At 62.6% G+C, this 112,384-nt stretch carries 110 protein-coding genes, 1 tRNA gene and 1 riboswitch (2 of these 112 running past the window's edge); of the genes, 59 read left to right on the top strand and 52 right to left on the bottom strand.

Annotated features, from left to right (window positions below):
• The 5 genes from E2A64_RS11090 to E2A64_RS11070 form a co-directional block, all read left to right on the top strand.
• A protein-coding gene (locus E2A64_RS11090) for a heme-dependent oxidative N-demethylase family protein (protein ID WP_133284560.1) crosses the window boundary here: on the top strand, positions 1–385 show its 3' portion. It extends 494 nt beyond the left edge of the window; 385 of the gene's 879 nt are visible here — the last part of the coding sequence; the start codon falls outside the window, past its left edge; the stop codon is at positions 383–385.
• 91 nt (positions 386–476) lie between these two features.
• Complete coding sequence (locus E2A64_RS11085) at positions 477–1,928, top strand: homospermidine synthase (RefSeq protein WP_133284559.1); 1,452 nt, start codon at positions 477–479, stop codon at positions 1,926–1,928.
• Between the two features lie 151 nt (positions 1,929–2,079).
• Positions 2,080–2,460: an outer membrane lipoprotein Omp10 gene (gene omp10 / locus E2A64_RS11080; protein ID WP_133284558.1), complete on the top strand. Its 381-nt coding sequence runs from the start codon at positions 2,080–2,082 to the stop codon at positions 2,458–2,460.
• Between the two features lie 147 nt (positions 2,461–2,607).
• Positions 2,608–3,591, top strand: coding sequence for a LysM peptidoglycan-binding domain-containing protein (locus E2A64_RS11075; RefSeq protein WP_133284557.1), 984 nt, complete (start codon positions 2,608–2,610; stop codon positions 3,589–3,591).
• A gap of 150 nt (positions 3,592–3,741) precedes the next feature.
• A complete protein-coding gene (locus tag E2A64_RS11070) occupies positions 3,742–5,736 on the top strand; it encodes a PhoX family protein (protein WP_133284556.1) in 1,995 nt (664 codons plus the stop codon).
• A 71-nt stretch (positions 5,737–5,807) separates the two neighbouring features.
• Here E2A64_RS11070 and E2A64_RS11065 read toward each other — a convergent pair whose 3' ends face one another.
• The 9 genes from E2A64_RS11065 to rpoZ form a co-directional block, all read right to left on the bottom strand.
• On the bottom strand, positions 5,808–6,215 hold the full coding sequence (locus tag E2A64_RS11065) for a GFA family protein (protein WP_133284555.1): 408 nt from the start codon (positions 6,213–6,215) through the stop codon (positions 5,808–5,810).
• Between the two features lie 29 nt (positions 6,216–6,244).
• Complete coding sequence (gene recO, locus E2A64_RS11060; protein ID WP_133284554.1) at positions 6,245–7,006, bottom strand: DNA repair protein RecO; 762 nt, start codon at positions 7,004–7,006, stop codon at positions 6,245–6,247.
• A gap of 18 nt (positions 7,007–7,024) precedes the next feature.
• Complete coding sequence (era, locus tag E2A64_RS11055; RefSeq protein WP_133284553.1) at positions 7,025–7,969, bottom strand: GTPase Era; 945 nt, start codon at positions 7,967–7,969, stop codon at positions 7,025–7,027.
• A complete protein-coding gene (rnc, locus tag E2A64_RS11050; protein ID WP_133284552.1) occupies positions 7,966–8,679 on the bottom strand; it encodes a ribonuclease III in 714 nt (237 codons plus the stop codon). Before rnc ends, era begins: the two co-directional genes overlap by 4 nt.
• Positions 8,676–9,422, bottom strand: coding sequence for a signal peptidase I (gene lepB, locus E2A64_RS11045; protein WP_133284551.1), 747 nt, complete (start codon positions 9,420–9,422; stop codon positions 8,676–8,678). The genes rnc and lepB overlap by 4 nt, the downstream gene beginning before the upstream one ends.
• A gap of 137 nt (positions 9,423–9,559) precedes the next feature.
• Complete coding sequence (acpS, locus tag E2A64_RS11040; RefSeq protein WP_133284550.1) at positions 9,560–9,961, bottom strand: holo-ACP synthase; 402 nt, start codon at positions 9,959–9,961, stop codon at positions 9,560–9,562.
• 37 nt (positions 9,962–9,998) lie between these two features.
• The gene (locus E2A64_RS11035; protein WP_133284549.1) at positions 9,999–10,583 is read right to left on the bottom strand and encodes a DUF2062 domain-containing protein; all 585 of its coding nucleotides are present in this window, start codon (positions 10,581–10,583) and stop codon (positions 9,999–10,001) included.
• A gap of 141 nt (positions 10,584–10,724) precedes the next feature.
• Positions 10,725–12,962 (bottom strand): RelA/SpoT family protein, encoded by a 2,238-nt coding sequence (locus tag E2A64_RS11030; RefSeq protein ID WP_133284548.1) that lies wholly within the window; start codon positions 12,960–12,962, stop codon positions 10,725–10,727.
• Positions 12,963–13,057: 95 nt separating this feature from the next.
• Positions 13,058–13,462 (bottom strand): DNA-directed RNA polymerase subunit omega, encoded by a 405-nt coding sequence (gene rpoZ, locus E2A64_RS11025; RefSeq protein ID WP_133284547.1) that lies wholly within the window; start codon positions 13,460–13,462, stop codon positions 13,058–13,060.
• A gap of 306 nt (positions 13,463–13,768) precedes the next feature.
• Between rpoZ and E2A64_RS11020 the strand changes: the two genes are divergently transcribed.
• A complete protein-coding gene (locus E2A64_RS11020) occupies positions 13,769–14,365 on the top strand; it encodes a LabA-like NYN domain-containing protein (RefSeq protein WP_133284546.1) in 597 nt (198 codons plus the stop codon).
• Positions 14,366–14,389: 24 nt separating this feature from the next.
• Complete coding sequence (locus tag E2A64_RS11015; RefSeq protein WP_133284545.1) at positions 14,390–15,034, top strand: uracil-DNA glycosylase; 645 nt, start codon at positions 14,390–14,392, stop codon at positions 15,032–15,034.
• Between the two features lie 8 nt (positions 15,035–15,042).
• On the opposite strand, the gene smpB is transcribed toward E2A64_RS11015, so the two are convergent.
• A complete protein-coding gene (gene smpB, locus E2A64_RS11010; RefSeq protein WP_133284544.1) occupies positions 15,043–15,525 on the bottom strand; it encodes an SsrA-binding protein SmpB in 483 nt (160 codons plus the stop codon).
• A 1-nt stretch (position 15,526) separates the two neighbouring features.
• Positions 15,527–16,408, bottom strand: coding sequence for a 4-hydroxy-tetrahydrodipicolinate synthase (dapA, locus tag E2A64_RS11005; RefSeq protein WP_133284543.1), 882 nt, complete (start codon positions 16,406–16,408; stop codon positions 15,527–15,529).
• Between the two features lie 299 nt (positions 16,409–16,707).
• On the opposite strand from dapA, the gene E2A64_RS11000 reads away from it, so the two are divergent.
• Both E2A64_RS11000 and E2A64_RS10995 read left to right on the top strand, forming a co-directional pair.
• Positions 16,708–18,720, top strand: coding sequence for a lytic transglycosylase domain-containing protein (locus E2A64_RS11000; RefSeq protein WP_158285747.1), 2,013 nt, complete (start codon positions 16,708–16,710; stop codon positions 18,718–18,720).
• 86 nt (positions 18,721–18,806) lie between these two features.
• Positions 18,807–19,754 carry an alpha/beta fold hydrolase gene (locus tag E2A64_RS10995; protein WP_133284541.1) on the top strand — a complete coding sequence of 316 codons (948 nt, stop codon included), beginning with the start codon at positions 18,807–18,809 and terminating at the stop codon, positions 19,752–19,754.
• A gap of 3 nt (positions 19,755–19,757) precedes the next feature.
• On the opposite strand, the gene E2A64_RS17955 is transcribed toward E2A64_RS10995, so the two are convergent.
• The 3 genes from E2A64_RS17955 to E2A64_RS10980 form a co-directional block, all read right to left on the bottom strand.
• Complete coding sequence (locus E2A64_RS17955) at positions 19,758–20,375, bottom strand: hypothetical protein (protein WP_194086916.1); 618 nt, start codon at positions 20,373–20,375, stop codon at positions 19,758–19,760.
• A gap of 185 nt (positions 20,376–20,560) precedes the next feature.
• Positions 20,561–21,556: a BON domain-containing protein gene (locus E2A64_RS10985; RefSeq protein WP_133284540.1), complete on the bottom strand. Its 996-nt coding sequence runs from the start codon at positions 21,554–21,556 to the stop codon at positions 20,561–20,563.
• 240 nt (positions 21,557–21,796) lie between these two features.
• On the bottom strand, positions 21,797–22,942 hold the full coding sequence (locus tag E2A64_RS10980; RefSeq protein WP_133284539.1) for a porin: 1,146 nt from the start codon (positions 22,940–22,942) through the stop codon (positions 21,797–21,799).
• Positions 22,943–23,532: 590 nt separating this feature from the next.
• Between E2A64_RS10980 and E2A64_RS10975 the strand changes: the two genes are divergently transcribed.
• The 5 genes from E2A64_RS10975 to E2A64_RS10955 all read left to right on the top strand — a co-directional run bounded on the left by E2A64_RS10975 (position 23,533) and on the right by E2A64_RS10955 (position 28,021).
• Positions 23,533–23,622 (top strand) — tRNA-Ser (locus E2A64_RS10975).
• A gap of 78 nt (positions 23,623–23,700) precedes the next feature.
• A complete protein-coding gene (locus tag E2A64_RS10970) occupies positions 23,701–23,886 on the top strand; it encodes a hypothetical protein (RefSeq protein ID WP_133284538.1) in 186 nt (61 codons plus the stop codon).
• A 13-nt stretch (positions 23,887–23,899) separates the two neighbouring features.
• A complete protein-coding gene (locus E2A64_RS10965; RefSeq protein WP_133284537.1) occupies positions 23,900–25,048 on the top strand; it encodes a porin in 1,149 nt (382 codons plus the stop codon).
• A 311-nt stretch (positions 25,049–25,359) separates the two neighbouring features.
• A complete protein-coding gene (locus E2A64_RS10960) occupies positions 25,360–26,103 on the top strand; it encodes a tyrosine-type recombinase/integrase (protein ID WP_158285746.1) in 744 nt (247 codons plus the stop codon).
• Positions 26,104–26,314: 211 nt separating this feature from the next.
• Entirely contained in the window at positions 26,315–28,021 is a 1,707-nt protein-coding gene (locus E2A64_RS10955) for a tetratricopeptide repeat-containing sulfotransferase family protein (RefSeq protein WP_158285745.1), read from the top strand.
• Here the strand turns inward: E2A64_RS10955 and E2A64_RS10950 are convergent.
• Positions 28,018–28,596 (bottom strand): exopolysaccharide biosynthesis protein, encoded by a 579-nt coding sequence (locus E2A64_RS10950; RefSeq protein WP_133284534.1) that lies wholly within the window; start codon positions 28,594–28,596, stop codon positions 28,018–28,020. The two genes, E2A64_RS10955 and E2A64_RS10950, sit on opposite strands and share 4 nt — an antisense overlap.
• A gap of 184 nt (positions 28,597–28,780) precedes the next feature.
• Between E2A64_RS10950 and E2A64_RS10945 the strand changes: the two genes are divergently transcribed.
• The 5 genes from E2A64_RS10945 to E2A64_RS10925 all read left to right on the top strand — a co-directional run bounded on the left by E2A64_RS10945 (position 28,781) and on the right by E2A64_RS10925 (position 33,614).
• The gene (locus E2A64_RS10945; protein WP_244598251.1) at positions 28,781–29,602 is read left to right on the top strand and encodes a UDP-2,3-diacylglucosamine diphosphatase; all 822 of its coding nucleotides are present in this window, start codon (positions 28,781–28,783) and stop codon (positions 29,600–29,602) included.
• 24 nt (positions 29,603–29,626) lie between these two features.
• Complete coding sequence (locus E2A64_RS10940; protein WP_133284533.1) at positions 29,627–30,874, top strand: BtaA family protein; 1,248 nt, start codon at positions 29,627–29,629, stop codon at positions 30,872–30,874.
• Between the two features lie 2 nt (positions 30,875–30,876).
• Positions 30,877–31,551, top strand: coding sequence for a class I SAM-dependent methyltransferase (locus E2A64_RS10935; protein WP_133284532.1), 675 nt, complete (start codon positions 30,877–30,879; stop codon positions 31,549–31,551).
• A gap of 478 nt (positions 31,552–32,029) precedes the next feature.
• Entirely contained in the window at positions 32,030–32,383 is a 354-nt protein-coding gene (locus tag E2A64_RS10930; RefSeq protein ID WP_158285744.1) for a PRC-barrel domain-containing protein, read from the top strand.
• 208 nt (positions 32,384–32,591) lie between these two features.
• Entirely contained in the window at positions 32,592–33,614 is a 1,023-nt protein-coding gene (locus E2A64_RS10925; RefSeq protein WP_133284530.1) for a hypothetical protein, read from the top strand.
• Between the two features lie 3 nt (positions 33,615–33,617).
• Here the strand turns inward: E2A64_RS10925 and E2A64_RS10920 are convergent, their stop codons facing one another.
• Positions 33,618–36,758 carry an efflux RND transporter permease subunit gene (locus tag E2A64_RS10920; protein ID WP_133284529.1) on the bottom strand — a complete coding sequence of 1,047 codons (3,141 nt, stop codon included), beginning with the start codon at positions 36,756–36,758 and terminating at the stop codon, positions 33,618–33,620.
• Positions 36,755–37,891 carry an efflux RND transporter periplasmic adaptor subunit gene (locus E2A64_RS10915; RefSeq protein ID WP_133284528.1) on the bottom strand — a complete coding sequence of 379 codons (1,137 nt, stop codon included), beginning with the start codon at positions 37,889–37,891 and terminating at the stop codon, positions 36,755–36,757. Before E2A64_RS10915 ends, E2A64_RS10920 begins: the two co-directional genes overlap by 4 nt.
• Positions 37,892–38,307: 416 nt before the next feature.
• Here E2A64_RS10915 and E2A64_RS10910 point away from each other — a divergent pair, with 416 nt between their 5' ends.
• A complete protein-coding gene (locus E2A64_RS10910; protein ID WP_244598250.1) occupies positions 38,308–39,756 on the top strand; it encodes a L,D-transpeptidase in 1,449 nt (482 codons plus the stop codon).
• Between the two features lie 58 nt (positions 39,757–39,814).
• Here the strand turns inward: E2A64_RS10910 and E2A64_RS10905 are convergent, their stop codons facing one another.
• Positions 39,815–40,771 (bottom strand): AEC family transporter, encoded by a 957-nt coding sequence (locus E2A64_RS10905; protein ID WP_133284527.1) that lies wholly within the window; start codon positions 40,769–40,771, stop codon positions 39,815–39,817.
• A gap of 137 nt (positions 40,772–40,908) precedes the next feature.
• Here E2A64_RS10905 and E2A64_RS10900 point away from each other — a divergent pair, with 137 nt between their 5' ends.
• Positions 40,909–42,018 carry a pyridoxal phosphate-dependent aminotransferase gene (locus E2A64_RS10900; RefSeq protein ID WP_133284526.1) on the top strand — a complete coding sequence of 370 codons (1,110 nt, stop codon included), beginning with the start codon at positions 40,909–40,911 and terminating at the stop codon, positions 42,016–42,018.
• A gap of 186 nt (positions 42,019–42,204) precedes the next feature.
• On the opposite strand, the gene E2A64_RS10895 is transcribed toward E2A64_RS10900, so the two are convergent.
• Positions 42,205–42,471 (bottom strand): sel1 repeat family protein, encoded by a 267-nt coding sequence (locus E2A64_RS10895; RefSeq protein WP_133284525.1) that lies wholly within the window; start codon positions 42,469–42,471, stop codon positions 42,205–42,207.
• A 521-nt stretch (positions 42,472–42,992) separates the two neighbouring features.
• Between E2A64_RS10895 and E2A64_RS10890 the strand changes: the two genes are divergently transcribed.
• From E2A64_RS10890 to E2A64_RS10875, 5 genes are all read left to right on the top strand, one after another.
• Positions 42,993–43,331: a DUF2147 domain-containing protein gene (locus E2A64_RS10890; protein ID WP_133284524.1), complete on the top strand. Its 339-nt coding sequence runs from the start codon at positions 42,993–42,995 to the stop codon at positions 43,329–43,331.
• Between the two features lie 181 nt (positions 43,332–43,512).
• Entirely contained in the window at positions 43,513–43,677 is a 165-nt protein-coding gene (locus tag E2A64_RS17835; protein WP_158285743.1) for a hypothetical protein, read from the top strand.
• Between the two features lie 14 nt (positions 43,678–43,691).
• On the top strand, positions 43,692–43,877 hold the full coding sequence (locus tag E2A64_RS10885) for a hypothetical protein (protein ID WP_133284523.1): 186 nt from the start codon (positions 43,692–43,694) through the stop codon (positions 43,875–43,877).
• A 116-nt stretch (positions 43,878–43,993) separates the two neighbouring features.
• A complete protein-coding gene (locus E2A64_RS18150; protein WP_133284522.1) occupies positions 43,994–44,620 on the top strand; it encodes a DUF805 domain-containing protein in 627 nt (208 codons plus the stop codon).
• An 85-nt stretch (positions 44,621–44,705) separates the two neighbouring features.
• Positions 44,706–46,205, top strand: coding sequence for an AMP nucleosidase (locus E2A64_RS10875; protein WP_133284521.1), 1,500 nt, complete (start codon positions 44,706–44,708; stop codon positions 46,203–46,205).
• A 122-nt stretch (positions 46,206–46,327) separates the two neighbouring features.
• Here E2A64_RS10875 and E2A64_RS10870 read toward each other — a convergent pair whose 3' ends face one another.
• Together E2A64_RS10870 and E2A64_RS10865 are read right to left on the bottom strand one after the other, a co-directional pair.
• Positions 46,328–47,980, bottom strand: a complete 1,653-nt coding sequence (locus E2A64_RS10870; protein WP_133284520.1) for an electron transfer flavoprotein-ubiquinone oxidoreductase — start codon at positions 47,978–47,980, stop codon at positions 46,328–46,330.
• 209 nt (positions 47,981–48,189) lie between these two features.
• Complete coding sequence (locus tag E2A64_RS10865) at positions 48,190–48,915, bottom strand: Crp/Fnr family transcriptional regulator (RefSeq protein ID WP_133285028.1); 726 nt, start codon at positions 48,913–48,915, stop codon at positions 48,190–48,192.
• A gap of 177 nt (positions 48,916–49,092) precedes the next feature.
• Here E2A64_RS10865 and hemN point away from each other — a divergent pair, with 177 nt between their 5' ends.
• The 7 genes from hemN to E2A64_RS10830 all read left to right on the top strand — a co-directional run bounded on the left by hemN (position 49,093) and on the right by E2A64_RS10830 (position 55,920).
• A complete protein-coding gene (hemN, locus tag E2A64_RS10860) occupies positions 49,093–50,442 on the top strand; it encodes an oxygen-independent coproporphyrinogen III oxidase (RefSeq protein WP_133284519.1) in 1,350 nt (449 codons plus the stop codon).
• A gap of 116 nt (positions 50,443–50,558) precedes the next feature.
• Entirely contained in the window at positions 50,559–50,837 is a 279-nt protein-coding gene (locus E2A64_RS10855; protein WP_133284518.1) for an acyl carrier protein, read from the top strand.
• A 14-nt stretch (positions 50,838–50,851) separates the two neighbouring features.
• Positions 50,852–51,313, top strand: a complete 462-nt coding sequence (locus tag E2A64_RS10850) for a 3-hydroxyacyl-ACP dehydratase FabZ family protein (protein WP_133284517.1) — start codon at positions 50,852–50,854, stop codon at positions 51,311–51,313.
• Positions 51,314–51,366: 53 nt separating this feature from the next.
• On the top strand, positions 51,367–52,569 hold the full coding sequence (locus E2A64_RS10845) for a beta-ketoacyl-ACP synthase (RefSeq protein ID WP_133284516.1): 1,203 nt from the start codon (positions 51,367–51,369) through the stop codon (positions 52,567–52,569).
• A gap of 11 nt (positions 52,570–52,580) precedes the next feature.
• Positions 52,581–53,864, top strand: coding sequence for a beta-ketoacyl-ACP synthase (locus tag E2A64_RS10840; protein ID WP_133284515.1), 1,284 nt, complete (start codon positions 52,581–52,583; stop codon positions 53,862–53,864).
• Between the two features lie 62 nt (positions 53,865–53,926).
• Entirely contained in the window at positions 53,927–54,955 is a 1,029-nt protein-coding gene (locus E2A64_RS10835) for a zinc-binding dehydrogenase (RefSeq protein ID WP_133284514.1), read from the top strand.
• A gap of 8 nt (positions 54,956–54,963) precedes the next feature.
• Entirely contained in the window at positions 54,964–55,920 is a 957-nt protein-coding gene (locus tag E2A64_RS10830; RefSeq protein WP_133284513.1) for a lipid A biosynthesis lauroyl acyltransferase, read from the top strand.
• Positions 55,921–55,968: 48 nt separating this feature from the next.
• Here E2A64_RS10830 and E2A64_RS10825 read toward each other — a convergent pair whose 3' ends face one another.
• From E2A64_RS10825 to cobA, 5 genes are all read right to left on the bottom strand, one after another.
• Positions 55,969–56,397 carry a L,D-transpeptidase gene (locus E2A64_RS10825; protein ID WP_133284512.1) on the bottom strand — a complete coding sequence of 143 codons (429 nt, stop codon included), beginning with the start codon at positions 56,395–56,397 and terminating at the stop codon, positions 55,969–55,971.
• A gap of 118 nt (positions 56,398–56,515) precedes the next feature.
• Entirely contained in the window at positions 56,516–57,493 is a 978-nt protein-coding gene (gene cbiB / locus E2A64_RS10820; RefSeq protein WP_133284511.1) for an adenosylcobinamide-phosphate synthase CbiB, read from the bottom strand.
• Complete coding sequence (locus tag E2A64_RS10815) at positions 57,490–58,521, bottom strand: threonine-phosphate decarboxylase (protein WP_158285742.1); 1,032 nt, start codon at positions 58,519–58,521, stop codon at positions 57,490–57,492. Before E2A64_RS10815 ends, cbiB begins: the two co-directional genes overlap by 4 nt.
• Positions 58,499–59,797 carry a cobyrinic acid a,c-diamide synthase CobB gene (locus E2A64_RS10810; protein WP_133284509.1) on the bottom strand — a complete coding sequence of 433 codons (1,299 nt, stop codon included), beginning with the start codon at positions 59,795–59,797 and terminating at the stop codon, positions 58,499–58,501. The genes E2A64_RS10815 and E2A64_RS10810 overlap by 23 nt, the downstream gene beginning before the upstream one ends.
• Positions 59,794–60,651, bottom strand: coding sequence for a uroporphyrinogen-III C-methyltransferase (cobA, locus tag E2A64_RS10805; RefSeq protein ID WP_133284508.1), 858 nt, complete (start codon positions 60,649–60,651; stop codon positions 59,794–59,796). The genes E2A64_RS10810 and cobA overlap by 4 nt, the downstream gene beginning before the upstream one ends.
• Before the next feature lie 86 nt (positions 60,652–60,737).
• Here cobA and E2A64_RS10800 point away from each other — a divergent pair, with 86 nt between their 5' ends.
• Both E2A64_RS10800 and E2A64_RS10795 read left to right on the top strand, forming a co-directional pair.
• Positions 60,738–61,853: a cobalt-precorrin-5B (C(1))-methyltransferase gene (locus E2A64_RS10800; protein WP_133284507.1), complete on the top strand. Its 1,116-nt coding sequence runs from the start codon at positions 60,738–60,740 to the stop codon at positions 61,851–61,853.
• Complete coding sequence (locus E2A64_RS10795) at positions 61,846–62,577, top strand: cobalt-precorrin-6A reductase (RefSeq protein ID WP_133284506.1); 732 nt, start codon at positions 61,846–61,848, stop codon at positions 62,575–62,577. The genes E2A64_RS10800 and E2A64_RS10795 overlap by 8 nt, the downstream gene beginning before the upstream one ends.
• Here the strand turns inward: E2A64_RS10795 and cobM are convergent.
• The 8 genes from cobM to E2A64_RS10755 all read right to left on the bottom strand — a co-directional run bounded on the left by cobM (position 62,574) and on the right by E2A64_RS10755 (position 70,236).
• Positions 62,574–63,353 carry a precorrin-4 C(11)-methyltransferase gene (gene cobM / locus E2A64_RS10790; protein WP_133284505.1) on the bottom strand — a complete coding sequence of 260 codons (780 nt, stop codon included), beginning with the start codon at positions 63,351–63,353 and terminating at the stop codon, positions 62,574–62,576. The genes E2A64_RS10795 and cobM overlap by 4 nt on opposite strands.
• A complete protein-coding gene (gene cobJ / locus E2A64_RS10785) occupies positions 63,350–65,239 on the bottom strand; it encodes a precorrin-3B C(17)-methyltransferase (RefSeq protein WP_133284504.1) in 1,890 nt (629 codons plus the stop codon). Before cobJ ends, cobM begins: the two co-directional genes overlap by 4 nt.
• On the bottom strand, positions 65,236–65,970 hold the full coding sequence (gene cobI, locus E2A64_RS10780) for a precorrin-2 C(20)-methyltransferase (protein ID WP_133284503.1): 735 nt from the start codon (positions 65,968–65,970) through the stop codon (positions 65,236–65,238). The genes cobJ and cobI overlap by 4 nt, the downstream gene beginning before the upstream one ends.
• Positions 65,967–67,202, bottom strand: coding sequence for a precorrin-6y C5,15-methyltransferase (decarboxylating) subunit CbiE (gene cbiE, locus E2A64_RS10775; RefSeq protein WP_244598249.1), 1,236 nt, complete (start codon positions 67,200–67,202; stop codon positions 65,967–65,969). Before cbiE ends, cobI begins: the two co-directional genes overlap by 4 nt.
• Before the next feature lies 1 nt (position 67,203).
• The gene (locus E2A64_RS10770) at positions 67,204–67,842 is read right to left on the bottom strand and encodes a precorrin-8X methylmutase (protein ID WP_133285027.1); all 639 of its coding nucleotides are present in this window, start codon (positions 67,840–67,842) and stop codon (positions 67,204–67,206) included.
• Positions 67,843–67,844: 2 nt separating this feature from the next.
• Complete coding sequence (locus E2A64_RS10765) at positions 67,845–69,062, bottom strand: sirohydrochlorin chelatase (protein ID WP_133284501.1); 1,218 nt, start codon at positions 69,060–69,062, stop codon at positions 67,845–67,847.
• A gap of 359 nt (positions 69,063–69,421) precedes the next feature.
• Entirely contained in the window at positions 69,422–69,841 is a 420-nt protein-coding gene (locus E2A64_RS10760; protein ID WP_133284500.1) for a TerB family tellurite resistance protein, read from the bottom strand.
• Between the two features lie 5 nt (positions 69,842–69,846).
• Positions 69,847–70,236, bottom strand: a complete 390-nt coding sequence (locus E2A64_RS10755; RefSeq protein ID WP_158285741.1) for a TerB family tellurite resistance protein — start codon at positions 70,234–70,236, stop codon at positions 69,847–69,849.
• 175 nt (positions 70,237–70,411) lie between these two features.
• On the opposite strand from E2A64_RS10755, the gene E2A64_RS10750 reads away from it, so the two are divergent.
• The gene (locus tag E2A64_RS10750; RefSeq protein ID WP_133284498.1) at positions 70,412–71,197 is read left to right on the top strand and encodes a TSUP family transporter; all 786 of its coding nucleotides are present in this window, start codon (positions 70,412–70,414) and stop codon (positions 71,195–71,197) included.
• A 144-nt stretch (positions 71,198–71,341) separates the two neighbouring features.
• On the opposite strand, the gene bla is transcribed toward E2A64_RS10750, so the two are convergent.
• A complete protein-coding gene (bla, locus tag E2A64_RS10745) occupies positions 71,342–72,226 on the bottom strand; it encodes a class A beta-lactamase (RefSeq protein WP_133284497.1) in 885 nt (294 codons plus the stop codon).
• A gap of 133 nt (positions 72,227–72,359) precedes the next feature.
• Here bla and E2A64_RS10740 point away from each other — a divergent pair, with 133 nt between their 5' ends.
• Positions 72,360–73,277 (top strand): LysR family transcriptional regulator, encoded by a 918-nt coding sequence (locus tag E2A64_RS10740; RefSeq protein ID WP_133284496.1) that lies wholly within the window; start codon positions 72,360–72,362, stop codon positions 73,275–73,277.
• A 96-nt stretch (positions 73,278–73,373) separates the two neighbouring features.
• Here the strand turns inward: E2A64_RS10740 and cobO are convergent, their stop codons facing one another.
• The gene (cobO, locus tag E2A64_RS10735) at positions 73,374–73,988 is read right to left on the bottom strand and encodes a cob(I)yrinic acid a,c-diamide adenosyltransferase (protein ID WP_133284495.1); all 615 of its coding nucleotides are present in this window, start codon (positions 73,986–73,988) and stop codon (positions 73,374–73,376) included.
• Between the two features lie 75 nt (positions 73,989–74,063).
• Here cobO and E2A64_RS10730 point away from each other — a divergent pair, with 75 nt between their 5' ends.
• A complete protein-coding gene (locus E2A64_RS10730; RefSeq protein WP_133284494.1) occupies positions 74,064–74,276 on the top strand; it encodes an AbrB/MazE/SpoVT family DNA-binding domain-containing protein in 213 nt (70 codons plus the stop codon).
• Positions 74,276–74,653, top strand: a complete 378-nt coding sequence (locus tag E2A64_RS10725; RefSeq protein WP_133284493.1) for a type II toxin-antitoxin system VapC family toxin — start codon at positions 74,276–74,278, stop codon at positions 74,651–74,653. The genes E2A64_RS10730 and E2A64_RS10725 overlap by 1 nt, the downstream gene beginning before the upstream one ends.
• 2 nt (positions 74,654–74,655) lie before the next feature.
• Here E2A64_RS10725 and cobN read toward each other — a convergent pair whose 3' ends face one another.
• The 4 genes from cobN to E2A64_RS10705 form a co-directional block, all read right to left on the bottom strand.
• Entirely contained in the window at positions 74,656–78,384 is a 3,729-nt protein-coding gene (gene cobN / locus E2A64_RS10720; protein WP_133284492.1) for a cobaltochelatase subunit CobN, read from the bottom strand.
• 3 nt (positions 78,385–78,387) lie between these two features.
• The gene (gene cobW, locus E2A64_RS10715) at positions 78,388–79,449 is read right to left on the bottom strand and encodes a cobalamin biosynthesis protein CobW (RefSeq protein ID WP_133284491.1); all 1,062 of its coding nucleotides are present in this window, start codon (positions 79,447–79,449) and stop codon (positions 78,388–78,390) included.
• A 4-nt stretch (positions 79,450–79,453) separates the two neighbouring features.
• Positions 79,454–79,990 (bottom strand): bifunctional adenosylcobinamide kinase/adenosylcobinamide-phosphate guanylyltransferase, encoded by a 537-nt coding sequence (gene cobU / locus E2A64_RS10710; protein WP_133284490.1) that lies wholly within the window; start codon positions 79,988–79,990, stop codon positions 79,454–79,456.
• 101 nt (positions 79,991–80,091) lie between these two features.
• Positions 80,092–80,455, bottom strand: a riboswitch (cobalamin riboswitch).
• A gap of 21 nt (positions 80,456–80,476) precedes the next feature.
• Positions 80,477–81,946 carry a cobyric acid synthase gene (locus E2A64_RS10705; RefSeq protein ID WP_133284489.1) on the bottom strand — a complete coding sequence of 490 codons (1,470 nt, stop codon included), beginning with the start codon at positions 81,944–81,946 and terminating at the stop codon, positions 80,477–80,479.
• A gap of 261 nt (positions 81,947–82,207) precedes the next feature.
• Here E2A64_RS10705 and E2A64_RS18125 point away from each other — a divergent pair, with 261 nt between their 5' ends.
• From E2A64_RS18125 to bmt, 5 genes are all read left to right on the top strand, one after another.
• Positions 82,208–82,339 (top strand): hypothetical protein, encoded by a 132-nt coding sequence (locus E2A64_RS18125; protein WP_280177540.1) that lies wholly within the window; start codon positions 82,208–82,210, stop codon positions 82,337–82,339.
• Between the two features lie 678 nt (positions 82,340–83,017).
• The gene (locus E2A64_RS10700) at positions 83,018–84,019 is read left to right on the top strand and encodes an ABC transporter substrate-binding protein (protein ID WP_133284488.1); all 1,002 of its coding nucleotides are present in this window, start codon (positions 83,018–83,020) and stop codon (positions 84,017–84,019) included.
• 99 nt (positions 84,020–84,118) lie between these two features.
• On the top strand, positions 84,119–85,006 hold the full coding sequence (locus tag E2A64_RS10695) for an ABC transporter permease (RefSeq protein ID WP_133284487.1): 888 nt from the start codon (positions 84,119–84,121) through the stop codon (positions 85,004–85,006).
• Positions 84,999–86,066: a quaternary amine ABC transporter ATP-binding protein gene (locus E2A64_RS10690; protein WP_133284486.1), complete on the top strand. Its 1,068-nt coding sequence runs from the start codon at positions 84,999–85,001 to the stop codon at positions 86,064–86,066. Before E2A64_RS10695 ends, E2A64_RS10690 begins: the two co-directional genes overlap by 8 nt.
• Before the next feature lie 193 nt (positions 86,067–86,259).
• A complete protein-coding gene (bmt, locus tag E2A64_RS10685; protein ID WP_133284485.1) occupies positions 86,260–87,276 on the top strand; it encodes a betaine--homocysteine S-methyltransferase in 1,017 nt (338 codons plus the stop codon).
• Positions 87,277–87,362: 86 nt separating this feature from the next.
• On the opposite strand, the gene E2A64_RS10680 is transcribed toward bmt, so the two are convergent.
• Positions 87,363–88,376 carry a zinc-binding alcohol dehydrogenase family protein gene (locus E2A64_RS10680; RefSeq protein WP_133284484.1) on the bottom strand — a complete coding sequence of 338 codons (1,014 nt, stop codon included), beginning with the start codon at positions 88,374–88,376 and terminating at the stop codon, positions 87,363–87,365.
• Between the two features lie 99 nt (positions 88,377–88,475).
• Between E2A64_RS10680 and E2A64_RS10675 the strand changes: the two genes are divergently transcribed.
• Positions 88,476–88,841, top strand: coding sequence for a winged helix-turn-helix transcriptional regulator (locus E2A64_RS10675; RefSeq protein WP_133284483.1), 366 nt, complete (start codon positions 88,476–88,478; stop codon positions 88,839–88,841).
• A 121-nt stretch (positions 88,842–88,962) separates the two neighbouring features.
• On the opposite strand, the gene E2A64_RS10670 is transcribed toward E2A64_RS10675, so the two are convergent.
• The gene (locus tag E2A64_RS10670) at positions 88,963–90,516 is read right to left on the bottom strand and encodes a trimethylamine methyltransferase family protein (RefSeq protein ID WP_133285026.1); all 1,554 of its coding nucleotides are present in this window, start codon (positions 90,514–90,516) and stop codon (positions 88,963–88,965) included.
• A 285-nt stretch (positions 90,517–90,801) separates the two neighbouring features.
• Here E2A64_RS10670 and E2A64_RS10665 point away from each other — a divergent pair, with 285 nt between their 5' ends.
• Positions 90,802–91,503 carry a corrinoid protein gene (locus tag E2A64_RS10665; protein WP_133284482.1) on the top strand — a complete coding sequence of 234 codons (702 nt, stop codon included), beginning with the start codon at positions 90,802–90,804 and terminating at the stop codon, positions 91,501–91,503.
• 61 nt (positions 91,504–91,564) lie between these two features.
• On the opposite strand, the gene E2A64_RS10660 is transcribed toward E2A64_RS10665, so the two are convergent.
• Complete coding sequence (locus E2A64_RS10660; RefSeq protein ID WP_133284481.1) at positions 91,565–91,693, bottom strand: EncA/B family entericidin; 129 nt, start codon at positions 91,691–91,693, stop codon at positions 91,565–91,567.
• A gap of 149 nt (positions 91,694–91,842) precedes the next feature.
• Here E2A64_RS10660 and E2A64_RS10655 point away from each other — a divergent pair, with 149 nt between their 5' ends.
• The 7 genes from E2A64_RS10655 (at position 91,843) to E2A64_RS10625 (ending at position 97,213) form a co-directional block, all read left to right on the top strand.
• A complete protein-coding gene (locus E2A64_RS10655; protein ID WP_244598284.1) occupies positions 91,843–92,424 on the top strand; it encodes a DUF1638 domain-containing protein in 582 nt (193 codons plus the stop codon).
• A 55-nt stretch (positions 92,425–92,479) separates the two neighbouring features.
• Positions 92,480–93,124: an exopolysaccharide biosynthesis protein gene (locus tag E2A64_RS10650; protein ID WP_133284479.1), complete on the top strand. Its 645-nt coding sequence runs from the start codon at positions 92,480–92,482 to the stop codon at positions 93,122–93,124.
• A 138-nt stretch (positions 93,125–93,262) separates the two neighbouring features.
• Positions 93,263–94,033 (top strand): formyl transferase, encoded by a 771-nt coding sequence (locus E2A64_RS10645; RefSeq protein ID WP_133284478.1) that lies wholly within the window; start codon positions 93,263–93,265, stop codon positions 94,031–94,033.
• A 131-nt stretch (positions 94,034–94,164) separates the two neighbouring features.
• Positions 94,165–94,470 (top strand): virulence factor, encoded by a 306-nt coding sequence (locus E2A64_RS10640; protein WP_133284477.1) that lies wholly within the window; start codon positions 94,165–94,167, stop codon positions 94,468–94,470.
• Between the two features lie 55 nt (positions 94,471–94,525).
• A complete protein-coding gene (locus E2A64_RS10635) occupies positions 94,526–95,089 on the top strand; it encodes a methylenetetrahydrofolate reductase C-terminal domain-containing protein (protein WP_133285025.1) in 564 nt (187 codons plus the stop codon).
• Positions 95,086–96,174 (top strand): methylenetetrahydrofolate reductase, encoded by a 1,089-nt coding sequence (locus E2A64_RS10630; protein ID WP_133284476.1) that lies wholly within the window; start codon positions 95,086–95,088, stop codon positions 96,172–96,174. Before E2A64_RS10635 ends, E2A64_RS10630 begins: the two co-directional genes overlap by 4 nt.
• A 79-nt stretch (positions 96,175–96,253) precedes the next feature.
• Positions 96,254–97,213, top strand: coding sequence for a methyltetrahydrofolate cobalamin methyltransferase (locus tag E2A64_RS10625; RefSeq protein WP_133284475.1), 960 nt, complete (start codon positions 96,254–96,256; stop codon positions 97,211–97,213).
• 39 nt (positions 97,214–97,252) lie between these two features.
• On the opposite strand, the gene E2A64_RS10620 is transcribed toward E2A64_RS10625, so the two are convergent.
• Positions 97,253–97,501, bottom strand: coding sequence for a hypothetical protein (locus E2A64_RS10620; protein ID WP_133284474.1), 249 nt, complete (start codon positions 97,499–97,501; stop codon positions 97,253–97,255).
• Between the two features lie 198 nt (positions 97,502–97,699).
• Between E2A64_RS10620 and E2A64_RS10615 the strand changes: the two genes are divergently transcribed.
• On the top strand, positions 97,700–97,993 hold the full coding sequence (locus E2A64_RS10615; RefSeq protein ID WP_133284473.1) for a hypothetical protein: 294 nt from the start codon (positions 97,700–97,702) through the stop codon (positions 97,991–97,993).
• Positions 97,994–98,009: 16 nt separating this feature from the next.
• Positions 98,010–100,064, top strand: a complete 2,055-nt coding sequence (locus tag E2A64_RS10610; RefSeq protein ID WP_133284472.1) for an ASKHA domain-containing protein — start codon at positions 98,010–98,012, stop codon at positions 100,062–100,064.
• Positions 100,065–100,067: 3 nt separating this feature from the next.
• Here the strand turns inward: E2A64_RS10610 and E2A64_RS10605 are convergent, their stop codons facing one another.
• On the bottom strand, positions 100,068–100,976 hold the full coding sequence (locus E2A64_RS10605) for a LysR family transcriptional regulator (RefSeq protein ID WP_133284471.1): 909 nt from the start codon (positions 100,974–100,976) through the stop codon (positions 100,068–100,070).
• 102 nt (positions 100,977–101,078) lie between these two features.
• Between E2A64_RS10605 and E2A64_RS10600 the strand changes: the two genes are divergently transcribed.
• The 3 genes from E2A64_RS10600 to E2A64_RS10590 all read left to right on the top strand — a co-directional run bounded on the left by E2A64_RS10600 (position 101,079) and on the right by E2A64_RS10590 (position 102,864).
• Positions 101,079–101,273 (top strand): hypothetical protein, encoded by a 195-nt coding sequence (locus E2A64_RS10600; RefSeq protein ID WP_158285740.1) that lies wholly within the window; start codon positions 101,079–101,081, stop codon positions 101,271–101,273.
• A 197-nt stretch (positions 101,274–101,470) separates the two neighbouring features.
• Positions 101,471–102,472, top strand: coding sequence for a GlxA family transcriptional regulator (locus E2A64_RS10595; RefSeq protein ID WP_133284469.1), 1,002 nt, complete (start codon positions 101,471–101,473; stop codon positions 102,470–102,472).
• 2 nt (positions 102,473–102,474) lie between these two features.
• Positions 102,475–102,864, top strand: a complete 390-nt coding sequence (locus E2A64_RS10590; protein WP_133284468.1) for an NUDIX hydrolase — start codon at positions 102,475–102,477, stop codon at positions 102,862–102,864.
• A gap of 61 nt (positions 102,865–102,925) precedes the next feature.
• Here the strand turns inward: E2A64_RS10590 and E2A64_RS10585 are convergent, their stop codons facing one another.
• The 7 genes from E2A64_RS10585 to E2A64_RS10555 form a co-directional block, all read right to left on the bottom strand.
• Positions 102,926–104,230, bottom strand: a complete 1,305-nt coding sequence (locus E2A64_RS10585; protein ID WP_244598248.1) for a diguanylate cyclase — start codon at positions 104,228–104,230, stop codon at positions 102,926–102,928.
• 159 nt (positions 104,231–104,389) lie between these two features.
• Complete coding sequence (locus E2A64_RS10580; RefSeq protein WP_133284466.1) at positions 104,390–105,223, bottom strand: DUF1194 domain-containing protein; 834 nt, start codon at positions 105,221–105,223, stop codon at positions 104,390–104,392.
• A gap of 117 nt (positions 105,224–105,340) precedes the next feature.
• Positions 105,341–107,854: a GcvT family protein gene (locus tag E2A64_RS10575; protein WP_133285024.1), complete on the bottom strand. Its 2,514-nt coding sequence runs from the start codon at positions 107,852–107,854 to the stop codon at positions 105,341–105,343.
• A 138-nt stretch (positions 107,855–107,992) separates the two neighbouring features.
• Positions 107,993–108,505: a 2-thiouracil desulfurase family protein gene (locus E2A64_RS10570; protein WP_133284465.1), complete on the bottom strand. Its 513-nt coding sequence runs from the start codon at positions 108,503–108,505 to the stop codon at positions 107,993–107,995.
• A gap of 86 nt (positions 108,506–108,591) precedes the next feature.
• The gene (locus E2A64_RS10565; RefSeq protein WP_133284464.1) at positions 108,592–108,855 is read right to left on the bottom strand and encodes a hypothetical protein; all 264 of its coding nucleotides are present in this window, start codon (positions 108,853–108,855) and stop codon (positions 108,592–108,594) included.
• A 126-nt stretch (positions 108,856–108,981) separates the two neighbouring features.
• Positions 108,982–109,809, bottom strand: coding sequence for a mechanosensitive ion channel family protein (locus tag E2A64_RS18190; RefSeq protein WP_428977484.1), 828 nt, complete (start codon positions 109,807–109,809; stop codon positions 108,982–108,984).
• A 1,892-nt stretch (positions 109,810–111,701) separates the two neighbouring features.
• On the bottom strand, positions 111,702–112,247 hold the full coding sequence (locus E2A64_RS10555; RefSeq protein ID WP_133285023.1) for a DUF924 family protein: 546 nt from the start codon (positions 112,245–112,247) through the stop codon (positions 111,702–111,704).
• 121 nt (positions 112,248–112,368) lie between these two features.
• On the opposite strand from E2A64_RS10555, the gene E2A64_RS10550 reads away from it, so the two are divergent.
• Positions 112,369–112,384, top strand: the 5' portion of a protein-coding gene (locus E2A64_RS10550) for an HAD family hydrolase (protein WP_133284462.1). 692 nt of this gene lie beyond the right edge of the window; 16 of the gene's 708 nt are visible here — the first part of the coding sequence; it begins with the start codon at positions 112,369–112,371; its stop codon lies off the right edge, out of view.

The raw sequence follows: 112,384 nt of genomic DNA, 5'->3' as shown, positions 1-112,384 counted from the left end.
GGTCGAGCGCATATTCGACAATCTCAAGCCCGAGGCGCCGGTTCTGCGCGGCAACTGGTCGATCTACGGCGATGACAAGCTGTTCCACCCCGAGCCACACGCGGGAGATGGTGCTGACAGTGCGCAGCCGGCGGCAAGCTTTCTGCGCGAGGAACGTCAGACCCTCACCCTGCTGCCCGGCAGCGGCGATATCCTCTTCACCATCCTCATCACCGTCACGCCGCTTTCCGAGCTGGAGAAATCAGCCGACGGCCGCGCCAGGGCGTCAATCCTCGCCGAACAGCTTGACGCGATGCGGGACGACGAGCTCGCCTACAAGGCGATGACGGGCCGTCGTGACACTTTCGTCAAACTTCTCGGCAAGATAGCGACCGGAACAAACTAGCACTGCGGCGTTTTCCCTTTATTGTGACAGGGAAATATGTTTAAGCCGCCGCGCGCACCCGCGCGTGCAAGCCTATACAGGAGCGAAACGAATGGCCGATCAAGAATACCCCGTCTATGGAGAGATCACCGGTCCCGTCGTCATGATCGGATTTGGATCGATCGGCCGGGGAACGCTTCCCCTCATCGAGCGCCATTTCAAGTTCGACAAGTCCCGCATGGTCATCATCGACCCGCATCCCGAAGGTGACAACGCCAAGATCGCCGAACAGCATGGCGTGCGCTTCATCAGCGAAGCCGTGACGAAGGAGAACTACAAGGACCTTCTGATCCCGCTTCTCACCGAAGGCGAAGGCCAGGGCTTCTGCGTCAACCTGTCGGTCGACACCTCGTCGCTGGATCTCATGCGCCTGTGCCGCGAAATCGACGTGCCTTACGTCGACACCGTGGTGGAGCCGTGGCTCGGCTTCTATTTCGACACCGAGGCCGACAATTCGTCGCGCACCAACTACGCGCTGCGCGAAACCGTGCGCGAGGAAATCCGCAAGAACCCGGGCGGCACCACCGCCGTCTCCTGCTGCGGCGCCAACCCCGGAATGGTCTCCTGGTTCGTCAAGCAGGCTCTGGTCAATCTCGCCAAGGATCTCGGCATTGACTTCGAAGAGCCCGCCGCCAACGACCGCGAAGGCTGGGCCAAGCTCATGAAGAAGGTCGGCGTGAAGGGCATCCACATTGCCGAACGCGACACCCAGCGCGCCAAGGATCCGAAGCCGATGGAGACTTTCTGGAACACCTGGTCGGTCGAGGGCTTCATCTCGGAAGGACTGCAGCCGGCGGAACTCGGCTGGGGCACCCACGAGACCTGGAAGCCGAAAAACGCCAAGAAGCACAAGAAGGGCTGCAAGGCCGCGATCTATCTCGAACAGCCCGGCGCCAACACCCGTGTGCGCACCTGGTGCCCGACACCGGGCGCACAATACGGCTTCCTGGTGACCCACAACGAATCCATATCGATCGCCGACTATTTCACCCACCGCAACAAGAAGGGCGAAGTCACCTACCGCCCGACCTGTCATTACGCCTATCACCCGGCCAATGACGCGGTTCTGTCGCTTCACGAAATGTTCGGCAATGGCGGCCACGCTCAGCCCAAGATGCACGTGCTCGACGAAAACGAACTCGTCGACGGCATCGACGAGCTGGGTGTGCTTCTCTACGGCCACGACAAGAACGCCTACTGGTTCGGTTCGCGCCTCTCGGTCGAGCAGACCCGCGACCTCGCCCCCTATCAGAATGCCACCGGACTTCAGGTCACCTCGGCCGTGCTCGCAGGCATGGTCTGGGCGCTCGAAAACCCGAATGCCGGCATCGTGGAAGCCGACGAGATGGACTACAAGCGCTGCCTGGAAGTGCAGCTGCCCTATCTCGGACCGGTTGAAGGCCACTACACCGACTGGACCCCGCTGAACGATCGTCCCGGCCTGTTCCCGGAAGATATCGACGAGAGCGATCCCTGGCAGTTCCGCAATATCCTGGTTCACTGACGGCTGGTTCGAACATCCACCGGAATTTGAATATATTCGGATATTCCAAGGCTTGCAGCCTTGCTTTCGACGCAACTGCACGGCATGGTTTTGCAAATGCGAGCCCCTTTTCAGGGGCTTGCTCCGCATTCTCGTGGATAGGGGCTAAGCCATGAAACACACGAAACTTCTCGCTCTGGCCGCGCTGCCGCTCTTCCTCGCAGCCTGCCAGTCCGTCAGCTACGGCCCGTCGTCGGGCGGCTTCAACCCGCCGCCTCAGCAGGCCGGGGTGGAAGGCCAGTGGACCGATCCGAACGGTATCATCTCGAGCTTTTATGGCGGTCGCTTCGAAACCCGCACGACCGATGGCACCAACTCGCTGCTGGCCAAGGGCAACTATACCCAGATCAATCCGAGCCTCGTCGAGATCGAGATGACCTCGCTCGTGCGTAACACGACCTCGCGCGTCAACTGCGCACTGGCCACGCCGGACCAGCTCAACTGCACCTCCTCGACCGGATCGCAGTTCTCCCTGAGACGCAAGACCGTCTGATCGCCCTTCCGGGCGGACCTTCTTTTGATGCGCGCGAGGGCAGACCGTCCTCGCGCGCATTCTGCTTGAGGGCGGGTTTTCCTGCCCTATCTTCAGTGGTGAAACGGGCCGCAACGGCCTGTCGACAGTTCACTGCTGGAGGAGCAAATGAACAAGCTGACCGTCAAACTTCTTATCACCGCTTCCGTACTCACCTTCGCCGCCGGTGCCGCGCAAGCGCAGTCGGATGAGACCAAGGCTTCCGAATCCATGGAAGGCGCGACGGACCTGATCAAGTCCGCGCCTGCTGCCGTGGAGGATGCGGCGAAGGCAACAGCCGATGCGGCCGATGATACCCTTGATGCCGCAGGCGAAGCGGCAGGTAATGCCGCCGAGGCAACCGGCGAGGCCATGGAAGCGACAGGCGACGCGCTGAAATCGGCCGGCAAGGACGCGGCTGACATGGCCGGCGATGCCGCTGAAAAGGCGGAAAGAATGGCTGAGGACGCCGCCAAGGCCGTGGACAAGGCCGTCGCCGGCGAAGAAGGCGAAAACGACGCATCGGCCGACGAGAAGCCTTCCATGGCCAGCGACGACGAACCGGCCATGAGCGACGACAAGGCCGACATGGCCGAAGAAGGCAATATGGACGGTGACGAGAACATGTCGGCCGCCTCGGGAGCAGAGGCGGAGGTCAAGCTTCCCGAACCCATGGACGCGTCCAGCGACATGTCGTCCACACCGCCGAAAGTCGAGAGCGAAGGCGCCTCTTCCGAAGCACCTGCCATGGACGACAAGTCCATGGAGGGCGGCATGGCTGGCGGCAGCGGAATGTCGCCCTCCGGCGAGGCGGAGGTGAAGGTGCCCGAGCCCATGGACGCCTCCAGGGACATGTCGTCCACCCCACCGGCCGTGGTCGCGGACGAACCGGCGACGGAGGATACGCCCGCAATGGCCGACGACAAATCGATGGAAGCCGGCACCATGGATGCAAAGGGCGATTACACCATCAAGACGGGTGACAGTCTCTGGAACATTGCCAGGGACCGATATGGCGACGGGAGCAGATGGGAAGCGATCCGCGACGCCAATCCCGACATCGATCCCGGCAACCTGAAGGTCGGCACGACGATCAACCTCCCCGCCGACTAAGGGGCCGCAGCGCAGAGGCGACGCCCGAGAGGCCCCGGAATTCCGGGGCCTTTTCCGATTTTCAACAAGGCGTAGAAACAGTCACACGCCCGTCATCGACCGTCAGCAGTATGCCGCCATCCCCTGTCATGGATCGGAAGGAATGCAGCCATGAACGAGCACTTCAAAGCCAAGGACGAAGACCTCGTCAATCTTACCGAAATCCGCGAAGCCGAAGAAGATGTCGGTCGCAACACCTCCACCAACCCGACCATGGGCGACGTCATCAACCGCCGGCTGTCGCGCCGCGGCTTCATGGGCGGCTCGCTCGCCGTGGCCGCGATTTCCGCGACCGTGAGCCCGGTGGCCCTTCTCGCCGCACGCGAGGCCCGCGCTGCGACAGGCTCCGCCTTCAATTTCCAGGAAGTGACTGCCGGTGTCGACGAAACCCATCACGTGGCGGAAGGCTATGATGCCGACGTTCTGCTGCGCTGGGGTGACAAGCTGTTTGCCGACAGCCCCGAATTCGATCCGATGAACCAGACGCCGGAAAGCCAGCTCAAGCAGTTCGGCTACAACAACGACTATGTCGGTTTCATCCCGCTCGACGGCGCCGACGATCACGGCCTTCTGGTGGTCAACCACGAATACACCAACCCGGAACTCATGTTCGCCGGCCTCGCCACGGTCGGCAAGGACGACGACGGCAAGGACAAGGTCATCATCGGCGAGATGACCAAGGATCTGGTCGACATCGAGATGGCGGCACACGGCGGTACCGTCGTGGAGATCCGCAAGGATGAGAACGGCAAGTGGACGCCCGTTCTCGACGGCAAATACAATCGCCGCATCCATGTCGGCACCGAGATGGAACTCACCGGCCCGGCTGCCGGCCACGATCGCCTCAAGACCAATGCCGACGCGACCGGCAAGAAGGTCCTCGGCACGCTCAACAACTGCGCCGGCGGTGTCACGCCCTGGGGCACCTATGTCATGGCCGAGGAAAATTTCCACGGCTACTTCATCGGCGAATTGCCGGCCGACAGCAAGGAAGCCGCCAATTACGAGCGCTATGGCGTTCCGGCCGGCTGGTACAACTGGGGCAAGCACCACGACCGTTTCGACGTCTCCAAGGAGCCGAACGAACCGAATCGCTTCGGCTGGGTGGTCGAGGTCGATCCGATGGATCCGAACTCGACGCCGAAAAAGCGCACCGCGCTCGGCCGCGTCAAGCACGAAGGCGCGGAAAGCATCGTCAACAAGGACGGCCGCGTGGTCATGTATTGCGGCGACGACGAACGGTTCGACTACGTCTACAAGTTCGTGACCGCAGCCACCTATAATCCCGATGACCGCGCCGCCAACATGGACCTTCTCGACGACGGCACGCTCTACGTGGCCAAGTTCAACGAGGATGGCTCGGTCGACTGGATGCCGCTCGTCCACGGCGAGAACGGCCTGACCGAAGAGAACGGATTTGCCAGCCAGGCCGACATTCTCATCGAAACCCGCCGCGCCGCCGACCTGCTCGGCGCGACCAAGATGGACCGTCCGGAAGACGTGCAGCCCAACCCGGTCACCGGCAAGGTCTATTGCATGCTCACCAACAACACCAAGCGCAAGCCGGGCGACGAGAATGCGGCCAACCCGCGCGCCGACAACGCTTTCGGTCACATCATCGAGATCACCGAGCCGGAAGGCGATTTCGCGGCGACCAGGTCAACGTGGGAAATCCTGCTCAAATGCGGTGATCCGTCGGTGGCCGATGTCGGTGCATCGTTCAACCCCGCGACCACCGAGAACGGCTGGTTCGGCATGCCCGACAACTGCAACATCGACTCCGACGGCCGCCTCTGGGTGGCAACCGACGGCAACTCCGGCAAGGAAACCGGTCGCACCGACGGTGTCTGGGCTATCGATACCGACGGCGAAGCCCGCGGCACGTCGAAGCTGTTCTTCCGCGTTCCGGTCGGCGCGGAAATGTGCGGTCCGCTCTCGACACCGGATCTGACCACCTTCTTCGTGGCCGTCCAGCATCCGGGCGACGATGGGCTCGCGACTTTTGAAAAGCCCGCCACCCGCTGGCCCGACTTCAAGGACGACATGCCGGTCCGTCCCGCCGTCGTCGCCATCACCAAGCAGGGTGGCGGCAAGATCGGCGTCTAGGCCTGTCGAGGCTCTGACAAGCGAAGGGGCGCCACGAGCGCCCCTTTTTGCATGCCTGGTTGAGGTGGCCGTCAGTCCGGCAACCCGTCGACGACTTCCGTGCACTCCAGTTCGTCGACCCATTCCGCGCGGCTGGCAAAGCAAATCCGCGCGTCCGGCTTGATGTCGACCGGCGTGTCGAGTGCCCCCGCAGGCACCATTATGAAGCCGCTATCCACCTCTTCCAGTGGCAGGGAGGAACCGCAATCGCTGCAGAAACACTTCGTGTGGCGGGTATCGGGTAGCTGAAAGATGCGGACCTTGTCCTCGCCGCCGAGCCACTCGATCGACGCGCTGGCCGAAAAAATATTGGCCGCATGCGCAGAGCCGCTGCCTTTCCGGCATCGCGAGCAGTAGCAGATGAAAAAGTGCTCGAATGCGCCATGGATGCGAAAACGCACCGCGCCACACAGGCAGCTTCCAGACCTCTCATTTGCCATGCACACCTCGCCTCGGCTGACCTGAAATTCTAGCCGCCCTGCCCCGCGATCACGGTCCCCGGTTCATCGAGGAGCCTTTCGAGCGCGCTCTCGAAGCCCGAGCGCGCGACAGGACGTGGCACCCCCCGCGGCTCGAACACGTTGCGATCCAGAAAATAGCCCGTCAGCCGAAAAGCCTCGCGCAGATCCGACGCATTCGCGCAGGGATCGGTGCGGGTGGCGAGAAAGCCGGGAAGCCCCAGCAGCTTGTCGGCCCAGGGCTCGCCGGCGCCGGCAGACACGGCGCGGCCGGATTTCGGCGAGACATAGACAAGATCGCGCGCGTCCCCCGTTGCAGCACACCGCGTCAGGTCGAGCCCGAAACCGAGATCCTCCAGAACCGCGAGCTCGAACCGCACATACATCGCGCCTGCCTGGTCAGGTTCGTCCAGACTGTCGAGAATGATGGCGAAGGCATCGTGCAGCCGCGGATGCGGATCGCGTTCCGGCAGAAGCCGCAAAAGCGCGGCCATCGCCTGAACGCCATGCACGCCGACGGCGCTTTCCATCAGCCGCCCCGCACGGCTTTCGGTGGGCTCGACCTGATATTGTCCGAGATGTTCGTCGAGGCGCGCGCGCCAGACCAGCGAGACCGAGTTGCCAGGCTGGAGCACCGGCTGCCAGCGGCGCGAGCGGCCGCCCTTGACGATGCCCATGTGGCGGCCGTGGCCACGCGTCATCACCTCGGCAATTACCGAGGTTTCCCCGTGCTTCCTCAAACCGAGGATGATTCCCTCGTCGCGCCATTCCATGATGGAGAGCTTGCGCCGTCAGTGGGGAAATTCAAGCCCCATCTCGCGATAGCGCTCGGGGTCGTCGCCCCAGTTCTCGCGAACCTTGACGAAAAGGAACAGGTGGACCTTCTGGTCGAGGATCTCGGAGATTTCCTTGCGCGCGGCCTGACCGATCGCCTTGATCGCATCCCCGCCCTTGCCGAGCACGATCTTCTTCTGGCTGTCGCGTTCGACATAGATGACCTGCTCGATCCGGACCGAACCGTCCTTCTTCTCTTCCCAGCGTTCCGTCTCGACATGGGAGGAATAGGGAAGCTCCTGGTGCAGCCGCAGATAGAGCTTCTCGCGGGTGACCTCGGCTGCGAGCTGGCGCATGGGCAGGTCGGAGATCTGGTCTTCCGGGTAATACCACGGACCTTCCGGCAGGCGTTCGGCGAGGAAATTCGCCAGATCGTCGACGCCCGAACCATCGAGCGCGGAGATCATGAAGGTGCGCTCGAACGTGGCCTTCTCGTTGGCGGTAGCAGTCAGCGCCAGAAGCGATTCGCGCTTGACCTGATCGACCTTGTTGAGGATCAGGATCTTCGGATGATGAACCTGGTCGAGTGCCTCGATCAATTTGGCCGCGTCGCCCACGAGCCCGCGTTCCGCATCGATCAGCACCAGCACGATATCGGCATCCTTGGCACCGCCCCAGGCGGTCGTCACCATGGCGCGGTCGAGCCGGCGGCGCGGCGAGAAGATGCCGGGCGTGTCGACGAAGACGATCTGGGTCCGGTCGACGGTGGCGATGCCGCGCACGATGGCGCGCGTCGTCTGCACCTTGTGGGACACGATGGAGACCTTCGCCCCCACAAGCCGGTTGACCAGCGTCGACTTGCCGGCGTTCGGGGCCCCGATCAGCGCCACGAACCCGGAGCGGGTGGGCCGCTCGTCGGCCTGGCTGCCTTCGGTTTCGGTGATGTCGTTGTCTTCGCTCATTTGTTCTCTCCGGCGTCCGTCCAGATGCCTTCGCGGATCAATACCACGGTTGCGGCTTCCTGTTCGGCTGCCCTTTTGGAACGGCTCTGGCCGTCGCCCGGCTTCGTTCCCTTGATTTCGACCGATACCGTAAACACCGGATCATGATCCGGGCCGGTACGTCCGGTTACCTTGTAGGACGGCGTGACACCGAATTTCTGGTGGGCCCATTCCTGCAGTTCGGTCTTGGCATCACGGCGGGCCGCGCCCGAATCCAGCGCGCGGCTTTTCCAGTTGGTGACGATGAACTTGCGGGCCGCCTCGAGCCCGCCTTCCAGATAAAGAGCGGCGATCAGCGATTCCACGACATCGGCGCGCACATTGGCCATGCGCTTGCCGGTCAGTTTCTTCACGTCGGAGCCGGTACGGATGAATTCGTGCAGGCCCAACTCGTCGGCCACTTCCGCGCAAGCCTTGGCCGAAACGAGTTGGTTGAGGCGGACCGAAAGCTCCCCCTCATCCGCCTCGCCGAAATTTTCGAACAGCATTTCTGCCACCACGAGCCCGAGCACCCTGTCGCCCAGGAATTCCAGCCTCTCGTAGTTACCCTTTTCCCGGATGCTCGAATGGGTCAGCGCACGGCTGACCCTTTCGATGTCGGTGAACTGATGCCCGATGCGCTCGCCGACGGCGGCCACGGCATCCTTGTGTCCGCCCGACCTGCCGCTCATTTCTGCGCCGACTTGAAGAACCGGTCGAGGCGCAGATCGGTCGGCCATTTCCAGATTTCGAGTGGCGACGCGTCATCGGCGATCGAGAAGAAGATGTAGGTTGCGCGGCCCACGAAATTCTCGAGCGGCACATAGCCGACCGTAAAGCGGCTGTCCGACGAGTTGTCGCGGTTGTCGCCCATCATGAAATAGTGACCGTCCGGCACCACGAATTCGCGCGTGTTGTCACCCGGCGAATTGGGGCTGAGATCGAGCGTGTTGTAGGTCACGCCATTCGGCAGCGTTTCCTGATAGACCGGAACCGGCTCGCCGCGTTCGTATCGGCCTTCCGGCTCGTAGGTGCCGACCTGTTCGCGCGGCACGGCTTCACCATTGATGTAGAGCACGCCGTCACGCATCTGGATGCGGTCGCCCGGCAGGCCGATCACGCGCTTGATGTAGTCGACCGACGGATCGCTGGGCAGACGGAAGACGGCCACGTCACCGCGCTCGGGATCCGACGACCAGATGCGGCCGGAAAACAGGTTCGGCGAGAACGGGAAGGAATATTTGGAATAGCCGTATGAAAATTTCGAAACGAACAGATAGTCGCCCACCAGGAGCGTCGACATCATCGAACCCGACGGAATCGAAAACGGCTGGAACAGGAAGGTGCGAATGACGAGCGCCAGCAGCAGCGCCTGGATCAGGACCTTGATGTTTTCCCACAATCCGCCCGAACTGGATTTGGTGTTTTCCGACACGCCGGTTCTCTTTCTCTAACAGGCCGGGAATGAACGTCCGGCCATAAAGGCAATCACGGCCCGCGACAGACGCTGCGCGAGCGGGCCTTCTCTATCCCCTGAACGGCGCGACGGCAACCACAGAAGCAAAGCGCCGGTCATGTCCGCGGCAAGGCCTCGATGATGACGAAGGCCTGGGCGAGCGGAAAATCATCGGTGATCGTCAGATGGATGGTGCCGGTCATGCCCTCGGGCAGCATTTTCTCGAGCCGTTCGGCGGCGCCGCCGGTCAAAGCCATGGTCGGTTTGCCGCCCGGCAGATTGACCACGCCCATGTCCCGCCAGAAGACACCTTGCGCCAGCCCGGTTCCCAGAGCCTTGGAACAGGCTTCCTTGGCCGCGAAGCGCTTGGCGTAAGAAGCGGCGCGCTCCTTGCGGCGATCGGACTTCGTACGTTCGATCTCGGTGAAACAGCGCTCGGTAAAGCGGTTGCCGAAACGTGCGAGCGTCTTTTCCACGCGGCGGATGTCGATGAGGTCGCTGCCGATACCGATGATCAAGTCTGTCTCCTGCCGGGCCTCCGGCGGGGCGCGCCCCTCAGGCCGGGTATTTGCCGGAGAGATTGGTTAGACGCGTTTTCGCCCGGTTGGCAAGCCTTTCGCGCCGCCTTTCCTGGAACGTCTTCACCGACCAGTAGGTCAGCACGTAGAAGAACAGCGCAGAAGCTAAGCCCAGCGGAATGGCGCCGATCAGCATGGGTTTGAGCACCGGATCCCAGATCTGGCTCATGTCGAGATGCCTCAGCAGAGCGTGCAAGTTGAGCTGATGGCCCTCGCGGACACCTTCCTCACCCAGAATGAAATTGCCGGTCTTGTAGGTGATCGCCCAGATGAAGGGAAAGAAGATCGGGTTGCCATAGGCGGTGCCCAAGGCGGCTGCCACCAGATTGCCGCCGATCACATAGGCCAGGGCAAAGGAGATCACGAAATGAAAGCCCAGAAGCGGCGTGCACGAGGTGAAAACCCCCGCCGCCACGCCGGCTGCAATCGCATGCGGGGTCGCGGTCAGACGCAGCACGCGCTTGATGAAGTACCGAGCCGATCGTGAAAACGATCGCGACGGCCAAAGCGCGATGCGGGTCTTACCCCAGAATCCCAGCGGTTTGCGGCGGCGAAAAAGCATAGCGTCCCGTATATGTAACCCTTTGTGTCAAGCTTAAGACATCGGGGTGGAACATCATGACCCACCGTCGAGAAATATCGCGCAACCATGACAACACTTGGTAAATGGGGCCGGATTTGTTGAGCGTCAAATCGCGCGGCTTCAATCGTAGATGCGCTCGATCGAAGAGACGCAGTCGAGCGCCTTCAGCCGTGTGAGAAGCTGGCTCAGATGCTTGATGTCCCACACCTGCAGTTCGAAGTTCATGTCGGTAAAGTCGCTGGCGACCTTGCTCATTTCCATCGACTGGATGTTGGTGTCGTTGTCGGCGACGACTGCCGTGATTTCCGCGAGCGTTCCCGGCGCGTTGATCGCGGTGATCAGGACGCGGGCAGGAAACCGGGTCCGGTCGCTTTCGTCGATATCCCAGCGGATATCGATCCAGCGATGCGGCTCGTCGTCGAACTTCGTGAGTTCCGGCGACTGGATCGGGTAAACGGTGATCCCCTTCCCCGCTTCCAGAATGCCGACGATACGTTCGCCGGGCACCGCGCCGCCGGCGCCGAACTGCACGATCGAATTGTCGTCGACCCCGCGAATTGGCACGGACGATCCGTTCTTGCGCCCCTTACGACGGCTGCCCGTGGTCTTGGGAGCCCGTGACAGGCCCGGCAGACGGAACAGCAGCCCCGCCGTATTGCGCAGGTTGAACCAGCCTTCGTCGCTGGTGCCCTGTTTGATGGCAACGCGGTCTTCCTGGTAATTCGGATAGACCGCCTTGAGCACGTCCTCGGAAGCCAGTTCGCCACGCCCGACGGCAGCAAGCACGTCTTCCACTTCCTTCTGGCCGAGACGATGAAGCACGGGCATGAGTTCGTCTTTGGACAGTTTCTTGCCGGCACGATCGAAGCTGCGCTCCAGGATGCGCATACCGAGGCCGGAATATTGCTTGCGCACGGCCATGCGGGTGGCGCGACGGATCGCGGCGCGCGCCTTGCCCGTCACCACGACCTCTTCCCAGGCGGGAGGCGGGACTTGCTTGTCCGACCGCAGGATCTCCACTTCATCGCCATTGTTGAGACGGGTGACCACCGGCATGATGCGGCCGTTGATCTTGCAGCCCACGCAGGTATCGCCGACATCGGTGTGAACCGCATAGGCAAAGTCGATCGAGGTCGCCCCGCGGGGCAGCGCAATCAGCTGGCCCTTCGGCGTGAAGCAGAACACCTGGTCGTGAAAGAGCTCGAGCTTGGTATGCTCGAGAAATTCCTCGGCGTTATACCCTTCCGACAAGGCGTCGATCGTCTGGCGAAGCCAGGCATAGGCGCGCGAATCCCGGGTCCGGATCTGGGCCTCCTCGCCGCTCTCGCCATCCTTGTAAAGCGTATGAGCCGCAACGCCCATTTCCGCGATCTGGTGCATGGCGCGGGTGCGGATCTGCAGCTCCACGCGCTGCCGCGACGGACCGACGATGGTGGTGTGGATCGAGCGGTAGTCGTTCTGCTTCGGCGTCGAGATATAATCCTTGAAGCGGCCGGGAACGACGGGCCAGCGGGTGTGAACGACCCCCAGGGCACGGTAACAATCCGCCGTCGTCTCGGTGATGATGCGAAACCCAAAAATGTCGGAAAGTTGCTCGAAGGAGAGTGATTTCGACTGCATCTTGCGGAACACGGAATACGGCTTCTTGCGCCGTCCGCGAACCTTGGCCTTCACGCCTTCCGCTTCAAACAGCGCCGCGAGATCCGTCTCGATCGTCCGGATCAGGCTCTCCTTGGCGCCGGAGACGTGATCGAGCTTCTTGACCACCGTCTCGTAGGCTTCCGGATTGAGGTTCATGAAGGAGAGTTCCTCCAGCTCCTCACGCATGTCGTGCATGCCCATGCGCCCGGCGAGCGGCGCATAGATGTCCATCGTCTCCTCGGCAATGCGGGCACGCTTGTGCTCGGGCACGTGCTCCAGCGTCCGCATGTTGTGAAGACGGTCGGCGAGCTTGACCAGGAGAACGCGCACGTCGTCGGAAATCGCAAGCAGGAGCTTGCGGAGGTTCTCGGCCTGCTTGGCGCGTTTGGTGACGAGATCGAGCTTCTTGATCTTGGTCAGACCCTCGACGAGACGGCCGATATCCTCGCCGAACAACTCGTCGATTTCCTGACGGGTCGCCGACGTATCCTCGATCGTGTCGTGAAGGAGAGCCACCGCGATGGTGGATTCGTCCATCTTCATGTCGGTGAGGATGGCGGCCACTTCGAGCGGGTGCGAGATGTAGGGATCGCCGCTGGCGCGCGTCTGCTTGCCGTGCTTCTGCATGGCATAGACATAGGCCTTGTTGAGCAAGGCCTCGTTGACGTCAGGCTTGTATTTCTGCACGCGCTCGACGAGCTCGTACTGACGCATCATGTCTGGCGCACCTCAGGGTCGGTCAATGAAAAATGCGCCGAGGATTACCGCCGGCGCATTCGAGTTCTCTCGTCTGGATCGGAAACCGGATCCGATCAGAAATCGTCGCTTTTTTCCGGCGGCACGAGACCTTCGATACCGGCAAGCAGTTCTTCCTCGGACATCGAGGCAAAGGAAACGCCCTCATCGGCAGCAGCTTCGGCGGGGACGGAATCGTCAACCATCTGCTCGGCCGGGATGAGGTTGGAATGATCGGGTTCCGGCTCGTCGACCTCGACGTGCTTCTGCAGCGAGTGAATGAGGTCTTCCTTGAGGTCGCCCGGCGAAAGGGTTTCGTCGGCGATCTCGCGAAGGGCGACGACCGGGTTCTTGTCGTTGTCGCGGTCGACCGTAATCGCACTGCCTTGGGAAACCTGGCGGGCACGGTGGCTGGCAAGCAGCACCAGTTCGAAACGGTTTTCAACCTTGTCGATGCAGTCTTCGACTGTGACGCGGGCCATGGCCTGTCCTTCTGAATGGTTTTTTCAGGATGAACGTGCTCGATAAACCGCATATGCGGCAAATTCAAGTCGTCACGGTCGATTATTGGCGCATTGATGAACGATTCTTTGTGCGTTTGCCGATGACATCTGTTTTTGCATCTGAAAATCGGGCATTATCGAAGGGTTGGCACACTCACTCGTCGTTGCGATCGATACTTGGTCAAATACATATTTCCGGCACGCAACCGTGTACAGCGTCGCGCGTTATGAACCAGATAGGCATTATAATTCGCCGTTTTTGAAAACCCTTTTCAGGAGCATTTTATGTTCGATTCCCGCGAAAAGATCGCATTGTTCATCGACGGCGCGAACCTCTATGCCGCTTCGAAGAGCCTTGGGTTCGATATCGACTACCGGCGCCTGCTTTCCTCCTTCCAGTCGAAGGGCTATCTCCTCAGGGCCTATTATTACACCGCCCTCATCGAGGATCAGGAATATTCCTCCATCCGCCCGCTGATCGACTGGCTCGACTATAACGGCTACAAGGTCGTGACCAAGCCCGCCAAGGAGTTCACGGATTCATCGGGCCGCCGGAAGATCAAGGGCAATATGGATATCGAACTCGCCATAGACGCCATGGAACAGGCCGAGGTTGTCGACCATCTGGTGATCTTCTCCGGCGACGGTGATTTCACCACCCTCGTCGAAGCCTTGCAGCGAAAGGGCCGAAAGGTCTCCGTCGTCTCATCGCTCGCCACCCAGCCGCCGATGATCGCCGACGATCTGCGTCGTCAGGCCGATCATTTCATCGATCTCGTATCGCTGAAGAAGGAAGTTGGTCGCGATCCCTCCGAACGCCCGCAACGCCAGGCGCCCGTCCAGTCGAACGACGATGAAGACGACGAGTTCTACGACGACTGAGACCGGGCCTGACGGCATGGCCCGGTGAAACGGACCGATCCGCCTCGCGACTGCACGCGATGTCCGCGGCTGCGTGCCTATGTCAGGCGGTCGCGCAAGGCGCATCCCGACTGGTTCAACGCTCCGGTTCCCACCTGGTATCCGCCGTGCGGTCCCAATTCCGTCAAGACCCTTGTCCTGGGCCTCGCTCCGGGCCTGAAAGGCGCAAACAGAACCGGCCGCGCCTTCACCGGAGACGCCTCCGGCGAACTCCTTTTCTCCACACTCATCAAGTCCGGCTTCGCCGCGGGAGATTTTGCAAACAGGCCGGATGACGGACTGAGGCTGATCGACACCGCGATCACCAATGCGGTTCGCTGCGTGCCGCCGGGCAATCACCCCTCAGGCGCGGAGATCGCGAATTGCAGGACATTCCTGCAGGCTTCGCTGACCGGCATGCCAAATCTCCGGGCGATCGTCACGCTGGGCAAGATCGCTCATGACAGCCTCGTCCGGGCGTTGGATGCACGCGCAGCCGAACACCCTTTTGGCCACGCAAACACCTCGGAAATCGACGGCATCCGGATATTCGCGAGCTATCATTGCTCGCGCTACAACGTGAATACCGGCAGGCTGACGCCGGCTATGCTGGAGCGTGTCTTTGCCGGAGTTGCAGATTATCTCGGTTAGAGCCGGCTCTAACCGTGCTCGCGGATAAGCCGCGCCTTCTGGCGGCTCCAGTCACGCTTCTTCTCGGTCTCGCGCTTGTCGTGAAGCTTCTTGCCCTTGCCGAGCGCGAGCAGGAGCTTGGCGCGGCCGCGCTTGTTGAAGTAGATCTTGAGCGGGATGAGGGTCCGCCCCTCACGCGCCACGGCATCGGCCAGCTTGGCGATTTCCCGCGACTTCATCAGCAGCTTCCGGCGGCGCCGCGGATCGTGATTGAAGCGGTTGCCCTGCAGGTATTCCGGCAGATGGGAATTGATCAGCCACATCTCGCCGTCCTCGTAGGACGCATAGGATTCGGCGATGTTCGCAGCCCCCTCGCGCAGCGACTTCACCTCGGTGCCGGTCAGTTCCAGCCCCGCTTCCAGTGTTTCCTCGATCTCGTAATTGAAACGGGCCTTGCGGTTTTCGGCGACAACCTTTCCGTTCTGGTCCGTATCCTTGCGTGGCGATGCCATATCAGATGTTCAGTCCCGCGTGTGCCATGGCCGCGTCGAGCAGCGCAGCCGTCTGCGGACCGACCTCGATCAGCGGCGAGCGAACCGTGCCGGTCATGAGGCCAAGACGTTCGAGGCAGTATTTGGTTCCGCAAACGCCGGGCTCGGTGAAGATCGCCTTGTGCAGCGGCATCAGCTTGTCCGACAGTTCCAGCGCCCTGGCGTAATCGCCCGCGAGCGTGGCGTCCTGCATCTGCGCGCAAAGCTCCGGCGCAACGTTCGCCGTGACCGAAATGCAGCCGACGCCGCCCATGGCGTTGAAGCCGACAGCCGTCGCGTCCTCGCCGGAAATCTGCACGAAGTCCGGGCCGGAAGCCAGGCGCTGGTCCGCCACGCGCGCAAGATTGCCTGTCGCATCCTTCACGCCGATGATGGTCTTGTGGTCGCGTGCCAGCGCCGCCATCGTCTCCACCGACATGTCGACAGCCGAACGGCCCGGGATATTGTAGATGACAATCGGCAGCGAGGTGGAATCGGCAATCGCGGAAAAATGCGCATGGAGACCGCGCTGGGTCGGCTTGTTGTAATAAGGAGTGACCACGAGGATCGCGTCCGCGCCGGCCTTCTCCGCATGCCGGGCGAAATCGATTGCCTCCACCGTGTTGTTCGAACCGGCGCCCGCGATAACCGGCACCCGGCCGCCGACGGTTTCCACGCAGAGATCGACGATGCGCTTGTGTTCGGCATGGCTCAGCGTGGGGGATTCGCCTGTCGTGCCGACCGGCACCACACCATGGCTTCCCGCCTTGATCACGCGATCCACATGGGCTGCGAAAGCAGCCTCGTCCACCGCGCCTGCCTGGGTGAAGGGCGTAACCAGCGCCGGAATCGAACCCTTGAACATCATCGTCTCCCGAATTGTCGCGCGGATGCCTTCGTCGCACCGCTTTTCTGACTGCCGTTACAGGAAATTCAAGGTTTGGGAAAGGTTTAGGGCTGCACCCATTCCCATTTTTGCTGCCGGTATCATTGTTTGTGGTGTCGCAAGGGCCCCTGCCCCGCTTGAATCAAATTTCCGCCGGATTGATCCGCTTTAAGCCTGACAACTTGCCGAAAAGGCAAACCGGCTGCAAACTTCGCAACCAGAAAAGAGAACGAACGCTGAGGATGGAATTGTCCGGCCGCACATTGAAGACATTGCTGATGCTCTCCCTTGTTTCTGGGATGGCCGGAGCACCCGCACGTGCGCTCGATGTGCCGATGCCGGTTCCGGTCGACAAACCCCGGCTCGATGAGAACGGCGACATCATTGTCGAACACACGCTGCAGAACGGACTTGCCGCACTCGATGACGGAAATGTCGAGCAGGCACGCGAGGTTCTGGCGTCGCTGGAAACGGGGAGGCTGGACGAGAAGATATTGAGCTGGGCCATGGCGATGAGCCGCGGCGCCGGTCTGCCGGCATCCGAGCTCGCGGAAGCCCGTGACCGCTTCGCCGGCTGGCCGGGCGACGAGACGATCGCCACCAATTTCGAGATTGCGCTCTATCGCGAAAACCGCGCGCCCGCACAATTATTGGCAGCGTTCGAAGACAAGGCGCCCGTCACCGTGATGGGCAAGATCGCCGTCGCCAATGCCCTCGGCAGGCTCGACCGCGAGGATGAGGCGCGCGAGAAGGTCAAGGAACTCTGGAACGACGTCGACCTCGATTCCCGCACCGCGTCTCTGCTTGCCCGCGAATTCAGCTCCTTGCTGAGCAAGGAGGACCAACTTGTCCGCATGAAGCGGCTTCTCTACCGGGACCGCATCAAGGCGGCACTCGCGCCCGCCCGCGCGGCAGGCGCTGAATCGCTCTACCAGGCCTGGGTCCAGACCATCCGCACACCCAAGGGCGCCAATACCGCCATCGACAAGGTCGACGACGCGTTCAAGGACGACCCCGCGCTTACCTATCTCAAGATCCGGCACCTGCGGCAGCTCGACGAAATCGACCAGGCCGCCGCGCTTTTCGAGCAGATGCCGAACGAGGATGCGGCGCTCATCGACCCCGAGGAATGGTGGGTCGAACAGCGGATCGTCAGCCGCAGCCTGTTCGAGAAGGGCGAGGCGGAAAAGGCCTGGAAGGTTGCCTCCGCGCACAAGGCCTCCGACCCGAAAATCGCCGCGGAAGCCGAATTCCATGCCGGCTGGTACGCATTGCGCGGCATGAACGACCCGGAGAAGGCGAAAGTTCACTTCCAGCGTCTCCTGACCTTGTCCGGAACGCGCTCGGGCCAGGCCCGCGCCTATTACTGGCTTGCCCGGACCGCCGAGGCATCCAAGCCGGGCGGGGCCGAGGGCGACCCGCTGGAAACCGCCGCGCTCTATGAGAAGGCGGCCCAGCATCCCGCCAATTTCTATGGCCAGCTGGCGGCCTCGGCCCTCGAGCGTAAGCCGGCCGAATTCGCCGATCCGCAGCCTGCCCCCTCCGACAGGGCGAATTTCGACGCCCGGGATACGGTGCAGGCGCTCGAAAAGCTCGAGGCGATCGGCGAGGCGTGGCGGGCGCGCCAATTTTACGGCTACCTCGCAGAAACCCTTGAAAGCCCGGGTGAACTCACCCTTCTGGCCAACAAGGCGCGGGTGAAGAGCGATTATCGGCTAGCGCTGCGCATCGGAAAGATCGGCTGGCAGCGCGGACTCGAGGTCGGCGCCCTCGCCTTTCCGCTGGGCGTCATGCCGCGGGACGCCGATACGACCGGCTCCGGTCTGGCGCTCGCCTATTCCATCGCCCGTCAGGAAAGTGCTTTCGACCTGTCCGCGGTCTCGCCCGCCAATGCCCGCGGCCTGCTGCAATTGCTGCCGGGAACCGCCCGCGAAGTCGCCAACCGTCATGGGCTTGCCTATTCGCCCGAGCGTCTGACACGCGATGCGGGCTATAACGCAACGCTCGGATCGCATTATCTTGCGGAACAGATCGACCGGTTCGGCGGATCCTACATCCTGACCTTCATCGCCTATAATGCAGGCCCCAAGCGCGTGAACGAATGGATTGCCCGGTTCGGCGATCCGCGTGGCATGCCCCTGGATGAGGTGATCGACTGGGTGGAGTCCATCCCCTTCCCCGAAACCCGGAACTATGTGCAGCACGTTCTCGAAAACTACGAGATCTACAAGGCGAGGCTTGGTGAGGCCGCCGATATCGGCAGGGATCTCCGCCTCGGCCGTAACGGCTAGACCAGCTTGTTTAGTCCGCTTGAGGCCTTTCCCCGCCCGGTTCCCGCACGTATGAATGCTGCGGGGATCAATCGGAGGAAGCTTCTGTGACAGCGCCAACTCAAACGGAAAAAGCGACGACTGCTGACGGTTACGAGGACGTCTTCTTTTCCGCACCCGACGGCCTGAAGCTCCATGCCCGCGACTACGGGCGGGCGAAGCCTGGAACGCACGATCGCTTTCCGCTCATCTGCCTGCCGGGCCTTTCCCGCAATGCCGCGGACTTTCACGACATCGCTCTGAAAGTCGCCGGCGACGCGGAAGCACCGCGCCGGGTCGTCTCCTTCGATTACCGTGGCCGTGGCCAGTCCGAATGGGCGAAGGATCCGGAAGACTACAACGTCATGACCGAGGCGGAGGATGTTCTCGCCGGCATGGCCGCACTCGGTATCGAGCACGCGATCTTTCTCGGCACTTCCCGCGGCGGTCTGATCATGCACGTGCTGGCGGCGACGCGTCCCGGCGTCATCGCGGCCGGCATCCTCAACGATATCGGTCCGGTGATCGAGGGAACGGGGCTCGCGCAGATAAAGACCTATCTCACGCGCGCAACAAGGCCCATCAGCTTTTCCGACGCGGCCCGCGTGCAGAAGGAGGTGCACGGCAAGGCCTTTCCCGCTCTCCAGGATGACGACTGGCTCGACTTCGCCCACGCCATCTATGTCGAGGACAAGAAGAAGCGGCTTGTCGGCAACTACGATCCGAAACTGCTCACCCCCTTGAAGAACATGGATTTTTCGTCGCCGTTACCGACCATGTGGCCGCAATTCGAAGCCCTGGCTGCAAAACGGCCGCTTCTTGTCATTCGTGGCGAGAACTCGTCGCTCCTGTCGGAAGACACGGTATCGGAGATGCAAGGGCTCGCGCCGCATATCGAAACACACACGGCCCTTGGCCAGGGACATGCGCCGATCCTTCATCTCGGATCGCTGCCGGGTCTGATCAGGAATTTTCTCGACAGATGCGACCGGCGCTTTACCCATCCAGCCGGATAGGCGTCAGCTCTTAGCTTTCTCGAGAGCCTTGGCCTGCGCGATCCAGTTTTCGCGCCCGATGCGCCCCTGGAAATCGAGCTTCTCGGAGAACGCCTCGGCATCCGTTTTCGTCCAGGCCGCGATCTGGGCGTAGGTGGTGATTCCCTCGGCATTGAGCTTGCCTTCGATCACCTTGCCCACACCCTTGATTTTCTTGAGATCGTCCTTGCCGGCGAGCGGTTTCGGCTTGGCCGTTTTCGGCTTTGCGGGCTTTGCCGGCGCGGATGCCTTGGCGGTTTTCGAAACCGGCTTCTTCTTCGTCGCCGGCTTGGCCTCGGCCTTACGGGCTGCGACCTTCCTGGGCGTAACGATCTCCGCCTCTTCCGCAGGAGGCGCTGCGACCGGACTTGCATCGGAAACGTCGATTGCTTCGTCTTCCACCGCTTCGCCAGGAACGCCCGCACCGGCAGCGACCGGCTGCGGCGGAACGGTTACGGAGACCACCGATACGTCTGCCGATTCGGCCCGGGCTTCAGGCTCTTCCGTCCGTCCGACGGCAGAGTGAAGCCAGCAACCGGCAACGGCGCCGAGCACGAAGGCGATCGCGACGAGAATGAAGGTCTGCACGATGAACATGAACATCTGTTGTCCCCTCAGACCGTCTTGCGACCGCACGTCGCCCAGCCGACGAACACGCCGATGGCGAAAGCCAGGAGCAGCCAGAGCCATAATTGCCCGATCAGATAAACCATGCGTATCCTCCTCGCGGTGAGCCGGAAATCATATTAGCCGACATCATATATGAGAGCCATGCGCAAGCCCCGTCGCTAGTCCGGCAGGCCGATATCGGTGGTGCCGAGCACAAGCCCGCCGGGCAGCGGCGAGCCGATCAACTGCTGCAGCGAGCGGAAGGCATCGAGATCACGGGCATCGCCGGTAATATTGATGCGACGACCCGAAATGTCGGCGGATCCCTTTGCAAGCAGCGATGCCGCTTCGATCGCCTTGGCCGCGGCAACCGTCCAGTTCATGCCGTCCGGAACCCCGTCCGCGACACGAACCTCATCGGACACGCCTGCCCCTGCCATTTCGGCAAGCCGCTTGCGGTCATCCTTGCCCGGTGCGTAACCCGAGAGCACCAACTTTCCGCCGGCCTGCTCGGCACGGAACACATACGGGCCACGAACGACCGGAGCGGAGACGTCGGCGACGGCCTCGAACCCCTCTGCCGCCGCCATGTCCGCAGCCAGAGCCTCGCTGTCTTCCGGCGACAAGACTTCACCCTGTACGGTAATTTTGTCGCCGACGATTTCGAAACGCCCCTCGCCCAGACGAGCGAGCTGACGCGAGCCCAGGGCGATCATCTCGTTGAATTTTGCGGGAACACCGCGCGCGAGCGACAGATTATCCGTCACGCTGACGCCGGGCAGAGCCTTGCCGAGGTCTGTGACAAGCCGGTCCCGCTCCACCTGGCCCGGCGCGAAACCATTGACGGCGAGCCCGGCATCCGTCTTGCCGACCGAGAACCGGTACGGCTCTTCGAGCGGCAGCAGGCCTGACTTGTCTTCCAGGACGCGCACACCGGAAACGGAGGAGATGGTCGCGATGGCCGCGTCCCGGGCCGCCACGTCCGGTGCATCTCCCGTCACGCTGACATCGCGTGCATCGACCGTGATTTCCGCCCAGGGCTGAGCCGACAGGGCCTGACTTGTACGCAGCGCAATATCCGCTTCGATGCGCCCGGCACCGAACCATACGGCAGCCAGAGTGAGAGCGGAGACCGTAACCAGCCCCGGCCATATCCAGTATTTCGCGTTTTGCATCGGCATCTCCCCGAGAACGAACGACGTGAGGAGATCAATAGCCCGCCAATCCGGCAAGTCCTAGGCGGCGTGTCTTAATACATACAAAAAGAAAGACGGCACGCAGCCGCCCCATAAAAAAGAAAATCCGTCAGCGTGAGCTGCCCCGTAAAAAAGAAAACCCGGCAACCTGAGCTGCCCCATAAAAAAGAAAACCCGGCAGCGTAGGCTGCCGGGTTCCCTTAACCGAAGTAGGTTCGATTAGAACGAGCGCTGAACGCGCACGCCTGCACCGAATTCTTCGTCGTCGCCGAAGTCGACGTACTGGACTTCCGGAGTAACCACGAGGCCCGGGACCAGCTCGTAAGCAACGTTGGCAGTGACGGCGAATTCGTCGTCCTGGTCGTCGTTGCCTTCAACCCAATCGAACTGGGTGTTGAGCGAAGCCTTGTCCGAGAATGCGTAGGAGAAACCGCCGACAGCAGCGAAGGTTTCTTCGTCGTTCTCGCCGTTGGCCCAGGTGGTGTAACCCGAGGAGTTTTCACCGTACATCAGCATTGCGAAGACCGAGAAGGCGTCGTTGAATGCGACGTCAGCGCGGATCTTGGCAGCCCAGCCGCCGTACTCTTCGCCATCGAAATCGTCGCGGCTGTCGTATGCAGCAACGGCCGAGAGGTCGACCATGCCGAAGGTGGTGCCGAGACCGACAACAACGTGCGGGACGTAGTCGTCGATGCCCCAACCGACGCGCTCGCCGTCGAGGATGTAGTCGTCGTCGCCCTGCTCAACAGCGATACCAGCGCGGAAAGCGCCGCCATTGTAGGTGTAGCTGATGAGGTTGGTGTCGAACGGGCCGTAGCCACCGAGCGGGGTGTCGTTGATGACGGCGCCAGCGTAACCGGTCCAGGTGATGAAGAACGACTCGTCCTTACCGACGCGGAGGCCACCGAGCTGGATCCAGGCGAAGTTCAGCGAAACGCTCGTGTCGTTGTAGTAGCCGCCTTCGCCAAGCTCGACGCCGCCGTCGGTGACGAAGCCGTTGCTGGTTGCGTCGCTGTCACCGTAGTTGAAACGGGTCTCGGTGTAGGTGCGCAGGGTGCCGAGTTCGGTTTCCGAAGCGGTCGAGGTGCGCAGCGACAGACGCGAGTTCACGCCGTAGGTGCCGTCTTCGGTCGACGAGATGTTTTCGAAGAGATCGCCACCGAAAACGTCGAAACGGACGTAGCCGTGGATACGCAGGCAGGTTTCGGTGCCCGGGATGTAGAAGTAGCCGGTGCCGAATGCATCGCAAACGCGGACATATTCAACGGGCTCAGGCTCAGCAACGATGATGGCATCGGCAGCGCGAGCGCCGGAAACTGCAACGAGAGCTGCAGCGGAGCCGAGGAGAAGGCTCTTGATGTTCATGATTGACCTCCAGTCAAAAGTTTCAAAGGGCTTGGGTCTTGCTAGGAGCTGTCCCCAACCCCATCCCCAAAAGACGAAGAAAGACGATGTCCGCCTTGGCTTCGAGAGTGAACATACTCCCAGCGGCGGGACGCGCAACGAAGAACAAGCCAAATGGGGCGCCGCCGGAAAGCCTTGAAACAGCGCTGTTGCACAAATGACACGATTTCACGTCCGACCCGGGCTCGTTGTTAAGGTCTCGTTAGGAAACAGGCACGTGCGGACGATGTTTTGTGCCGAAACAGGGCGTCTAGCAGAAAGAATCACGCCCAGCGCGCGCCATCTGCGCCGAATCTGTTGTGAGGAATTCGTAAGCAACTGAAAACTAAGCAGTCGCGGAAACGCCTGAAACGCAGGAACCTTCCGGCCAAACATCGTGCCCTATATATATAAAGACATTTCCAGGCTCCGAATCGCGGACGAGCATCCTCCAGCACGCCTCCCTGGGCCGCTTTCATTGTTGACTGCTCCCGACGGCAAAACATTTGAATGACGGTCGGTCGCGAAACCGGTTGATTAGCCGAACGCAGTCAGTTAACAAGCGCTTCGACGGAGAGGTGGCCGAGTGGTCGAAGGCGCTCCCCTGCTAAGGGAGTATACCGGGAACGGTATCGAGGGTTCGAATCCCTTCCTCTCCGCCACGCGAAATTTCCCCGATCTCCCCTTCATCTTCGACACATCGCTTTCGCGCCAGCTCGCCGGCGGAAGACTGGCCCCATATGCAGACCGCCGGATTGCCGGCCGTGCGCAGCATTGCGATCAAGCCACTGTTTTCCAAAGACTTTCTGAAATCGCGGCGTAGCTTCGCCAGCGAAAACATCGCCGCAAACCTGATTCCGGGCCGGAATCCCTCGACTTTCGACGCGCGGGAAAACCGGCAAAAACGGCTCGATTTTCATATTTGACTGGAGGTCAAACATGAAAATCAAGAGCCTTCTCCTTGGCTCCGCCGCAGCCCTGGTTGCAGTGTCCGGCGCCCGCGCCGCTGACGCGATCATCGTTGCCGAGCCCGAGCCTGTTGAATATGTCCGCGTCTGCGATGCATTCGGCACCGGCTTCTTCTACATCCCGGGCACCGAAACCTGCCTGCGCATTCACGGCTACGTCCGTTTCGACGTGTTCGGTGGCGATCTCTTCGCACGGACTTCGCTCGTTGACGAGACCTACAACGTGAACTCGCGTCTGTCGCTGCGCACCTCGACCGCTTCGGAAACTGAACTCGGCACCCTGCGCACCTACACCGAGACCCGTTTCAACTTTAACACCTCGGACGTCAGCTTCTTCGGCACGGATATTGGTTACACCAACGACACGACCGTTTCGCTGAACTTCGCCTGGATTCAGCTCGGTGGCCTCCGCGTCGGTAAGGACGAGTCGTTCTTCACCACCTGGACCGGCTATGCCGGCGCCGTCATCAACGATACCCCGCTCGGCGGCTACGGCCCGTTCGACACCAACCTGATCAGCTACACCTATAATGGCGGCGCTTTCCGCGCCGGTATCGCTCTCGAGCAGGGCGTCGACAACACGGCCGTCTTCAACTTCGCAACCGGTGACATTGAGCCGTCGGGCTGGGGCATTGACGACTACATGCCGCATGTTGTGGTCGGTCTCGGCGCAACCTTCGGCATGGTCGACCTCTCGGCTGTGGCCGCCTGGGACAGCCGCGACGACCTGCTCCTCTTCGGGAATCTCTTTGAACGTGGCGGCTGGGCCGGCAAGATCCGCGCTGACGTCGCATTCAACGACGCCTTCTCGGTCTTCGCGATGCTCATGTATGGTGAAAACTCCTCGGCCTACACCACCTGGTCGAACGGCGTTGCCGACGATGAAACCTTCGCTGTTGTCGGCGGTTTCTCCTACGCATTCTCCGAAAAGGCTTCGCTCAACACCCAGATCGACTGGGTCGACGGCGGTGCTGGCGTAGACGATGCATGGGCTCTCACTGCCAACGTCGCCTACGAACTGGTCCCGGGTCTCGTGATCACCCCGGAAATCCAGTACGTCGATGCTGGCGACGACGCCGAAGACTTTGGCGCGGGCATCCGCGTTCAGCGCTCGTTCTAATAAAGAGCAAGTTTGAAAGTAATGTTCTCCGGCGTAACGAACTTACGCCGGAGAATAGCAGTTAGAATGTAAGGTTTTTTACAGGGAGGTCGAAAACCTTACGAAAAGAGTTGCATTCATTGACAAGCCCCAATCTTATCAACGGCGGGACAAATGAGAATACAGGCAGAAGTTTTCTGGGCAGAAACGGAACTTCCTCTTTCACTCATTTTGCCGGTGAAGAACCTGTTTCGACGCTGGGCGATTTCTGGCGCCTATATTCCGACATTCTTTGGGAAAACGGCAGACACAAGAGCACATGCAAGCTCTTCGTGCTCGAAGCCGATGATTTTCTGCGAGCCAGCGGCATATCCGACTTCGGCGACGCGACGGTCGACGCGCTCGTCGGCCATTACCGCAAGAAGGGCAACAGGAACTCCACGATCAATCGCAAGCTTGCAGCCATATTCAAGCTGCTGAAGAAGGCGGAACGGGGGGGACACATCGCCAGGCTACCGACATATCTGAGGCTGAGAGAGCGCAACAACCGCGTCCGCTTCCTGACAAGCGACGAGGAGCGGCGGATCTTCGATTCGATCGGCTCGCGCAACCTCCACCACAAGCTGCTGGCGATATTCCTGATCGACACCGGGGCCCGTGTCGGCGAGGCTCTGGCGCTGAAATGGGCCGACGTCCAGAATGGCAACGCGACCTTCTGGATCACCAAATCCGGCCGCAGCCGCACCATTCCGCTGACGCAGCGTGCACTCGACGCCATCGAGGCGTGCCGAGAATTCGGCCCGGCAGCCGGGCCCTTCATCAGGGTCCCCTACCAGAATTTCAAATACAACTGGGATACGTCCAAGAAGGAATGCGGGCTGGAAAGCGACCCGAACATGGTGCCGCACATCCTGCGCCACACCTGCGCCTCCCGCCTCGTCCAGGCCGGCATAGACCTCCGGCGCGTCCAGACCTTCCTCGGCCACCAGACCATCCAGATGACCCTGCGCTATGCGCATCTGGCGACCAATGATCTTCAGCAGTGCGCAAGAGCGCTCAATTCGCTGCATCACTGACAGATGGAACCCGCCCGACAACAGCTTGAAGGCCGCGCTGAACGAAACGGTGCGGCCTTTCGTCGTTTTGACAGGAGGCTCACCGGCTCGTAGGCCGCGCTCAACGTTTTTGTTACCTCAAGCAACGCATTTCACCGTTCCCTCCCCCCTGCAGTCTCTGCTAGGAGAAAACTCTCACCAAGTCGTTTCAAGACATGCTCGGAGCTGCAACATGAAGCGCAGGCTGTCTGCGAAATCTGGTCCCCGTCCGAGCCAGAAGTCCGCCGAGCTCGACCAGGCAGCTCAGCGCGCCGCCGCATTCTACCAGGCCGGACGCGCGCGCGAATGCGAGGCGCTGTGCCGCCAGATACTCGCCGCCGACGACGGCCATGGTGAAGCCAATCTTCTTGTCGGCATCCTCCTTATCGGTGCGGGACGTCACGAGGACGCCCTCGCCTTCCTCAGGAAGTCGCTCTCGCGGAACCGCAAGAACCCCTTTGCCCACGCCAATCTGGGGCTGGCGCTTTTCGAGATGGGTCGCCCCTACGAGGCCCGCGAAAGCCTGCAGACGGCCATCAGGTTGCAGCCGAATTCTCCCGAGGCCCTTGCAAATCTGGCCAATCTCGAAGCCAGCCTCGGCCATATTGAACGCGCCGTCGCCCTCCACCAGAAGGCGCTCGCGCTGCAGCCCGGCAATCCCGTTCTCAAGTCCAATCTCGGCGGGGCGTTCCTGCGCGCGGGCGAACTCGAAAAAGCCTCCGCCGTCTTCCGCGAACTCCTGGACGCCAATGCAGCAGATCGCAATGCCGCCTACGGCCTGGGTCTCGCAGCCCGCGACCGGGGCGATCTGACCGAAGCGGAGGCGAGTTTCCGCAAGGCCATGGCCGGCGATGCCATGCATGCCGACGCGGCCCTGCAACTCGCCTGGATGTCCGATGGCCTCGACACGGACGAGGCAGCCCGCATGCGCGAGGCCACGACCGAAGACGCCCATGAGCGCATGGTTCTCGATTTCGCGATCTCCAAGATCGCACATGACGGCGGAGACTATGCCGAAGCGGCACGACGCCTGCGCGCCGCCAACACGGCCCGCCGCGGCGAGCTGAAATATGACCCCGCCCGGGTGGAGGCCGACTTCGAGGAGACCATGTCGGTCTTCGATGCCGGGTTCTTCGACAAGCGGCGCGATTTCGGTCATTCCGAGGAGACGCCCGTCTTCGTTCTCGGCATGCCGCGCTCGGGCACATCGCTGGTCGAGCAGATCCTCGCCAGCCATCCGGATGTCTACGGCGCCGGCGAGCTGACCACACTGCGCGAGATCGGCGGCATGGCGCGCGGCGCAGGCCCGCAGGCCTCTCCACCGCAGTTCGCGGCGGCGCTCTCGAAAGGCGCATCGGCCACACTCGGGCGCAACTATGTGCGCGCCGTGCGGGAAATGGAAAAGAACGCGCGCTTCATCGTCGACAAGCTGCCCGGCAACTTCATGCTCATCGGGCTGATCCGCCTGATCCTGCCCAAGGCGCGCATCATCCATTGCACCCGGGACCCCCGCGAGACCTGCCTGTCGATCTACCGGACCTATTTCTCCGGCGACGGTCTGGCCTTCGCTTACGACCTCGATGAACTGGTTCATTATTACGGTCTCTACGCCCGCATGATGGATCACTGGCACGCGCTCTTCGGCGATGTCATCGTCGAGGCGAACCACGAGAAGCTGCTGCGCGACCCCGAGGGCGAGATCAGAGCGCTGCTCTCGGCCTGCGATCTGGAATTTGCCCCGCAATGCCTCGATTTTCACAAGACCCGTCGCGACGTGCGCACGGCGTCCTCCGCCCAGGTGCGCAAGCCGCTCTACGACCCGTCGAAAAGGGGCTGGCGGAAATATGCCGAATACCTCCCCGAGCTCGGGGCGCTCGGTTCGCTCTCCCAGTCCGCCTAACCCGCCTGCGTTGCGAGCAGGAAAGGTAGCGAGCCGGCACCGCCGACGAGCAGCACCGCGACGAGGGCAAACAGCCCGTCGCGCGCCAGCAATGCGATCGCTATCAGGCTGACCGCGGCCCCCAGTACCGACGAACTGAACGGCACGAATTCCAGAAACGGCATCGCCAGGCCGCAGAGCAGGCAGGCGAGATGAAGGATTGAAGCGACAGGCCGGTGCACCAGAAGCGTCAGCCGCTGTCCCGTGATCGTGTCGATGAAACGCGCCGGCTTGCCGAGCCAGTCGACACCCCTTTGCAGCCTTTCGCGTGTCAGGCTGCGGCGCGTGATCCAGGCTGGCATCCACAGATGCCGGCGGCCAAGCAGGATCTGCGCGGAAATCAGCGCGATTGCCAGACCCAGAATACTCGAAAAGCCCGGAATGCCGGAGAGCGGCGTGACGACGATGAGTGCCGGCACCAGAAGGACAGCCGTCAGCGAGTGTTCACCTGCCGTGTCCAGAATATCGGAAAGCGTGACGTCGTCGCCGTCTCCCGCATTGCGCACCGCCTCGAGCACGCCCGTAATCTCACCCATTGATGTACCGTATATTAGAATATCTCCCGGCAGCATAATGCCCGCGGCGGCCGAGTGTTCCGCCCGCAGGATCTCCCCCTTCTCTTTCCCACAGACCTGTCATCGATCTGCAATCGAACCGTCACACTCCTGAGAAGTGAATCCGGTCTAAGCGTGGCAGAAACTGGCGGATACGGGGCAGAAGATGATCGAAAAGACCTACCGGACGATGTTTCTGTCGGATGTGCATCTCGGCACGCCGGACAGTCAGGCCGCGATGCTGGTCGAGTTCCTGCGCGAGCACCGCGCCGAAACCATCTATCTCGTCGGAGACATCATCGATTGCTGGCGCATGAAGCGAAAGGGCTTCTACTGGCCGCAGGCCCACAATGATGTTGTCCAGAAGCTGCTGCGGCAGGCGCGCAAGGGCACCCGCATCATCTATATCCCCGGCAATCACGACGAAATGCTGCGGCACTACCAGGGCATCCATTTCGGCGGCATCGAAGTGCGCGAGCGCGCCATTCACGAAACGGCCGACGGCAAGCGCCTGCTGATCGTCCATGGCGACGAATTCGACATGGTGGTGCTCAATCACCGCTGGCTCGCCCATCTGGGCGACATGGCCTATGGCTGCGCCATGTGGGCCAACAAGTGGCACAACCGCATGCGCCAACTCCTGCGCCTGCCCTACTGGTCGTTTTCCCGCTGGGCCAAGAGCAAGGTCAAGCGCGCCGTCAGCTTCATGTCCGATTTCGAGGCCGTGCTTGCCGAAGAAGCCCGCAAGGAAGGTGCCGACGGAGTTGTTTGCGGTCACATCCACCATGCGGCCAACGAGATGCACGACGGGGTCCGTTACATCAATACGGGTGACTGGGTGGAGAGCTGCACCGCTGCCGTCGAGCACCCGGACGGCCGCATCGAGATCATCGACTGGTCGAAGAAGATCGCCGAACGCATGCGCCGCCCGAAGGCTGTCGCACAGGCCGGCTCGATCGCCCCGGCGCACCGGAACGAAGCCGCCTGAGCCATTTCACAAGGAAGCCATCCGATGAGCATCACAGACACCGCATCAGGTTCCTCTATCGGACACAGGATCGACACCGCCGTCGTTCGCTCGTCCAGGCTCTCGCGCGAAGGCATGCTCGAACATCTGTTCTCCGCAGCCTTCCGGGGATTGGTCTATCCGCAGATCTGGGAAGACCCCGTCGTCGACATGGAAGCGCTTGCCCTCAAGCCGACAGACGACGTGATCGCGATCGCGTCCGGCTCCTGCAACGTCATGTCCTATCTGACGGCAGATCCGGCAAGCATAACCGCCGTCGATCTCTCGCCGGCTCATGTCGCGCTCGGCCGGCTCAAGATCGCGGCCGCCCGGCACCTGCCCGACCAGAAGAGTTTCGAGAACTTCTTCCGTCACGGCAATCTGAAATCCAACACCCGTCTCTATGATCGCTATCTCCGGGACAGGCTCGATTCCCAGACGCGCGCCTATTGGGACGGTCGTGATGCACTCGGTCGGCGGCGGATTACCCGTTTTACCCGTGGCTTTCACCAGGCCGGCCTGCTCGGACGCTTTATCGGCGCCGCGCACCTCGTCGCGAAACTCTATGGCGTCGATCCGAGGGAATTGCTGAATGCCACCTCGATCGAGGAGCAGCGCGCCTTCTTCGAAACGCGGATCGCGCCGATCTTCGACAGCCGCAGCTTTCGCCACCTGACCAGCCTGAAGGCCTCGCTCTTCGGGCTCGGCATCCCGCCAGCGCAATATGAGGCGCTGGCCGGAGACGAGGCCGGCAACATGACCCGTGCACTCAAGATACGCACCGAACGCCTGGCCTGCGGTTTCGATCTCCGTGAAAACTACTTCGCGTGGCAGGCCTTCGGTCGCGGCTATGGTCCGGGAGCCGCCGCCAGCCTGCCGCCTTACCTCCGGCGCGACTGCTTCGAGACCGTACGCCGGAACGCGCCGAGACTCACGATTGAGAACGAGAGCCTGACGGAGCTTCTGCGCAACAAGCCCGACGGTTCTCTCGATGCCTATGTGCTGCTCGACGCCCAGGACTGGATGACGGGTCTGCAATTGAGCGAATTGTGGGCGCAGATCACCCGGACCGCCCGCCCCGGCGCCCGGGTGATCTATCGAACTGCCGCGGCACCCTCGCCGCTGCCCGGCAAGGTGCCTGACGCCATTCTGGACCGGTGGGCCTATCGCGCGGAAGAAAATGCCCGCCTGACGCGACAGGATCGCTCTGCGATCTATGGCGGCTTTCATCTTCATGTTCTCGGGGAACTGTGACGATGTCCGACCTCCTGCCTGCAACGGAGCCGACCGCCACGCTGATGGACGGTATCTACCGCTACCAGCGCCACATCTATGACGTCAGCCGGCATTACTACCTGCTCGGCCGCGACCGGATGATCGCCGAGCTCGACGTGCCCGCGGGGGGAACCGTACTGGAAGTGGGATGCGGGACGGCGCGGAACCTCGTCGCCATTGCACGCGCCTATCCCGATGCCGAAATTTACGGCATCGACATTTCGACCGAAATGCTGAAATCCGCGGATGCCACTGTCCGGAAGGCGCGGCTCCAGCACCGGGTGCGCCCTGTCTATGGCGATGCCGCCGATCTCGACGCCCATGGCCAGTTCGGCCTGCGGGGTTTTGACCGGATCGTCTTCTCCTATTCGCTGTCGATGATTCCGCCCTGGCGTCATGCGCTCGCTTCAGCCGTCGACAATCTTGCGCCAGGTGGCGAAATTCACATTGTCGACTTCGCAGGCCAGCGCGATCTGCCCGCTTGGTTCGGAAAAGGCCTCAGGACGTGGCTGGACAAGTTCCACGTTTCGCCACGCCTCGAAGTTGGAACGGAGCTGGCCTTGCAATCTGCACGGGTGGGCGGCAGCGCGCGCGTTCGCTCCATCCATCGCGATTATGCCATGATCGGACGCCTGAAACGCGGGCCGCTTCGTTAAATTCTTAACGACTTCATCCCCCCTTCATTTACGCACCGAGCCCCAGCCCGGATAAAACCGGGCACCGATCACGTATGTTTGATGGCTGCTCGCACTCGCAAATAATCATTTATTTTCATATTCTTATCCGAACGGATTCAGATGGCCGGTCGCTGCAACGGGCTAAATCTTGCCTTGCGGGCAGGAGGAAAAAGGGAACGAAATCGGCATTCCAATCGTTAACAGTTCGAATTCCGGAGCATGCGAAAGCAACTGCCAGAGCAAAATCCGGGGTGTGAGAGAATGCACAGGCAGATATCGAGGCAACAGCTAAGAAAGTCTGCAAGGAGGCGGTGACAGGAAGTTCACCGAAAAGCCGATGAAAAACGCAACTGTTAAAAATACCGTACGCAACGTAGTCGCCGGAGCCTTTGTTCTTGGCGCAGTTCTGTCGGCCACACAGTCGGCGAACGCATTCCAGATCGAAAACGAAAACGCAGTGGGCGCACCTGAGACGGTTCTCGCCTATGCGGATCCCGATTTCTCCGCCCGTTTCGGCAACGCACCCGAGGGTGACCAGTCCGTCGATCACGAGCTCAACGATGCCTGGCTCGGCATGAACGTGACGTCCGAAAACGGCGAGGTCCTCGGCTATGTCGTCGATGCCATCCTCGGCCCCGATGGCGAAGTCACCGATCTGGTCATCACCGACGACCCGAACTCGGAAGTCGAAGTCTACGTCCCGGCCCGTCTGGCAACCCTGACGGATAGTGAAGTGCAGCTGTCGCTCAACGCCAACGACGTTGCCGCCCTCAGGACTGCATATGATTCAGTTCTCGCCTCCAGCGAGTAAACATAGCCGACCTCCAGCAAAAGTTTCGGGCCCCGTCCCCCGCCCGCGATTTTTGGTTCGGCTCGCCGACCCGGTGCATCCCCACCCCATCCCCACACCGGGTCGGCCCCCTTTCCCCCTGCGTCACATTCGTGAACAATGATGCCTCGTAAAAGACGATGTGCCGGTCATGATGTGCCCGGCGCTGCTTGCTGCCTGGAGGAATGCGATGCGACACCCGACTTACCCCGCGGCGGGACTGGCAGCAGTTCTTGTTGCGAGCGTCCTGACCAGCCCCGCTCCGGCCGCCGAATTCGGCAAGATCGAACTGTCGACCGTACCGCAACTGCAAGCCTATCTCGAAGACCGCGGCTACCTGCAGGAAAACAGCGAACTCGACCTGTTCCATACGGGGCTCGCCGAACCGGCGTCGGGCATCAGCGATGTCTACGCCCTGCAATATCTCGACCCCGGCAGTTGCGGCTCGGCCGGGTGCACCGAAATCGTCGTGACCAGGTCCGATGACGACAGTTATCTGCTCTATGAGGAATGGCTCGGGACCGGGATGGAAATGCTCGACAGCGAGACCGAGGGTGCCCATGACCTTCTCATCCGCACCGATCAGGGCGTACTGACGGGCCGCTTCAACGGCACGAAATATCTCTGGTCCCCTGCAAGCGACAAGGGAGAAAGCGGTGAGGGAGTAACAGCTCAAGCCGCGCCTGCGGTACCGCGTCTGGGCCAGAAGACGATCCGTGCCGGTGGTGCCGATGGCCTGGTGGAAACGATGGGCGAATGCGTCGATGACCGCGTCTGGCACGGTTATTCGGAAGGCACCGATCCCGGTGGCGGCGCCATGGGCTTCGGCCCATGCCGCACCAATAAAAGTTCCAACTTCCTTCTTTTTTCCTGCAAACCGGGCGCGCCCGACGTCACGATCGACGTCAATCTCGCCTCGCGAGATCTCGATGATTCCGACCCGGTGACAGTGACGGTATCTCTCGGCGGTTCGAATTTTCAGTTCAAGGGGACAGCTCTCTACGATGTCATGGTCGGCGAAGTCCTTCCCGAACTCGAGCCGATCACCCTGGATCATCCGATTTTCGAAGCACTCAGGACGGCAGACGGAACCGGCTCGATCTCGATCAACGGCCAGACCACCAGGATGACCCTGTCAGGCGCTGCCGGCGCCGCCGGCATGATGCGAAAGGCGTGCGCAGCTCCACTTGCAGCACCCGACAGCCAGCCGTGACACCTACTCAGCCGGCTCGGCCTTGCCTTCATCGGGCGCCTTTCGGCGGAACCGGAAACGGTTGCGGAACCGTTGCCATGCGGCCGTCACCTTGCTGTCGTTCGAGCGGGTGACGATCATCAGGAGCGATGGCGTGACGATCAGCGTCAGAATGGTCGAGAATGCCAGACCGAAAACGATGGCGCTCGACAGCGAAATCCACCATTGCGTGGACGGCGCGCCATAGGTCGTCTCGTGCCCGAGAAGCTCCAGGTTGAAACCGAAGGCGATCGGCAGCACGCCCAGAATGGCGGTCACCGCCGTCAGCACCACCGGCCTTGCACGCTCCCGGCATGTCTGGAGCACCGCTTCGAGCTTATCCATGCCCTCGTGGCGCAACAGGTCGTAGGTGTCGATCAGCACGATATTGTTGTTCACCACCACGCCCGCGAGGGCGATGATGCCGATGCCGGTCATCACCACGCCGAAGGGTTGCGACATGATCAAAAGTCCCAGGAACACCCCGATCGTCGACATCACGACCGCCGAAAGCACCAGGAACACCGAGATGAACTTGTTGAACTGCGCAAGCAGCACGATGAAGATCAGGAAAAGCGCCGCGCCGAAAGCCTTCGACAGGAATGCGGCTGCCGCGGCCTGCTCCTCATCCTCGCCCGCCAGCTTGTAGCGGATGCCGTAGTCCTCGAGGTTCTGCGCCTCGAGCTTCTCGACGATACCGCGCCGGATGGGATCGCCCTGCACGCCTTCCTTGAGGCCCGCGGCGACCACGACGGTGCGCGCGCCGTCGATGCGGGTCAGTGTGCCCGTACTGGAGGCGGCCTCGCGCGTCACGAAGTTCGAGATCGGAACCGCGCCCCGGTTGGTCTGGATACGCAGATGATCGAGTTCGGCCAGCGTACGCCGATCCTCCGGCAGGCGCAGGCGGATATCCACGGCATCATCCACGCCGGCGGGGCGGTAATCGGTCAGCTTGAGGCCGGTGGTAACGAGTTGCACCACGGTTCCCACCGATGCGGGGCCGACACCGTAACGTGCCGCGATGGAACGATCGACCTGCAGCTCCCAGTCCACGCCCGGAGGCGGAAGACCGTCCGTGATGTCGATCACTTCCGGCACTTTCTCCAGCTCGCCGGCAACCATGCGCGCGACCTCAGTCAGATGCTCCGGGTCTGCAGCGGACAATTCGATCTGGATCGCCTTGCCCGTCGGTGGGCCGCCTTCGGGCACCTTCACCTCGATCTCGACGCCCGGGAAACCGGTCATGTTGGCGCGGAAATCCTCCAGGATTTCGCCGGCGGGCTTGCGCTCGCGCCAGTCGACGAACTCGTACTGGATCACGCCCACCACATCGGCGGGCGCATCATTGCCGCCACCGGCCACGCTGCCCACACGCGTGTAGACGCTCTCGATCCCCGGCCAGCCGAGGATGCGCTGCTCCGCCATCCGTACGGCCGCATCCTTCTCGTCGAGCGAGAGATTGCCGCGCGCGTGGACATAGAGCAGGCCGTATTCCGGCTCGATACTGGGGAAAAATTCGACGCCCGAACCGTATTTCCCGTAGGCGACCGGCACGGCTGCCAGCAGGCCGACCGAAAGAAACAGGACGATGAAGGGATGGCGCACGGCCTTGCCAACCACCCACATATAGGCGCCGTCGCGGGCGTGCTCGTCTTCCGGTGTCGGCTTGGCGAACATCGCGCCCAGTGTCGGCGTGAAGACCAGTGCGTAGAGAAGCGAGGCCGACAGCGTGGCGATCAGCGTGATCGGCATGTACTTCATGAACTCGCCGACAATGCCGGGCCAGAACAGAAGCGGCGAGAAGGCCGCAACGCGCGTCAGCGTTGCCGCGATCACCGGCCCCGCCATGCGCTTGGCGGCCAGTGAAAAGGCCTCGCGCCGATCCATTCCCTCGCTCATCCGCCGTTCGGCGAATTCCGTGACGATGATGGCGTCGTCGACAAGCATGCCGACGGCCAGGATGAGGCTGAACAGCACCACGATATTGACCGTCAGGCCCGCCAGCGACAGCGCGAGAATGCCCATCAGGAACGATGCCGGGATGGCAAAGCCGATCAGCAGCGAGGCACGGCCCGACAGCGCGTAGAGGATCACGATGAAGACGAGGATGACAGCCGTCAGAACCGAATTCTGCAGATCGCCCAGAAGCTGCCGGATCGAGGTCGACTTGTCCTGGCTGAAGGTGATTTCGGCCCCCTCGGGCAGCAGGTCCCTGTACGCTTCGGCCGTTTGCTTGACCGAGTCCACCGTCGCGAGCAGGTTCGAACCCGAACGCTTGGAGACTTCGATCGCGATCGCCGGCTTGCCGTTCAGACGCGTGATGGTCGTCGCATCCTTGAAGGACGAGCGTATGGTCGCCAGATCGCGCACCCGCACCACCGCGTTGGGTCCCGCCACCACCGGCAGGTTTGCCACATCCTCGATGTCTTCGATCAGGAGCGGCACCTTCACGGCGTAACGCCCCTCCTCGCCTTCGATCGACCCTGCGGCCACGACGGAATTGCTGGCATTGATGCCTTGGATCAGCTGATCGAGCTGCAGCCCGTAGGACGACAGCTTGACCGGGTCGATGATGATTTCGACCTGATCGTCGCGCGAGCCCTGAAGGTTGGCATCCAGAACGCCGGAAATCTCCTCGATCCGGTCGCGCAATTCACGCGCGGTCCGCGTCAGCGCGCGTTCGGGCACATTGCCCGACAGGGTGACGACGAGCACCGGAAACTCGGAAATATTGACCTCGTGGACCGAAGGTTCTTCAGCCCCCGAAGGAAGATCGGGCTTTGCGTCGTCCACCTTGTTGCGTACGTCATCGAGCGCCTTGTCGAGATCCGCCCCCGCCTGGAACTCGAGCACGACGTTGCCGCCCCCCTGATAGGCGGTCGATCGCATCTCCTTGATGCCGCTGATCGTCTGGAGTTTCGTCTCCATCGGTCGCAGCAAAAGCCGCTCGGAATCCTCCGGCGAGATGCCCTGATAGGTCATCGACACATAGAGCACCGGAATCTGGACGTCGGGTTCCGCCTCCTTGGGGATGTCCATATAGGCCAGAGAGCCGGCGACCACGAGAAACAGCAGGACCGCAAGCGTCAGCCGGGCATTGCGGATGGCAATGTCGACGAAGTTCATTCGACCGCCCCGGTCGTGAGCGCGGAACCTTCGGCGTCGGCGTCCACGACATCGACCAGCTCGCCGTCGGTCACGAGATCCTGGCCGGCCACCACGATGCGCGACCCGTCCGGGATGCCGCCGAGAATGAGGCCGTCCGACGTGTCGTCGATCAGATCGATAGGCACGAATGCGATCTTGTGATCCTCGTCCACCACCCGCACGCCGATATTGCCGTCCTCGTCGAGCGTGACGACGGAACGCGGCAGGCGCACGGCCTTGACGGGATCGGACTTCAGCCGGATCTCGGCAGTCATGCCGGCCGGGATCGTGTAGTCGGAATTGTCGACAGTCACTTCAATCGGATAGGTACGTGTTTCCGACGTCGCTTCACGGCTTACGAAACGCACCTGGCCCTTGACGTCCCTGCCGTTGATGAGGGCGATTTCGGCCTCTCCGCCGGCCTTGATGAGGCTTCTCTCGCGCTCGGAAATCTCTCCGGCAGCGACGATCGGATCAAGCGAGAGAAGGTCGGCCACCGCCTGTCCTGCCGGCGCCCAGCTCCCCTCTTCCACGGAGACACTGTCGATCACGCCGCTGAATGGGGAGCGCACCTGAAGCCGGTCGAGTTCGGCCTGTGCGGTTTCCAGCTGCGAACGCGCAGCGGCCAGCGCCGATTGCGCATCATTGGCCTGGGTCTTGGGGGAAATGCCGCGGCTGATCAGCTTTTCGAGATTGGCCGCCTCGTTCTCGCGCTGCTTCAACAGCGCCTTCGCCGTTTCGACGGCAGCGATCTTTTCCGGACCGTCGAGGGTCAAAACCACATCGCCGGACTTGACCCAGTCGCCCTTGCTCACCTTCAGCTCGGCGATAACGCCGGCCATCCGGGTGGCGAGCGTGGTCTTCTTATCCGCTTTGGTGACGCCCGAAATGCGCACGATGCGATTGTGATCGATGAATGCGGGAGACTTCACCGCAACGGTATGTTTGGGAGCGTCGGAAGCCTCGGCATTCTGCGCGGCAAGTGTCGTTGAAGCGGCGGCCGTTTCATCGGTGGCACTGCCCACCGAAGCGAATTCTCCGGTCGCCACCCACGCGGCGGAAACGGCCAGCACCGCAAATGCGGCCACACGGTGAAACCTGAAATTCGACATCGCACACTTCCCCTCCTCGGAGACGCACCGGCGCAATATGCCGCGTCCCGATAATCGTGACCGTTCCAATCCTGCGTGAAAAAAGGCGGATTGAAGGCGGCCCACGCTATATATGCACTCTCACCCGGTGTAAAATAGTGGGGATGCAATTTAAGCATCGAGACCATTCTACCATCGGCCTGATGGCCGTTTTACAACAATGGGATCACCTTTTTCTTTGATTATCGCGCCGTTTGACACAATTGTGTCAGCAGACGACTCGGCGCCTCGGCCGGCGGTCCCCACAAATCTGCCGGAACCCATTGACCGCTCCGCAGTTCATCCTAATGCCGCCGAAATTCGGGGGCATGTTCAGTTTGCGTTCAGCTTGGATCAGCCATGTCCTGGTTCAGGCATCATCAGAGTCGGGAAACACCATGCTCCTTCGTCGTCTGTCTTCTTCTGCAACCCTGCTCACCCTGGCGGCGAGCATGACGGCTGCCGTATCGCTCTCGATCCCATCGCCGGCACGGGCCCAGGACAGCAGGTTGCTGCTCGTCACTCCCGACGGGCGCCTGATCGACGAAGTACCGGAGTTCGGAGAAGTGCGCACGACCATGGACGTCAACGGTCGGGTTCTCGTCCTCAACCGCAACAATGTCGTTATCGGCTTTCAAATGAGCCCGCACGAATACCGCCGCGAGTTTGGCCGCATGCCCTATCCCGCAGGCAAGCGTCGCGACCGCGGCTATGCCGCCGCTCCCGCCGAGCCGGAATACGGCTACCGCGACGATGAATGGAACAATGACGGCTACTCGCAGGACGAGCGGTGGGAGCGCAACGGATGGGTCCGGCGCGAGGATGGCTGGCAGCAGCGCCGGGACGGCTGGGACAATGGCAATGGCGTCTATGGCCCCAACGAGTTTCCCGCCGCGCCGCAAGCCGGCATCGAGCGTCGCGATCTCAACCCGAGCACGGCTTCCGTACCGCGGCAGGATCAGTTCGGCCCCGGCACCGAGACACAGGCCGCCGCCGCCAAGCTCTCGCGCGCGGAAGTCGCCAACCTGCAGGTCTTTCTCGACCGCGCCGGCATGTCGCCGGGCGTGATTGACGGCCGCATGGGCTCCAACGTCCAGAAGGCGCTCGACGCCTGGGTGGAAGCCGGCGGCCAGAAAATCGACCCGTCGAACGCCGAAGACATCATGGAACGGCTTGCTGGCGGCGACGGCATGGCCTTTACCACCTACGAAATCACCAATGAGGACGCCGCCGGTCCCTACGTCGCCTCGATTCCGAGCGATTACGGCGAAAAGGCCAAGCTCGAGCGGTTGGCCTACACGTCGACCATCGAGATGCTCGCCGAGCGTTTCCACATGGACGAGGCGTATCTCAAGGAGATCAACCCCGGCGCCGATTTCACCCGTCCGGGCACCCAGATCAAGGTCGTGGCGCCCGGCGCCAAGCGCAAGGGCAAGGTTGCGAGCATCGTCGCCGACAAGGGCCTCAAGCAGGTCCGTGGCTATGACGCCAACGGCAAGCTGCTGGTGGCCTACCCCGCGACCATCGGCTCGAGCGACACACCGTCCCCCACCGGTACGGTCGAAATTGCGCGCATCGCCCACAATCCGGGCTACACCTACAATCCCTCGAAGAACTTCAAGCAGGGCAACAACGACAAGGTTCTGGAAATTCCGCCCGGCCCCAACGGCCCGGTCGGCAGCACCTGGATCGCGCTTTCCAAGCCGACTTACGGCATTCACGGAACGCCCGACCCCTCCAAGATCGGCAAGACCGCCTCGCATGGCTGCGTGCGCCTGACCAATTGGGACGCCAACGAGCTTGCGGGCATGGTGGAACCCGGCGTCACCGTCACCTTCGAGGAATAGGTCTACGGCGAGAGAAACATGAGAGCCGGCGGCATCCGCCGGCTTTTTCATGCCCCGCTCAGAAAACCTGCTCGACCACCAGCAGCCAGAATCCGGAGGACAGCGCCGCGAGCGCGGTCCCGATGGTCAGCGACGTTGCCGCGAGCCGCTGGCCCGTTCCGAAGCGGGAGGCGATCAGCCAGGTGTTCGCGCCGGCGGGAAGCGAAGCGGCGACGACGGTCACCTTGGCAACGCCGTCCGGCAGTCCGAAGGCCAGAGCCGCAACGAGCGCGACGGCAGGCATGACCATCAGCTTGAGCGTCACCAGAAGCAGCGACGACGGAATCTGGCCGCGGATTCCGTATCCGTAGATCGAGATCCCCATCGAGAACAGCGCCAGCGGTCCGCCGGCGGATCCGAGGCTGACGATCACACGATCCGCCACATTCGGTATCGGAATGCCTGCAACCCGCACCAGAAGCCCCGTGAAGATGCCGATGATGAGCGGATTGGAAAAGAGCTGCCGCAGGAACCGCTGGGCAAGATCGACCGGACCTGCCGCCTTTTCCGCCAGTCCGTCGCGCCGGAGCGCATAGTCGAACGTGATCAGCGAGGCAGCCATCATGATCGGCAAATGGATCGACAGGATCTGCGAGAGCACCGCAAGGCCCTGATCGCCGTAGATACCTGACATCAAGGGCACGCCGATCAGCAGGAGATTGGAGAAGGACGCCGTTACCCCGGCCACCACCCCGCCACGAACATCACGGGCGAAAAAGGCACGCAGAAGCATGTGTCCCATGAACCAGGTGACGGCGACGGCCGTGAAATAGGTCAGCCACATCAGGAACGGCAGCCCGTGATCGAACTCCGAATGAACGATGGTGCGAAACAGGAGCAGCGGCAGCGCCACCTTGAAGACGAAATCGGCCAGACCATCGCCTGTCGCCTGGTTGATGAGATTGATGCGGGCGACGGCATAACCGATCGCGATAAGAGTGAAGACGACGATGATGTTTTCGGCAAAGGCAGGCATGGGGTACTCCGGACAGCTGCGATGGTCCTACTCCCATCCACCCTCCTCTGAAAAGTCCTGATCCGGGGGACTTGCCGGACATCGCGTCTGCGGCTACGGCCTTCTGGCACACAGAGAGTTCCGGGGAGGCCGACACCATGAGTTCCTTTCGCCGCTTTACAGATCTTGCGGAATCGCTCCCGCCGACCGTTCCCTTCGTCGGCCCGGAAACGCAGGAACGCACCATGGGCACGACTTTTCGCGCCCGGCTCGGCGCAAACGAGAACGGTTTCGGTCCGGCTCCTTCCGTGATCGAGGCCATGAGCCGGGCAGCACCGCTCTCCTGGCGCTATGCCGACCCCGAAAATTACGATCTGAGGCAGGCACTTTCCGGGCGGATCGGCCTGGCGCCGGAGCGCTTCGTCATTGGCGAAGGCATCGACGGGCTCCTGGGCCTCGTGGTGCGGCTGATCGTCGGTCGCGACACTCCCGTCGTCACGTCGCTCGGCGCCTACCCCACCTTCAACTATCATGTCGCGGGCTTCGGCGGCCGGTTCGTCACGGTGCCCTATCGTGACGATCGCGAGGACATGGACGCTCTCCTCGAAGCCGTTCGCCGTGAAGATGCGCCACTCGTGTATCTCGCCAACCCCGACAACCCGATGGGAAGCTGGCACGGAGCGGACGCTGTCGTCGAATTCGCCACGTCCCTGCCGGAGAGCACCCTGCTTGTGCTTGACGAAGCCTATTGCGAGTTTGCGCCCGAAGACGCCCTGCCCGCGATCGCGGCCCTTGCCGACATGCCGAACGTCATCCGCTTCCGCACCTTCTCGAAAGCCTATGGGCTTGCGGGCCAGCGCATCGCCTACGGCTTCGGCACCGCCGGCACGATTTCGCGCTTTGACCGCGTTCGCAACCATTTCGGCGTCAATCGCCTGGCCCAGATTGCAGCGGTGGCGGCGCTCGCGGACGAGGAATGGCTGTCGCATGTCAAATCAGAGGTCAGGCGGTCGCTGCAACGCATCGGCGAGATCGGCCGCGACAACGGGCTCGAGCCGCTTCCCACCGCCACGAACTTTGTCGCTCTCGATTGCGGCGATGCCGCCCGCGCCAGGGCAATACTGGAGGAACTCGCCAAGGAGGGCGTCTTCATCCGCATGCCGGGCGCGGCACCGCTCAACCGGTGTATCCGCATCTCTGCGGGACCGGCACCGGAAATGGACGTGCTGGCGGAAGCCCTTCCCAAGGCCCTCGCCCGCATCGCGTGAAGCCACGAGAGCATGTGTGGCCGGAACACGAAAGCCGCGCCAGCCTTTTTCCGGCTGGTCGCGGCTCTTGTGCTTTAAACCACCCTGTCTCCTCACAGGCCGGTTTCAACGTCCCGTTCCCCTCGGGACGTGCCGGATGCAACGCCCGTCCGCGCTGCATCCCGAGGTCTTGGCGCCCCTAATTCGTCAGTGCATGGTCATCCATTCGCGGGCCTGGCGGAGAGCCAGTGCGAGATCGACCTTGGACATCGTGCGGCCCAGTTCGGCGCGAAGATCGGCTGCTCGGTCCGAGCCTTTCACCGCCGCGATATTGAGCCATTTGTGAGCTGCGACCATGTCCTGCTCGCAATCGCGGCCGGCCGCATACATCAAACCCATTTCGCAATAGACCTCTGCGCGGGTCTCGCCGCCCATGGCGGCCTGATCGAGATCGTGAATTTCATAGCATGCCATTTTAATTCCCCGTTGTCTCTTGTCTTCGTGTTGCCCTGTCAGCTCTTGAGAGCCATCTTGTCTTGTGCCGGCTCTTGCCGGTCATTCTCTGGTTCGGCCGGTTCGTTTCCGGCGCTCGTTTGTTGATGACGAATATGCCGCAAGCGTTTGAAAACCCCGTTAAATTGAATGCTTAATGCGAGGCGAATAAAGTTCAAATGCTTGGTAAATTTGGGTTTTCGTTAAGCATCGGAATCCCGGCCCGCTGCCTGCCGCACGCGATTTTAACCGTCTGTTTGCACCTCGAAAATCAACTCCCGGGTAACCACGCTGCAATCGCATTTGTCTAAAATGCTCTTCATCTCCCGGAAAAATCTCCCCCGCGCCAGCTTCGATGTCGGCTGGAAAATGCCATCATCCGTTGCATCGAGCCGCTGTTGAAACCGCCATAGCTTCGCCAACTTCCCCATTTACGTTTACGTAGCCTGAAGCTAGGTTAGAAATTGACGCGTCTCGCACGGACGCCTCAGAGGGAGGAAATCATGAAACGCATTCTCACGACTGCCGCACTTCTTGCAGCCTTCTCCGTTGCCCCGGCTCTCGCCGATCCGATTGAAGGCAACTGGAAGACCAAGAGCGGCGAAACCGCCGCCATTTCCAGCTGTGGCGGCGCCTACTGCGTGACGCTCAAGAGCGGCAAGCACGCCGGCAAGCGCATCGGCAAGATGTCGGGTTCGAACGGCACATATTCCGGCTCGATCACCGATCCGGCCAAGGACAAGACCTATTCGGGCAACGCGACATTGAGCGGCAATACGCTCAAGATGCAGGGCTGCGTGCTCAAGGTCCTCTGCCGGTCGGAGAACTGGAGCCGCATCTGATCCGGACGTCCGGAAAGACCCGAACGTGAAAGCCGCGGCGTGCAAGCGCTGCGGTTTTTCTTTGGGCGCAGCTTTCCAAGGGCCCGTTAATCACCGTGAACGCCAGATGAACGGTCCTCTCAGAGTTGGTTCAGCCGGGATTTGCCATATTCCGGCCACGAACAAACAAGGGACCTCCGACATGACGATCCTGGCGCGCCGCTTCACACTGATCTGCCTCGTTGTGGCGATCTTCGCGATGCTTCTCTCTGCCACCGTCGCCAACTCGGATCGCCATGACTGGATCAGCGCCTCGCGCTACTGCTCACCGGTTGAGGGTCCCAATTGCCTGCTGGTCCGCCAGTAAGAGAGGAACCGAAGATGATCCGCACTGCCACACGCTCAGCCAGCCGTTCTTTCACGCTTGCCCTGCGCATCGCGCTGTTCTCGTCTCTGTTCATGGCGCCCGTCGGCGCATTTGCCTATTCGGCCGCGAACACCGCCGGCAACGGCCTGTCGGGCGCCGGCTTCGTTCTCTATGTCAGCCTGCAGCGCAGCGCCGGCTGACAGGGACCGCCCTCCTCGTGATCGAAATTCAACCGCGGGACTGATTCCGGACATCAATTTCGTGCTACGTCTTCCTCAGGGGTAAGCCGATACACCTGACAGGAGGGAGCTGTACGATGGCTGAAAAGAGTTGGTTCTATGCGCAGAACGGTGAACGCCAGGGACCCGTGACCGAATCGGAGGCCCGCCGGCTCGTCCAGGACGGCACCATCGGCCCGGATACGCTGGTCTGGTCCGAGGGAATGGAGAACTGGGCCAACGCCTCGTCGGTGCTGCCCGCGATGGGCGGCACTCCGCCGACGCCCCCGCCCGTCACCCCCAATTCGATGGCCGGTTCGTCCACCGGATACGGCACCGGCTCTTACGACGCCACCCGACCCGGCGCCCACCCGGCCGATTTCCGCGACAGCGTGCGGACCGTGTTCCGGAAATACGCGACGTTCAGCGGCCGCGCGCGCCGTCCGGAATACTGGTGGTTCGTTCTTTTCACTTTTGTCACCAGCCTTGTATTCTCCGTTCTCGACGCGATGCTCTTCGGTATGGATGTCGAGCCCCTGAGCACGATCTTCTCGCTGGCGATCCTTATCCCGTCGCTCGCTGTCGGCGCACGGCGTCTGCATGATGTCGGGCGGACGGGTTGGTGGCTTCTCCTGGGACTCATTCCGATAATCGGCTGGATCATCCTGATCTTCTGGCTGGCAAAGCGTGGCGACGATCACCCCAATGAGTACGGCCCTGCCTGATGAGCGGCCGGCCCGTTTCATCGGGCCGCTTCGCCCCTTCCTCACCCGTCTTTTGCAAGTCGTGAAGTTGCGGCTATAACTCGACATGGACAAACGATTCTCGACCCGGCCGGACAACGGCATCATCACACCCGAACCCTTTGAAGCCCGACAGTTCGACGACGCGACAGCCGCCGTCGATGCGCTCGAGCAGCTTTACGAGCGCAATACGAGCTTCCTGCGCCGCTCATTCGAAGGGCTGGCGCGCCAGAAGCCGCGCGGACGCTATCGCGCCTTCTATCCCCAGGTGTCTATCCAGACGAGTTCCTTCGCCCATGTGGATTCACGCCTGTCGTTCGGTCACGTCGCGGCCCCCGGCCTGCACACGACCACCATCACACGGCCGGATCTCTTCCGCACCTACCTGATCGAGCAGCTTTCGCTTCTCATCAAGAACCACCAGACGAGCGTGACGGTCTCGGAATCGGATACCCCGATCCCACTGCACTTCGCCTTCGGTGAAGGCGCCTATGTCGAAGCCGAGATCGCCGAGAACCTCGAAGTGCCGCTGCGCGACATCTTCGATGCGCCGGACCTGACCAATACGGATGACGACATCGTCAACGGCACCTACGAGCCCGTCCCCGGCGAAGGCCACCCGCTCGCCCCCTTCAAGGCGCAGCGCGTCGATTATTCACTCGCCCGCCTGTCGCACTACACCGCAACCAGCGCGTCGCATTTCCAGAATTTCGTGCTGTTTACGAACTACCAGTTCTATATCGACGATTTCATTGCCCATGCCCGCGCGCTGATGGCCGAGGGCGGTCGCGGCTACGAGGCCTTCGTGGAACCCGGAAATCTCGTAACCCCGGCAGGCCAGTCAGAGCCGGTTTCCGGGATGGCCCCGCCCCGCGCGCCGCAGATGACGGCCTACCATCTCAAGCGGGCCGACCATTCCGGCATCACCATGGTCAATATCGGCGTCGGACCTTCAAACGCCAAGACAATCACCGACCACATTGCCGTTCTGCGGCCGCATGCCTGGCTGATGCTGGGCCATTGCGCCGGCCTGCGGCACAGCCAGGCGCTCGGCGACTATGTGCTCGCCCATGCCTATGTGCGCGAGGACCACGTGCTCGACGACGACCTTCCCGCATGGGTGCCGATCCCGGCGCTGGCGGAAGTCCAGGTGGCCGTTCAGGAAGCCGTCGCCGATGTCACCGGCTATGACGGCTACGACCTCAAGCGCATCATGCGGACAGGCACGGTCGCCACCATCGACAACCGCAACTGGGAACTGCGCGATCAGAGCGGCCCGGTGCAGCGCCTGTCGCAGTCGCGCGCCATCGCGCTCGACATGGAATCGGCGACGATTGCCGCCAACGGGTTCCGCTTCCGCGTTCCCTACGGCACCCTGCTCTGCGTTTCTGACAAGCCGCTTCACGGCGAGTTGAAACTGCCCGGCATGGCGTCCGATTTCTACCGGAAGCAGGTCAACCAGCATTTGAAGATCGGCTTGATGGCGATGGAGAAACTGGCAGCCATGCCGCCCGAACGTCTCCATTCGCGCAAGCTGCGATCGTTCTTCGAGACGGCATTCCAGTAGCCCGGCACGGAAACCATTGAAAAAGGTGCTCCGGATACGAACAACCGAAGCACCTTTTTCTGGATATCGGAGACGCGGTCCGGAACGGAACCGGAGACCGCGCCCGAACGCTCGGAACAGGATTACATATCCTGGTAGACCGGCCCCTCGCCGCCCTGCGGCGGCACCCAGTTGATGTTCTGGTTCGGGTCCTTGATGTCGCAGGTCTTGCAGTGCACGCAGTTCTGCGCGTTGATCACGAAGGTGTCCTTGCCGTCTTCCTCGACCCACTCATAAACGCCCGCCGGGCAATAGCGGGTGGACGGGCCGGCGAACACGTCGTGCTCGGAGCGCTTCTGCAAGTCCATGTCCTTGACCTGGAGGTGAACCGGCTGGTCTTCCTCATGGTTGGTATTGGACAGGAACACCGAAGACAGGCGGTCGAAGGTCAGTTCGCCGTCGGGCTTTGGATAGTCGATGGGCTTGTGGTTGGCAGCCGGCTCGAGGCAGGCATGGTCGGGCTTTCCATGCTTCATGGTGCCGAAGGGCGAAGCGCCGAACAGCGTATTCAACCACATGTCGAGACCGCCCAGCATCACGCCGCCGATGGTGCCGAACTTCGACCATAGCGGCTTGACGTTGCGGACCTTCCTGAGGTCCTTGCCGATGGAGGAGTCGCGCCACGCGGCATCATAGCTGTCCAGCGTGTCATGGGACCGACCGGCGGAAATGGCTTCCACCATGTGCTCGGCGGCAAGCATGCCCGAGAGCACCGCATTGTGCGAGCCCTTGATACGCGGCACGTTGACGAAACCGGCCGAGCAGCCGATCAGCGCGCCGCCCGGGAAAGCCAGCTTCGGCACCGACTGGAAACCGCCTTCGGAAATTGCGCGCGCGCCGTAGGAGACGCGCTTTGCCCCCTCGAAGACCGGGGCGATGGACTGATGGGTCTTGAAGCGCTGGAATTCCTGGAACGGCGAGAGATAGGGGTTCTTGTAGTTCAGGTGGACCACGAAGCCCACGGCGACGAGGTTTTCGCCGAAGTGATAGAGGAACGAGCCGCCGCCGGTCTTCCTGTCGAGCGGCCAGCCGAAGGAGTGCTGCACCAGACCGGGTTTATGGTTCTCCGGCTTGACCTCCCAGAGTTCCTTCAGGCCAATCCCGTATTTCTGCGGCTCCCGCTCCTCGCCGAGTTCGAATTTCTCGATGAGCTGCTTGGCGAGCGAGCCGCGCACGCCCTCGCCGATGAGCACATATTTGCCCAGCAGCGCCATGCCCCGGGCATAGGCACCACCGGGCTCGCCGTCACGCCCCACGCCCATGTCGCCGGTGGCGACGCCGATCACTGCGCCCTCGTCATTGTAGAGCACTTCGCTCGCCGCGAAACCGGGATAGATCTCGACGCCGAGCGCTTCCGCCCGGCCTGCGAGCCACTTGCAGACATTGCCCAGCGAGACGATGTAATTGCCGTGATTGCTCATCAGCGGCGGCATCATGAAATTGGGCAGCCTGATCGAGCCGGCCGGTCCGAGAACGAGGAAACGATCGTCGGTCACTTCGGTCTGGAAAGGATGGTCCGGGTCGTCCCGCCAGTCGGGGATCAGCTTGTCGATGCCGACCGGATCGACCACCGCGCCGGAAAGAATGTGAGCGCCGACCTCGCCACCCTTTTCAAGCACGACCACCGTCAGCTCGGGATCGAGCTCCTTGATACGGATTGCCGCCGACAGCCCCGCCGGGCCCGCGCCGACGATGACGACGTCGAATTCCATGCTTTCGCGTTCTGGGAGCTCCATTCCACTATCCTCTTCCCTGCTTCCAGGCACCCTCTCTTCCAAGGCGCTGTCTCACCTCAACCAGATGATGCTCTTTCTCTGGCAAATGCAGGTACATATGTCGAGCAGCTTCACAAGCGGGAACGCAACAGTACCGGCATTCTTCGCCTACCAGTATCTGACGTGTACGTAAATGTCAGCTTTCGCCGAGGATGGCCGGCGGAAACGAGCTAGAAGCCGGCAATATCCGCAAGGCGCTCGAGGTGGGGCACGCTGACATGGCGGTTGTTGCGAACCTCGATGACGCCTTCCTTGCGCAGCTTGGTCAGCTGGCGGCTCACCGTCTCTATCGTGAGGCCGAGGAAATCGGCGATGTCCGCGCGCGTCAGCGGCAGATCGAACTCGGCGGACTCGCCGTCGTTCTCCGGATCGGAATTTGTGGCAATGAGAAGCAGGAAGCTCGCCACCTTCTCGGCCGCTGTCTTGCGTCCGAGCGTAACCATCCAGTCGCGCGCCTCGTCGAGTTCCTTGAGCGTCTGCTCGAGAAGCTTGTGCTCCAGCTCCGGGCTTTCCGACATCATCTTCTCAATGACCGGGCGGGGGAACGAGCAGACGCTGACATCCGTCGCCGCTTCCGCCGTCAGCGCACTTTCATTCTTGAAGGGTCGCCCGAGGAAGTCGGGAGCAAACTGAAGGCCGACGATCTGCTGGCGTCCGTCCGCCAGCATTTTCACGAGCTTCACCACTCCGCCGATGATGTTGGAATAACTCGAGGCCGTCAGGCTTTCGCCCATAAGTTCGGTGCCCGAACCGAGCTTCTTGCGGCTGGCGGATTTGCTCAGCGACTGCAGCTGTGACGGCGACAGTGCGCCACAGACGCCGCGATGCCGCGCCTCGCAGGCCTTGCAGAGGACCGGGACGTCGGAGTTGTGGATGTCCTTGCGTATGGCGTCCATCACTCTCACTCTCTTTGCGTGCGTAAACTTCTAATAACCCAAAAAACCGCGCATTCAAATCAATGCGCGCATTCTCGCCCGCCAAAGCCTGCCGCTCATCCGGGCTTTGATCGACATCAATGCATTTAACATCCCTGCCCGGCATGTGTGACGGACCGCCAACAGGAATTTCCGAGCATGCACAAAGATCTCGTCCAGCGCCATGCGGGCCCCGCGCCGCGTTATACAAGCTACCCCACCGCTCCGCACTTCCACGGTGGCGTCGACGCAGCGACATACGGTCGCTGGCTCCGCGCGCTCAAGCCCGGCCAGACACTCTCGCTTTATGTCCACATTCCCTATTGCGACCGGCTTTGCTGGTTCTGCGGCTGCACCACGAAACAGACGCTGCGCTATGATCCGCTGACCAGTTACCTCGCCGCGCTCAAACACGAGATCGACACGATTTCGGATCTCGTCGATCCCGGCTGCCGTGTCACCGCCCTGCACCTGGGCGGCGGCTCGCCGACCATGCTGAAGCCCGAGGACATGATCGCCCTTTCGGATCTGCTGCGCAGCCGCTTCGATTTCGCAGCCGACGCCGAGATATCGGTGGAGATGGATCCCAATGACCTCGATGGCCCGCGTTACGACGCGCTTGCCGAGATCGGCCTGACCCGCGCGTCGATCGGCGTGCAGGATTTCGACGAGAAGGTGCAGAAGGCGATCAACCGGCTGCAGAGTTTCGAGCAGACAAGGGAAGTGATCGAGCAGGTGCGCGCGCGCGGCGTCAAATCCGTCAACTGCGATGTCCTCTACGGCCTGCCCTACCAGACCCGCGAATCGGTCCACCGGACACTCGAGCAGGTTCTGTCGTTCAGGCCGGACCGGATCGCTCTCTTCGGATACGCCCATGTACCGTGGATGAAGACGCACCAGAAGATGATTCCCGATGAAGCGCTTCCGGATGTGACCGAGCGTTTCGCCCAGATGAACCATGCCGCCGCGCAGGTCACCGCCGCGGGCTACGCGGCCATCGGCATCGACCACTTCGCGCTGCCCGACGACAGCCTTGCCATCGCAGCGGCGTCGGGCACAATGCGCAGGAACTTCCAGGGCTACACGGTCGATTCGGCCGATGCCCTGATCGGCCTCGGCGCCTCGTCCATCGGTCAGACGACCGAAGGCTATGTTCAGAACGTCGCGGCGACCGCGGAATATCAGCGCCGCGTCAACGAGGGACGTCTGGCGACCGAACGCGGGTTCGAACTCCGGCTCGAAGACCGTGTCCGCGGGCGGGTCATCGAACTTCTCATGTGCGATTTCGCCTTTTCCTTCGCCGAACTCACACAGGAATTCGGCCGCGATGCCAATGAAGTGATTGAGGAAGCAATCAAGCTGGCGGAAACCGGAAATGACGGTCTGGTCGAACTGACCGACGGAATTTTCCAGCTGACCGAGAAGGGCCGCCCGTTTGTCCGCACCGTTGCGTCGGCCTTCGACACCTACCTGCAGACCGGCAAAGCGCGGCATTCGCTGGCTGTTTGAGCAAAGCCTGAAGAAGGCGCGGGGAAAGCTGATCTCCGCGCATTCTCCCCATTGGCTTTTGGTGCGGTTTTTTCTATAGCTTGCCGCAAATCGCACGACCAACAGGGAAAAAGCGCGTGACCGCTACATTCGACAAGGTCGCCGACATCATCGCTGAGACCAGCGAGATTGATCGCGACACCATTACGCCCGAGAGCCACACCATCGACGATCTGGGTATCGACAGCCTCGACTTCCTCGACATCGTGTTTGCGATCGACAAGGAATTCGGCATCAAGATCCCGCTCGAGCAGTGGACTCAGGAAGTCAACGACGGCAAGGCCTCCACCGAGGAATACTTCGTCCTCGGCAACCTCTGCACCAAGATCGACGAACTCCGCGCCGCCAAGGGTTGAGGCGCGGATCCGGCATGCTGCTCGAATATTTTCAGATGATCGACAAGGTGGTTGCCTTCGAAGGCGACCCCGGACGTCTGACGGCGCACAGCACCGTGCCGGCTGAAAGCACGGTATTCGAGGGGCACTTCCCGGGCATGCCGATCGTTCCCGGCGTGCTTCTGGTCGAAACCATGGCGCAGGCCGGTGGCTTCATGATCATCGGCCGCAGCGGCTTTTCGGTGATGCCCTTCCTCATGTCGGTCGACAAGGCCAAGATGCGGGACTTCGTAAAGCCTGAAACCGAACTGGTCGTGGAAGCGGAACTGCTACACGAAGGTTCGGGTTTCGCCGTCACCAAGGGCAAGATCACATCGGCGGGCAAAACCCTCGCCGATTGTCAGCTCAAGTACCGTACCATACCCTTCGACCAGACACCGCTGGCGGACGTGATCCGCAAACGCGCTTCTGAAATCGGGCTCGACGCACTGGCTTGAGCCGGAGCCCAAACCGGGTTCTGAAACCCGGTCAATGAAGCTGGAGGTCAGTTATGAGCAACGCAGCCACGGATGTCGTCATCACCGGCATCGGCATTGTCACCTCTCTCGGAATCGGCCGCGAGGCCCACGAAAAGCTTCTGACCGGCACCGCGCCGATCAAGCCCGTCGTCGACAATTCCTGGGAGCCGCACTACGCCGCCCATCCCCTGCCCGAGATCGACTGGTCCGAACAGATTCCCCGTCGCGGCGACCAGCGACAGATGGAAAACTGGCAGCGCCTCGGCGTCTTCGCAGCCGGACTGGCGCTCGACGATGCCGGCCTCAAGGATAATGAGGAAGCCTGCGCCACCATGGACCTGATCGTGGCGGCCGGCGGTGGCGAGCGCGATATCAGTGTCGATACGCTGATCGTCGAGGAATCGCGCAAGGTCAACGACCGCGAGGTCATGCTCAACGAGAAACTGATGACGGAATTGCGCCCGACGCTGTTCCTCGCCCAGCTTTCCAACCTGCTCGCAGGCAACATCTCGATCGTCCACAAGGTTACCGGCTCGTCGCGCACGCTGATGGGCGAAGAAGGCGCCGGCATCTCGGCCTTCGAAACCGCACGCGCACGCATCGCCGCGGGCCAGTCGACACATTGCCTCGTGGGCGGCGCATTATCCGCAGCGCGTGCCGACCTGCTGCTGATGACCGAGTCCTCCGGCGTTGCCGACGACCGGCAGGGCAATGCAGAGGATCCGTCTTCCGTCGCGCCGAACGGCGTCGTCTTCGGATCGGCAGGCGCATTCCTCGTTCTGGAATCCCGCGACCATGCAGAAGCGCGCGGCGCGACCATCTATGCCACGCTCGATGAAGTCGAAGGCGACCGCGGCTCCCGCGAGGAAGGCAAGCTCGAGGAGCGCCTGTCGCGTCTCGCCGACAGGGTCGCGGCCGATGCAGGGTCTGTCGAACTCGTCATCTCCGGCGCCGCCGGCGAGCCGGTGATGGCCGCCCGCGAGGAGAACTGGCTGAAGGAGCGTTTCTCCGCCGCCCGGCTGCGCCGCCAGGCCATCGCCTTCGGTCACGGTGTGGAAGCGCAATTCCCTCTCGCCATCGCGCTGGGCGCCATCGCGGTTTCCGCCGGAGCGCCGATTGCCCGCTTCTCCGCTGAAGGCGAAAAGGAAATGCCCGCAGCACCCAAAACAGCTCTTGTCACCGCCCTGGGCTTCCAGCGCGGCGAAGGCATGGCACGCCTGTCGAAAGCAGGGTGAGGGAGATCGTCATGACATCGAAATTCACCGATCATCTGGGCCGCCCCATCGTCGCCGTTACCGGCATGGGTGTCCTCACCTCTCTCGGCGAGGGCGTCGAGGAGAACTGGAAAGCGCTCACCTCCGGCAAGTCGGGCATCCACACGATCACCCGCTTTTCGACCGAACACCTGTCGACCACCATCGGCGGCACCGTGGAATTTCTCGATATTCCTGCGTCCAACGCCGTCGAACGGTCGCATGCCATGGCCCGCAAGGCAGCCACGGAGGCACTCGCCCAGGCCGGTATCTCGGGCGATTTCGACGGACCGCTCTTTCTGGCGGCCCCGCCCGTCGAGCCGGAATGGTCGGCGCGCTTCGAACTCGGCGATCGCGTGCCGGAAGCGGCCCGCGAAGGCAATGCCTATACGCAGTTCCTGTCCGTTCTGCGCGAAAAGCCGGATCTGGCAATGCATGAAGCCATGCTGTTCGGCACCATCTCCGAACGCCTGGCCGATGATTTCGGCACCCGCGGGCTGCCGGTCACCCTCTCCACCGCCTGCGCTTCGGGCGCCACGGCGATCCAGCTGGGCGTGGAGGCCATCCGTCAGGGCCGCACGAGCCGCGCGCTCGCTGTTGCCACCGACGGCTCGGTGACCGCCGAAGCCCTGATCCGTTTCTCGCTTCTCTCGGCTCTTTCGCGGCAGAACGACAGGCCCGAGAAAGCCTCCAAACCCTTCACCAGGGATCGCGACGGCTTCGTCATCGCCGAAGGCGCCGCAACGCTCGTTCTCGAATCGCTCGAAAGCGCCATTGCCCGCGGCGCCAAGGTGCTCGGCATTCTCGCCGGTTGCGGCGAGAAGGCAGATTCCTTCCACCGCACCCGCTCCTCGCCCGACGGCAGCCCGGCGATCGCCACCATCCGTGGCGCGCTGGAAGACGCCGGGCTCGATGAAAGCGGCATCGGCTACATCAACGCCCACGGCACCTCGACGCCCGAAAACGACAAGATGGAATATCTCGCCATGTCCGGCGTCTTCGGCGACCATCTCAAGTCGATCCCGGTCTCCTCCAACAAGTCGATGATCGGCCACACGCTGACCGCGGCCGGCGCGATCGAGGCCGTATTCTCGCTGATGACGATTGCCACCGGCACCCTGCCGCCAACGATCAATTATGACAATCCGGATCCGGCGATCGAGCTCGACACGGTCCCCAACGTCAAGCGCGATCAGGCCGTCACCTCGGTGTTGTCCAACTCGTTCGGCTTCGGCGGGCAGAATGCCTGCCTTGTCATGACGGCCGAACCCGCTTAATCGGACCATCGAAACGTTTTTGACTTTGACCAAACCGCCGCACGCCCGGCGGGGGAGCTGACATGCAGGCACTTCAACTCATCGAGGACCGCAAGCTTGAACTCGTCGACGTGGCCGACCCCGAGGCCCCGGGCCTCGGCGAAGTCACCGTCAGGATCGGCGCGGTCGCCCTCAACCACATCGACGTCTGGGGCTGGCGCGGCATGGCGTTTGCCAAGCGCAAGCTGCCGCTCACCATCGGCGCGGAAGCCGCAGGTGTGGTCGAGACCGTCGGCCCGGGCGTATCCAACCTGCAGCCCGGCCAGATCGTCTCTATCTACGGCGCGCGCACGTGTGGCCTGTGCCGCCCCTGCCGCGAAGGCCGGGACAATCTCTGCGAACATGTTTCGGGCGTCCACGGCTTCCATCTCGACGGCTTTGCCTGTGAGCGCGTGAACCTTCCGGCCCGCCTTCTGGTGCCCGCACCTCCCGGTGTCGACGCGGTGGCCGCCGCCCTCGCACCCGTCACTTTCGGCACCGTGGAGCACATGCTCTTCGACAACGCCAAACTGGAGCCAGGCGAACATATCCTCGTTCACGCCGGCGGCTCCGGCATCGGCTCGGCGGCGATCCAGCTTGCCAAGAAGATCGGCTGCACGGTTTACACCACCGTCGGCTCGGACGAGAAGATCGAGCCGGCCAAGGCGCTCGGCGCCGATCATGTCATCAACTACCGCACCGACCGCTTCGAGGGCGTGTTGCGCAAGCTCACCAAAAAGCGCGGCGTGGATGTCGTCTTCGAACATGTCGGCAAGGACACCTGGGCCGGATCGATGTTCTCGCTCAAGCGCGGCGGTCGTCTGGTAACCTGCGGCTCCACCTCCGGCGTGTCGACCGACGTCAACCTGATGATGCTCTTCCAGCAGCAACTCCGGCTTATCGGCTCCTTCGGTTGCCGCATGGAGAACATGGCCAATGCCATGCAGAAGATGGCTTCGGGCCTCGTTCATCCGGTCATCGACACCGAGGTCGATTTCAAGTCGATCGACAAGGCCCTGGCCCGCATGGAAACCCGCGATGTGTTCGGGAAAATCGTGCTGCGTATGGAGTGATCCGCCGCATGCGTAGCAAGCTTCCCCACCCGTTGATCGTCAAGACCTTCGTGATCATCCGCAGGGTGCGGCACTGGCTCGTGGGTACGACCGTCATCAGCCTGCTGAAGCTTGCTTCGCTGTTTCCCGCCGACCCCACCATCAACGTGGTCGACTGGCTCGCGCGACGCATCGGGCCGAAGACGTCGCGCCACAAGCTCGCGCTCTATAATCTCGCCCTGGCCTTCCCGGAGAAGACGGCGGAAGAGCACGAGCAGATCGCCCGCGACATGTGGGGCAGCATGGCGCGGCTTGGGGTGGAATATGTCTTCCTCGACAAGATTTTCGATCTCAACATCGAAAATCCGTCACAGGGGCGTGTCGAGGTGAAGGGCGTCGATATCTTTGCCAGGCTGGTTGACGAGAAGAAGCCCTTCATCGTCTTCACCGCGCATACCGGCAATTTCGAGCTTCTGCCGATCGGTGCGGCTGCGTACGGTCTGGAGGTCACCGCCCTCTTCCGTCCGCCCAACAACCCCTATATCGCCAGACACGTCCTGTCGGCACGGCGCACGCATATGGGCCATCTCGTGCCGTCGCGCGCAGGTGCAGCCATTGCGCTCGCCCGCCGACTGGATGACGATGGCGGCGTCGGCATGCTTGTCGACCAGAAGTTTCAGCGCGGCGCCAAGACGACCTTCTTCGGCCACGCTGTGCAGACCAATCCGCTTCTCGGCAAGCTCGCCCGCCAGTTTAACTGCAGCGTCTACCCGGCCCGCTGCGTCCGTCTTCCCGGCGGTCGCTTCAGGCTCGAGATCGAGCCGGAGATCGAAATCCCGCGTGCCGAGGACGGTCGCGTCGACGTCCCGGCCACCTGCCAGCTTCTCAACGACAAGGTCGAGGAATGGGTGCGGGAATATCCCGGCCAGTGGCAATGGTTCCACGACCGCTGGGCGATCAAGCGCAAATTGCGGAAACGAAAATGAAAAAGGCGCCACACGGCGCCTTTGGTCTGTCGTTCCCGGCGCTTGCCGTCAGTGATTGATCACGATGCGGATCTTGGAGCGACCGTTGCGCTCGACCATCGAGAAAAACGTTGCCGCATTGGCCGTATGCAGGCGGATACAGCCATGCGAGGCCGGACGGCCCAGGCGGCTGACCTGATTGGTCCCGTGAATGGCATAACCACCACGGAAGAACACGGCGTATGGCATTGGCGCGTTGTTGTATTTGCGCGAGCGATGGTGCTTGGACAGCCATTTCGGCGAATAGGTTCCCGTCGGCGTGCGGTAGCCCTTGCGGCCGGTGGAAACCTTCCAGCGATATTTCACCACGCCATTCTGCGTGACGGTCATCGTCTGCGACGAGATGTCGACATTGGCCACTATGCGGGCGGCAAAGGCCGATGTCGCAGACATCAGCATTCCTACGGTTATCGCCCCTGCAAGAAGAAGTTTTTTCATCCCACTCTCCCGTTTGATGCTCAAATTGCCCCATCGGCGAGAGTATCGTTGCGGGATGATCAAATAAAGTTAAATCGAGACATCCAGGTTGATTGAAAAGATCAAGCCGTTGATTTCGTTAGAAGCTTGCAAGCGCCAGCATTAACAGAAACACGGCAACAAGCTGAATTTCGGTCGATCTGAGGCCGATCCGGACCGCTTTTTCGATCATGTCCGGCCCGGCCCGGCGAGTGCCTGCGCCATTCAGGCAAGCCGCGCTGACGGCCAGATCGCCATACCGGCGCGGACCGCCCAGCGCCAGCCCCAGGGCACCCGCGACGGCTGCTTCCGGCCAGCCCGCATTGGGCGATCGGTGCAGACCGGCATCCTGCAGGGCCACGCCAGCCGCATTGCGCGCAGCGTCGTATCCCTCGGCCAGCCACGTTCCCGCAACGAGGATCAACGCCGAAAGGCGCGCGGCTGGCCAGTTCATCACATCGTCGAGTTTCGCGGACGCCCGTCCGAAATCGCGGTACGTCGCATTCAGGTGTCCGATCATGGAGTCGGCCGTATTGACCGTCTTGTAGGCCAGGAGACCCGGCAACCCGCCGATCAGGTACCAGAGCGCCGGCGCGACGACGCCGTCGGAAAAGTTTTCCGCGAGGCTCTCGATCGCCGCGCGGCAGACATCCGAGCTGTCGAGCGCCTCCGGATCACGACCGACGATCATCGAGACGGCCCTGCGCCCTCCCTCAATCCCACCGGTGCGCAGGCCCTCGGCAACCGCCACCACGTGATCGAACAGGCTCTTCTGCGCAAGAAAGATGGACACGACGATGGCTTCAATCGCCAAGCCCGCCCAGCCGAACAGGCCGAAGAGATCGGACAGAAGCCAGCCGGCCGCCACCGAGATCGCCACCAGTCCCGCAATCGCGACGAGACCGCGCCGCCTGCGCGTGGCAGCGGGGACGGCCGGCTCGTTGAAGGAGCGGTCCGCAAATCCGATCATCGCGCCGATCAGGACCACCGGATGCGCCATTCTGCGCCACAGCCAGTCGGGGTCGCCGACCAGCCTGTCGATGAGCAAAGCGAGAAAGAGGATGCCCAGCCGGATCACGGTTTGAGCGCCTTGAGAGCCGAAGCCAGACGCGCCCCCTCCACGGCGTTCGCGACCAGCCCCAGCCGCAGCAGGCGTGGCGAGTGATCGAAGGCGCGCGCAAGAATACGATGGCCCGCAAGGGCGTCGCGGGCTGCCGCGCCGTCACCGACGTCGAGCAGGACGAACAGCGCGGTCTGCCCGACGACCGGAATGCCGGATTTGCCGACGGCCTCTGCCGTCAGCGACTGGCAGCGCTCGATTTCGTTCCGCTGCAGGGCAATTCTCTCCGGCGAAGAGAAGGCATGGGCCGCGATCTCGAGCGCAGGCCCTGAAACCGGCCACGGACCCAATGCCTCCGAAAGCGCGTCCGCCATTCGCCGGGACGCAAAGGCAAAGCCGAGCCGCACTCCGGCCAAGCCGAAAAACTTGCCGAAGGAGCGCAAGACCATTAGCCCGGCAATGCCTCCTGTCCGGCCCACGGCACTGACCTCCGGATGACAGTCGGCAAAGGCCTCATCGACGATGGTCAGCCGGCTTCCTCGTGAATGGGCGAAATCCGCCAGCTCGTCAGCCGCCAGGCGGCGGCCGTCGGGATTGTTGGGATTGGCGAGAACCACCGCATCGGCATCCTGCGCCGCGTCGAGCGAGACGACGGTGCGCACGGAGAAGCCGGCGCGTGTGAATGCGGCCTCGTATTCGCCGTATGTCGGCGCGAGTATGGCGACATCGCTGGCCCCGGGCCTTGCGAGACGGGCAAGCAAAGGCAGCTGCTGAATCGCCGCCTGGCTGCCCGGCGTGATCACCGGATCGGTCGCGCCGCCGTAATGGATGCGGGAAAGTTCAGCGACGCGACGCGTCAGCGCGGGATCGGGCAGCCGCCGCCAGCTGTCGGGGGAGAAATCCGGCAGCGGAAAACTGACCGGGCTTATCCCTGTCGACAGGTCCAGCCAATCCTCCCGGCTTCCGCCATGGAGCGCGATGGCGTCGAGAAGCGCTCCGCCGTGATCGATCACCGCGATACCCTCATGCTTCCATGTCGATGACATGCATGTAGGAGCCGGCGACGTTGCCGCGCCGGAGGCCGGTTTTCGGCAATTCGTTGCCCTCGGCATCGATCGACGAGAACAGCGCCTCGCCCGCCCCTTCCTCGACCACGGTCGAATAATGAAACTCGTGCGCTCTGAGCGGCATCGGCCAGATGAAGTCCGGTTCAGCCTGTATCCGGCGATAGCCAAGGCTCCGCCTGCGCTCCGCATAACTCGTCATCAGAGGCAAGGCACCGAGCATTTCGTGACGGGTCCCTTCGGCATCGATCAGCCCCTCGCCCAGCACCATGTAGCCGCCGCACTCGCCATACACACGGACGCCGCGCGCGACAGCCTGCGTCATCCCGTCCTTGAAGGTCGCGGCACCTGCTATCCGGCCCGCATGAAGCTCGGGATACCCACCCGGAAGAAAGACCGCATCCGCGTCCTCGGCAGGCGCTTCATCGGCCAGCGGCGAGAAGAAGCTCAGCTCCGCGCCGCGCCGCCGCCAGCTGAGCAGCATGTGTTCGTAGGAAAAGGCAAAGGCCAGGTCGCGCGCGATGGCGATCCTTTGACCGAGCGGCGGCAACCTCAGAATATTGGCAGGCACCTCGAAGGGCGTCCCGAGCCTTGCCAGTTTCCCGATCCTGCCGACATCGACATGACGCTCGATCCGGACGGCAGCCGCGTCGACGAAGGCTTCCAGATCGGTGTTTTCCCCGGCCTGCACAAGTCCCAGATGCCGCTCGGGAACAACCAGCGCCTCATCCCGCGGCATCGCGCCGAGACAATCGACATTGGCGTGTTCGAGAGCCGATCGCAGCATCCGCTCGTGGCGCTCGCTGCCGACCCGGTTGAGGATCACGCCGCCGATATAGAGGTCCGGCGAGAAGTCGGAAAAGCCCCTGGCAATGGCCGCGACCGAATGGGAGAGCTTGGCGCAGTCGATGACGAGGATCACGGGCAGGCCAAGAAGCCGCGCCAGATCCGCCGATGAGCCGGTTCCGTCGGCGGCGCCGTCGTAAAGCCCCATCATCGCTTCGAGAACGAAAATGCGCCCGCCCTCTGAGGCAAGGCTCGCATTGGCGCGGAGAAAGTCCGGCCGCATCGCCCACGGGTCGTAATTCATGCAGACGGCGCCGGAGGCGACCGAATGAAAGGCCGGATCGATATAATCGGGTCCCGCCTTCGCCGGCGCCAGCTTTTCGCCGCGCCTCTTGAGCGCACGCAACAGCCCCAGCGTTATCGTCGTCTTGCCCGAACCCGACTGGGGCGCGGCCAGCATTACACCCTTCATGCGCTGTCCTTCTGCTCGACCGCACGGGTGCCGAGCGGGTCCGGCGTCAGCGTCTTGCCCGACAATGCGCCGAGCCAGTCGAATGCCTTGCGGAATTCGACCACCTTGCCGACCACCACGATCGCCGGTGGTTCGAGGCCGGATTCCGCGAGATCCGCGGCCGCCCGGCCGAGCGTGGTTTCGAGCACTTTCTGATCGGCGGTCGAGGCGTCGGTCACGAAGGCCACCGCTTCGCCGGCGTCGCGGCCGGCTTCCATCAGGCGGTTTGCAATGGCGTCGAAATGCTTCATCGCCATGTACATGACGATCACCTGGCTTCCGCGCGCCACGCCTTGCCAATCGATCCCGTCGGGAACCGCGCCGCTGGAATTGTGCCCGGTGAGGAATGTGACGGTGTGATTGGTCTCGCGATGGGTGACGGGGATTCCGGCATAGGCCAGTCCGCCGATGCCCGCGGTGATCCCCGGAACGATGCGGAAGGGTATGCCGTGCTCGACGAGTGTCAACGCTTCCTCGCCGCCGCGCCCGAAGACGAACGGGTCGCCGCCCTTGAGCCGCAGGACCTTTCGGCCCTGCTTCGCGAGTTCGACCAGACGATAGGAAATGTCGCGCTGCCTGGCGGAAGGCTTGCCGCCACGCTTGCCCGCATATTCGATCTCGGCGCCCGGCTTGGCGAGCCCGAGACAATCATTGCTCACGAGCGCATCATGAACGATAACATCGGCTTGCGACAGCGCGTTGACCGCGTGAAGCGTCAAGAGCCCCGGATCGCCCGGCCCCGCGCCCACCAGCCAGACTTCGCCCGGCTTCATGTCCGGCAGGTTCCGGGTGATATGTCCCAGTCCGTTTTCCATCTGGTCGACGATCGCTCCTTATCGCTTTCCGGTCTATCGCGCGGGCGCTATATCGGCAATCGCACAATAGGAATAATGTGACCCGCATGAGGGAGAAAAACCGACAGGAGACGACGGAATCCGGCAGCGAGCTGAGGCGCGGCTGGACGACGGGCGCCTGCGCAACGGCCGCCACCAGGGCGGCCCTGACCGCGCTCCTGACCGGTCGGTTCCCCGATCCCGTCACGATTACCTTGCCGCGCGGCCAGACGCCGTCCTTCGCACTTGCCCGCGAAACCCTGGGCCGGGATGAAGCCATGGCCGCCATCGTCAAGGACGCGGGCGACGACCCCGATGTCACCCATGGCGCAACGATCGTCGCCACCGTGCGCAGAGGCCGGCCCCGGACGGGCGTCGTCTTCCGGGCCGGCGAAGGTGTCGGCATGGTCACCCTTCCCGGCCTGCCTGTCGATCCCGGCCAACCGGCGATCAACCCGGTGCCCCGCCGGATGATGACGGAGACGGTCGAAACCGTCAGCGCCGAACATGGCGTGGCGCCCGATTTCGAGATCGAGATTTCCGTTCCGGGTGGCCAGGCGCTTGCCGACATGACGTGGAACCCGCGCCTCGGCATCAAGGGCGGATTGTCGATCCTCGGCACCACCGGCATCGTCAATCCCTTCTCCTGTTCGGCCTGGATCCATTCCATCCATCGCGGTATCGATGTCGCCCGCGCAGCCGGTCTCGAGCACGTTCTCGGCTCCACCGGCTCGACCTCGGAGAAGACCGCACGGGACCTTTTCGGGCTGCCGGATATCGCCTGTCTCGACATGGGCGATTTCGCTGGCGGACTGCTCAAATATCTGCGCCAGCACCCGCTGCCGCGGCTGACGATCGCCGGCGGTTTCGCCAAGCTCTCCAAGCTCGCCCAGGGCGCGCTCGACCTCCATTCAGGCAGAAGCCAGGTCGACATGGAGTGGCTTGCGGACAGGGCCGGACCAAACTTGAATCAAAGCGTGAGGAAGAGGATTCTGTCTGCCAATACCGCGCTTGAAGCCCTTGAATTGACTCGCGAAGAAGGCATCGACCTCGCTGCTGCCATCGCGCGAGATGCCCGCATGACCGCACTCGAGACGCTGCGCGAAGCCCCGGTCGCGGTCGATATCCTTGTAACCGACAGGCAGGGCAACATCCTCGCGCAATCCGGGGCCGATCGTGACTGAGACCATCCTCATCCTCGGCGGCACACGGGAAGCGGCGGAGCTCGCCGCGCGTCTCGTCATCGCCCGCCCCGATGCCCGTCTCGTCACGTCGCTGGCCGGCCGGACGAAAGAGCCGTCGCCCCTTTCGGGCGAGGTCCGCATCGGCGGCTTCGGTGGCGCCGAGGGGCTCGCGCAGTGGCTGACGGAAAACCACGTCTCCCTCTTCATCGACGCCACCCATCCCTTCGCAAAGACGATATCCGACAATGCGGTGGAGGCGGCCGGCATCTCCGGCGTGCCGCTCTACCGGCTCGCCCGCCCGAGCTGGTCAAGGGAGGATGGCGACAGGTGGATCGAGGTCGAAAGCCTGGAAGCGGCGCGCGACGCCATTCCACCGCGTGCCCGCGTTTTCCTCGCGCTCGGCTCCCAGCATATTGCCGCCTTCGAGGACCGCGATGACGCCCATTTCGTCGTGCGCATGATCGACCAGCCCGAGCGGAAGCCGGACCTGCGCCACCACACGCTGGTGCTCGGACGCCCCGGCGACAATGCAGCGGTGGAAACGATCCTCTTTCTCAGCCACGCAATCACCCACATCGTCTGCCGCAATTCGGGAGGCAAGGCGGGCTACGCCAAGATCGAGGCCGCCCGCCGGATGGGCCTGCCGGTGATCATGATCGAACGCCCCGTCTCGTCCAGGGACGGCTACGCGACGATCGACGATCTCATCGCGGCACTTCCCTAGGCGGACGCTTTCTTCTTTTTCCCGACATTCCGCAGAACGTGGGAATAGTCGGCATTGTAGAGATCGCTGTCACGGAACGCGACGTCGCCGAACACCTTGCCGACCAGTATGAGCGCGGTGCGGGTGATCTTGTGCTTGCGCACCTCGTCCTTCATTCCGGCAAGCGTCGTGCGGATGAAGAGCTCGTCCGGCCAGGTCGCGCGATAGGCGATCACCACCGGGCAGTCGTCGCCGTAATAGGGCTCGAGCGCGCGGCGGACGTAATCGAGATTGCGGATGGACAGATGGATCGCGAGCGTCGCCTTCGACTGGCCGAGAATTTCGAGCTGCTCGCCCTCGGGCATCGACGACGCCTTCATGCCGGTTCTGGTGATGATGACCGTCTGGGCGATCTCCGGCAGTGTCAGCTCCGTCGAAAGCCGCGCGGCGGCACCGGCGAAGGCCGGCACGCCGGGCACCACCTCGTAATCGATGCCGAGATCGTCGAGACGGCGCATCTGTTCGGCGATTGCCCCGTAGATCGCGGGATCACCCGAATGAACCCGCGCAACGTCCTGCCCCGCGGCGTGAGCGGCTTCCATCTCGGCGATGATCGCGTCGAGATGCATCGGCGCGGTGTCCATCACCCTGGCGCCTTCCGGCGCGGCCTTGACGATCTCTTCGGGGACGAGCGACCCGGCGTAAAGACAGACCGGGCAGCGCTCGATCAGCCTGAGCCCGCGCACGGTGATGAGATCCGCGGCGCCGGGGCCCGCTCCGATGAAATAGACGGTCATTCAGCCGCTCCCTTCAATTCTGTCGCCGGCTTCATGGCGCTGCCTTCCTTCCGGGCATAGCCGCGCGGCGTGTAGACCCAGTCGCGCCCGTCGCCTGTCCGGGTGACGGACGTATTGGACGAGCCGACGATGACGACGGTCAGCATGTCCACATCATCGACCTGCAGATCACCGAGGGGCACCACGCGCACGGCTTCGCCCTCGCGCCCGAGATTGGTGGCGAGGATGACCGGCGTCGAGGCCGGGCGGTGATTGAGCAGCTCGTCGCGCGCCCAGGCAAGCTGTGTGCGCCGCTTCCGCGAGACCGGGTTGTAGAAGGCGATGACGAAATCGCCCTCGCCCGCCGCCTTGACCCGGCGCTGGATATCGTCCCAGGGGGTCAACAGATCCGACAGCGAGATGGTGCAGAAATCATGTCCCAGCGGCGCGCCCGCGCGAGCGGCAGCTGCCTGCAGCGCGGAGATGCCGGGACTGCACTTGATCGAAATCCTGCGCGCGGCATCGGTAAGCCCGTCCTCGCCGCCCGCCTTTTCGAGAAGTTCGAACACGAGCGTCGCCATGGCGTAGATCCCGGCATCGCCCGAACAGACGAGCGCCACCGACTTGCCCTGGCCCGCCAGCTCCATGGCGTGGTGGACGCGCGCCTCTTCCCTGCCGAGATCGAAATCATGCCGCGCCTTGCCCTCTGCGAGCGGACCGAGCAGATCGAGATACAGCGAATAGCCGACGATATCCGTCGCCTCGCCCACCATGCGACTGACCTCCGGCGAGCGCCACCCCTCCGCCCCCGGACCGATGCCGACGACGAAGAGCTTTCCCCGCGGGCGCCCTTTGAGTGCGCTCTCTGCAAGCACCTCGCGCGATCTCGCGATTGCCACTGTGGCACGCCTGCTCTTGATCTTCGCGACAGCCAGTTCGCCATCCGTACCGACGCTGGCAAGCGCAGCCCCTTCCGCCACACCGTGGCAGCCGACTTCTGCAAACACCACATCAGACGGGGTTGCCAGCCGTGGCGTCTCCGCCTCCAGCTGCTCGGCGCCGAAGAAACGCGCCGGCACGCCGAAATGGCCTGCAACCGCGTGAATGGCAGCCTCATCCGCCTTGAGATCAAGTGAGGCAATCGCCGCAACCGATTCTGCCGACAGGCCATTTTCCGAAAGCGCCCTCTCGGCAAGGACAATCGCTTCCGCCGCCTCGCAGCCCCGCTCGCAGCCCATGCCGAGCACCAGGGTCGCCGGATGGTAGACGAGTTCGAGATCGCCCGCATGGTGGGCGCACTCGGTGAGCGTGAGCGTCACGGCCCCGTCCTCCGCAAAGGGGAGCGAAGAAGTCCGAAGCCAGGCGCCGGCGTCCTCCAGAGATGTCCTGCCGGGGATTGAAGGGAGAACGGCCAATCGCGCAGATGCGCCCGCGACCAGTTCGGCCATCACGGCCTTTGCCGCGTCGGGATTGCCCAGACGATAGCCTTCCGGCGGCGCATCGAGCGCGATGCCGAAGCGCAGGTCACCAGCGGTGGTGACGGCGGCTACTCCCGCAAGCGCCGCGGCGATCTCCCGCGCCAGATCATTGGCTCCGTGATGACCGCCCAGAAGCGGCACCGCAACGGAGCCGTCCTCGGCGACCGCGATCACCGGCGGTTCGGCGTGCTTGTCGGCAAGCGCCGGAGCGAGAAGCCGGATCACCGCACCGGCAGCCATGACGGCGACGATCGGGCGTCCTGCGGCAAAGAGCGTCCGAAGATGCGTTCCGGCATCATCGAACGCGACATCGCAGCCGCCCACGCGTCGCTCGAGCGCGTGGATCTCGCCACTAATTGCAGCCCGGATGCGGTTGGCCACCGGCAGGGCCGAAGCCGAGAGAATGACGATCGCGGTCTTCGAGTTCATGTCTGTGCCTCTGCCTGCGCGGCCGGTTTCGCCCAGCTCTCCGCGCCCTTGTAGATCAGGATGATCGAGAAATAGGGAGCCGTGTCGCCGCTCACCTCGGCCAGCGGCATTACCCGCTCGCCCGCCAGCGTCACCCGCTCCGCATAAACTGCTTGAGCCGTCAGATTCATTTTCTCGATCAGCGCGCGCAAGCGATTGAAATGACGACCTACTTTCATGATCGCGACAGCCCCGGAAGCATCGATGCGCGCCGCGATCTCGTCGTCCGGAAGCGGCCCCGGGATGACCGTGAGAACGTCGTTGCGGGCCGACAGCGGGCGACCGGAGGCAGCGCCCGCCGCCATGATCGAGGAAACGCCCGGCACGATTTCGGTCTCGTGATGACCGGCCAGGCGCTCGAAGAGATACATGAAGGAGCCGTAGAAAAACGGATCGCCCTCGCACAGGACCGCCACGTCCCGGCCTGCGTCGAGATGGGCCGCGATCTCTTCGGCTGCACGGTCATAGATTTCCTGCGCGGGAAATCGCTCGACGCGCATGGGCACCCGGATCGCGATCTCGACCTGCCCGCCCGGAAGATGGCCGGCGGCAATCGAACGGGCAAAGCTGTCGCCCTCCTCCGGCGCCGGCCATGCGATCACCGGAACGGATGTCAGAATGCGCAGCGCCTTGAGCGTGAGAAGTTCCGGATCGCCGGGACCGAGCCCGACGCCGTACAGTTTGCCAGTCATCCGAAAGCCTTTCTGACCGACCACAGGGTCACCGGCATCATCGGCTTCCAGCCCATGAACCGCCCGACCGGCTCGGCGCGACTGACCTGAAGACGAACCAGTTCACCGCCGAAATGCTCTCGCAGCGCGAAAATCCGCGCCTCGCTCTCGACCGTCACGGCATTGGCGACCAGTCGTCCGCCCGGTTTCAGCGCGGCCCAGGCGGCTTCGAACACGCCCTCCTCGCTCATGCCTCCGCCGATGAAGACGGCATCCGGCGCTTCGAGCCCCTCAAGCACCAATGGGGCTTCGCCGTGGCGGATGTCGAGCGTCGGCGTACCGAGCGCCATGGCGTTGGCGGCGATCCGTTCGACGCGTTCGGCATCGGTCTCCATGGCGACGGCCCTGGCGCCGCGTGCGGCCCGCATCCATTCGATCGCGATCGATCCATTGCCCGCGCCGACATCCCACAGGAGCGCGCCGGGCATCGGCCCGAGATGCGCGAGCGTGGCCGCCCGGATCTCGCGCTTGGTGAGCTGTCCGTCATGCTCGAACGCGTCGTCCGGCAAGCCGGGGACGGGTGACAGGCAAGCCGCATCAGGGTCGGCGATACAATCCACCGCCAGCGTGTTGAAGGCAGCGAATTCCGCCGAGCCAGACCGGATGTCCCGCGCGGCCATCTCGACGATCTTTTCGCGTCGTCCGCCCATATGCTCGAGAACAGCGATCCGCGAGCCGCCGAAACCGCGCGCGACGAGAATATCCGCCGCCTCGCAGATCGTCCGCCCGGTAGAGGTGAGCGCAATGATCCTGTTGCCTGGCTGCAGATGGGCGGCAAGCGCGTGAACAGAGCGCCCGTGCAGCGAAATCATCGCCACCTCCTGCTGCGCCCAGCCAAGCCGGGCAGCGGCCAGCGAGAAGGCAGAGGGCGTGGGGATCACGCGAATCTCGTCGGCACCGATATGACGCATCATCGTCGCCCCGATGCCGAAATGCATCGGGTCGCCGGTGGCCAGGATGGTGATCGGCTCACCCCGCCTTTCCAGCAGCAGTTCGATGGTCTGCCTGACGCCGAACGTCCAGGGGATCACCTCGCGATCTCCGGCATCGATTTCCGCGAGCACGCGCGCGGGCGCGATCACCGTCCGGGCGGCATCGAACAGGGCACGCGCAGGCGGCGCCAGGCTGTCGAGACCGTTGTCGCCGACACCGAGCAATGTGAGCCAGGGCATGACGCCATCTTGAGTGCTCATGTCAGCCATGTCCTTCCAGTCCGGCCGCAAGGGCATTGAGAGCGGCGGCCGCGATTGCCGAACCGCCACGCCGTCCCCTCACCGCGATGAACGGCACGCCGCGCGGATTGGCGATCAGCGCATCCTTGGATTCCACCGCCCCGACGAAGCCGACCGGGGCGCCGATGATGGCCGCAGGCATCGGGGCGCCTTCATCGATCCGCTCCAAGAGCCGGAACAGCGCGGTCGGCGCATTCCCGATGACCACTACCGCACCTTCGAGCTGAGCGTCCCATAGCTCGACCTGGGCTGCCGAGCGCGTCGTGCCGGCCAGCCTTGCCCGTTCCGCGACCCGTGGGTCGGACAGCGCGCACAGCACAGCGTTCTCGGCCGGCAGCAGACGCCCGATGATGCCGTGCCTCACCATTTCGACGTCGCAGATAACCGCGCCGCCCTTCACGAGCGCGGCCTGCCCGGCTGCGGCGAATTCCTCCGAAACCACGATGTCACCGGCAAGATCGGTCATCCCGCAGGCATGGATCATCCGGACGACGATATTGGCTGTCGCGGTGTCGAAGCGAGACAGCTCCGCCTCGGCACGGATGGTGGCGAAGGACTGGCGATAGATCTCCGCCGGATCGGTGATATAGCCGGCCGCCATGGTCACGTTTTCGGCTTTTCCATCGACCTGGGCCCGTGCGGATGATCCGCATGCGGATAGGGATGATGGTGATGATCGTGCCCGTGGGAATGATCATGATGGTGGGAATGGTCGTGAGAATGCCCGTGATCATGCCCGTGATCATGATCGTGAGAATGACCATGATGGTGGTGGTGGTCATGGTCATGGTCATGATGGTGATGGTCGTGCACCGGCTCGAGCGGACCGGGCTCGGCATGGCTGTGCACCGGCGTCCATGGAAGGCCGTGCTTGCGGCAGAAATCCTCGTCGCGGCAGGAGGCATCGCAATCGCCGCCGCAGGGGCAGTTTTCCAGCCCCCCGCCAATGCCCTCGACATGGTGGTGGTGGCTCTCCTGCGGCAGCCCGACTTCCGCCTCGAAGCCGAGCACCTGCTCGCGGTACTTGCACATCTGGCAGTTCATCAGCGCCTGGCCTTCGACGATCTCCTTCACCCGATCCTGAAAGGTGTCGAGCACCAGCGGATGGTCGTTGAGATAGGGTGCCTTGACGAATTCGATGTCCGGGTGCTTCGCCGCCACCTCGTCGGTCTGCGAATAGATGCGCTTGACCAGAACGCCGGTGAACAGGAAATACGGGAAGACGATGATGCGTTTGTAGCCGAGCTTCGCCGCATGTTCGAGGCCGGGCCCCACAAGCGGGAACGTGACACCCGAATAGCAGGTCTCGCCCCAGCCGAAGCCGAAGCCTTCCCAGAGCATCCGCATTAACTTGGCAACATTGGAGTTGGCGTCAGGATCGGAGGCGCCACGGCCGACCACCATCAGCATGGTGTCGTGGATTGCCACCTCGCCGCGATCGCGATTGGCAGCATCGAGCGCTTCCTGGATACGCTCGCCGGCAGCGCGGATCATTTTCAGATCGATCCCGAGCTCGCGACCATATTCGATCGTCATGCCGGGGTTTTGCGCCTGATAGGTGTTGAGCACGCTGGGGATGTCGTTCTTGGCGTGACCGGCGGCAAACAACATGCCGGGAACGGCCAGCACCCGCTCGACGCCGACCGAGCGCAGCCTGTCGAGACCATCCGCGATCACCGGGTTGCAGAATTCGAGATAGCCGTACTCGACAGGCATGTCGGGATAGCGGGCGCGCAGGCCTTCCGCGACCGTTGCAAATTCGCGGGCTGCGTTCTGGTTGCGGCTGCCATGGCCGCAGACCATGATTCCCGTCTTTGTCATCTCACGCTTCCTTCAGGCGCGGTTTGCGCGCGTTCGGTTGTCGATCCCGATGAATGAATGCGTGATCTGGGAACAAGAGCCATTCCGCGTGTCCGCGTCCCCATCGGGCGTCGTTTGCGTACGCAACGCCGGGCCGGCCCGCGATCACAGGGTTCGCCGACCAGGAAACCGAACCGGACAGCCCCGGACTTGACCCTTGAAATAAGTCGGCCGCACCGGGATATCTCTCAGCCTGTTTTCAGGCGCCGTCGCACATGGGGACGGACATTAGGCATGCCGCTCCATGGCGTCAAACGGCGAATGCGCCGCATGCCGTCCCATTCCCGTCATCCATGACAAAGCGTTGTGGAAAGACGGCCCTACTCGAGCCCGAGCCGCCGGGCGGTCGCGTGAAACAGAACTCTTTCCGCCTCGGTGACAGATCCGTCCGCGCGCGCCATCTGCGCCAGATGGGCCATCACTTCGCGTTTGCGGTCTTCCGAAAGGTCCGCAAGCATTTCAGCGGCCTGCGCCGAACTTGTCTCGTAGCCGAAATCGTCGATGAACCGCAGAACCTCGCCGGCCTCGTCGGCGTCGAGATCGAGCTCGCGGCCCAGGATCGAGGTGAAGGCGACGGCTTCGGGCGGGTTGACCGAACCGTCGGCAAAACTCATGCGCACCAGCAGAAGAAGCTCGGCCATCAACTCGGGATTGTCGGCAACCTTCTCGACTGCCGATTTCTCCGAAATCAGCGCGCCGAGTTTCGATACCATTCCGCCGAAACCGCCTGGCTTGCTCATGCCGCCTATGCCTCCTCCGCTTCCATTCCCAACAATCTGGCGGTCATGAAAACCAGCCTGACCGCCTGCTCCTGATTATCGTCACAGGCGTTCGCGATCTCCCGCATCAGGCCGACCAGTCGATAGCGCGCCGAGACGTCGAGCTGTTTGAGAAGAACATATAGCTGCTTTTCCGCCGCCTGCCCTTTCGCCGATTCAAGAACATCGTGCAATTGCGACAGATCCGCGGATCTGATGCCGAATTCCCTCAGGCATATGCCCTCGAACACTTCGAGCTCGCGCGCCCCGATAATGCCATCCACAAGAACGACACGGAAAAGAAGCAGGATCTGCGCAAGCCCCGCAGGATCGCCGGACAGCCGACGAACGGCCCGCGAGGCCACGGCCTTGCGCAAAATGACTTCCGGAAATGTCCCCCCGAGCATCAAGACTCGCCCCCGGTCTTCTGGTTGTGATTCTCTATGTGCGAATCGTAAGATTGTTGGGCGGATTGTCCAGCCCGGCGGGATGTGCCAGAAGCATTTGGCCCGCATTCCGCGGAAATTTTCGTATTTTATCCGGCTTCCGCGCATGCAAGATCTTTCGACCTATTTTCTGCTGGCTCTCGTTGCGGCGGCATTCTTCGCAGGCTTCGTCGATTCGATCGCCGGCGGCGGCGGGCTCATCACGATCCCGGTCCTGCTCATCGCCGGCTTTCCGCCCGTGGCCGCGCTCGGTACCAACAAGCTGCAGGGGCTCTTCGGTTCGGCATCCGCCACGATTGCATATGCCCGTGGCGGGCATGTGGACCTGAAGACCCAGGGTGGTGCAGCTCTGCTCTCGGCGCTCGGAGCCGCGGTCGGCGCACTGGCGGCAACCTATGTGCCGGGCGAAATCTTCGGAATTCTTCTCCCCTTCCTGTTGATCGCGATCGCCCTCTACTTCGCGCTCAAGCCGAACATGGACGATATCGACCGTATCCGCCGGCTCTCGCCGTTTCTGTTCACTGCCACCATAGTGCCGGTGATCGGCTTCTATGACGGTCTGTTCGGCCCCGGCACAGGCTCGTTCTTCATGCTCGGTTTCGTGGCGCTCGCCGGCTACGGCATGCTCAAGGCCACCGCTCACACGAAGCTGCTGAACTTCGCATCCAATGTCGGCGCTTTCGCCGTCTTCGCCTTCGTCGGCGTCATCGCCTGGAAGATCGGCCTGATGATGGGAGCGGCGCAATTCATCGGCGCCCAGATCGGCTCGCGGGTGGCGATGAAGAACGGCGCCCGCATCATCAAGCCTCTGCTGGTGGTCACCTGCGCCGCACTCGCGGTCAAGCTGATGGCCGACCCGACCCACCCGGTCCGCATGTGGCTTGGATTTTGAGACGCGCGCGTGACCGCAATCCGCTTCTGACAGGCTGCCGCCCGCCCTTCGGGCGCCCTCGCCCGTCACGCCAGAGAGATGCGAGAGCCCCGTCCAGCCGAAGGCCGGACGGGACGTCCCGAATTCACCCGGAACGCGTCTCGCCTACTGTCCGATGGCGGACACCACGGCTTTCCCTATCTGCCTCAGGGCGTCGTTGCGCGTCTTGAACGGCGCATCGACGTCGGAGACGAAGATGGTGACAATCCAGGACGTACCGTCCTGCGGAACGACAAGCGCCACCAGATTGCGGGTATGGCTCCCGGCGCCCGACTTGTCGAAGACCTGCCAGCCTGCCGGAACATAATCGCGCAACAGGTCACCCGTTACCCCGCCATCGCTCATCCAGCCCCTCAACACGTCGCGGGACTCCGGGCTCAAGGCATCGCCGATCAGCAAGGCATGCAGCGTCTGGGTGGCCGCCGCCGGGGATGTCGTGTTTTCGGGATCACCCGGGACGAAGGCATTGAGTTCGGGCTCCCGTGCGTCCAGCCGGCTGACCGAATCGCCGATACTTTCGAAAAACCGCGTTACCTCGTCAGGACGGCCGAGATAGTCGATAAGAAGATTCGCTGCGGTATTGTCGCTCATGTCGATTGCCGCGCGGCACAACTCCGCCAGGCTCATCGTGCCGCCCACGCGCCTTTCGGTGATCGGGGCGTGAGGCACGAGGTCTGACTGAGCCACCGGAAGCGTGTCCGTCAGCGAAAGCTCTCCCTTGTCGACGCGCGCCAGAACCGCGCCGCAGAGCGGCACCTTGAAGGTGCTGTTCATGAGAAAACGTTCGTTCTTCCGATGAAACCAGGTGATGCCGGAGTCGGTGTTGACGACCGAAAGGCCGACCCTGGCACCGAGTTGCTGCTCGACTTTCGCGACGGTTCTTTCGAGATCGGAAAACCGCGTGTCGGCGTGCGCCGCGGTGGTGAAGAGGGACAAGCCGATAGCGAGCCCTGCCGCAACGCGCGACAGGGAGCGGGTTGGAAAATGCATGGATATGACTTTCTTGTTGGCGCGCCGAAGCGCGTGCGTTCCATCAGATGATCTAATGCATTTTGTATATTTCACCGCAAAACCAGGCTAAAGACGACAAAAAGTCGAGTTTGCCATTAGCTCAGGTACTGCCATGGATCGTCCCGATATCCCCCTCAATGCGCTGCGCACCTTCGAGGTCGCCATGCGGCAAGGCAGCTTCACGAAGGCGGCGATCGAGCTGCGCGTCACCCAGGCAGCCGTCAGTCACCAGATTGCACGGCTTGAGGATGTGCTCGGCACGACGCTGTTCCAGCGGACCTCGCAGGGGCTGGTTGCGACAGACGAGGGACGGATGCTCTTCCCGGTTCTCGAATACGGCTTCGACGCGATCGCGCGCGTGCTCGACCGCCTGGACGGTCGCCGGGATGTGGAAGTTCTCAAGATCGGCGTGAACACGACCTTCGCCGTTGGCTGGCTGATGCCGCGACTGGAGGGGTTTCGCGCATCGCATCCCGAAGTCGACGTGCGCATTTCCACCAACAACAACAGGGTCGAAATCCTGCGCGAAGGGCTCGACATGGCGATCCGGTTCGGGACCGGAGGCTGGACGGGGCACGAGGCGATCGGCCTGTTCGATGCGCCCCTGTCGCCTCTCTGTTCGCCCGAACTTGCGGCCGGATTGCGGGATCCGGGCGACCTCGGTCAACTCACGCTGCTGCGCAGTTACCGGAGTGCCGAGTGGCCGGGCTGGTTCGCGGTCGCAGGCGCGCCGTGCCCACCAGCCCTGGGCCCCGTTTTCGACAGTTCGATTGCACTTGCCGAAATGGCCGCGGCGGGAACCGGCGCCGCTCTCCTGCCGGTGCGGATGTTCGAACGGCACATTTCGGAGCGCCGCCTCGTTCAGCCTTTCGGCTTCACGGTTTCCGCCGGACGCTACTATCTCGCCTGGCCGTCCGATCGTCCGGTCACGCCTGCGATGGCAAGCTTCTCGCAATGGCTCTCGGCGCATGCAGGGGAAGTCGAAGCGGACCGGGAGAGCATTGAGGACCGCCCGGATCACCTGACCTGATCCGGCAAGCATTCCGCCGAACCACTTGATGAGACTCCATTTATCGCCAGGACGATCGACGGCTTGCCGGGTGGTTCGGTCCAGGCAGACGGCGCCTTAGTACTCCACGCCGATCTGCGCTTTGATGCCGGAGCGGAAGGGGTGCTTGATCATCTCCATCTCCGTCACCAGATCGGCGAACTCGATCAGCTCGTCTGCGGCGTTGCGGCCGGTGAGCACCACATGGGTCATCTCCGGCTTCTCCGCCTCCAGGAAGGTCACCACGTCAGCGACGCTTACGTACTCATAGCGCAAAGCGATGTTGATCTCGTCGAGCAGCACCATCGTATTGCTCTCGTCGCGGATGAGCTCCTTGGCCTTCTCCCAGGCACTTTGCGCCATGGCGATATCCCGTGCCTTGTCCTGCGTCTCCCAGGTAAAGCCCTCGCCCAGCGTGTGGAATTCGCAGATATCGGAGAAACGTTCCTCGATCAGGTTGCGTTCGCCCGTCGCCATGCCGCCCTTGATGAACTGCACGACCGCGCATTTCCGGCCATGCGCGATGTGGCGGAAGATCATGCCGAAGGCCGCCGTCGACTTGCCCTTGCCCTTGCCGGTATGGACGATGACGAGACCTTTCTCGTCCGTCTTGGTCGACATGATCTTCTCGCGTGCGGCCTTCTTCTTGGCCATCTTTTCCGCGTGGCGGGCTAAATCGTCGGTCTTGGTCATGAGCTTTTCCTGACTTGCAATTCTCGTCGGCAGCACCGATATTCTTACCAGTTCCGATCGATCGGAGAAAGTAAGATGAGTGATACGGCCACCCTTTCTTCCAAATTCCAGATTTCCGTACCTAAAACCGTACGTGAAAAGGAAGACTGGCGCCCGGGACAGAAATTCGCCTTCGTACCCCGCGACGGCGGCTTCCTTCTGGTTCCGGTTCCCAGCATGACCGAGTTGAAAGGCCTCGCCAAGGGGGCGAACCGGGACGCGGTGCGCGACCGCGACGATCGCTTCTGATGCGGGTGATCGATTCTTCGGTCTGGGTCGAAATCCTCGCCGACGGGCCGGTTGCCGACCGGCTGCTGGCCGAAGTTCCGGACGATCCGACCGAAATAATCGTGCCGTCGATCGTCGTTCTCGAAGTGGTGAAATGGATCGAACGTGAGGCGGACACCACCGTTCGGCACCGCTTCCTCGCCTTCGTCAGCCAGTGCGTCGACGCGCCACTCGACACGGACCGGGCGCTCGCCGCCGCCCGCGCCCATCGCACCCATGGACTGGCAACGGCTGATGCTGTCGTCTACGCGACAGCGATGGAATTCGGCGCCGAACTCGTAACATGCGACGGCCATTTCCAGTCCCTCGACCAGGTTATCCATATCCCGAACAAGTAGGCTCACGCACCTGCCATCTCTTCGAGCTGGAACCGCGCGGAGTTCGACTTCGGCGTCCAGAGATTGCGGTCCATCGCTTCGAGAAAGCGTTCGGCCATCTCCCTGAGTGCGTCCGGGTTTTTGTGCTCGAGGAATTCGCGCACCGGGTCGGCGGTGAGATAGGCCTGGTAGAGCGCCTCGAAATGATGGTCGCGCACCGCGCCCGTGGTCGCCGCGAACGCGAAGAGATAATCGACCGTCGCCGCCATCTCGAAGGCGCCCTTGTAGCCGTGGCGCATGACGCCGGAGATCCATTTCGGGTTGGCGGCGCGACCGCGCACCACGCGCGCGATTTCTTCCTCGAGCGAACGGATCACCGGACGCTCGGGACGGGAATGGTCGTTGTGGTAGATCGCCGGACGGTCGCCCTTGAGGGCCTCGACAGCCGCCGTCATGCCGCCCTCGAACTGATAGTAGTCGTCTGAATCGAGAAGATCGTGCTCGCGGTTGTCCTGGTTCTGGATCACGGCCTCTACCTTGGACAGCCGCTTTTCGAACAGCCCGCGTGCGGCCTTCCCCTCGTCCTGGGCGCCATAGGCATAGCCGCCCCAGACGAGGAAGGCCTCGGCCAGATCGCCGCGCTCGGACCAGCCCTTCTCGTCGATAAGCGCCTGCAGGCCGGCCCCATAGGCGCCGGGTTTCGAACCGAAGACCCGGAAGGACGCCTGCCGTGCGGCCAGTTCCTCGTCCATCCCGGAGGCGACCAGCTCCGCGGTCTCTCGTTTCGCGCGGGCAGCCAGCGGATTGTCCGCCTCGTCTTCGTCCAGTTCCGCCACCGCGCGGGCGGCGCGGTCAAACAGCGCGATCTGATCGGGGAAGGCGTCGCGGAAGAAGCCGGAAATGCGCAGTGTGACGTCCACCCGTGGCCGGTTCATCCTGGCCAGCGGCACGATTTCGTAGCCGGTCACCCGGCGCGAGGCCATGTCCCAGAGCGGCTTGGCGCCGATCAGCGCCAGCGCCTGGGCGATATCGTCGCCGCCGGTGCGCATGTTCGACGTGCCCCAGGCGGTAAGCGCCAGCGACGTCGGCCATTCGCCGTGGTCCTGCGCAAAGCGAGCGACGAGCAGCTCAGCCGATTTCCTGCCGAGTTCATAGGCTGCCGGCGTGGGGACGGCGCGGCTGTCGACGGAATAGAAATTCTTGCCGGTCGGCAGCACGTCGGGCCGCCCGCGCGTCGGCGCGCCGGACGGTCCGGGCGACACGAAACGACCGGCAAGACCTGCCATCAGGCCTTCGATCTCGCCTTGTCCACAGGCCGCCACGGAAGTTATCAACCGGCTGTGGACATCCCGCATGACCGCGCGCGTCCGCTCCCAGCCCTCGGGCGCTTCGATGTCACCGGAAACGAGCGCTGCCGCGAACAGTTCGATGCGCTCGACCGTGTCGCCGAGACTGCGCCACGGCGCGGTGGACAGGCTGTGGAAAACCTGTGGGCGGGGACCGTCCCAGGACGCAGCGAAATCGCAATCGAGCGGGTCGAACCCTTCGACATCGAAACCGTCCCGCGCGATCGCGCGATGCAGGCTTTCCTCGCCCGGCTCGCTGCCGCGCGGCAGCCGCGCGAGCGCGACGGTGAGATCGGTCAGCAATCGCCCCTCCGGCGCGAGGCCGAAGACATGGAGCCCGTCGCGGATCTGCATTTCCTTGAGATCGCAGAGATAGGCGTCGAGCTTTTCGAGCGCCAGGTCGTCGGCATCCGCCTTGTCGATCCCCGCGTCCGTATCGAGACCGATGTCGCGGACAAGATCGAGGATCTGCCGCTTGAGCAGTTTCAGCCGCCGCGGATCGTGGCCGGACGCCTCGTAATATTCGTCGACCAGCGCCTCGAGATCGGCCAGGGCCCCGTAGGTTTCGGCACGGGTCAGCGGCGGCGTCAGGTGATCGATGATCACCGCAGATGTGCGGCGCTTGGCCTGCGTCCCCTCGCCCGGATCGTTGACGATGAACGGATAGAGATGCGGCAGCGGCCCGAGCAGCGCTTCCGGGTAACAGCGCTCCGACAACGCCAGGGCCTTGCCGGGCAGCCATTCGAGATTGCCGTGCTTGCCCATATGGACAACGGCGTGAACGCCGAAGGCCTGGCGCAGCCAGGCATAAAACGCGAAATAGCCGTGCGGCGGCACGAGATCGGGATCGTGATAGGTGGATTTCGGATCGATATTGTAGCCGCGCGCCGGCTGGATGCCGACCACCGCCTTGCCGAGCCGCAGCACGGAAAGCCGGAAGGCGCCATCGACGAAGAACGGATCGGCCTCCGGTGCGCCCCAGCGCTCCGTGACTTCGCCCCGAACGGTCTCCGGAAGCGCGTCGAAGAACCCTCGATAATCTGCCAGCGACAGGATCTCGCCGCCGGAGCGTTCCCTGCCGATGGCATTGGTGGGTCCCGTGCGCAGCCTTTTAATCAACGCATCGCCATCGGCCGGGACGTCGCGCACATCGAAACCCGCATCCGCCATGGCCTTGAGCACTTCGATCGTGCCGGCAGGCGTGTCGAGCCCGACGCCGTTGGCGATACGCCCGTCGCGGTTCGGATAGTTGGCGAGAATGATCGCGACCTTGCGCTCCCCCGCCTCCGTCCGCCTGAGCTTCGCCCAATTGGCCGCCAGCCGCGCGACGAATGCCATCCGGCCAGTATCAGGCGCGTGGGCGACGATGTTCGTCTCGACCGTCTCGTCGTAGCGGGCCGCCGCCTTGAAGCTGACGGCGCGGGTCAGCACCCGTCCATCGACCTCGGGAAGCGCGACGTTCATCGCCAGATCGCGCGAATTCAGCCCCTGCGAGGAGCCTTCCCAGACCGGCCGTGCGATCGTCGAGAATATGGCCTGCAGCACGGGTGCGCCGGTCGATTCCAGCACCGTGCCCCTGGCCTCGCCACCGGGTGAGGAGACCGCAAATCCGGTCGCGTTGATCACCACGTCCGGCTGCACCTCGCCGAAGACCGAGCGGACGACATCTTGGGACACCTCGTCCTTGAGGCTGGAGACGAAGACCGGCAGCGCGTTGAGCCCGGCATCGTCCAGCGCCTCGATCATCGCATCGACGGGTGCTGTCTGTCCGCTCTGCACCAGCGCACGGTAGAAGGTGACGGCAGCGGTGGGCCGGTCCGGCTTGAAGTGCTTTTCCCTCAGCCACGACACCGACGGCGCGGATGTGCCCGGCCAGTACAGCCCGGCGCGGATCAATGGCACCGCCGGTGGCGGCAATTCTTCGCCTGCCACCAGGGCTTCGCAGGCGTCTATGAAGCTCGCGAAATTGCGTGCGCCGCCTTCCGCAAGATAGGAGAAAAGCTGCGCGCGCTCCGCCTCGCCCAGCGTCGAGAAACCGGCGAGTTCGGGGTCCGGCCGGTCGTCGCCGGGCAGCACCGCTATCTTGCCCCCAGAAGCAACCGCCGCCGCGTGGAAGGCTTCCAGCGCATAGGCGAAATAGCTCGCGCCACCCAGCGCCCTCACGACGACCAGCTTCGCTTTCGCAACGCTCTTGGCCGCATAGGTGTCGATGGACAGCGGATGCTTGAGCTGCATCAGGTTGGCGAGACGCCAGCGGCTGGCCGTGCCACTGGCGCAAGCGCCCGCCAGCGCTGAAAGCTCGGTGTCCGCCGCGCTCAGGAACAGCACGTCGCCGGCCGACTGGCCGAGGTCGATCGCCTCGCCATCGTCCGAAAGGCTGCCCTTTTGCGCGGTCAGAAGGTGCATGGCCTAGCCGAGCAATCCGGCGATCTCGGCGCGGATCGCCTGCTGGTCGAAATCGTGCAGCCCGATAACGACGAGACGGGTGCCGCGCGCCTCGCCGGCCTTCCAGGGACGATCGAAATAATTGTCGACGCGCGCACCGACCGCCTGGATGACGAGCCGCATGGGCTTGCCCGGAATATCCGCAAAACCCTTCAGACGCAGGATATCGTGACGGGCGATGACAGACTTCAGCCCCTCGATGAAGTCGGTGGCGTTATCGAGCGAACCGAGCTCGACGACAAAACTGTCGAATTCGTCGTGATCGTGATGGTGGTCGTGATCGGCGCCCTCGTGCTCGAGTTCGTGGTGCGATTTGCGGTTGGCGATGTCATCCTCGGTGCCGACGCCGAGGCCCAGCAGGACTTCCGGAGCCACCTCGCCGTTCTTCGCCTCGATCATCGCCGGCTGGCGCTTGAGATGCGCGCCGATATCGGTGCGGATGGCCCTGAGCGCTTCCGCATCGACCAGATCGGCCTTGTTGAGAATGATGAGGTCGGAGGCAGTCAGCTGATCCTCGAAGAGTTCCTCGAGCGGGCTTTCGTGGTCGAGCGATTCATCCTCGCTGCGCTGGGCTTCCAGCTTGTCGTGATCGTCGGCGAAACGGCCGGCCGCAACGGCCGCGCTGTCAACGACAGTGACCACGCCGTCGACGGTCACGCGGGTCTTGATGCCCGGCCAGTTGAAGGCGTTGACCAGCGGCTGCGGCAGCGCCAGGCCGGATGTCTCGATGACGATGTGATCGGGCAGTTCATCGCGTTCGAGCAGCTTTTCCATCGTCGGAATGAAATCGTCGGCAACGGTGCAGCAGATGCAGCCATTGGTCAGTTCGACGATGTCCTCGTCCCTGCAGGCTTCCGCACCGCAGCCGCGCAACACGTCGCCGTCGACGCCGAGATCGCCGAACTCGTTGATGATCAGCGCTATGCGCTTGCCGCCGGCGTTCGATAGCATGTGGCGGATCAGCGTGGTCTTGCCTGCGCCGAGAAAGCCGGTGATGACGGTGGCGGGAATTTTGGCATGCGCCATGGTTTCAACCCTTCATTTTGAGCGGCAGTCCGGCCGCTACGAAATAGACGTCCGCGGCGATGGCCGCGATGTTCTGGTGAAGACGGCCGGCATGATCGCGGAAGGCCCGCGCCATGGCATTGTCTGGCACGATGCCGAGGCCGACTTCGTTGGAGACGAAGACCACCGGCCCCGCAAGCGAACCGATACAGTCGCAGAGCCTGGCGATTTCCGCGTCGATATTCCTGTCTGCGACCATGAGGTTGGTTACCCATAGCGTCAGGCAGTCGACGAGGATCGGCCGGTCGGCGCGCGCCTTTGCCTGCAGGATGCCAGCAAGATCGATCGGTTCCTCCACCGTCTCCCAGCCCGCGCCGCGCCGGTTACGGTGATGGGAGATCCGCTCGCTCATTTCACCGTCATGGGATTGCGCGGTCGCCAGATAGAGCCGCTTCCTGGAAGCATCGCTCACCAGCTTCTCGGCAAAGGCGGATTTTCCCGAACGCGCACCGCCGAGCACGAGGGTCGACGGCGCCAGTGTCGTGGACGTGACTGCGCTCATGCGGACGAACGCCCGCTTGCGGGAGAAAAGGAGACAGCCACGACAACCTCCGTGAATGGCCGGGGAGACGAGGCTCCCGATATTTCGAGTTCCGGAATGACTTGTCCGGATGCCGAAAGGCAGGTCTCCTGGCTCGCGGATGCCGGCGATCTCTCGCCTGCGGCAACTGTCGGCCTTCCCGGCGCGTCGTGCGGCATGAAAACGGGACGATTCGTAGATGTGGAGGCGTCCGCGCCTTGGTTCATCATGCTGCCACGCCAGTGACTTTCTCCGGAATAACGTCCAGTCCCGCGCTTCGGCACCATTGCCTCGATGCGAAACCGGTCGCCAGCCCGGTGACAGTCGCCTCTCCGCTCTACAGTCGCGGGGTCGGCTGCGATTGGGACAGGCAAGGCCTCTCCGTCGCATTCCCTTTTGATCCGGTCTGACTTTCGCCGTTCCGGAACCATTCGGCATACAGAGTGATAAGGACGGGGCGAAATCCTGTCAATTGCTCCCCGCCCGCCCGGCGATCTCGTAGAGCGCGTCGAAATCGAGATAGCGGCCGAGTTCTCCGGCTATGCGGTCGAGCGCTGCATCGACTTCGGCGCGGTAATCGACCACGCTGCCGGTCACCCCGAATTCCGACAGGAGCCGCGCCCGATAGGCATCGGAGACGAAGACGCCGTGGAGATAGGTGCCCATCACCTTGCCGTCGGGCGAAATCGCACCATCCGGCCGCCCGTCGACGAGCGCGAAGGGAAGCGCACAGTCCGCTCCGCTCGTCACTCCCAGATGAATCTCGTAACCGCTGAGCGGTTCGCCCCCCTCGACCGAGACCGCATTGGTGTTCCGCACCGTCTTCTCGGGCGAGAGTTCCGTCTCGATGTCGAGAAGGCCCAGGCCTTTCGCCTCACGCACCGGCCCCTCGATCCCGTCGGGGTCGCGCACGACCCTCCCCAGCATCTGGTAGCCGCCGCAAACCCCGATCACCCGCCCACCGCGCCGCAAATGAGCGGTCAGGTCCGCATCCCAGCCCTGCATCCGAAAATCGGCGAGATCGGCGATCGTGGATTTCGACCCCGGCAGGATGACCAGTGCCGCGTCTGCCGGAAGCCTCTCCCCCGGCCTGACGAAGACGAGTTCGACCGAGGGCTCCGCGCCGAGCGCGTCGAAATCATCGAAATTGGCAATCCGCGACAGGACCGGTACGGCAATCTTCAGCGCGCCGCTTTTCCCCCACGCCAGGCGTTCCAGCGCAACCGAATCCTCGGCAGGCAGGCGCCCCGCATCCCTGAGCCAGGGCACGATGCCGAAACAAGGCCAGCCGGTGAAGTCGCCGATCGCGGTCACCCCGTCGTCGAAGAGGCTGACGTCGCCACGAAACTTGTTGATCAGATACCCCGCCACCATGTCGCGATCCGACGGATCGAGAATGGCGTGGGTACCGACGAGAGAGGCGATCACGCCCCCACGGTCGATGTCGCCGACCAGCGCGACCGGAACATCGGCCGCGCGCGCAAAACCCATATTGGCAATGTCGCCCGCGCGCAGGTTGATCTCGGCGGGCGACCCCGCACCTTCGACCAGAACCAGATCGGCGTTGCGGCTGACTTCGGCGAAACTCTCGAGGACAGCGCCCAGCAACTCGGCCTTGCGTTTCTGGTAATCGCGGCCGGCCGCCTGCCCGCGCACCTTGCCCTGAACGACAATCTGGCTTCCCGTCTCCGTCTGCGGCTTGAGAAGCACCGGGTTCATATGCACCGAGGAGGGCGTGCGACAGGCGAGCGCCTGCAGCCATTGCGCCCGCCCGATCTCGCCGCCGTCTTCTGCAACGGCGGCATTGTTGGACATGTTCTGCGGCTTGAACGGACGCACGGTGAGGCCGCGATTGGCCGCGAGACGGCACAGACCGGCGACGAGCATGGTTTTGCCCACGTCCGACCCCGTTCCCTGAAACATCAGTGCCCGCGCCATTTCGACCCCGAATTCCCTGCCACGTCCCGAGAAGTTCCCGGCCACCTCCAGGTGACTTCCACCATGCTCTACATCACACGTTCTCAACCATTTTTTCAGCGCTGTGGCGAGGCGTGATCGCAATTTTTTGGCCATGCCTGAAATGCGACATGGCGCGCCGCTTTTATCGGCTCTCGTCCGACATGTACGAGCGTATAGCGGCGCTTCGCGAAGGTTCAAAATCGGATCGCGGTTACCCCTCTGATTATACGGAATACGACGATGCTGTTTATCTTTGACCAAAACAACGGACTTCAGATCGCCTGGCACGGCCAGGGTCCCAAGAATTCCGACAAGCGCAGCGTTCTCAAGAAGGGTTTCGCCCGCCTCGTCCGCACCCGTTCGGCCGGCTGACTTCAGCTCAAGCCGCTCTGAAACGAAGGCCGTCGCGATAATCGCGGCGGCCTTTTTCTATTGGAAAAGAAGAGATTCGCGCAAGAATCGCAGAAGGCGGATCATCGGGCACGGCACTCCGGCCCCAGCCCCGGCCCGGCCCGGAAAAGCGAAAGCCGCCCGATCCTTGCGGATCGCGCGGCCTGACAAAAAGTACGCTTGCCCCTTCCGAAATACACGCGGAAGGAGACAGGGCTTCCGGTACGCAAAACCTGATCCGGACCCTACGGTGGGTGTCCCCCGCCGCGAGAGACATATAACCTCAAGATTGTTACCGGAGGGTTATTGAAACTCTAAGCATTGGTGAACAAGCCCGTTTTTCTGGTTAACGCCTGTGATGTCGGGATTGCGCAACTGTCCCATCCGCGACATCTGCAAGTTTTGGTCATATACGGTTGATTTCTCTCGCCAACGTCCTAGTTTGGGCGTTGACCTGACGGTCGCCTCGGGTGGACGGTCGAATTTCAGCTGCGCGGATGCGCAAGCGAATGTCGTATATGCGGCATTGTCTTAGTGAAATTCGGGCTTCATTATCCCTGTGGCGACATGCCTCCAAATATCCGACTCCGGACAATGCAGTAACCGGAGATCGATACGGGTAACATCACTGCTCTCACAAAGACTGGGAGGTCTTTACATATGAAGAAGCTTCTCGCTTCCACCGTTCTCGCAGCCGGCATCATGGGCTTCGCGGGCGCCGCTTCCGCCGAAGATTGCGGTCGCGTCACCATCGCCAACATGAACTGGGCGTCGGCTGAAGTCCTCGCCAACATCGACAAGATCATTCTCGAAGAAGGTTACGGCTGCGATGCCGAACTGGTGGCCGGCGACACCAACCCGACCCTGACCTCGATGATCGAGAAGGGCGAGCCGGACGTCGCGCCGGAAGCCTGGGTCAACGCCATGCGCACCGTTCTCGACAAGGCTACGGACGAAGGCAAGCTTCATTACGCATCGGAATCGCTGTCCGACGGCGGCGTCGAAGGCTGGTGGATTCCCAAGTACATCGCCGACGAGCATCCGGACATCAAGACCGTCGAAGATGCGCTCGCACATCCGGAACTGTTCCCGCACCCGGACGACGCCAGCAAGGGCGGCCTCTACAACTGCCCGGAAGGCTGGGGCTGCCGCACCAACACCACCAACATGTTCAAGGCTTACAAGGGCCCCGACCACAACTTCGAACTGGTGGAAACCGGTTCGGCCGCCGGTCTCGACGGATCGATCGCCAAGGCCTACGAAGGCAAGGATCCGTGGTTCGGCTACTATTGGGCTCCGACCGCCCTTCTCGGCAAGTACGAGATGGTCAAGCTCGACTTCCCGGCCGAATTCAACAAGGAACAGTGGGACAGCTGCATCACCAAGCCGGATTGCGCAGATCCCCAGCCGAACGCCTGGACCAAGTCCGAGGTCTACACGGTGGTGACCGACCGCTTCAAACAGGCTGGCGGCCCGGCTTACGACTACCTCACCGAACGCTCCTGGCCGAACGACACGGTCAACAAGCTTCTCGCCTGGATGGCCGACAACCAGGCAACCGGTGAAGACGCCGCATACTACTTCCTGAACAACAGTCCGGACATCTGGACCAAGTGGGTTTCAGAGGATGCCGCCGAAAAAGTGAAAAAGGCGGTCAAGTAATCGCCTAAACCAGTGGCGGGCCAAGGCCCGCCACTTTTTTTGTAAAGTCGGTCGTACGGGGAGAACGCCGACGCTCTCAACACCGGGGAACATACGAAAATGGACTGGTTAACTGAATTCCCAGCCATGGACCGCTCCAGTCTCACTGCAATCAAGAAGACGATCGATCTTGGCTTCAGGGACTTCACACGGGCTTATGGCGATGCTTTCGAAACGGCGCTTTCGCCGGTAAAATGGTTTATGTTCTGGATGGAAGACCTGCTCACGGATTCTCCGTGGATCCTGGTTCTTCTGGCCATCGCCGGGATCGCCTACGCCGCGTCCCGCAGCATCAAGATCGCAGGATCCGTCGCCATCATCCTTCTGCTCGTCGGCTATTTCGGCATGTGGGAAGACACGATGAGCACGATTGCGATGACAATCGTCGCAACACTCCTCGCCATCGTCGTGGGCATCCCCATCGGCATCCTGATGGCCCGTTCGGACCGCGTCCAGGCCATCTTCAATCCGATCCTCGACGTCATGCAGACGATGCCGAGCTTCGTCTATCTGGTACCTGTGATCATGCTTCTGGGCATCGGTCGCGTGCCGGGCCTGATCGCCGTCATGGTCTATGCCATCCCGCCGATCATCCGCCTGACCAATCTGGGCATCCGCCTCGTCGACAAGGACGTGCTGGAAGCCGCCGACGCCTTCGGTTCGTCAAGCTGGCAGCGCCTCAAGAACGTTCAGATGCCGCTGGCCTTGCCGACCATAATGGCAGGCGTCAACCAGACCATCATGATGGCGCTCGCCATGGTCGTGGTCGCGGCCATGATCGGCGTTCCGGGCCTTGGCCTCGGCATCCTGAGATCGATCAACAACCAGTACTTCACGCTCGGCATGTTCAACGGTCTCGCGATCGTCGGCATCGCCATCATCTTTGACCGAGTGAGCCAGGCTTATGGCAAGCGGCTCCAGAAGCACCTGGAGGTGGTCCATGGCTGATGAAAACAAACCGGGTATCGGCATTTCGATCCGCAATCTCTACAAGATTTTCGGCTCGGATCCGGCTGCCTATGTGGACATGGTCAAGGGCGGCATGTCCAAGACCGAGCTGAACGAGAAGCACAGTCACGTTCTCGGCCTCAAGGACATCAACATCGACATGCCCGGCGGTGCCATCCAGGTCGTCATGGGCCTGTCGGGTTCGGGCAAGTCCACGCTCATCCGTCACATCAACCGGCTGATCGACCCGACGGCCGGCGAGGTGATCGTCGGTGAGGACGACGTCGTGAAGATGAACGAGAAGGAGCTGAGGGAGTTTCGTCGCCACAAGACCGCGATGGTGTTCCAGAAGTTTGCGCTCCTTCCCCATCGTACCGTGATGGAAAATACCGTCTACGGTCTCGAGCTTCAGGGCGTACCGCGCAAGAAGCAGGAAGAGGAAGCCCAGCGCTGGATCACCCGCGTCGGCCTCGAAGGCTTCGAGGACAACTATCCCAACCAGCTCTCCGGCGGCATGCAGCAGCGCGTGGGTCTCGCCCGGGCGCTCACCAACGACGCGCCGATCCTCTTGATGGATGAAGCCTTCTCGGCCCTCGATCCGCTGATCCGCATGGACATGCAGTCGGTGCTTCTCGACCTGCAGAAGGAAATCCGCAAGACGATCGTCTTCATCACCCACGACCTCGATGAAGCGCTCCGCCTCGGCGATCGCATCGCCATCCTGCGTGATGGTGAAGTGGTTCAGCAGGGCACCAAGCAGGAGATCGTCCTCAAGCCTGCCGACGAATACATCTCGAACTTCGTGCGCGAGGTGAATCGCGGCCGGGTGATCACCGTCGACATGGTCATGACCCCTGTCTCCGGCGAGGGCTCGGGACCGCGGATCAAGACCGGCTCGGTTCTCGAAACGGCGGCCAAGAAGATGACCGAGCAGTCGGTCAGCCATGCCGTCGTGATCGACGAGGACGGCAAGCCGATCGGCTCGCTCAACATCCAGGACGTGATCGCCGCGATGGTGACGCCCGTCGATCACACCATGGTGGACGACGAAGCGGCCTGATCTCGCCTCTTCAGCAACGACAAGGCGGCGGCTGCGAAAGTGGCCGCCGCTTGTTTATGAGAGCTACTGCCATTTTCGGACAGCGCCGGCACTCCGCAACGCTTGCGAAGACATAAAGAAATCTTTATATCATTCACCAGATCATGCCGCAGGCAGCAGACCTTCGGCCAACCGCCAGTTCCGGAGACGCTTCATGTCCGCGACCGCCAATCCCCTCGCCGAACTTCTTGCCGAAAAGGGCGTCCTCCTGGCCGACGGAGCCACCGGCACCAATCTGTTCGCCATGGGCCTTGAATCCGGCGAGGCACCGGAGATGTGGCTCGAGAGCCACCCCGACCGCATCACCAAACTGCATCAGGATTTCGTCGATGCCGGCGCGGATATCATCCTGACCAATTCCTTCGGCGGCACCCGTCATCGCCTGAAGCTGCACCATGCGCAGGATCGCGTCTTCGACCTCAACAGGAAGGCCGCGGAAATAGCCCGTGCCGTCGCCGATGCCGCCCCGCGCAAGGTCATTGTCGGCGGCTCCGTCGGCCCGACAGGCGAGCTTCTGGTTCCGCTCGGCGCCATGACCTATGACGAGGCCGTCGACGCGTTCAGGGAGCAGATCGAGGGACTGAAGGCCGGCGGCATCGATATCGTCTGGATCGAGACCATGTCGGCCGCCGACGAGATCCGCGCCGCGGCGGAAGCTGCCACGAAGTGCGGCATGGCCTTTGTCTATACCGGCTCGTTCGACACTGCCGGCAAGACCATGATGGGCCTGCACCCGAAGGACATTCACGGCGTCGCCAGGGATATCGGCGACGGCCCCTTCGCCGTCGGCGCCAATTGCGGCGTCGGCGCGTCCGACATCCTGTCCTCGCTCCTCGACATGACCGGCGCCGACCCGGAAGCCGTCGTGGTGGTGAAGGGCAATTGCGGCATTCCGGAATTCAGGGGCGCCGAGATCCACTACTCCGGCACGCCTCCGCTGATGGCCGATTATGCACGGCTGGCGGTGGACGCCGGCGCGCGGATCATCGGCGGCTGCTGCGGCACCTCCTGCGAGCACCTGGCGGCCATGCGCGAGGCAATCGACGGCCACCGCAAGGCTGCCCGGCCGACCATCGAGACAATCGTCGAGCGTATCGGCCCGATGAAGAACACGCGCGCCGCCGCAGAGGGCGATGCCCCTGCCCGCTCCCGCGGCCGCCGCCGCGGCTGACGCAAAACCGGCTCGCAGGGTACAAGCTGAAAAGAGAAAGGCGTGCCCCGGGAGACACGCCTTTTCCTTGTCCGGCGGCTGCGCAATCAGAAGCCGGAGAGAACCAGCTTGCCCTTCGCGGCTCCACTCTCGATGAAGGCATGGGCCTTCTTCAGATTGGCGGCGTTGATCGGTCCCAGCGTATCGGTAAGTGTGGTGCTGACCTTCTCCTCGTCGACCAGCCGCGCAATCTCGGCAAGAAGCTTGCCTTGTTCTCCCATGTCCGCCGTCTCGAAGACCGCGCGGGTGAACATCAGCTCCCAATGCACCGAGACGGATTTCCGCTTGAACGGCGAGATGTCGAGCGCTTCGGGATCGTCGATCAGGCCGAACCGCCCTTGCGGGGCGATCAGTTCGGCAACATCGGAAAGATGGCTACCGGTTTCCGTCGTGGAGAATACAAAAGCGGGTGCGCCGATGCCGAGTTCGGCGACCTGCGGCGCCAGCGGCTCGCGGTGGTTGACCACGTGATGCGCGCCGAGCTGCTTCACCCATTCGATCGTTTCGGGGCGTGAGGCCGTCGCGATCACCGTGAGATCGGTGAGCGCACGCAGGATCTGGATCGTCATGGATCCGACACCGCCAGCACCGCCGATAACGAGGATTGCGTTGGCAGCTCCGGGCACCGGCTTGCGCACATCGAGCCGGTCGAACAGCATTTCCCACGCCGTTATCCCGGTCAGCGGCATTGCCGCAGCTTCCTCGAAACCGAGGGAAACGGGCTTTTTCGAAACGATCCTCTCATCCACGAGATGGAGTTCGGAATTGGTCCCCGCCCTGGCAATCGATCCGGCATACCAGACCTCGTCTCCCGGATTGAATCCCGCAACATCCGGTCCCACCGCCCTGACCATGCCGGCTGCGTCCCAGCCCAGCACCTTGTAACCGTCGCCGTCCGCGCCGGCCCGGCGGCGCACCTTGGTATCGACCGGATTGACCGAAACGGCCTTCACTTCGACAAGTAGATCGCGCCCTTCCGCCTTCGGTTCGGGGAGAGTGATATCGACCAGTGCATCATCCCGATCGATTGCGCCAGGTTTCTTGTAGCCGACCGCCTTCATGAGACCGCTCCTTTCATTGAACACGCAGCTGATGTAGCCTTCGGCTCGAAAACTGCAATACCCACAAAATTCGCCCATAGTGTCGAAAAGGATACTGCCATGGCAAAGCCCCGCCATTCCCGTTTCGACTGCCATCCCGGCTGCGCCGTGGAGGCAACGATCAGCCTGATCGACGGCAAATGGAAAGCCGTCATCCTCTTTCATCTGATGGAAAAGGGCGTGCTGCGCTTCAACGAGATTCGCCGGCATATTCCGAACGTCACCCAGCGCATGCTGACCAACCAGCTCCGCGAATTGGAAGCCGACGGCCTGATCGCCAGGAAGGTCTACGCGCAGGTCCCGCCCAAGGTAGAGTACTCCTTGTCTCCGCGCGGCGAGAGCCTGGGCCCGATCCTGGTTTCGCTGAAGGATTGGGGCGATGCGAATATGAGCCTCTTCAACGGCTCGCAGATCGCCGCCGAATAGGCTGCCCAGAAATCAGAAGGGGCCGGATCTACCGGCCCCAGACATCCTTGTGAAGCAACTCCGACACGCGGTCGTAGCCCTGCACTTCGCCCGTTGTCGCGCCCGAGCGGCGCTTACCCTTTCATGTGAAGGCGTCGGGCATGGAATCCTTCTTCTTGGTGATGAATTCCTTCAGCGCCTCATCGATCGCCGGATCGAGATCCGGTGCGACATAGCTGTCGAGCCAGCTCTGGCACTGCACGCGCGCGCGTTCCTCGATCCGCTTCTCGCCTTCAGCCAGCCATTGTTCGTAGGAATTGTTGTCGGCCAGCGGCGAGCGGTAGAACGCGGTCTGGAAATTGGCCTGGGTATGCGCGCAGCCGAGATAGTGGCTGCCGGGCCCGACCTCGCGGATCGCTTCGAGCGCCTGTCCCTGTTCGGAAAGATCCACGCCCTCGGCAAACCGCTGCTGCATGCCGAGCTGGTCGCAGTCGATCATGAATTTCTCGTAGGAGGCGACAAGTCCGCCTTCGAGCCAGCCCGCCGCGTGCAGCACGAAATTCGTGCCCGCAAGGACCGTGGTATTGAGCGTCGCAGCACTCTCGTGAGCCGCCTGCGCATCCGGCACCTTGGAGCCGCAGAGCGATCCGCCGGTACGGAACGGAAGTCCCAGGCGGCGAGCAAGCTGTGCCGCCCCGTAGGAGACGAGCGAGGGCTCCGGCGTACCGAAGGTCGGCGCACCGGACTGCATCGAGATAGAGGCCGCGAACGTGCCGAAGATGACCGGCGCACCGGGACGGATAAGCTGGGTGAGCGCTGCACCCGCCAGCACTTCCGCCAGGATCTGCGTCAGCGTGCCCGCCACCGTGACCGGGCTCATGGCGCCTGCCAGGATGAAGGGCGAAACCACGCAGGCCTGGTTGTTGCGCGCATAGACTTTCAGCGCACCCAGCATGGTTTCATCGAAGACCATCGGCGAGTTGGCGTTGATCAGGTTGATGACCACGCAGTTCTGGTCGACGAAATCCGCGCCGAACAGGATCTTGCACATCTCGACGGTGTCTTCCGCCCGTTCCGGCGCCGTCACCGAGCCCATGAAGGGTTTGTCGGAATAGCGCATATGCGCATAGACCATGTCGAGGTGTCGCTTGTTCACCGGGATATCGACCGGCTCGCACACCGTTCCGCCCGAATGGTGAATGGCCGGCGCCATATAGGCGAGCTTCACGAAATTGCGGAAATCCTCGATCGTCGCATAGCGGCGATTGCCTTCCAGATCGCGCACGAAGGGCGGACCGTAGACCGGTGCGAAGATCGTGGACTTGCCGCCGATCTCCACCGTGCGCGAGGCATTGCGCGCATGCTGGGTGATGACCGAGGGCGCGGTTTTCAGGATCTCGCGGCACAGGCCTTTCGGGAAATGGACGCGCTCGCCGCGCACGTCGGCACCAGCATCCTTCCAGAGTTTCAGCGTTTCCGGATCGTCGCGGAATTCGATGCCGATTTCCTCCAGAATGAGGTCGGCATTGGCTTCGATCAGCGACAGTCCCTCTTCGTCCAGCACCTCGTAGGTGTTGATCTTGCGGGTGATATAGGGAAGCGAGAGACCCGGCCCCCGCGATCCACGCTCGGCGCGGCGGCCCGCCGCTCCCCGGCTGCGCCGCCCGCCGCCCCGGCCTTCAGCCGTTTCAGCCATGTCCTTGTCAGCTCCGTCGACAGCCATATCGTAGTCCATCCGTGATCATCCCTGGTCCGGCGACTTTCGCCGATCTGGAATGAATTTTCATCCGTAAAGTGGCACGCCGCGTTTCCGGATGCGCCTTCGGATGGCTTTGCCGCGACACGCCCGGCCCGCGTCCACAGTTCTCCCCACGTCGCTTCCGGAACGATTTGATGTCGTTAGCCAAATGACAAGGCCCCTCCCCTTGGCCTAGTGTTACGATATATTATGGTTCGCCTAATCCGCTTTGGAGATTCCCGCATGGCCGACGACGAAGACATCAATCTCTCCGAACTTCCCGACGACGAACTTGTCCAGCAGATGATGGACGACCTCTATGACGGCCTGAAGGAAGAGATCGAGGAAGCCACACAGATCCTGCTCGACCGCGGCTGGACGCCCTATAATGTCCTGACCAAGGCGCTGGTGGAGGGCATGAGGATCGTCGGCGAGGATTTCCGCGACGGCATCCTCTTCGTGCCGGAAGTGCTGATGTCGGCCAATGCCATGAAAGCGGGCATGGCGATCCTGCGTCCGCTGCTTGCGGAAACAGGTGCGCCGAAGCTAGGCACCATGGTGATCGGTACCGTCAAGGGCGACATTCACGACATCGGCAAGAACCTTGTCGGCATGATGATGGAAGGCGCGGGCTTCGAGGTCATCGACCTCGGCATCAACAACCCGGTCGAGAACTATCTCGAGGCGATCGAAGAGCACAAGCCCGACATCGTCGGCATGTCGGCACTGCTGACCACCACGATGCCCTATATGAAGGTGGTCATCGACACGATGAAGGAAAAGGGCATTCGTGACGACTTCATCGTGCTGGTCGGCGGCGCGCCGCTTAACGAGGAATTCGGCCAGGCCGTGGGCGCCGACGCCTATTGCCGCGACGCCGCGGTTACGGTCGAAACGGCCAAGTCGCTGATGGCGCGCCGGCACAACCGGAAGCCCGCCAGCTGACACGACGATACGCTCCGCCGGACCTGCGACGGTCCGGCGGAGCCTTGGCCCTGCGGCCGGATCAGCTTACGGCGTCGTTGACGGCTGCGGCAGATTCCTTGACGTCGCGGCCCGCACCGCGAATGGTGTTGGCGCAGGCAACAAGCGAAAGCATGACGGTCAGAACACCGGCAATCTTGAGGAACTTCATTTTCTCGCATCTCCCCTTGGAGGAAGGTCGATCATCTCGACCGCAGTAAAGGCGAACGAATGTCAGGCGCCAGCAAGAATCCGACGCAAGACACGGGACACATTGCCATCGGCGAGTTCGGCGCGAGCGTGCGCGTTATCGCCTGCGGCATGATCGCCCGCGAGGTGCTGGCGATAAATAAGCAACTGGGGCATGAACACATCGATCTCAAGTGTCTGCCTGCTGATTTTCATCATCACCCCGATCGTATCGCACCTGCTGCCGACCGGGCGATCCGCGAGGCACGCGCGGAAGGGTTCGAGCACATCTTCATCGGCTATGCCGATTGCGGCACCGGCGGCGCGCTCGACCGCGTCTGTGCCGAGCATGGCGTGAGCCGCATCGAGGGCCCGCACTGCTTCTCCTTCTATTATGGCAATCAGGCTTTCGAGGCCGCCTCGGACGAGATGATGATGACCTTCTTCATCACCGATTTCCTCGCCCGCCACTATGAAACCTTCCTGGTTGCGCCGCTCGGCCTCGACCGGCACCCGGAATTGCGCGAGATGTATTTCGGCAATTATCAGCGTGCCCTCTATCTGGCGCAGACCGACGACCCCGAATTGACGGCGCGGGCGCGGGAGGCAGCCGAAGTCATCGGCCTGCCCTTCGAACGGCGTTTGACCGGGTACGGCGATCTGACCCCGTTCATGGACGAGGCCGGCGGCGCGGCCAAAAGACAGCTGCCATAATTTTTAAGCATTTGGTGCCTAGTGTATCACGAGCAATTGAAGTAATCCGGCTCCCGTGAACACGCACACATCGTCACCCGAGTTTCCGGTCGAGCCGGTCGAAAGCCGCCCCCGCCCCGAAAAACTCTCCGATCTCCTTCTTGAACTTGCCGCTCAACCCGGCGAGCGGATTTCCATACGTGACCTCGCGGAGGCGCTGGAAGATCGCTCCTTCGGGGCGTTCATGCTGATCTTCGCGCTCCCGAACCTCATTCCGCTGCCGCCCGGCGCGACGCTGGTTCTCGGTCTGCCGATGGTCTTCGTCGCCTGGCAGATACTGATTGGCTACGACAAGATCTGGATGCCCAGACGCATCGCCAATTTCTCGATCGAGAAATCGCGCTTCCGCGTGATGGCGCTCAGGGTAACGCCGTGGCTCAAACGCGCGGAAAACTGGGTGCGGCCCCGGAAGTGGCCGATCCGCAGCACTCTGCACGAGCGCCTTTTCGGCCTCCTGGCGCTGATTCTCGCGGTCATCTGCGTGATCCCGATCCCCTTCGGCAACTGGCCGCCCGCCGTGGCCTTCTCGGTTCTCGGCGTCGCCCATACCGAGCGCGACGGCTATTGCCTCGCCGTCGGCCTGTTCCTGAGCCTTCTGTCGATCCTGATGGTAACCGCGGTGGCCTTCGCCACCGGCGCGCTCCTGATGTGGTTTTTCTGAACCCCAGTTCAAGCACGGCTTCCACGACGCGCGCTCGGCCATGAATGGCATGGCCGAACACATTATTTTTACACGACACTTTTGGCGTTTTGGCGTTAGAGATGGTGATTGTTGAGCCCCAACTCGCCTGGGACGCGAATGCCTGACCGATCGACCATCGTCATTCTTACATCCGGCGGCCGTTTTCCGTGGATCGTGATCAATGCGGTCGCTGATGCGTTCGATGATGTCGTGGTGCTCAAGGAACGTCCGGAATCGAAAGTCACCTTTATCCGTCGCAAGGCCCGGCTGATGGGCTGGGTTTCCGCGATCGGCCAGCTTGCGACGATGGTCACCTCGCGGATCGGGAAGAGTTTGACCAGGGCGCGCGCAACCCGGATCATGCGGGAGCATGGCGCATCAGACCGGCCAAATCCGCGCGTGAGGGTACATGAGGTCCCCTCCGTCAACGCCGCCAGGACACTAAAACTGATCGGCGACATCCAGCCGGCGGCGATCCTGTCGGTAAGCTGCCGGATCCTCAGGCGGGACACGCTCGCCGCCATGCCCTGCCCGGTCCTCAACTTCCATCCCGGCATCACCCCGCGCTATCGCGGCATGTGGAGCGGCTACTGGGCGCGGGTCAACGAGGATCTGGATCACTACGGGACCACGGTTCACCTGATCGATGCGGGCATCGATTCCGGCGCCGTCATCTACCGCAGGATCATCGAGCCGTCCGCGAAAGAAACCATTTTCACCGACACGATCCTGCAGACCGCAGCCGCGCGAGACATCGCCGTCATGGCCGTGCGGGACGCAGTCGCAGGCCAATTGAAGCCTCTTCCCGCGGACGGCGTTTCGAAGCAGTATTTCCACCCGACGATCTGGGCCTGGCTCTGGCGCGGCATCACCAGAGGCGTCTGGTAGTCCGAAATCCGGAACGGACGCATCCCCGTCGCGTCCATTATAAGCCAAGGTCGCAATTGAAGCGCCCGCGCGTCGTCGCCGAAATAGCGGCGCGGCGCTTCCGCACGCATTCTCGCTGCAAGGAGTTTTTCATGGCCGACAAAGTCATCGTCTTCTGGCGCGACATTCCCGCCCAGGTGATCGTCAGGAAGGGGCGCCAGACCGCCAAGCGCGAGCTTGCCGGCCGCTTTGCCGAGGCCATCGACATGGCCGCCATGCGCTCGGGCGCGGCCGGCACGGACGACTATCTCGCCGAATGGCGGCGCGCCGAGCCCGAAACCGTATCCGACGATCTGGAAGCCGAGGCGGAAAGGGCCGCAAGCGAGATCGAGACGCTCTGGCCGCAGGACCGGCTGGTCAAAGTCGCGCGCAACGGAGGCAGGCTGGCCGATGAGTGAAGCCCCGAAGACCGGCCTTGATCCGGCGTCCGGCGTTGCCGCCAAGCCTGCAGCCATGCCGAAGCCGAAAGCCCCTGCCACCGCCTATAACCCTGCCGGTGTCTCACCCAGCCGGCGGCGGCGCAACAAGATCGCGATCCGGCTGTGGTCCGTGCGCAACGCACGCTTTTTCGAGTGGTTCTACACTCATTTCGCCAATGCCTTTCTGGGTCTTCACCCGCTCCTCAAGCGGATCGGATACCAGCGCGCCGAAGCCCCGGTGAAGTTCGTCGAGCGCAATGTGAAAGGCTTTCTCTTCGACTGCCGCATGTGCGGCCAGTGCGTGCTCTCCTCCACCGGCATGTCCTGCCCGATGAACTGTCCCAAGCAACTGCGCAACGGCCCATGCGGCGGCGTGCGCGCCAACGGCAATTGCGAGGTCGAACCCGACATGCCCTGCGTCTGGGTTCAGGCCTTTCAGGGCTCCGAGCGCATGAAGGGCGGCGATAGGATCATGACGGTGCAGAAACCCGTCGACCAGTCCTGGCGTGAAACCTCCTCCTGGCTGCGCGTGACCGCCGAAGACGCAGCCAAACGGGAAGCGGCCCGCCAGGCCCAAGGTTCGGAGGCCGCGCGATGAGCGACACCAATCCGCTTGGCGCCCACTTGCCGCTCGATCCCAAGCCCGGCCACTCCTCGCTGGGGCGGCTGGAACGCGTGCTCCGCCGGGGCGAATTTGCCGTCACCGCCGAACTCAACCCGCCCGACAGCGCCGATGCCGACGAGGTCTATGACCGCGCCGCAGTCTTCGACGGCTGGGTGGACGGCATCAATGCGGTGGATGCATCGGGCGCGAACTGCCACATGTCCTCGGTCGGAATCTGTGCGCTTCTAACCCGCATGGGCTATGCCCCGATCATGCAGATCGCCTGTCGCGACAAGAACCGGATCGCAATCCAGGGCGATGTCCTGGGCGCGGCAGCCATGGGCGTCTGCAACATCATGTGCCTGACGGGTGACGGCGTTCAGGCTGGCGACCAGCCGGGCGCGAAGCCCGTCTTCGACCTCGACTGCATGTCGCTTCTCGAAACCGTGCGCACCATGCGCGACGAGAGCCGGTTTCTCTCCGGCCGCAAGCTGACCAAGCCGCCCCAGGTCTTTTTGGGGGCCGCGATCAACCCCTTCGTGCCGCCGCAGGAGTTCCGGCCGATGCGGCTGGCCAAGAAGATCGCCGCCGGTGCGCAGTTCGTGCAGAGCCAGTACTGTTTCGATGTCGACATGTTCCGCAGCTACATGCAGCGCGTGCGCGATCTCGGCCTCGACGAGAAATGCTACATCCTCTGCGGCGTCGGCCCGCTCGCCTCCGCCCGCACGGCCAAATGGATGCGCTCCAACGTGCCGGGCGTCCATATCCCCGATCACATCATCAAGCGGCTGGAAGGCGCCGAGGACCAGAAGGCCGAGGGCAAGCGCCTCTGCATCGACATCATCAACGAGGTCAAGGAGATCGCCGGCGTATCGGGCATACATGTCATGGCCTACCGGCAGGAGGAGTTCGTCGCCGAGATCGTGCATGATTCCGGCGTGCTGAAGGGCCGCAAGCCCTGGCGCAAGGAACCCAACCTCGCCAATGAGGCAGCCGAAGCCCGCCTCGAGGAGGCGGATGATGCGGCCCGTGTCTCTCCCCATACGCTTGCGGGCGTCGCCGCGGAAGGCGAAGCCTGAAATGCGCGTTTTCCGACAAATCTGATAGAAGACAAATCACAAGTCCCTTCGGGGACGGGCCAGACCCAGAGGACACCTTATGACCCGTACCATCGTCGCATCCGCCACCCGCGAAGTCGTCATCGGCTTCGACCAGCCCTTTTGCGTGATCGGCGAGCGCATCAACCCGACAGGCCGAAAGAAGCTCGCCGCCGAGATGATCGAAGGCAATTTCGACACCGTGAAGGCGGATGCGCTGGCGCAGGTCGCGGCCGGTGCCACCATGCTCGACGTCAACGCAGGAGTAACCGCCGTCAACCCGAACGAGACCGAGCCGCCGCTCCTCGTCAAGACGCTCGGCATCGTGCAGGATCTCGTCGACGTGCCGCTGTCGATCGATTCCTCCGTCACCGCCGCCATCGAGGCCGCGCTGTCCGTCGCCAAGGGCCGGCCGCTGGTCAACTCGGTGACCGGCGAGGAGGAAAAGCTCGAGGCCATTCTTCCGCTCTGCAAGAAATACGACGTTCCCGTCGTCGCCATCTCCAACGACGAGACCGGCATTTCCGAAGACCCGGACGTGCGCTTCGCCGTCGCCAGGAAGATCGTCGAGCGTGCCGCCGATTACGGCATCAAGCCCGAGGACATCGTCGTCGATCCGCTCGTCATGCCGATCGGCGCGATGGGCACGGCCGGCAAGCAGGTCTTTGCCCTGCTCCACCGCCTGCGGCACGAGCTCAAGGTCAACACCACCTGCGGCCTGTCCAACATCTCCTTCGGCCTGCCTCACCGCCACGGCGTCAATGCCGGCTTCATCCCGATGGTGATCGGTGCCGGCATGACGAGCGCGATCATGAACCCCTGCCGCCCCCAGGAAATGGAAATGGTCCGCGCCGCCAACGTGCTCAACGGCACCGATCCGGACTGCACCAACTGGATCCGCACCTATCGTGATTATGCTCCCGCAGCGGCAGGAGCTCCGGCGAGCGCCGCTCCTGCTGCGGCAGCGGGTGGAGACGGTGGCCGCCGCCGCGGTGGCCGCGCTGCCCGTCGCGGGGCATGACGACGAGGTGAGTGCGAGGATGGCCGCGGGCGAGTTGCCTCAGCCCGCACTTCCGGTCGTCACCCGGTCGAAAAGCAGCATGGCCGCCCAAGCCCCCACGGCGGCGGCGGCATTGCCGGATACCCAGTCGGTCTGGCTGCCGGGCTCAAGGACCATCAGGGCGATCAGGCCGACCATCCCACCGAGGATCGAGACAGCGACATGACCCGGATAATGCAGCCAATTGCCCTTGATCAGGCGAACCAGGGTGAAACTCAGAAACAGGGCGGTGATAAAGACGTCAGGCATCGCAAACTTTCTCGGATGATCCTATTGTCCGTCTCCCGTCCAAACCTTCGGTAAAGAAAATAGCCCGCATATGAACGAAACCGTCGCCGATCACCTCGTCCTTTTCATGCCGTCGGGCACCATCGGACGTGCACAATTGAACTCAAAGCTTGACCGACAATGCCCCCGCAAAGCGAACGCTCGCACCGGGGACTTCATATGCTAAAGGGATTCGGATTTACTCTTGCGACTGGAGTATTCATCGCGATTGTCTTGAAATTCGGAATATTTCAAGACAGCGAGCAGTTTTCCCGGCTCAACCAAACACTACAGACATTTCTAATTCCGATCATATTGCTTGTGGCAGCTCTCGGCATGGCATTTGCCATCATCGGCGTAAAAGCACCTCACCTGCTCACCACGCGGCGGATAAACCTGTTCACATGGATATCGGGTGCCGTCCTTGCTGCAACCTTTCTCATTGCTGTCGCCTACACAAAACTAGTGCCCTGAGGATGTGGACAAACAGATGACACATGCCCCCGCCGCCGATCACCTCGTCCTTTTCATGCCATCGGGCAAGCGCGGCCGTTTCCCGAAAGGGACGGCCGTGCTCGATGCTGCACGTGAGCTCGGCGTCTATGTTGAAAGCGTGTGCGGCGGACGCGCCACCTGCGGGCGCTGCCAGATTGTCGTGCAGGAAGGCAAGTTCGCCAAGCACGGCATCGAATCCGGCCCGTCTCACATCTCCCCCAAGGGGCCGAAGGAAGAGCGCTACGAGCGCGTCAGGGGCCTTGCCGCCGACCGGCGCCTGTCCTGCTCCGCCACCATCGAGGGCGACCTTGTCATCGATGTTCCGCAGGACACCATCATCAACGCCCAGGTGGTGCGCAAGGATGCCGATACCCGCGTCATCGAACGCGATCCGGCCGTGCGCATGTGCTATGTCGACGTCGAGGAACCCGACATGGAAAAGCCGCTCGGCGACCTCGACCGGCTGATCGTCGCGCTGGAACGCGACTGGTCGCTCACCGGCCTGACCGTCGATCCCTGGCTCCTGCCGCGGGTGCAGTCCATCCTGCGCAAGGGCGAGTGGAAGGTCACCGCTGCGGTCTACCGCGACCGGGATGATGCCGAACCGCGTCTGATCGCGCTCTATCCGGGCCTCAAGAACGAGGCCTACGGCATAGCTTGCGACATCGGCTCCACCACGATCGCCATGCACCTCTCGTCGCTGCTTTCCGGCCGTACGCTGGCGTCTTCGGGCACCTCCAACCCGCAGATCCGCTTCGGCGAAGACCTGATGAGCCGTGTCTCCTACGTGATGATGAACCCGGACGGACGTGAGGCCATGACCAGGGCCGTGCGCGAGGCGATCAACGGGCTCATCGGCAAGGTCTGCGAACAGGGCGAAATCGACCGCCACGACATTCTCGATTCCGTCTTTGTCGGCAATCCGATCATGCACCACCTGTTCCTCGGCATCGACCCGACTGAACTCGGCGGCGCGCCCTTCGCGCTGGCCCTTTCGGGTGCGGTCTGCCTGCCTTCCTCCGATATCGGCCTCGACCTCAATCCCGGCGCCCGCACCTACATGCTGCCCTGCATCGCCGGCCATGTCGGCGCCGATGCAGCCGCTGTGGCACTGTCGGAAGGCCCTCACCGTCAGGACGAGATGATGCTGATCGTCGACGTCGGCACCAATGCCGAAATCGTGCTCGGCAACCGGTCACGCTGTGTCGCCGCCTCCTCGCCGACCGGACCCGCCTTCGAGGGCGCGGAAATCTCCTGCGGCCAGCGCGCCGCCCCCGGCGCCATCGAGCGTGTGCGCATAGATCCCGAAACGCTCGACCCCCGCTATCGGGTCATCGGCATCGAACAGTGGTCCGACGAACCGGGTTTCGCCGAGGCGTCTGAAAAACTCGGCGTCTCCGGCGTGTGTGGCTCCGGCATCATCGAGGTGGTGGCCGAGATGTACCTCGCGGGCATCATCTCCGAGGACGGCGTGATCGACGGCTCGCTGGCGCAGAGAACCCCGCGCATCATTGCCGAAGGCCGCACCTTTTCCTACGTGCTCAAGGAAGCCGCGCCGCGTCTGACCATCACCCAGAACGATATCCGCGCAATCCAGCTCGCCAAGGCCGCGCTCTATGCCGGCATCAAGCTTCTGATGGACAAGCTGGGGATTGCCGAGGTCGACCGCATCGCCTTTGCCGGCGCCTTCGGTTCGTTCATCGACCCGAAATACGCCATGGTACTGGGATTGATCCCCGATTGCGATCTCGACAAGGTGAAGGCCGTGGGCAATGCCGCCGGCGCGGGGGCGCGGATGGCGCTCCTCAACCGCAACCATCGCCGCGAGATCGAGGACACGGTGCGCCGCATCGAGAAGATCGAGACCGCGCTCGAGCCGAAATTCCAGGAGCACTTCGTCTCCGCCATGGCGCTGCCCAACAAGCTCGACGCCTTCCCCAAGCTCGCAAGCGTGGTCAAGCTGCCCGAACGTTCGGCCGATCGGCCGGAACGCGACGTCGAAGGGGGCGAAGGCCCGCGCCGGAGAGGTGGCCGACGCGGACGGCGCTGAGGCTCAACAGCAGCTGAAAGAGCCTGTCTCCCGCACATGCTGGAAGACAGAGCGCATGTGGTCGGCGAAGGCTGCGACCGGCGCCGAGCTCTTGTCGGCGACCTGCAGTTCGAGATCATAGGTTCCCATCTGCGGCAGTCCGGTTTCCGGGCCGAGGATCTGCACCTCTTCGCCCACGAAGTGCCGCCCCATCGGGGCTACCGCGATATCGGCCTGGATGGCGGCGCGCTGTCCCGAGACGTTGGCTGTCATGAAGGCGATGTGATAACCGCGCCCGGCCTGTTCCAGCGCGCTGATCGCCCGCTGGCGCCAGGTGCAGCCCTCGTCCCACAACGACACCGGCAGGGGATCGCGCAGATAGGCCTGCCCGCCCCGGGCGCCCGCCCATACGATCTCGTCGGTCATCATCGTCTCGCCGTTGATGCGCGGCCCTTCTGCCGAGCAACTGACAAGCGCGATGTCCAGCTGTCCGGCCGCAAAGCGCTTGCGCAGATGCACCGATTCATCGATCAGCGCCTCGACCATCACGTCCGGATGCGTCTGCGCGAAGCGTTTGAGAACGCGCGGGAGCACCACCTCGCCGTAATCGCTGGGGGCGCCGAGTTTGACGACGCCGCTTACCGAAGGGCTGACGAAGCGCGACATCGTTTCGCGATTGAGTGCAAGGAGCCGGCGCGCGTAGCTGATCAGCACTTCGCCGTCCGGCGTCAGCGACACGTTGCGCGCATCGCGGTTGAAGACCGACACGCCCAGAACCTCCTCGAGCCGCTTGATCTGCATGGAAACGGCCGAAGGTGTGCGAAACACCCGTTCGGCGGCGGCGGTGAAGCTGCCCGTCTCCGCGATGGCGACAAAACTGCGCAGCAGTTCCGGATCGATGGTCGGTACCGAATTGAAGATCGGAGCGTTCATCTATCAATTTCCTTGATTGAAGAGATCATTTCATTTCGTTTGATTAAATCATGAGGCAACGCCATTCTTCTGTCAACGGATGAGACACGAAAGGAGATCATGATGGTTGTCTTTGCCGGAGCCGCCCGCCTTTGGGCCAGTGTCGCATACCGTATCGAGCGCAATCGCCTCGCCCGGCGCATGGAGGCGCTCAGCCCTGAAACCCGGAAGGATATCGGCTGGCCTTCCACCGATTACTGGCACGCGACAAGGTCCAGAATGCGCGACGAGATGCGTATCGGAGCCCGCACCAGGTGACCTCCGCGAGAAGAAGGCGGCGTGGGAAGACAGCGCGCCGCCTTGCTGCTCCGGAGAACCCGTTGGCGCGCCAGATTTTTTCGGCACCCCTCGTGACAAACGGCATGTTATATGTCCTCATTGCGACAATGCGGCACAGGACCTGTGCGCTTGGCCGGCAGGACATGATGGACCCGATCACGGATTACAGGTGCCCAATGGCTTCAGCCGCCGGAAGCAAGCATTCATTCGTTTTCTATCTCGTTCCCGAGTTCTCGATGATCGCCTTTTCCATGGCGATCGAGCCGTTGCGCCTCGCCAACCGCATGCTGGGCAGCGACTATTATTCGTGGCGGCTCGCCTCCGCCGATGGCGGATCGGTAGCCGCCTCCAACGGAGTGAAGATCGCGGTCGACAACTCGCTTGCCGATGAGCGCGCGAAGCTGACCGGCCGGGACAAACCGGACATGGTTCTCGTCTGCTCGGGCATCAACGTCGAAAAGTTCGAGAACAAGACCGTCCTTGCCTGGCTGCGCGAAGAGCACAATCGCGGCGTCGCCATCGGCGGGCTCTGCACCGGCGCGCACATCCTCGCGCTGGCCGGGCTACTCTCCGGCAAGCGCTGCGCCATTCACTGGGAAAACATTCCCGGCTTTTCCGAACGTTTCCCGAAGGCCGAGGCTTTCGCCGACCTCTACGAGATCGACGGAAACATCCATACCTGCGCCGGCGGCACGGCCGCGCTCGACATGATGCTGCAGCTGATCGGCGATGATCACGACGAGAACCTCGTCAACCGGATCTGCGAAATGGCGCTGACCGACAGGGTGCGGAATTCGCGCGACCGCCAGCGCCTGCCCATGCGCGCACGCCTGGGCGTGCAGAACTCAAAGGTTCTCTCGATCATCGAGCTCATGGAGGCCAATCTGGCCGAACCTCTCTCCCTCATCGAGATCGCCGATCACGTCGGGCTCTCGAGGCGGCAGATCGAGCGCCTCTTCCGCCAGGAAATGGGCCGCTCCCCTGCCCGCTATTATCTGGAGATAAGGCTGGACCGTGCCCGCCATCTTTTGCTGCAGAGCGCGCTTCCGGTCGTCGAGGTCGCCGTGGCATGCGGCTTCGTTTCCGCGTCGCACTTCTCGAAATGCTACCGTGAACTCTACAATCGTTCGCCCCAGCAGGAACGCGCCAGCCGCAAGCAGATTCTCTCGGCGGCCTGACCATGGACATCAACATCGCGGCGGCCGCGATCATGCGCCCGGACGGCGCAACGCTTCTCGTGAGAAAGCGCGGGACAACCGCCTTCATGCAGCCGGGCGGAAAGATCGCTCCCGATGAAAGCGCCCGCGAGGCCCTGTGCCGCGAACTGGCCGAAGAACTCGGCCTGACCGTTTTGATTGACGCGCCTGTCTATATCGGACGTTTTTCGGCACCGGCGGCGAACGAGGCCGGCAGCCGCGTCGTCGCCGAACTGTTCCGTCTCGACCTCGACAGGCCGGTTCAGGCCAGGGCCGAAATCGAGGAAACCCTCTGGCTCGAACGCGACATGGCGGACGGGTTTGAAATTGCTCCCCTCACCCGCACGTCCGTCTTGCCTGCCATCTGGGGATAGGAACTCGGCTCGGCTCGGCTCGGCTCGTCACCACCTGGCGGCGGAGCCTGCCTGCGCTCGATCAGGCGACGTCTTCGTGATGGTTGAGATCACGCTCGGCAACCACGCGGTTCCGGCCTGCATCCTTGGCCATGTAGAGCAGCTGGTCTGCCGCGTTGAGATAGTTGTCGAAGGCTTCCATCTCTGCCACCTCCGCCAGACCGATCGAAACGGTCACGTTGAGCGGACCGTCATCCGTCAGGATCGACTCGCGCGAGATGCAGCGACGAAGCTCTTCGCAGAACGCCCGCGCACCCATCGGATCCAGACCACGGACTAGGACGCCGAACTCCTCGCCGCCGAGGCGCGCAAGCAGATGCTTCTCGCCGCAGGCGTCCATGAGCCGGTTCGACACCTCCTTGAGCACCTCGTCACCGATCTCGTGGCCATAGGTGTCATTGAGAAGCTTGAAATTGTCGATGTCCATGACAGCCATCGACATCGGCACCGATTCTTCCGGATCATGCCCGGCGGCGACGAGCCTCGGCCCCACCTCGAAGAAGTGCCGACGATTGTAGAGACCGGTGAGGTAGTCGCGTGCGGCCTTGTCGCGCAGCTGTCGGACATGAAAGAGCGTGGCGACATTCTGCGCCACCCGCAGGCGGAACTCTTCATCGTCGAACGGGCGGCGCACGTAATCATTGGCGCCCGCCTTGAGATATTCCATCATCAGGTCGGAGCGTTCCGCGGACGACACGCCGATGATGCGGATACCGTCATAGGCGCTGTTGCGGCGGACATTGCGAACGAACTCGACGCCATTCATGCCCGGCATCTCGTAATCCACCACGGCAAGTTCGATGTCGGGCCGCAGGGAGAGCTCCTTCAGCGCCATTTCAGCGGAGGTCGCCTTGGTGATCCTGAACAGCTGCTTCTTGAGATGCCTGGCGAGAAGTTCGCGTGTCGATCTCATGTCATCGACCACGAGAACACGGACCTCGCGGTTGCTCATCAACCGCACGACAGAGGATATCACGTTATCGAGCGCGCTCGGACCGTCCTTGAGCACGTAGTCCGCGATCTGCTTCGCCAGCATTTCATTGCGGGTCGCCTCGTCGAAACTGCCTGTGAAGACGATGGGCGGGACGTCATGGGCGATCAGAAGGTCGAGCGCTTCGCCATGCGGACCGCCTGGCTGGTTGAGGTCGGCAATCGCCACGCTGTAATCGCTGCAGCCATATGCGAGCGTCCGACGCAGATCGTCCATGCTCGAACAGGCGACGACCTCGATGCCGTAATGTGTGTCAAGCCGGACGGCCAGAGCGGCGACATAGGTTTTGGAATCCTCCACCAGAAGCACCTTGCGGCCTACCAGCTGGTCCGTCACCCTCCCCGTTCTCTTGATTTTGCGCGCTGACACGACATCCTCTTCTCGCATGGGCGAGACAACTCTAAAGGGAATGTACGAGCTTCCGCTTTGCTATTTCGTTAATAAGAGATTGCTTTATAATTAATAGAACCGGTGCCGGGCTGCGAACAGGCCAGCCTATCTGGCGTCGAACATCCACTGGCGCTGCTGCCAGATTTTTTCGCCTATCTCACAATCCACGGGCTCGCCCTCTGCCGCACCATGGGTCTGGGCCTTCATGACGGGCAATAAACCCGGGTCCATGCCGCCGATCTCCTGCACCAGCTTGCGCCGGACGGCTTCCGGGAACTGCTCCCATTCGGTGACCGGCACCAGAAAGCTGCCCGGGCCGCCGATCACGCAATCCCTGTAATAGGCATCGAGTTCGGCGATATTGAAGCCGTAGCCCGCGCCGCCACGCGTCATCAGCGGCAGGCCGTTGATGACGATGCGCTTGGCAATCGCTTCGTCACGCGCCGAAACCACCCTTTCGCCCTGATTGTTGGGACCGTCGCCGGAAATATCGATCACCCGGCGGAATCCGTCATAGGGCGAAGCTTCCAGCACCTCCACCCCCTTCCTGATGGCGCCCGAAATCGACGTCCTGTTGCGGCCATAACCCGGCGCAGCCAGAATGAGTTCAGCAACCCTTTCAGCATCTTCGCCGCTTTCGATCAGCGTCCACCCGAAGATTTCATTCTGGCTGAAATCGGCCGCCCACTCGTACATCGCCACCGCGATCCGGCCATAGGCGCCCTGCTCTATCGCCGCCACCACCTCGGGGGAGCGGATGGCTTCGGCATAGCCGTGCCGCTGGATTTCGAGTTCGCCGGGAGACATGGAGCGGGAAACATCGACCGCCAGAACCAGCGCGACGTCGACCGGTTCACCCGCATGGCCGGAGGCGGGACCGGAAAGGCCAAATCCCGCTGTAGCGCAGACCAGGAAAAGCAAGCGGCGAAGCGACTGCATGGATCGAGAGTATCATGCGCCCGACCAGATCGAGAACACCTATTATCTTGCAATGCAAAAGACAAAGCGGCCACCGTGACACGATGGCCGCCTTAACTCAGATCCGCGCGGTCCTGCTCAGGCGCGAAGTGCGGTGTTTTCAGCATCGTAAGGGCTTTCGCCGATCACCGTTGCCCTGTGCTTCGCACCGAGGATCTTGATCTCCAGCTCGGTGCCCTCGGCGGCATAGTCCGGCTTTACCATGGCGAGCGCGATCGACTTGCCGGTCCGGAAACCGTAGCTGCCATGCGTCGCACGACCGATAAGCTTGCCGTCGGGCGCATATATTGCCTCGTTCCCGCGTGCATCCGCGTCGGTGACACCGTGAACCTCGAGCGTGACGAAGTTCCACTTCAGCCCGTTCTCCCTGGCCTTGACGACGCCGTCGCGGCCGAGGAACTCACCCTTGTCGGGCTTGATGAAACGGTCGAGACCGGACTCATAGGCATTGTATTCGATCGAGAGTTCACGCGGGATGAGCCGGTAGCTCTTTTCGATCGCCATGGCGGTCATGGCGCGAATGCCGAAGGGCTTGATGCCGAATTCGGCGCCGGCTTCCATCACGGCATCGAAGATCGCGTTCTGCTGCTCGATCGGGTGATGCAGTTCCCAGCCCAGTTCGCCGACGAAATTGACGCGCAGCGCATGGGCGGTCGCCGTACCGACCGAAATCTGCCTGCCGGACAGCCAGGGGAAGCTGGCATTGTCGAGCGGCGTGCGGGTCAGCTTGGCAAGCACGTCGCGCGAACGCGGCCCCGCCAGCACCAGGACGCCCCATTGCTGGGTGATCGCATTCATCCGAACCGATCCGTCGTCCGGCAGAAGCTTCCTGAGAACATCGTGGTCATGCGCTTCGTAAGCACCGGCCGAGACGAGGTAGTAACCGCCCGGCTGCTTGTAGACGGTGAATTCGGACTTCACGCCACCGGTCTTGGTCAGCAGGTGGCAAAGCGCGATACGGCCGACCTTCCTGGGCAATTTGTTGGCGAGAATGGATTCGAGCCAGGCTTCAGCGCCCGGGCCGTCGACCCAGCACTTGGCGAAGGCGCTCATGTCGAGAAGGCCGACCTTCTCGTGAACCGTCTTCACCTCGTTGCCGATATGTTCGAAATAATTCGAACGGCGGAACGACCAGCGCTCCACGATGCGGCCGTCATCGAGAGGCGGCGCATGGTTGTGGCAGGTAAGCACGTCCGCACCCACGCCGAGATCTTCTGCCGGAACCTCGTAACCGGCAGGGGCAAACCAGTTCGGCCGCTCCCAGCCGTAGACCGAACCGAAGACGGCGCCGAGATCCTTCATCCGCCCGTAGCACGGCGTGGTCTTCAGGGGCCGTGCCGCCGTTCTCTCCTCGTCGGGATAGTGGGTGGTAAAGACGTTGGCGTAGGCTTCCTCGTTCTTCTCCTTCAGATATCCCTCGGTCGCATAAGGGCCGAACCGGCGCGGATCGACACCCATCATGTCGATGGTCGGCTCGCCGTCGACGATCCATTCCGCCAATTGCCAGCCCGCACCACCGGCTGCGGTGATGCCGAAGGAATGGCCCTCGTTAAGCCAGAAATTCTTGAGACCCGGTGCAGGGCCGATGATCGGCGAACCGTCGGGCGTATAGGCGATCGCGCCGTTATAGACCTTCTTGATGCCGACTTCGCCGAAGGCCGGCACGCGCGCGATCGCGGTCTCGATATGCGGCATCAGACGCTCGAGGTCTTCCTGGAAGAGTTCGTACTCGCTGTCGTCCGACGGGCCGTCCATATAGCAGCACGGTGCGCCGTGCTCGTAAGGACCGAGCAGCAGACCGCCGTTTTCCTCGCGCATGTACCACGAGGAATCGCTTTCGCGCAGGACGCCCATTTCGGGCAGGCCCTTGGCCTTGCGCTCGACGATGGCCGGGTGCGGTTCGGTCACGATATACTGGTGCTCGACCGGAATGACCGGAACATTGAGCCCCACCATCTCGCCCGTCTTGCGGGCGAAGTTGCCGGTCGCCGAAATCACGTGTTCGGTGACGATGTCGCCCTTGTCGGTGGAAACCACCCACTTGCCGTCGTCACGCTGGGTGATCGCTGTCACGGTCGTATTGCGGTAGATCGTGGCACCGCGGGAGCGCGCCCCGCGCGCCAGCGCCTGGGTGAGATCGGCGGGCTGGATATAGCCGTCATCGGGATGCTGGATCGCGCCCAGAAGACCCTCGGTCTCGCAGAGCGGCCAGATTTCCCTGACCTGCTCGGGCGTGAGGATATTGACAGGAATACCGAGCGTTTCGGCCACGCCCGCATAATACATGTATTCGTCCCAGCGATCCTTGGTGCGCGCCAGACGGATGTTGGTGACCTGCGAGAATCCGACATTCATGCCGGTCTCTTCCTGCAGTTCGTGATAGAACTTCACCGAGTAACGGTGGATCTGTCCGACCGAGTAGCTCATGTTGAACAGCGGCAGCAGACCCGCCGCGTGCCACGTCGAACCCGACGTCAATTCCTTGCGCTCGAGAAGGACGGAATCGCCCCACCCCTTCTTGGCGAGGTGATACAGCGTCGAGACGCCGACCACGCCTCCGCCAATGACTACCGCGCGCGCCTCAGTTTTCATGTCAGCCATAGATCTTCGTCCCGTTCCCGGCCTGGTTCGTTCCACTCTAGGCGGACTATGCAGCGCGGAAAAGTCACCCTGCCGCCTGTTTGCGACATGAGCCAAAGCAGGGACGACGTGGGCGAAATCCTCAGCCGTTCAATGCTCCGGCGCAACCTCGTATCCGGCAAGCATTTCGGCCAGTTCCTCGATTCTGCTTTCGGGAAAGACGGCGATACCCGCGCCCCTCAACCGGCTTGCAACCACGCCTTCTCCATCCTGCCTGGTGCCGTCGAAACGACCTGTATAGACCGTGCCGGATCCGCAGGAGGGGCTGCCGTCGGTCAGAAGCGCGAAGCGGCAACCGGTTCGGCGCGCCAGATCGAGCGCGATATCGGCACCCGCCACGAAATCTCCGGTCACATCGGCGCCTGTGCTGTCCATCACCCTCGCGCGCCCCTCGAGCACGTCTGCTGCGAGCCCTCCGGGCTCGATTTCCGCCGGCGGACGCGGGACAGGCAGTCCCGCCGCCATCTCGGGGCAGAGCATGACGATGCGCCCCTCCGCCATCCAGCGGTCGAGCAATTGATGGGAGACAGGCTTCGACCGCCCGTCATAGCGCACGGCATGGCCGAGCAGGCAGGCGCTGACGAGAATACGCTGAGTCTTCATGTGCAAAACACTAAACCCCGGCGCCGTCTTCCGACAGCACCGGGGCTTATTTTTTCAGTCCGGACCGCAATGGCCGCGTCAGGCGCCTACTTGATAACCGCGGATCCGCCGACAATGTCCAGCGTTTCCGGCCCCGAAAGGGTCTCGCGATCGCCCGACGGCATTGTGATGAAACAGCCCGACGGGCAGATCTCGACCTTGGCGCCCGCATCGACGGCAACTTCGCGTTTTACACCGCCTTCGGTGACGACGAGCACCTGCACGTCGGAATCCTTGTTGGTTACGCTTGCGGCGAAAGCGCCGCTGACGGTTACCGCAAGCACCGAAAGAGTAAGCATCACTGTCTTCATCTGTCTGTCCTTATCTGCCGGCCTGTGCCGGCTGTCGATATGGGCGCTTTTCTAACGTTGGGAAACTGAACGTAAGCTGAATATCGATATCGCTTACATTTGGCTCAAACGAAGAGCGACGTCCAGCTACAACTCCATTCCGTCCCCATCGTCCGGTTCTTCCTTGCGGATCGGCCGCTTTTTCTTCGGCGCCGCCTTTCTGGTGGATCTGGGCGGCTCCGACTGCTCGTCCATGTCGACGACGTCCGCGTGTTCCGCGAATTTCCTGAGTAGTTCCGGCGGCGCATCCTTGACGAAGAAGTTGACGTCGGTCTGCGGGAACGGGATCTCGATGCCCTCTTCCTTGAAACGCTTGTAGATCGCAATTCGGAGTTCGTTCTTCACGCCCATGCCGTCGAGCACGTCGGCCAGATAGACCTTGAGCACGAAATCCAGCGACGAGGCGCCGAAATTGACGAAATGGACCACCGGCGCCGGGTTGCGCAGCACCATCTTATGCGCCAGCGCGATCTCCTCGAGAATGCGCAGCACCTTTTCGGGATCGGCGGAATAGCTCACGCCGACCTCGACATCGGCACGACCGACGCTGTTGCGGTGGTTCCAGTTGCCGACCACGCCGTTGATGAGTTCCGAGTTCGGCACGATGATCGACTGCCGCTGGAAGGTCTCGATCTCGGTCGCGCGCACCGAAATGCGCTTGACGAAGCCTTGCGTGGAGCCTGTTTCCACCCAGTCGCCGACCTTGAACGGCCGCTCGGCCAGGAGGATGAGGCCGGAGACGAAGTTGGACACGATGTTCTGCAGGCCGAAACCGATACCGAGCGACAGGGCACCGGCGACGATGGCGAGGCTCGAGAGGTTGATGCCGGCGGCGAGAATACCGATCAGGCCGGCGATCGCCACGCCGAGATAACCCACGCCGGTGGTGATCGAGTTCCGGACACCGGGATCCATCCGGCTGCGCGCAAGCACGTTGCGGTCAAGCCATCCCTCGAACATGCGCGTGCCGAACAGGCCGAGAATGAACAAAAGGATGCCCACCAGTATGCCGGTCAGCGAGATCGAGATGCCGCCAATGCGGATATCCGTGAAAGCACGGTAGACCCAGAGTTCGATATCCTGGACCTGGAACCCCCACTGAAGCAGGATAAGCGGCAGTCCGATGAAGAGGACGAGCGCGTGGATCAGCAGCCCGAACCCGAGCCCCATGCGATCCAGCGACGATGCGGACGGGCTGAAATGCGACTGGATCCAGCGCCCGACCGCCGTTTCCGCGAAGACGTTCTGCTCCATCGTCGCCTGAGCGGACAGAAAACCGATATACATCATCGCCACGATCGCGCCGGTCAGCAGGATCTGCTCCGAGACGAACTTCGAAAGGCCGACATATCCGGTGAGGGAGAGAAGCACCATGCCGACACCGGAGATCACGAGCATGAACTTGAGGATGCTCGGCCATGAGCGCGACGGATCGGCCGGGTCGCCGGATTGTGAGACCATCGGCTTCACGCGTGCCGTTCCCGCCAGGATGAGACCGACGACGATTGTCGCGAAAAAGCTCTTGGCGACAGTCAGCACCACAGACGAACCAAGGGTTTCGCTGATATTGGCGAGCGTGAAATCGAGAGCGTTCACCAGCGCCATCAGCACGATCAGGTAATAGACCTTGCGCGCGCCGCTGTTGGAGAAGTTGATCAGCCGCCATTGCGGCTTGTGAGGCGCCAATATCGCCTTGGCGACGCGGCCAACGAAAGTGACGACGATCAGCGATGCGCAAAGGCCGGCGATCATGCTCGTCACATCACTGCGAAGGACCGCGAAATTGACGAAGAGCAGCAGCGTCGATCCGAAGATCAGCGTCAATGCGAGCGTCGGGATGAGCGCCGACCAGAAAGCGACCGTCAGACGCTCGAGATAGCCGGGTTCGCTGATGGTGCCATCGCGTTCGATGAAACGCCCGAAGAACCGAAGGCTCACGACCGCAACCAGCAGGCTGATGACGGAGGACAGGAAGGACGCCACCATCAATTGCTGGAACTTGAACGACCAGACGAACTTCAGCCAGCTCTCGAAAATCCTGTCCAGGCTGCGCACCTCGACCGCCAGCGCGCTCCCGGCCTCGTCGAAGAACTGAGCGGTGATCTCCGTGCGCTTGAAAAGCGTGTCCTTGAACAGCCGCCGCCGCGTTTCGGTGACGCGGTCGCCGAGATCGTTCGCCCGGATCGAGACGTTCTCGGCGCGGCCGGTCAGCGTGTTGATCAGGCTCCGCTCCTGGTTGAGCCGCGTTCGTTCCGCCTGGGTGGCGGGCGCCTCTTCCGGTTCCCCTTCGACAGGCGGGGCGCCAAGCGAATCGAGGCGAGACTTTACCTCGGTGAGCCGGGGACGGAGGCTGACCCCCACGTCGATCATCTGCTGCGACAGTTCCTCGAGCGCCAGTTTCAGGTCGATCAGCCGTGTATCGTCGGCGGAATTGTCGTCGACCTTTTCCTGGATGGAGGTGAGTTTGCGATCGGCCCCGTCGAGCAGGTCCTGCGCCGACTGCACCGCCGGCGAGATCTGCAGATCGACCCGCGGATCCTGTGCCGCCGCTGCCGTGGCAAAAACCAGGAGAGACGCCAACAATCCGAACCGGATCAGGCGGATCAAATACGAAACACTCATTCTTACCCTGCCGGCAGTGGTCATCGAATTTCCGTTTAGAGCAATTTCGATTTTGACGGTATCGGCACAATCGAAATGCGTAAATGAGTTCAGTAGCTTGCTGAAGCTATCAGTTTGCACCTGACTGTGAAACGGTCTAGCTGAAACCGGCGAAGGCGAGAACCGCGCCTCTTACCTGCGGAATGTCAGAAGCCTGCCCCGGGCCTCGCCAGATATTCCTCCTCCGCCGGCGTGTTCTCCCGTCCCAGGATGGCGTTGCGATGCGGGAACCGGCCATAGGTCTCGATCACGTCGCGGTGCTTTCTGGCATAATCGAGGTACATGTCGTTGCCGAGATCGGTGAACAATTCGACCGACCGCTTCTGGTCCTCCATCCGTTCGGAATGTTCGAACGGCATGTAGAGAAAGGCGCGACGCGAGGTGTCGATCTGCTTGTCGAGCCCGGTGGCCACGACATAGCGCGATTCTTCGAGCGCGAGGCCGTCGGTGGCAAACGAATGCGGGCTGCCGCGAAACATGTTGCGGGGAAACTGGTCGAACACGATGATCAGAGCCAGGCGACTGTCGGCCGACTTGTGCCATTCCTCGGTTATCTCCGAGGACAGTTGCAGATGAAGATCGAGGAACCGCTCCCGGATCATCGAATCGATCTCATCCTTCTTGACGAACCAGTCGTCCTTGGTGAGCTTGTTGAACCAGAAATCGAGCACACTTGCAGGCGTTTCGGTCATTCGTCCTCCCTTGCCGGTGACGGTGATCGCCGACCGCTTTTCGATGGCCGTTATCTGTGCCACAGATTGCATCCTTTCAACAGAGCGGGTTTCCCCATCAACCGACAACAGGAGCGTTCGCATGGCCGCCGGACTAT

The sequence above is a fragment of the Pseudohoeflea suaedae genome (assembly GCF_004354915.1).
Lineage (GTDB): Bacteria > Pseudomonadota > Alphaproteobacteria > Rhizobiales > Rhizobiaceae > Pseudohoeflea > Pseudohoeflea suaedae.
The sequence above is the reverse complement of the archived record's forward strand: the minus strand, read 5'-3'. Positions and strand labels throughout refer to the sequence as shown.

Bases quoted from the DNA above. Each gene is read 5' to 3' on its own strand.
- E2A64_RS11085 (WP_133284559.1), top strand. From the start codon at position 477: ATGGCCGATCAAGAATACCCCGTCTATGGAGAGATCACCGGTCCCGTC.
- omp10 (WP_133284558.1), top strand. From the start codon at position 2,080: ATGAAACACACGAAACTTCTCGCTCTGGCCGCGCTGCCGCTCTTCCTC.
- E2A64_RS11075 (WP_133284557.1), top strand. From the start codon at position 2,608: ATGAACAAGCTGACCGTCAAACTTCTTATCACCGCTTCCGTACTCACC.
- E2A64_RS11070 (WP_133284556.1), top strand. From the start codon at position 3,742: ATGAACGAGCACTTCAAAGCCAAGGACGAAGACCTCGTCAATCTTACC.
- E2A64_RS11065 (WP_133284555.1), bottom strand. From the start codon at position 6,215: ATGGCAAATGAGAGGTCTGGAAGCTGCCTGTGTGGCGCGGTGCGTTTT.
- recO (WP_133284554.1), bottom strand. From the start codon at position 7,006: ATGGAATGGCGCGACGAGGGAATCATCCTCGGTTTGAGGAAGCACGGG.
- era (WP_133284553.1), bottom strand. From the start codon at position 7,969: ATGAGCGAAGACAACGACATCACCGAAACCGAAGGCAGCCAGGCCGAC.
- rnc (WP_133284552.1), bottom strand. From the start codon at position 8,679: ATGAGCGGCAGGTCGGGCGGACACAAGGATGCCGTGGCCGCCGTCGGC.
- E2A64_RS11035 (WP_133284549.1), bottom strand. From the start codon at position 10,583: ATGCTTTTTCGCCGCCGCAAACCGCTGGGATTCTGGGGTAAGACCCGC.
- E2A64_RS11030 (WP_133284548.1), bottom strand. From the start codon at position 12,962: ATGATGCGTCAGTACGAGCTCGTCGAGCGCGTGCAGAAATACAAGCCT.
- rpoZ (WP_133284547.1), bottom strand. From the start codon at position 13,462: ATGGCCCGCGTCACAGTCGAAGACTGCATCGACAAGGTTGAAAACCGT.
- E2A64_RS11020 (WP_133284546.1), top strand. From the start codon at position 13,769: ATGTTCGATTCCCGCGAAAAGATCGCATTGTTCATCGACGGCGCGAAC.
- smpB (WP_133284544.1), bottom strand. From the start codon at position 15,525: ATGGCATCGCCACGCAAGGATACGGACCAGAACGGAAAGGTTGTCGCC.
- dapA (WP_133284543.1), bottom strand. From the start codon at position 16,408: ATGTTCAAGGGTTCGATTCCGGCGCTGGTTACGCCCTTCACCCAGGCA.
- E2A64_RS11000 (WP_158285747.1), top strand. From the start codon at position 16,708: ATGCTCTCCCTTGTTTCTGGGATGGCCGGAGCACCCGCACGTGCGCTC.
- E2A64_RS17955 (WP_194086916.1), bottom strand. From the start codon at position 20,375: ATGTTCATGTTCATCGTGCAGACCTTCATTCTCGTCGCGATCGCCTTC.
- E2A64_RS10985 (WP_133284540.1), bottom strand. From the start codon at position 21,556: ATGCAAAACGCGAAATACTGGATATGGCCGGGGCTGGTTACGGTCTCC.
- E2A64_RS10980 (WP_133284539.1), bottom strand. From the start codon at position 22,942: ATGAACATCAAGAGCCTTCTCCTCGGCTCCGCTGCAGCTCTCGTTGCA.
- E2A64_RS10970 (WP_133284538.1), top strand. From the start codon at position 23,701: ATGCAGACCGCCGGATTGCCGGCCGTGCGCAGCATTGCGATCAAGCCA.
- E2A64_RS10965 (WP_133284537.1), top strand. From the start codon at position 23,900: ATGAAAATCAAGAGCCTTCTCCTTGGCTCCGCCGCAGCCCTGGTTGCA.
- E2A64_RS10955 (WP_158285745.1), top strand. From the start codon at position 26,315: ATGAAGCGCAGGCTGTCTGCGAAATCTGGTCCCCGTCCGAGCCAGAAG.
- E2A64_RS10950 (WP_133284534.1), bottom strand. From the start codon at position 28,596: ATGGGTGAGATTACGGGCGTGCTCGAGGCGGTGCGCAATGCGGGAGAC.
- E2A64_RS10945 (WP_244598251.1), top strand. From the start codon at position 28,781: ATGATCGAAAAGACCTACCGGACGATGTTTCTGTCGGATGTGCATCTC.
- E2A64_RS10940 (WP_133284533.1), top strand. From the start codon at position 29,627: ATGAGCATCACAGACACCGCATCAGGTTCCTCTATCGGACACAGGATC.
- E2A64_RS10935 (WP_133284532.1), top strand. From the start codon at position 30,877: ATGTCCGACCTCCTGCCTGCAACGGAGCCGACCGCCACGCTGATGGAC.
- E2A64_RS10925 (WP_133284530.1), top strand. From the start codon at position 32,592: ATGCGACACCCGACTTACCCCGCGGCGGGACTGGCAGCAGTTCTTGTT.
- E2A64_RS10920 (WP_133284529.1), bottom strand. From the start codon at position 36,758: ATGAACTTCGTCGACATTGCCATCCGCAATGCCCGGCTGACGCTTGCG.
- E2A64_RS10915 (WP_133284528.1), bottom strand. From the start codon at position 37,891: ATGTCGAATTTCAGGTTTCACCGTGTGGCCGCATTTGCGGTGCTGGCC.
- E2A64_RS10910 (WP_244598250.1), top strand. From the start codon at position 38,308: ATGCTCCTTCGTCGTCTGTCTTCTTCTGCAACCCTGCTCACCCTGGCG.
- E2A64_RS10905 (WP_133284527.1), bottom strand. From the start codon at position 40,771: ATGCCTGCCTTTGCCGAAAACATCATCGTCGTCTTCACTCTTATCGCG.
- E2A64_RS10900 (WP_133284526.1), top strand. From the start codon at position 40,909: ATGAGTTCCTTTCGCCGCTTTACAGATCTTGCGGAATCGCTCCCGCCG.
- E2A64_RS10895 (WP_133284525.1), bottom strand. From the start codon at position 42,471: ATGGCATGCTATGAAATTCACGATCTCGATCAGGCCGCCATGGGCGGC.
- E2A64_RS10890 (WP_133284524.1), top strand. From the start codon at position 42,993: ATGAAACGCATTCTCACGACTGCCGCACTTCTTGCAGCCTTCTCCGTT.
- E2A64_RS17835 (WP_158285743.1), top strand. From the start codon at position 43,513: ATGACGATCCTGGCGCGCCGCTTCACACTGATCTGCCTCGTTGTGGCG.
- E2A64_RS10885 (WP_133284523.1), top strand. From the start codon at position 43,692: ATGATCCGCACTGCCACACGCTCAGCCAGCCGTTCTTTCACGCTTGCC.
- E2A64_RS18150 (WP_133284522.1), top strand. From the start codon at position 43,994: ATGGCTGAAAAGAGTTGGTTCTATGCGCAGAACGGTGAACGCCAGGGA.
- E2A64_RS10875 (WP_133284521.1), top strand. From the start codon at position 44,706: ATGGACAAACGATTCTCGACCCGGCCGGACAACGGCATCATCACACCC.
- E2A64_RS10870 (WP_133284520.1), bottom strand. From the start codon at position 47,980: ATGGAGCTCCCAGAACGCGAAAGCATGGAATTCGACGTCGTCATCGTC.
- E2A64_RS10865 (WP_133285028.1), bottom strand. From the start codon at position 48,915: ATGGACGCCATACGCAAGGACATCCACAACTCCGACGTCCCGGTCCTC.
- hemN (WP_133284519.1), top strand. From the start codon at position 49,093: ATGCACAAAGATCTCGTCCAGCGCCATGCGGGCCCCGCGCCGCGTTAT.
- E2A64_RS10850 (WP_133284517.1), top strand. From the start codon at position 50,852: ATGCTGCTCGAATATTTTCAGATGATCGACAAGGTGGTTGCCTTCGAA.
- E2A64_RS10845 (WP_133284516.1), top strand. From the start codon at position 51,367: ATGAGCAACGCAGCCACGGATGTCGTCATCACCGGCATCGGCATTGTC.
- E2A64_RS10840 (WP_133284515.1), top strand. From the start codon at position 52,581: ATGACATCGAAATTCACCGATCATCTGGGCCGCCCCATCGTCGCCGTT.
- E2A64_RS10835 (WP_133284514.1), top strand. From the start codon at position 53,927: ATGCAGGCACTTCAACTCATCGAGGACCGCAAGCTTGAACTCGTCGAC.
- E2A64_RS10830 (WP_133284513.1), top strand. From the start codon at position 54,964: ATGCGTAGCAAGCTTCCCCACCCGTTGATCGTCAAGACCTTCGTGATC.
- E2A64_RS10825 (WP_133284512.1), bottom strand. From the start codon at position 56,397: ATGAAAAAACTTCTTCTTGCAGGGGCGATAACCGTAGGAATGCTGATG.
- E2A64_RS10815 (WP_158285742.1), bottom strand. From the start codon at position 58,521: ATGTCATCGACATGGAAGCATGAGGGTATCGCGGTGATCGATCACGGC.
- E2A64_RS10810 (WP_133284509.1), bottom strand. From the start codon at position 59,797: ATGAAGGGTGTAATGCTGGCCGCGCCCCAGTCGGGTTCGGGCAAGACG.
- cobA (WP_133284508.1), bottom strand. From the start codon at position 60,651: ATGGAAAACGGACTGGGACATATCACCCGGAACCTGCCGGACATGAAG.
- E2A64_RS10800 (WP_133284507.1), top strand. From the start codon at position 60,738: ATGAGGGAGAAAAACCGACAGGAGACGACGGAATCCGGCAGCGAGCTG.
- cobM (WP_133284505.1), bottom strand. From the start codon at position 63,353: ATGACCGTCTATTTCATCGGAGCGGGCCCCGGCGCCGCGGATCTCATC.
- cobJ (WP_133284504.1), bottom strand. From the start codon at position 65,239: ATGAACTCGAAGACCGCGATCGTCATTCTCTCGGCTTCGGCCCTGCCG.
- cobI (WP_133284503.1), bottom strand. From the start codon at position 65,970: ATGACTGGCAAACTGTACGGCGTCGGGCTCGGTCCCGGCGATCCGGAA.
- cbiE (WP_244598249.1), bottom strand. From the start codon at position 67,202: ATGAGCACTCAAGATGGCGTCATGCCCTGGCTCACATTGCTCGGTGTC.
- E2A64_RS10770 (WP_133285027.1), bottom strand. From the start codon at position 67,842: ATGGCGGCCGGCTATATCACCGATCCGGCGGAGATCTATCGCCAGTCC.
- E2A64_RS10765 (WP_133284501.1), bottom strand. From the start codon at position 69,062: ATGACAAAGACGGGAATCATGGTCTGCGGCCATGGCAGCCGCAACCAG.
- E2A64_RS10760 (WP_133284500.1), bottom strand. From the start codon at position 69,841: ATGAGCAAGCCAGGCGGTTTCGGCGGAATGGTATCGAAACTCGGCGCG.
- E2A64_RS10750 (WP_133284498.1), top strand. From the start codon at position 70,412: ATGCAAGATCTTTCGACCTATTTTCTGCTGGCTCTCGTTGCGGCGGCA.
- bla (WP_133284497.1), bottom strand. From the start codon at position 72,226: ATGCATTTTCCAACCCGCTCCCTGTCGCGCGTTGCGGCAGGGCTCGCT.
- E2A64_RS10740 (WP_133284496.1), top strand. From the start codon at position 72,360: ATGGATCGTCCCGATATCCCCCTCAATGCGCTGCGCACCTTCGAGGTC.
- cobO (WP_133284495.1), bottom strand. From the start codon at position 73,988: ATGACCAAGACCGACGATTTAGCCCGCCACGCGGAAAAGATGGCCAAG.
- E2A64_RS10730 (WP_133284494.1), top strand. From the start codon at position 74,064: ATGAGTGATACGGCCACCCTTTCTTCCAAATTCCAGATTTCCGTACCT.
- E2A64_RS10725 (WP_133284493.1), top strand. From the start codon at position 74,276: ATGCGGGTGATCGATTCTTCGGTCTGGGTCGAAATCCTCGCCGACGGG.
- cobN (WP_133284492.1), bottom strand. From the start codon at position 78,384: ATGCACCTTCTGACCGCGCAAAAGGGCAGCCTTTCGGACGATGGCGAG.
- cobW (WP_133284491.1), bottom strand. From the start codon at position 79,449: ATGGCGCATGCCAAAATTCCCGCCACCGTCATCACCGGCTTTCTCGGC.
- cobU (WP_133284490.1), bottom strand. From the start codon at position 79,990: ATGAGCGCAGTCACGTCCACGACACTGGCGCCGTCGACCCTCGTGCTC.
- E2A64_RS10705 (WP_133284489.1), bottom strand. From the start codon at position 81,946: ATGGCGCGGGCACTGATGTTTCAGGGAACGGGGTCGGACGTGGGCAAA.
- E2A64_RS18125 (WP_280177540.1), top strand. From the start codon at position 82,208: ATGCTGTTTATCTTTGACCAAAACAACGGACTTCAGATCGCCTGGCAC.
- E2A64_RS10700 (WP_133284488.1), top strand. From the start codon at position 83,018: ATGAAGAAGCTTCTCGCTTCCACCGTTCTCGCAGCCGGCATCATGGGC.
- E2A64_RS10695 (WP_133284487.1), top strand. From the start codon at position 84,119: ATGGACTGGTTAACTGAATTCCCAGCCATGGACCGCTCCAGTCTCACT.
- E2A64_RS10690 (WP_133284486.1), top strand. From the start codon at position 84,999: ATGGCTGATGAAAACAAACCGGGTATCGGCATTTCGATCCGCAATCTC.
- bmt (WP_133284485.1), top strand. From the start codon at position 86,260: ATGTCCGCGACCGCCAATCCCCTCGCCGAACTTCTTGCCGAAAAGGGC.
- E2A64_RS10680 (WP_133284484.1), bottom strand. From the start codon at position 88,376: ATGAAGGCGGTCGGCTACAAGAAACCTGGCGCAATCGATCGGGATGAT.
- E2A64_RS10675 (WP_133284483.1), top strand. From the start codon at position 88,476: ATGGCAAAGCCCCGCCATTCCCGTTTCGACTGCCATCCCGGCTGCGCC.
- E2A64_RS10670 (WP_133285026.1), bottom strand. From the start codon at position 90,516: ATGGCTGAAACGGCTGAAGGCCGGGGCGGCGGGCGGCGCAGCCGGGGA.
- E2A64_RS10665 (WP_133284482.1), top strand. From the start codon at position 90,802: ATGGCCGACGACGAAGACATCAATCTCTCCGAACTTCCCGACGACGAA.
- E2A64_RS10660 (WP_133284481.1), bottom strand. From the start codon at position 91,693: ATGAAGTTCCTCAAGATTGCCGGTGTTCTGACCGTCATGCTTTCGCTT.
- E2A64_RS10655 (WP_244598284.1), top strand. From the start codon at position 91,843: ATGATCGCCCGCGAGGTGCTGGCGATAAATAAGCAACTGGGGCATGAA.
- E2A64_RS10645 (WP_133284478.1), top strand. From the start codon at position 93,263: ATGCCTGACCGATCGACCATCGTCATTCTTACATCCGGCGGCCGTTTT.
- E2A64_RS10640 (WP_133284477.1), top strand. From the start codon at position 94,165: ATGGCCGACAAAGTCATCGTCTTCTGGCGCGACATTCCCGCCCAGGTG.
- E2A64_RS10635 (WP_133285025.1), top strand. From the start codon at position 94,526: ATGCCGAAGCCGAAAGCCCCTGCCACCGCCTATAACCCTGCCGGTGTC.
- E2A64_RS10630 (WP_133284476.1), top strand. From the start codon at position 95,086: ATGAGCGACACCAATCCGCTTGGCGCCCACTTGCCGCTCGATCCCAAG.
- E2A64_RS10625 (WP_133284475.1), top strand. From the start codon at position 96,254: ATGACCCGTACCATCGTCGCATCCGCCACCCGCGAAGTCGTCATCGGC.
- E2A64_RS10620 (WP_133284474.1), bottom strand. From the start codon at position 97,501: ATGCCTGACGTCTTTATCACCGCCCTGTTTCTGAGTTTCACCCTGGTT.
- E2A64_RS10615 (WP_133284473.1), top strand. From the start codon at position 97,700: ATGCTAAAGGGATTCGGATTTACTCTTGCGACTGGAGTATTCATCGCG.
- E2A64_RS10610 (WP_133284472.1), top strand. From the start codon at position 98,010: ATGACACATGCCCCCGCCGCCGATCACCTCGTCCTTTTCATGCCATCG.
- E2A64_RS10605 (WP_133284471.1), bottom strand. From the start codon at position 100,976: ATGAACGCTCCGATCTTCAATTCGGTACCGACCATCGATCCGGAACTG.
- E2A64_RS10600 (WP_158285740.1), top strand. From the start codon at position 101,079: ATGGTTGTCTTTGCCGGAGCCGCCCGCCTTTGGGCCAGTGTCGCATAC.
- E2A64_RS10595 (WP_133284469.1), top strand. From the start codon at position 101,471: ATGGCTTCAGCCGCCGGAAGCAAGCATTCATTCGTTTTCTATCTCGTT.
- E2A64_RS10590 (WP_133284468.1), top strand. From the start codon at position 102,475: ATGGACATCAACATCGCGGCGGCCGCGATCATGCGCCCGGACGGCGCA.
- E2A64_RS10580 (WP_133284466.1), bottom strand. From the start codon at position 105,223: ATGCAGTCGCTTCGCCGCTTGCTTTTCCTGGTCTGCGCTACAGCGGGA.
- E2A64_RS10575 (WP_133285024.1), bottom strand. From the start codon at position 107,854: ATGAAAACTGAGGCGCGCGCGGTAGTCATTGGCGGAGGCGTGGTCGGC.
- E2A64_RS10570 (WP_133284465.1), bottom strand. From the start codon at position 108,505: ATGAAGACTCAGCGTATTCTCGTCAGCGCCTGCCTGCTCGGCCATGCC.
- E2A64_RS10565 (WP_133284464.1), bottom strand. From the start codon at position 108,855: ATGAAGACAGTGATGCTTACTCTTTCGGTGCTTGCGGTAACCGTCAGC.
- E2A64_RS18190 (WP_428977484.1), bottom strand. From the start codon at position 109,809: ATGGATCCCGGTGTCCGGAACTCGATCACCACCGGCGTGGGTTATCTC.
- E2A64_RS10555 (WP_133285023.1), bottom strand. From the start codon at position 112,247: ATGACCGAAACGCCTGCAAGTGTGCTCGATTTCTGGTTCAACAAGCTC.